Below are 115343 nucleotides of genomic sequence, written 5' to 3'. Positions count from 1 at the left end.
AAAGAGCGTCGTCGTTTTTGCCGGGCCAAAACCATTGCAGGCGCAACGTGGCTGGCCAGGGCGAGCAGGACAGCCGCGCTGGATTCCGGCGTAGTGGCAAAAGACGTTCTTTCAGGAACAATCACGCATCGTCTCCCGTTTCGCATCAACTGGCTGGCCGTTGCCACAGCGGCCAATGGTCGGCATCACGGCAGCCAGTAACTGTGCTGCCTGCAGCACCCTCCTTGCGGGGGCGGAGCGAATCGGACCATAGGCGGACTGGCATTTCAATGCGCTTGACGCATTACTAGACGGCGTTATTGCGCCGGCACACTGAATAATATGCAGCCTGATTTCATGCGGGTTTAACACTATCAATCCATGGTTTGTCGGGCCGTTAGAAAAATGGGTAACGTGCATTCTCACGACCGAATCAACGGCACGACCTATCAGGAAATATTCCCCGATGTACACGCTCAGCTTCCGGCAAAAACTCTGGCTGCCGCTCGTAGTCAGCCTGACCGCATTGCTCCTTGTATCGATCGGCTCCGCATGGCTCTCCTATCAGACACGCATGGAGGAACGCCGCAATGATCTGAAGAATATCGCGCAGGTCGGACTCGGCATTGTCGAGGAATATGCCGCGCTCGCCCAAGGCGGCGCGCTCACACTGGCGCAGGCGCGCAAGGAAGCGCTGGAACGGCTGCGCGGCCTGCGCTATGGCAGCGACGGCTACCTGCTCGTGATCGATTCGACGCCCCGCATGATCATGCATCCGATCAAGCCCGGCACAGAGGGCAAGGACCTCTCTCAGGTGGTGGACGCCGATGGCAGGCGCCATTACCTGACGTTCGCGTCCGTCGCCCAGTCCCCGGCAGGCGGTTTCGTCGACTATGTGTTTCCGCACCCGAACGTCGTGCCTGCCAAGGCCGTCGACAAGCTTGGCTATGTCATTCGCTACGCGCCGTGGGACTGGATCATCTCGACAGGCGCCTACATCGACGACATCGAAGGCGCATTTATCCAGTCGCTCTATGTGTCGGGCGGCGTGTTCGCCGCGGTGGCCGCGCTGCTCGCGCTGATCGTCGTGTACACGAACCGCAGCATCGAGCACACGATCGGCGGCGATCCCCGCACGGCAGCGCAAGTGGCTGGCGCGATTGCCGCCGGTGACCTGGCGACACCTTTTGCCATTCGCGAAGAGGACCAGCGCAGCCTGATGTTCGCGATCAGGCAGATGCGCGACGCACTTGCGATGACTGTCGCGCAGATACGCGCAAGCGCCGGCAACGTCGCGGCCGCTGCTGGCGAAATCGCAAACGGCAACATGGACTTGTCCGCGCGCACCGAAAGCCAGGCCGCTGCGTTGCAAGAAGCGGCGTCGAGCATGCATCAGTTGACCGGAATGGTCCGCAACACTTCGGAAAACGCGCGAGCCGCGAGCGAACTGGCCGGCAACGCCGCGCAAATCACGAACCGCGGAGGCGACATGGTCACGCGCGCCGTCGCTACCATGCAGGAGATTCGCGACGAATCGCGCAAGATGGTCGACATCATCGGCGTGATCGAGGGCATCGCGTTTCAAACCAACATTCTTGCGCTGAATGCCGCCGTGGAAGCGGCACGCGCCGGCGAGCAAGGCCGGGGCTTCGCCGTGGTGGCGGCCGAGGTGCGCACGCTCGCGCAGCGCAGCGCGAACGCGGCAAAGGAAATCCGCGCGTTGATTGGACAGGCGGTCGAGCGCGTGGGCAACGGTGCGGAACTCGTCGAGGCCACCGGCGCGACGATCAGCGAAGCACAAAGCGCGATCGGACGCGTGACCAGCATCGTTCACGAGATCGCGGCGGCGGCAGCGGACCAGAGCAACGGTCTGGAACAGATCAACGCCGCCGTCGCGCAGATGGACGACAAGACCCAGCAGAACGCGGCACTGGTCGAGCAAGCGGCTGCGGCCACGCAATCGCTCGAGGAACAGTCGCATCGTCTTCAGGAAGCGGTCGCGGTGTTCAGAACGGCAGCGGACGCGCGCGGCTAACCTTGCCTCGGAGAGGGTTTTGCAACTATGCCGATTTCTGCATCGGCAGAGTTTATTTCCCACAAGACCCAACAAGCTCCGGGTTCGTATATTGGTGACAGCCGACCGTAAGAACGGAACGCGAGGAGACATGTGCCTGCAAGGCTGTCGTGGGCGGGCACCAGCACGATTCACCATCGAGGAGCACAACAAGAATGTCGTTTCATCGCACTGCCCTTTCCGCCGCATGTATCCTGGGTTTTACCCTGGCAAGCGCTTCCAGCGCCTTTGCAGCCACGCCGGTCGACGTGAAGATCGGCTTCGCCGCGCCGCTCACGGGTGGCCAGGCGCACTACGGCGCCGACTTCCGCAGCGGCGTGGAACTCGCCATCGAGGACATGAACGCCACCAACCCGGTGATCGGCGGCAAGCCCGTGCATTTTGTCCTTGACGCCCAGGACGACCAGGCCGACCCGCGCACCGGCACGACGGTCGCGCAAAAACTCGTGGACGACGGCGTGGCCGCCGTGATCGGCCACTACAACTCGGGCACCAGCCTTCCGGCCGCGCCGATCTACGCGAAGGCGGGCATCCCCGAAATTGCCATGGCCACGGCTCCTACCTACACGCGTCTGGGCCTGCCCACCACGTTCCGTCTGCTGACTTCGGATACGCAGTTGGGCAGCGTGCTTGGCGACTACGCTGTGAAGGGTCTCAAATTCAAGCGCATTGCGATCGTTGACGACCGCACCGCCTACGGGCAAGGCGTGGCCGTGGAGTTCGCCAAGGCCGCCAAGGCAGCGGGCGCGACCATCGTCGAACAGGAATTCACGAACGACAAGGCCGTGGACTTCCGCTCGATTCTCACGAGGATCAAGTCGTCGAACGTGGATGCGGTGTTCTACGGCGGCGCCGACACCCAAGCCGCGCCGATGCTCAAGCAGATGCGCTCGCTGGCGATCAAATCGACGCTGATCGGGCCGGACATGGTGCAGTCGGAAAACCTGATCAAGATTGCGGGCGAGGCGGCTGAAGGCACGCTGGCCGCATCGGAAGGCAGCCCGCTCGACCAGATGCCGGGCGGCAAAGCTTTTGCCGAGCGTTATGAAAAGCGCTTCAATCACCCGGTGGAACTGTACGCGCCGTATGCGTACGACGGCACGATGGCGGTGTTCAACGCCATGAAGAAGGCGGACTCGACCGATCCGCACGTGTTCCTTACCGCGCTGAAGGCGACGAACATGAAGGGCGTTACCACCAGCGAGCTCTCGTACGATCAGTACGGAGACCTGAAGTATGGCGGCGTGACGGTGTACAAGGTCCAGGGGGGCAAGTGGGTGCCGTTGCAGACCGTGGGTACGAAGAAGTAACTGCTCAGGAAATTTGCGCGCCGCGCTCGTGGGTTTTGCGAGCGCGGCGCGTTTTCGTTTCAGTGAGCGTCTTGCGATGTGTTCTGGGCAGGCGTTCGATTCCCGCTGCTTTCAGTCGAACACGAGTTCGACGTCTCCGAGACACGGATATTCTTTTTTAAGCGCCGTCCAGACACCTACGCATCCACCGCAGGCCTCGTGCAGAGATGACTTGCCCGAACTCTTTCCACTGAACTTCACCGCCCCCCGAACCCGCATGGTCTTGAGGTTGATTACGGTCTGCTTCTTAGCCTCGTTGTTTGTACTCAGGTGCTCAAGGAAAGCACGCAACCGGTAAGCACAGATTTGCTCGACATGTACCTGGCCCCCTTTGGATTGGGAAGTATGAACCTGGTACTTCTTGGCCTTTTCAGGTAAAGAAACGTTGTAGGCAGTCGCGAAGATGTAGTCCGTTATGTAATCGGTCCGTTGGATAGTCCACGGGGGCGCATTGTGCTCCACCCAAGAGGTTACCGGCATAACAATCTTCAACCGCATGTAGCCGATGCAGATGCACCCTTCGACCTCTTTGTTGTCCTTGAGGAGCGACTTATCAAGCGACGGGAACGGACGGTCAATCTCGGGAACGTCACCGATCCGGGGAGCCTGATCGATCGCGGCAAACTGATCGATGAGGTTATCGGCACGGATTTTCTGGTTGTTAACAGGATCGCCTATCAGCACCAGATATTGCCCCACGCGCTCTGCGGACCACGGAATAGCATCCGGATTGGGAGCCTTTCCATCCTTCAACTGTTCTATACGATAGTGCCCGCCAACGTTATCGCCGATATCTGCGCCAAGAAACTCCATAGTTACGCCCCCGTCATATGCAAGCCACGATGGCTTGTGGTTTTATGCCGTATAACTAAACAGTTTGAATATGAATTAGACAGTTCAAGAATAGTATCAAGCTGTATTTATCGGTGAGCCAAATCGGCAAATATTTTCGCCATGGGCTCGCAGTCATTCGCCCGATCCTGCCAGCTCATCGGCATCCCTCCCCATTTCATATTGAATAGACAACTTTAGCCAGCCTTACGAGGCACGCTCCTACGACAAACCGCGCAAATTCGGCCCACAACGGCCTATGCGTAAACCCTCATATCCGCAAAGTTGTCTATACAATATGCTTCGAGCGTGGCAGTAATCCCTAGCTGCCTTAGCTTTCAATATTTCATGTGGAGGAAGTCCGTGACTTCGCGTTGCCAGGATACCCATCAAGTTACGGCGCTGTGCATCACCCCCGGAACGCTTACGCTCCCGCAGTTGCGCACCGTGCATCAGAACCCCGTGCGACTCTCGCTCGATACCAGCGCCAATGAGGCCATCGAGCGCAGCGTGGCCTGCGTCGAGCAGATCATCGCGGAAGACCGCACGGCCTATGGCATCAACACCGGCTTCGGTCTGCTCGCTTCGACGCGCATCGCGCGCGAAGACCTCGAAAATCTCCAGCGCTCGCTGGTGCTCTCGCACGCCGCGGGTGTGGGTGAAGCGCTAGACGACGCGCTCGTGCGCCTGATCATGGTGCTCAAGATCAACAGCCTCGCACGCGGGATCTCGGGCATCCGCCGCTCGGTAATCGATGCGCTCATCGCGCTCGTGAACGCCGAGGTGTATCCGCGCATTCCCGTGAAGGGTTCGGTGGGCGCATCGGGCGACCTCGCGCCGCTCGCGCACATGTCGCTCGTGCTGCTGGGCGAAGGCGAAGCGCGCCACGACGGCCGCTGGATGCCGGCGCGCGAAGCGCTCAAGATCGCCGGTCTCGAGCCGCTCAGCCTCGCCGCGAAGGAAGGCCTCGCGCTGCTGAATGGCACGCAAGCCTCGACCGCCTACGCGCTCAAGGGCCTGTTCCTCGCCGAAGACCTCTACGCCGCCGCGAGCGTGTGTGGCGCGTTGAGCGTGGAAGCCATGCTCGGCTCGCGCGCACCGTTCGATCCGCGCATTCACGCCGCGCGCGGCCAGCGCGGCCAGATCGACGCTGCTGCTGTGTATCGTCATCTGCTCGGCGCATCGAGCCAGGTGGGCGCATCGCACGAGAATTGCGAAAAGGTTCAGGACCCGTATTCGCTGCGCTGCCAGCCGCAGGTCATGGGCGCGTGCCTCACGCAGATCCGCAACGCAGCCGAAGTGCTCGAAGTGGAATCGAACGCCGTGTCGGACAACCCGCTCGTGTTCCCTGAGGAAGGCGACGTCATTTCGGGCGGCAACTTCCACGCCGAACCGGTTGCGATGGCCGCTGACAATCTCGCGCTCGCAATTGCTGAAATCGGCTCGCTCAGCGAACGCCGCATCTCGCTGATGATGGACAAGCATATGTCGCAATTGCCCGCGTTCCTCGTGGCGAACGGCGGCGTGAATTCGGGCTTCATGATCGCGCAGGTGACGGCCGCGGCGCTCGCCTCGGACAACAAGGCGCTCGCCCACCCCGCCAGCGTCGACAGCCTGCCGACCTCGGCCAATCAGGAAGACCATGTGTCGATGGCGCCCAATGCGGGCCGCCGTCTCTGGGAAATGGCCGACAACGTGAAGGGCATTCTCGCAATCGAATGGCTGGGCGCATGCCAGGGCCTGGACTTCCGCGAAGGCCTGAAGACCACCGACGCGCTGGAAACCGCGCGCCATATCCTGCGCAAGGATGTGCCGTTCTACGAGAAGGACCGCTACTTCGCGCCCGATATCGAAGCGGCGAGCGCGTTGATCGCCCAGCGCCACCTGAGCGCACTCGTGCCCGCCGCCACGCTGCCGAGCCTGTAAAGGCCCGCATCGCGTATCAAGCACGCACGGCCGTGAGGAATCCCGAGCAATGCCCGGCGATCCTCCGCGGCCGTGTCCAGGAGAAGACAAAGCGGGCCGGCGGTTAGCCCCGTTGGCGCCAGCCACCGGGGCCGGCCCGCTCAAGGAAAGAGACATTGGAAAATCTTCAGCGTAATCTCGGCGCCCGCCACATCCGGTTCCTCGCAATCGGTTCGGCCATTGGCACCGGGCTCTTCTACGGATCGGCATCGGCGATCCAGCTCGCAGGCCCGGCAGTCATCCTCGCGTATATCCTCGGCGGCGCAGCGGTCTATATGGTCATGCGCGCGCTCGGCGAAATGTCCGTGCGCAATCCGATCTCGGGTTCGTTCAGCCGCTACGCCGGCGACTATCTCGGCCCGCTCGCCGGCTTTCTCACCGGCTGGACCTATATCCTCGAAATGATCATCGTGGGTCTCGCGGACGTCACGGCCTTCGGCATCTATATGGCCTTCTGGTTTCCGCATGTGCCGCAATGGATCTGGGTGCTGGCGATCGTGTTGCTGATCTGCGGCCTCAATCTGTGCAACGTGAAGATCTTCGGCGAAATGGAGTTCTGGCTCGCACTCGCGAAGATCCTCGCCATTGGCGCGATGATCATTGGCGGCGCCGCCATTCTCGTGCTGGGCATCAGCATGAATGGCGAGCAGGCGCACGGGCTCTCGAATCTCTGGACGCACGGCGGTTTCGCGCCGCACGGCGTGGGCGGCCTGATTGCCTCGCTCGCGGTGGTGATGTTCGCGTATGGCGGAGTCGAGATCATCGGCATTACGAGCGGTGAGGCGAAGAACCCCGAAGTGGTTCTGCCGCGCGCGATCAACGCAGTGCCGGTGCGTATCCTGCTGTTCTACGTGCTCACCATGGTCGTGCTGATGGCCGTGTTCCCGTGGAGCAAGATCGACGGCCAGGGCAGCCCGTTCGTGCAGATCTTCTCGGGCCTCGGCATCAAGTCCGCGGCAACGATCCTGAACGTGGTCGTGATTTCCGCGGCGGTTTCGGCGATCAATAGCGACATCTTCGGCGCGTGCCGCATGATGTACGGCATGGCCGCGCAAGGACATGCGCCGCGCGTCTTCGCGATCACGTCGCGCGCCGGTGCGCCGTGGGTGACGGTGCTCGTGATGGGCGTGGCGCTGCTTGGCGGCGTGCTGCTCAACTATCTGATTCCGGACCAGATCTTTCTGATCATCGCTTCGATTGCGACGTTCGCCACGGTCTGGGTCTGGCTGATGATCCTGCTTTCGCAGGTCGCCATGCGCCGGCGTCTGTCCACGGACGAAGTGCGCGCGCTGAAGTTCAAGGTGCCGCTGTGGCCGGTCGGCCCCGCGGTGGCAATCGCGTTCATGATTTTCGTGATCGGCATTCTGGGCTATGAGCAGGACACGCGCATTGCGCTGTTCGTCGGCATCGGCTGGATCGCAGTGATGACGATGGGCTGGTGGGCATGCAGCAAGCTCAACGGCACGCCCGCTTCCAGCGAGGAACAGCGCGAGATGGCGAAGCAGAGCTGACGCGTTATTGCAGGCAGTATTGCAACGCGCCCCGTATCCGGCATGGCTGGATACGGGGCGCGTTTTTTATTGCTTTCGGCCCTCACTCGTCGCGCGACGGATCATACGGCATCACCTGCTCCTGTTCCTCCGGATAATTGCGCGCGACGATCGCCCTCGCGGGCGTCGTCGCGCTCAAATTGAATGGTTGATGTGGCACGCCGGGCGGAATGAACAGAAAATCGCCGGCCTCGGTAATCACCGACTGTCGCAACCCTGGGCCGTAGCGCGTCTCGACCCGCCCTTCGAGCACGTAAATGGCGGTTTCGTAGCCGCAATGACTATGCGGCTCGGCGTGCCCGCCGGGCGGGACGACAACGAGATGCATCGACAAGCCTTTCGCGCCCGCCGTAGCGGAGGAGATGCCGACGAAATAAGGCAAGCGCTGTGTCGTGTCGATTTCTCGTGCGGGATGAACGCTCACCAGCGCGGCCTCGGCGTCATTCGAATCGCGTTGCATGATCTACTCCCCTGCATCGTCCAGTACCAATTCTCCTGCGATTCGGCCTCGCCCGCTTTCCCGGCCACCTAATCTTCGTCCGCCAGTTCAGCAACGGGCCGCCAGGCCCATGCCTCGAACTGCTCGGGCGGCACGGGTTTCGAATAAAGGAACCCTTGGGCGAAATCGCATCCCACCGCTTTAAGAAACGCCTCTTGCTCCGCCGTCTCCACGCCCTCGGCAATCACCTGAATGCCGAGCTTGTGCGCGAGCACTACCATCGCCTCGCAAAGCGCCTGATTATCTTCGTTCACGCTCAGATTCTGCACAAACGACCGGTCGATCTTCAGATAATCGATTTCGAAGCGCTGAAGATAAGCCAGCGACGAATAACCCGTGCCGAAGTCGTCGATCGAAATGCAGATGCCGGCACGGCGCAAGGTCAGCAGTTTTTCATCGATATTCGACTCCGACTGCAATAAGAGGCCCTCGGTTATCTCCACGGCAACGCTGCCAGCCGCCATACCTTCGCGCGCGAGATATTCGGACCATCGCGCACATTGCATGCTGTCCTGGCGAACCTGCACCGGAGACATGTTCACGCTCACCTGAAACGTGCCGTGATACCGCTCGCGCCAGCGCCGCGCCTGCTGCATCGCCTGCCGGAATACCCAGTCGCCTATCGGCACGATCAATCCTGTGTCTTCGGCCAGCGGGATGAATTCGAGCGGACTGATCATGCCGCGCACCGGATGGAACCAGCGGATCAGCGCCTCGGCCTTGCAAACCGTGCCGCTCGCCAGTTCAATGATCGGTTGATAGAACAGTTGAAACTGACTTTCGGGCAAGGCGGCGCGCAGGTCGCTCGTGAGCCGCAAGCGCCTTTCGGCCTCCACGCGCATGGCGGGCGTGAAGTAGCAGAAGCGATTGCGCCCGGCGTTCTTGGACGCGTACATGGCCTGGTCGGCGTTCTTGAACAGCACGTCGAGTTCGTCGGCATCGCCGGGATAGAACGTAATGCCGATGCTCGCGGAAATGAATTCCTCGTCCGCGCCCAGCTTGAATGGCAACGCGAGGCCCGCATTGATCGTTCGCGCGATCCGTTCTACCTGCTCATCGTCGTCGAGCTCCGGAAGAATGACCGTGAACTCGTCGCCGCCCAGGCGCGCCACCGTATCCGTTTCGCGCACGCACGCACTGATGCGCCGGGCCGCTTGCACCAGCAGAACGTCGCCCGTGTCGTGGCCGAGCGAATCGTTGACTTCCTTGAAGCGGTCGAGGTCGATCAGCATCAGCGCCATGCGCCGGCCCGAGCGGCGTGCGCGCTGCGCTTCATGATCGAGACGCTCATGGAACATCTGGCGGTTCGGCAGGCCCGTGAGCGCGTCGAAATTGGCCTGCCGCCAGATCGTGGCCTCGAAGGCCATGCGGTCCGAAAGGTCGCGCCCGACGGCCAAAACCGAATTGACCTCGCCAAAGAGGTCGATTTCCGGCGTGATGCGAATATGGGAGCATTGCTCGGAGCCACCCTTGCCGATCCATCTCAGCTCGAATTGCGTGCTTTTTCCGCTGGCAAGGACCTCGCGGATTTTCCTTTCGTAAATCAGCGCGTTCGGGCCTCCAGGGAGTTCCGACGGCCGCTTGCCGAGCGCATCGGCGAGACTGCTCCCGGACGACGCGCAAAACGCAGGGTTCGCATAGATGCGGCGAACGTCGCGGTCATAGCGGGTAATGGTATCCGGCGAATTTTCGATCAAGGTGCGCGACTCGCGCTCGCGCGCCACGAGTTCGGCCGTACGCTCGACAATGGTCTGTTCGAGCGACGCGTTGATCTCGTTGATCTTCTGTATTTTCTGGCCGATCGCGCCGCGCATTCGCTCGAAGCGCAATTCGAGCCTCGCGAGTTCGTCCTGTCCTCGCGCCGCTGTTCCAGGCGGCGCGCCATGCTCGAACGGCACACCTGCATCGTCGCCGGTATCGTGCATCTTGCGCACCAGCTTGCTGAGCGGTTCCGAAATGCTGCGCGAAATGAAATACGCCAGAAACAGCGAAAGCAGAAAACCCGAGATGCCCACCAGCACGATCTGGTTGCGCACCGCTCGCGCCTCGGTCGTCAGGTTCGTTTCCGCAATCGTGCTCACCACGAGCCAACTGGTGCCGGGAACGCGTGTGTAGGCGGCGAGGTAGCGCTCGCCTCGCAATCCCGTCACGGTCAGGAAATGGCTCGTATCGCCTGCTGCCCCGTTGTGCCCGATGCTCCCGATCAGGTGGGACACCCATGGCTTGTCGCCGTGAGCCGCGGCATCGTCGGCGCGAATAATGGCGGCTTTGCTGCCCGCATCAAGAATGCAGATTTCCATTCCGCTTCGCGATGCCATGTTGCTGAAGATCGTCGAAAAATACTGCGGCCTCACCACCAGAACCAGATTGCCGATTTTCTGGTCGTTGCTCTTGTCGAAGATCCCGGCGACCATCCCCAGGTTCTGCTCGCCGACGCCGTTGTCGTAGCTGCCCCAGAAAGTGCGTTCGTGCTGGGCCTCGGCGCGCTCGACGAGGCTGGTGACGCCGCGCGTCAATTGCGCGAACGCCTGCGTATCGAGAATGCGATTGTTCTCGTCGAGCAGATATTTCTGGTTGATGAAATCCACCGACCCGAAATGTTCGAGCAGCAGCCGCGCCATGTCTTCGCGCGCCTCGTTGCCATGCCCGGTGGTCGCTGCACCGGCAAGCGCGCCTTGCAGCCGGCTCGACACCACAAGCAGCCTGCTCTCGGTCTCGATCTGCTCCATGCGCATGCGCACGTTCTTGGACACCTGCTCGACCACTTCGCGCGAAAAGACCTCCGCATTCTCCTTGATTGCCGCGACCGATTTCACGTACGAGATGCAGCCCGAGATGATCACGGGCAGCAGGCACAGCAGCACGAAAGCCGCCATGAGCCGGTGACGGATCTCGACGCGACGAAGCAGGTCCTGCGAGAGGTAGTCGAACGCGAGGCGCAGCGGGGCGGGAATCAAGTTCATTATTTGTAGTGCATTTTCGCTTCGTTCTTGACTGACTGATCCAGTCGCTTCGCGGCCTGTGCTGGCGTGATTTTGTGCAGCAGCACGTCCTGCATGAGCCCGTGCAGGTATTCGATGGTATTCGACGGCAGCGACGAATAATACGGACTCGCCGTGACCGGATAGCGGCGGACCGCGTTGGTGTAATCGACGATCATCGGGTCGCTCACCGCGGTGCCCGCGTTTTCGCGGAACGGCGAAATGTTATGCCGTTTCTTTTGCAGAATCAGAAAGCCCTTGCCCGCCATGAATTCCAGAAAGCGCAGTGCAGCAGCCTTGCGCGGCGTCTCGCATACGGCAAAACCCGTCTCACTGCCGAGCACCGGCACGACCTGCGCGCCGCGCGAATTCCATGGCGGCACGAATACTCCGGTCTGAAAGGCATTGCCGTGCAGCATCGAGCCGGCGGACCAACTGCCTTCGAAAGCCATCGCCACCTTGCCCTCCTTGAAGAGCCGGATGCCCTCGTCGTAGCCCGTCGTCATGAAGGCGGGTTGAACGTATCCGCGTTCGGGAATCAAAGCCATCCTGGCGAAGATGTCGGCCACTACCGGGGTGTCGAGATTCAGCGTGCCGTTGGCCATTTTGTTGCGCCAGTCCGCCTCGTTGGCTACTACGCCGTTAGCGAAACCCGAAGCAAAGGGCCCATTGCCGAGCAGATTCGGAAAACCGCCGCTCCACATGATGGGCGTGAAGCCCGCCCGCTTGAGCTGCGCGCAAACCCGCAGGAAAGCATCGAAGTCGGTCGGCACCTGGGTAATGCCGGCCTTTGCGAACATATCCCGGTTGTAATAGATCATGGTTGTCGCGACGCCGCCCGAAATGCCAAACCCCTTGCCCCGGCGGCTGGTCCAATCCGCCTTGAGGGGAGCCAGCATGTTATTCCACGCGGCGGTCTGCCGTAAATCGGCAAGAACGCCCTGGTCCGCGAGTGCGGCCGAGTAGGCGTTGGGATTGACGCTCACGAAATCGGGTAGCGTGCCCGCCGCCACGCGCGGTTTGATGTTTTCCTCAACCGAATTGCCGATCATGAACTGTACATCCACGCGCACGTCGGGATTGAGCTTGCTGAATTCGGCCGCGATCTGGAGCATTTCCTGCGGCCAGTCGGGCGCCCACACCAATGCGGTGATGGTGGTCCGCGCGGCCGGTGGAGTCGTTGGCGTGGCGTCGTTGTGCGCGTGGCAGCCGGACAGGAAAAGCAGGAAAGCCAGGCCGGTCAAACCGTATCGCCACCACCGGAAGAACTCGACTCGTCCCATGCAAGGCTCGCTTTTTCGGATTGAGATTGGCGTTTCATTGGGACTGATGCTCGCAATGATGCCTCATCTGCCTAACGGCGGGAAAAGTCGATCCTTTAATTCATCCCCGGCAATACTGGAAATTTCCATGCAACTGCATTCAAATCGCCTTCAAAGCACCTTTAAAGCGCGTTCAAGCGATTGAGAATGTCATCGAATGTTGGTCGCGTTTCGACGTGCTCGCTCAAACAATCCGCTATCAGCGAGTCGAACCCGGCCGCGCGGTCGGCTGAAACCTCGGCCACGCGTTGCGCAAGCTCTTCGAGCAGGCAGCCGAACGCACGCACTTCGATCCGCTCGAACGCCTGCGCGTGTACTGGGTCGCCCGCTTCATGAAACGACGCCGCGCCGAAGTCGCCAAGCAACGCATGACCCAAGCCATCGTGAAGAATGTTGTGTGCGTAAAGATCGCCGTGCATGATTCCGCGCTGGTGCAGATGCCGCGCCGCCGAAGCAATCCCTCGCGCAATCTGCAACGCGATTGGCCGCGAGAACAGCACATCGTTTGCATACACGTCGCGCGTGCATGACTCCAGGCTCGGCGGGCCCGCGAGATTGCCGAACGCCGGGTCGATCAGCGCCATCACGAGACCGTGCTCGTCGAGCGGATGCCCCGTGATCTTGCCCAGCACCGGAATCAGATTGGAATGCTGACCGGCCTGCAGGCACGCGGCCATTTCGAGGTCGGGCAAACCGTCGCTCGTCACTGCGCCCTTGAACAGCTTCACGGCGACCGCGCTTGACGGATGACCGTCCTGCAAAAGACGCGTCGCGCGATGAATCACACCCGATGCGCCCTCGCCCAGCGTCTGCCCGAGCGCGAGCGTATGCCAGTCGATATCGGGCACGGGCGCGTTGGTCAGCGCCGTGCGCTCGCGCGTGGCGTTAAACGGATTGCCGGCATAGGCGAGCCATGCGAGCTGCGGCAGGCGCAGCAGCCAATCCGGCAATGCGTCCAGTCGATTCGCGGAGATCCGCAGCAGTTCGAGGCGGCGCAATCCGGCCATGGTTTCGGGCAGCGTGCGCAGCCGGTTGCCGGCGAGCATCAGCTTCTGCAGATTCGCACGCTCGCCGATTTCCTCCGGCAGCGTGTCGATGGCATTATCGGTCAGAATCAGCCAACGCAGTTGCGGCGGCAGCGCGCTCGCCGGTACATGCCGGATCTGGTTCGCCTTGAAGCCGACCATGCTCAGCGAGGCGCAGTCGCCCAGCATGGCGGGCAATTCCGTGAACGGATTATTCGAGGCAAACAGAATGCGCAGCTTGCGCAGCCTCGGCAAATCGTCGGGCAGCGCGCTCAGTGCATTGCCGGAAAGGTCAAGCACTTCGAGCGTATCGGTAAGATCGAAAATCTCGCGCGGAAATTCGGTCAGCCCGCAAGCGAGCTTGAGCTGTCGTGCGCCGGCAAGCTGGCCCGCGCGCAGTTGTTCGAGGGTAGAGGTCTTCACGCGTGAACTGAACCGGCCATGATAAGGAATTCGGAAAGCGCCGGCGCGCAACGCGGCGCCGGTCGTGCGCAATTCTAACGGGAGCGCGCCGAAGCGCCGCCCTTCGCGCTGCTCGTCGTGCTACTTCATCGTGCTACTCATTGCGCCATTTCCAGATCCTTGATGACGGCAGCCAGAAAGCGCGCCGCCTCCCCGCCCGTGACCACCCGATGATCGAACGTCAGGCTCAGCGGCAAAATCCGGTGCACGGCGGGCGCGCCCTCGTGCGCCACGACCTGATCATGCAAGCGTCCCGCGCCGAGGATAGCCACCGTGGGCGGCACCACCACCGGCGCCGCATACTTGCCGGCAATCATGCCGAAGTTCGATAACGTGATCGTATTCCCACGCATTTCCTCGGGCGGAATCTTGCGTGCGCGGATATCGGCGCGCATGCGGTCGAGTCCGGCGCGCAAGTCCGCCGCGTCGCGCTGCGCGACGTCGCGCAGCACCGGCACGAACAGGCCTTCGGGCAAATCGACGGCAATGCCGAGATCGATTTTCGCGAGCACGTGGCGCCGCTCCATCTTCGCGTCAAACCAGGCGTTCAATGCCGGCTCCGTGCGGCATCCGGCCACCAGCGCGCGGACCAGGCGGATCGTGACGTCGGTGTGCGGCGGCCATGCATGGATGTCTGCATCGTCGATGACGGTGGCGGCCGCCACCTCGTTCTGGGCGCGCGCCATGTTCTGCGCCATCGCGCGCCGCACGCCGCGCAGCACTTCGGGCGGACCGAGTTCGGCGAGCAGCTTCGCCGCGCGTTGCACATCCGCGGCCGTGACGACACCTTCGGGGCCGGACGGCGTCACCATCGCCAGATCGACATCGAGCTTGCGCGCGAGCGCGCGCACCGCGGGCATCGCCTTGATCGCGCCTTGCCCTGCCCCCGTGACGCCGCCGAGCGCGGCGGGCGCTTCCTGCACCGTTTGCCGGCCCACCTCCATGTGGCCGACCACGGTGCCCGCATCGGCATCTTCAGCGCCCGCTCCGTCGCCTTCGAACGCGCACAGCGGCGCGCCCAGATGCACGATGTCGCCTGGCTTGCCGAACAGCTTCGCGACGCGCCCCGCTTGCGGCGACGGAATCTCGACAATCGCCTTGGCCGTCTCGACCGAGACGAGCGGCTGATCCGCGAGAATCTCGTCGCCGCTCTTGACGTGCCATTCGACGATTTCCGCTTCCTGAAGGCCCTCGCCCAGGTCGGGCAGCTTGAAGATTTTCATGGCTTCACTGCGCCTCCAGCGCTTGCCGCGCCGCCGCGACGATGCGCGTCGTGCCGGGCATATAGTGGCTTTCGAGCCTGTAAAGCGGCACCACCACGTCGTATCCCGTGACGCGCTGCACCGGCGCGAGCAGCGAATAAAGACCGCGCTCCGCAATGCCGGCAGCAATTTCCGCACCCACGCCGCCCGTGCGCGAACCTTCGTGCACGATCACGCAGCGGCCTGTTTTGGATACCGAAGCAAGAATGGCGTCCATGTCGAGCGGCTTGAGCGTGGCCACGTCGATCACTTCCGCGCTCACGCCCTCTTGCGCCAGCAAATCGGCGGCCGCCAGCGCTTCCTGCAGCGCGCCGCCCCAACCGACCAGCGTGATGTCCGTGCCGTCGCGCAGCACGTAGCAGCAGTCGAGCGGCAGCGCCTCGCCGTTGTCCTCCACCGACTGCCTGAAGAGCCGATAAAGACGCGTGGGTTCGAAGAAGATCACCGGGTCCGGGTCGCGAATCGCCGCGAGCAGCAGGCCATAAGCGCGCGCTGGCGACGAAGGGGTCACCACGCGCAAGCCCGGTATGTGCGCGAACAACGCTTCGGGGCTTTCGGAATGATGTTCGGGCGCATGAATGCCCGCGCCGCTCGGCGATCGCACCACGAGCGGACACGCAAGCCTGCCGCGCGTCCGATGCCGCAGACGCGACGCATGGTTGAGCACATGGTCGATCGCCGGATAGATGAAGCCGCTGAACTGAATCTCCGCGACGGGCTTCAAACCCATCGCGGCCATGCCGACCGCCGCGCCGCCGATCGCCGTTTCCGCAAGCGGCGTATCGACCACGCGCTGCGCGCCAAAGCGCGCCTGCAAGCCCGCCGTGGCGCGAAACACGCCTCCGTTCACGCCGATGTCCTCGCCGAGCAGCACGACGTCCGGGTCATGCTCGAGCGCCCAGGCGAGCGCGAGATTGATCGCCTCGACCATGTTCAGATCAGCCATGGCCGTTCTCCGTGTCCGGCACCGCCGCAGAAGCCATTGAAGCAAACCGCTGCGCCATCGCCAGCTGCTCATGCATGGCGCGCGGCAGCACATCGTAGAGATGGTCGAACATCGACGCCACCTCGGGCGGCGCAACCGCGAGATACGCCGCGACCGCCTGCTCGACCTGCTCATGACACGCCTTGCCGATCTGTTCGTCCTGCGCCTTGTCCAGCACGTTCATGCGCATGAGGTAAGCGCGCAGGCGGCGCAGCGGCTCGTGTTCCCATTGCTGGCTGAGCACCTCGGCGTCGCGATAGCGCGTGGCGTCGTCGGCGGTCGTGTGATCGCCGAGGCGATAGCTGAGCGCCTCGATCAATGTGGGCCCCTCTCCGCGCCGCGCCTTCGCGAGCGCCGCCCCCACGACCTGGTGCACGGCAATCACGTCGTTACCGTCGATCTGCACGCCGTCGATGCCAGCGGCGATGGCCTTTTGCGCAAGCGTTTGCGCGGCGCTCTGCTGGCTGCGCGGCAGCGAAATCGCCCACTGGTTGTTATTGATGACGAGCACGAGCGGCGCGCGCCACGCGCCCGCAAAATTCATCGCCTCGTAAAAATCGCCTTTGGAAGTGGCGCCGTCGCCGAAAACCGTCACGGCCACGCGCGGCTCTTTCCGCAGCAGGAAAGCATAAGCCGCGCCCACCGCATGACAGATCTGGGTGCCGATCGGCACGCAATTGGGGAAGTCGAAACGCGGCACGGCAAAGTCGCTGCCCCGCTCGTCGCCGCCCCAATACAGCAGACTTTCGGTCATCGTGACGCCGCGCAGCAATTGCGCCGCGTGGTCGCGATAGGAGGGAAACAGTACGTCTTCGGGCCGCATCGCGCTGGCCACGCCCACGCCAATCGCCTCCTGGCCCAACGACGAAGCAAAGGTGCCTAGCTGGCCCGTACGTTGCAGAGCCACGGCCTTGGTGTCGAACGCCCTGGTGAGCACCATGGCGCGATAGAGCGGCAAAAGCGCGGCGGGCTCGCTTGCGAAAGGCGGCAGCGGATGAACGGGCTCGCCGTCGGGCCCGAGGTACTGCGTGTAGCCGATTTGAAAACTGGCTGCCGTAGTCATGACGGCCTCCTTGGTATTTTCAAATATCGTAGGTCTTATCGCGCAGATGTGCTTGTGGCGAAGGTGTTTTACGCAGCGCTGAAAACCACGGCGCCTTGATGAGAGACCTCGGTGAAGGCTCTCACGAAGCGGTAAGTCTGTCCGCCAATGGTGAGTTCATTGAATCCCGAGTTTGTCAGGCCCAGCACCGCGCTCGCCACTGCATTGCGAATTTTCCCGTGCCGTGTCCACTCTTCCTCGGGCTCGCCCGCGTCGCCCAGGTACACGTCGCTGCTCTCTGCCTGGCTTCGAACCAGAATCAGGCTCTTGCCCTTGTCGAGCAGAAGCTCGAGATATTCGGCCAGCGTGGCCAATGCCTCGGCATTGGCGTCGTGAGATTCGCGAGAGGTTGAAATCATGAGGGCACCTGCGCTGATTGGAACTGCACGGCATTATGGCTTCTATCGTACACGGCCATGACGCAATTGCGCGCCGACTTGACATTTCATCCGCGCGATCGCCGAAAGAACGGCACGCCACTTCGCTGCAGCAGGCGTACCATCAACACTTACCCTGCGGCGAATACCGCTTGTTCAAAGGGGAGCCAACATGAGACGTCTATACTTCCTGGCACCTGACATACCCACGGCGAAGGCGGTCGTGGACGACCTGCTGCTGGCGCGGATTACGTGGCGGCATCTGCATGTTCTCGCGAATCACACCGTCCAGCTAGATCAATTGCCTGGCGCCTCGTTGCTGCAGAGCAGCGACGTCGTGCATGCGCTCGAACGCGGCGTGGCGCTAGGCGGCGCGGCCGGCGCCATTGTGGGTCTCGCTGCGCTGGTTTTTCCGCCTGCCGGACTCGTCATCGGCGGCGGCGCGGTGGTGACATTGACGTTGGCGGGCGCGAGCTTTGGCGCGTGGACCGCAGCCATGATCGGCGTGGACGAACCTAACGCCCGGCTCCAGCGCTTTCGCGAAGCGATCCGCGACGGGCAATTCCTGATCATGGCCGATGTGCCCGCCGCGCGCGAGGAGGAAATTGCGCAGACGGTTGCAAAGCATGTCCCGAGAGCCGATCCGGAGGGCGCCGAACCGACCACGCCGATATTCCCTTGAGCGCCTTTACGAAGCGCGGAATATCGGATTCCTGATTTTATGAATGATTCGGCTCACCCGCCTGGGCATATCGCCAGGCGGGGGGTGGCATCGTTGCGCTAAGTGGCACGCCGTTACATTCAGTCGTCGAATTTCCCGGCCTGTAGCGCCTCGTCGAAATCCGTGATCCACGGCGCGAAATGATCGGTGTCGTAAATCTCCGTCTTGCCGTTGGCGATGCGTGTGACCGAAACCTGCCGGACAGCTGCTTTCGCACCGCTGGCCGCGCCGTCGTCCTGATTCTTGTCCGTGATCCTGAACTCGCCGAGGTCGAATCCCCGGCTCGTGAGCACCGCCTTGACGTCCGCCTGCTCATCCCAGGAAAACTCGGCAAAGTCGTGGGCAGTCATGTTCATCTCCTCGGCGCGGCAAGCGCGAATGTCGTGGCACGGTGACAAGATGAATCCAATCTTAGCCGACACATTGCCATCGTTCGGCCAAAGTTGCCATCGGGTGTTCGCGGCAATATTCAGACGTTTGCCCATCTACCGTCCCACCGGCCAGGCGCCGTCTTTCGGTTACCGGGTCTATTGCGCGGGAGTCGGGTCGTTCAATATTTTGAAACGTTTAACAAGCCGCTAGGCGCGTAGTGGCTCTTGTCGCTTTAAACCGCCGACCTGCTCCCCGAGATTAGTACGCTGACAGTGTAGAGTCCGTTCCAACAATTTCGGCTCATGATGCGCGACCTGTATTCAAGTCACGCCGCTGCTCGCGAACAACGCGGGAAACTACGGCGGGAATGACCTCCCCCCTCTGAACCAGTCAACCAGACACAACGCGCGATGCTTGCCGTTTCGACAAACACCAGGCAAGGAGGCTAATCGGCATGGACAGAACGGCGACAGTGACGGGCGTGGTCGGCACGGGTCTGATGGGCGTCGGCATCGCGACGCAATGTGCGCTGCATGGCCTGCGCACGATCGTGCATGACGTCGATCCCGCCCGACTCGCGAGCGTGGCGTCGAAGGCCGCGGCCGTGCTCGACGAACTCATCGACGCCGGGCGCATCGATGCCGCCGCGCGTGCAGCCGCGCTCGCGCGCATCGAAACCACCGGTCAACCCGACGCCATGGCGCAGGCACAGTTCGTGTTCGAAGCGGTGCCCGAGGTGCTCGATCTCAAACACCGGCTCTACGCGCGCCTCGGCGCCGTGCTCGCCCCCGATGCGATTCTCGCGAGCAATACGAGCGGCTTCGAACCCGATTTGCTCGCCGGCCCCTTGCCCGCGCCCGAGCGCTTCGTGATCGCCCATTTCTGGAACCCGCCTCACATGATTCCGCTCGTGGAGGTGGTGCCGGGCCGTGCGACCGCGCCCGAGGTCACGGCGCGCACGGAGGCGCTCATGCGCGCGATCGGCATGGAACCCGTCGTGCTCGCAAGGTCGATTCCAGGCTTTGTTGGCAACCGGCTGCAATTCGCGGTGTTGCGCGAGGCGCTCAACATCGTACGTTCGGGCGCTGCGAGCCCCGACGTGGTCGATCGCGTGATGAAGGCGTCGCTCGGCCGCCGCTGGGGCATCGTCGGGCCGCTCGAAAGCGCGGACATGGGCGGCCTCGACACCTTCGTCGACATCGCTTCGCACCTCATGCCCGCGCTGGCGAAAGACGAAGACGTGATCGATCTGCTGCCCGAACAGGTGGCCGCGGGACGCGTTGGCGTGCGCAGCGGCGCGGGATTTTACGACTGGGATGACGCGCATCTCGCCAGCGTTAAGGCGGCGCGGCGCAAGCTGATCGCGGGCGGTTGAGCCGCGATTGCGTAGTCGATTGCGCCGCCAATCCGGCTCAATCGGCCAGCGTCAAGCCGCCTTGCGCGCGTCGGCAATGCGCGGCGGCGCTTCTGAGCGTGCATAGAGCCTCTCCAGATATGCCTGCAAGCGCGGAAAACGACCGAGCATCTGGAATTCGTTGGCCCAGTCCATCAGATAAACCGTCACGCAATCGGCCGCCGTGAGCCGGTCCCCCACGATGAATTCGCGCGTTTCCAGATGCTTTTCGAGCACCGCCGCCATGGTCGCGAATTCGGCGCGCGCCAACTCGATATCGGCAGACAGGCGCTTGTCCTGCGGATAAAGCATCGAGTGCTTCGTGATTCGCCACAGCGGCTGCTCGAGTTCCGTCACCGCGAACAGGATCCAGCGATAAGCCTGCGCCCGCTCGTCCAGGCCGGTGGGCATCAAGCCTTTCTCCGGATATTTGTCTGCGAGGTACAGCACGATCGCAGCCGACTCGGGAATGACGCGGTCGCCGTCGATCAGCACGGGGACCTTGCCGGCCGGATTGACGCGCAGAAATTCCGGCCGCTTGTGCTCGCCTTCGAGCAGATTGACCGATATGAACTCGAAATCGGCATCGACTTCCTTGAGACCCCATAGCGCGCGTTGCGAACGGGTTCCAGCAAATCCGTAAAGCTTCATCACGACTCTCCAAATAGCCAGTCAAAAAGCTCAGTCGAACAGCGCCTGCCCCGCCTGGCGGGGCTACACCCGCGGTTCAGCCGGGAGGAATCGGCAGCACCGGCATCACTTCGACTGCATCCCCGGGAAACTTCGTGAAATGCGGATGGCCTTCGAACAGCTTCGTTGCGTCGTCGATCGACGCAGCGCGCACAACGGTGAAGCCTGTTAGCGCATTGCTGGTGTCCTTGATGCCGTTCGGGCCAATGCTTTTGGTTTTGCCGAGCGGCCCGCCGAGTTCGACGATGTCCGCCTTGTGCTGCTCCACCCACGCCTTCCATGCCGCGATGCCCTCGCGCTCGCGGGCGTGCCGCTCGTCTTCGGGAAGTGCCCACCACGCCTGCGCGCGCGGGTTGTCGTGACTGCCGAGAAAAACGGCGAGAAACAATTTCTGGTCGCTCATGCGTCCTCCGTCTGCTGTTGAGAACAACGGGATGTTGTTCATCCGGCCTTGACAATATAGGTTGATATCAACATAATTGCAACATGTCACGCGCAAAGAAAATCCCTTTCGAAACCACGCTCATGGTGCGCGATTGCTGCCTGTGTCTGCACATGCAGCGCGCGGCGCGCAACCTCGCGCGCATCTTCGACGAAGCTTTGCGCCCGCTCGATCTCACGAACGGCCAGTTCTCGCTGCTGATGTCGCTCAACCGGCCGCATCCTCCGGCCATCAAGGATGTCTCCACGCTACTGGCCATGGACCGCACCACGCTCACGGCCGCGCTGAAACCTCTCGAGCGCCGCGGCCTCGTCAGCATCGAACAAGACCCGGACGACAAACGCAGCCGCCTGCTCAGCCTGACACCCGAGGGCGAACGACTGCTCGCCGAAGCGCTCCCTGTGTGGCAGCGCACGCACGCCGAAATCGAGCAACCATTCTCCTCCGCAGAGGTCGACCGTCTGCGCAAACAATTGCGTGCGCTTTCATAAATTCCATCTGCATTACTACGCAATTAGTTGTTAGCTCACCTTTATTTCACCTGAATCCCCCTCGTTAACCCGGAAACGCTTTCCGCAGACGTTATAATTCCGACCGAAGAAGTCGGTAGAAATTTACGTTTCCGACCCGGATTTTTATATTTCAAGTCGAAAAAACCGGCACGGCCAGCAAGATCTACCGTGCGCGGTCAAATGCGCGAGCTGCCGGCACGAATTACCTCTAATCCCCCAATTGATGTTCATGCAGAAAGATAGACTGAGCTCGCAATGCTGAAGCGGAGTATTTCCGCCAGAGAGATTGGGGGCGAACGGTGATCGAGGTGCGAAGAGCCATTGTTGCGGAGCGGCGCCGCTCGCTGCTGGTCTGTGCAAGCATCATTGCCGCCCTTCTCGCGAGCGCCGTGGCTTCTGCCTGGCAGGCAAGCACGGTTGTCGCCGATGCCCGTGTGCGAAATCGCGCGTCCTTGCTCGTGAGCACCAGCAACGCCCTGCTCAGCGGCATGAGAGACGCGGAGAGCGGGCAGCGCGGGTTCCTACTGACCGCCGACGAACAGTATCTTGAGCCCTATGTGCGCGGCAAGGCGCAGGCGCTCGACGCATTCGCCCGCCTCTCAGGTTTGCTCCATGGCTCCGGGCAGGTTGCCGCGCTGCGGGACGTCCGCCGCGACATGGACGAAAAGCTCGCTGAGCTGGCGCAGACCGTCCAGTTCGAGCGCAGCGGCCAGCATAAGCGCGCGCTCGCCGTGGTCAAGACCAATGCCGGCAAAGCGGCAATGGACCGCCTGCGCAAAAGCATCAGCGCGATCGTCGCCGATTGCGACGCCAAAAGCGCGGCGGCGCTGCGCGACGAAACCTTCCGCGTCGAGCGCACGGGCTACGCATTCGCCGGCTTGCTGCTGGGCATCCTCGCGCTGCTGGCGTTCGCTACCGTCATGCAAAGGAAGGCGTTCACCGGTGTCGTGCGCGGCGCCGAACGCATGACGCGCGCCGCGTTGCGCGACGCGCTCACCGGCTTGCCGAACCGCCGCGATCTGGAACTGCAGCTACGCGCGCTCGAACGCCACGCGGCGACGGCGCACGGCCCTGTCACCGCGCTGTTCATGGACCTCGATGGCTTCAAGCTCATCAACGACACCCAGGGACATGCCACCGGCGACGCGCTGCTGCGCCGCGTTTCGGAGCGGCTACGGCAAACGAAACGCTCCGGCGACCTGCTCGCGCGCGTGGGCGGCGACGAATTTGTGCTGATCGCACCGGGCCTTGCCAACCGCGCGGACGTCGATCAGCTTTGCGCACGGCTGATTGCAGCGGTAGGCCCGCTCGCGCGCGAGTTCGGCTTTGTGGGGCTGAGCATCGGCATTGCAATCCGTGAAGCGGCAAGCGAAACGCTTGCCGATCTCGTCGTACGTGCCGACCAGGCCATGTACGACGCCAAGCGTTCGGGCGGCGGTTACCGGTTCAGCCCGAAGGACCATGACATTGGTCCAACCGAGGCGCTTGCCTAGCTAGTCCCGCAAGCGCCTCCAGTCAGCAGACAACCTGCAAACCCTCGCGAGTCTTTTTCAAACTCGCGGCAACGCTCCGCGCATCATCCAGTTTAGTTTGATAAGGATAACTGATTGTGAAAGTGAAGAATCTCGTTGCCGGCATGATGACCGGCGTCGTCCTCAATATGTTTGCCGGCGCTGCCGGTGCTGCTTGCATTACCAACCCCGCCGCCCAGCCCGACGCCTCGTTTCCGGCCACACTCACTGGCAAGCTCGTCTATCACAGCTACGTGACATACGGCGACGGCACGAGCCAGATCTTTCTCTACGATTTTTCGGCGCGCTCGCTCACGCAGCTGAGCAAAGCCTCGTGGGGCATCAAGGACCCGATGAACGCCGTGTTCAGCCCCGACGGCAAGTGGATCGCCTTCATGGGCGTGACCAACAACGCGTGGAATGTGTTCATGTATCAGCTCGGCACCAGCAACCCGCCGGTGAACATGACGAACAGCACGGGCGCCACGCGCAATGAAGATCCGAAATTCAGCGCGGACGGCAAGACCCTCGTGTTCAAGCAGAACGGCGACGTCAAGCAGGCCACGCTTTCGTACACGAGCGCAGGCCCGGCCTTCACGTCGATCGTGAGCCTGACCAACGCCCCCTCGGGTGCCGAGTATTCGATGCCCTATCTCGCGCCCGACGCAAGCGCCGTGTACTACGCAACCGGAACGGGCGCGAACATGGGCCTCATGAAGCGCACGCTCGCCACCGGCGTCACGGCCGTATTCGATCATCCGGCTTCGCTGCAAACCTACTATCCGGTCGTGCGCGCGGACGGCAACGTGTTCTACGCGCGCTGGAAGGACACTGGCGGGCTCGACCAGATCTACGAGAAGACGGCGGACCCGGCTTCGACGCCGAACCAGTTGTCGCTCAACGACTGCGTCAGCAACAACTCCGACCCGGCTCCGGTGAACGGCACGAACTACCTGTTCTTCTCATCGACGACGGCGGGCGGCTACCAGCTCTACATGGCCGACGTGACCACGGGCCAGCGCTGGAGCCTCACGCAGTTCGGCGTGAATGCCGATGGCACCAAGGCCAAGCTAGGTTCGAACTATTATGGCGGTCCGGCCGCGAGCCAGACCGTGCTGCTTTCGCAGGGGCATCCCGCCGGCGCGTCGGCTAGCTACAACGCGTCGCTCACGCCCGACAAGGCCTTCGACGGCAATACGACCAGCACGCGCTGGGACTCGCCCGAAGGCACGGGCGTCGATCCGCAATGGATCTCCGTGGATCTCGGCGCGGCGAAGAACATCAGCAGCGTCGACCTGTACTGGGACGCGGGCGCCAGCGTCTACCAGATCCAGACCTCGAGCGATAACGTCAACTGGACGACGCTCTACTCGACGACCAACGGCGTCGCTTACGGCCACGTCAAGCTGTCGAACCTCAACGGCCACGGCCGCTATGTGCGGATGTACGGCACGAAGCGCGCAACGCAGTGGGGCTACTCGCTCGACGAAATGCAGGTGTGGGGGTCTTAAGTCACGCACCGCGCATTAGCGGGCCGTGAATGGCTGTCACTCATTCACGGCTCGTCCGACACTGCGCAAAGCGGCGCGGCCACGTGTTCCAGCGATTTGCGCTCGGCGTCCACGCCCCAGATCGCGGCAACCAGCGCCGCGCCCACCATCAGCGCGGAACCAACAAGGTAGCCAGTGAACACCGCGCCGCGCTGATGCGTATCGATCAGGTATCCGAAGAAAGCCGGCCCGACAATCCCGCCTAGCGCAGTGCCGAACGCATAGAACACCGCAATCGCCAGCGCGCGGATTTCGAGCGGGAACGATTCGCTCACGGTCAGATAGGCGGAGCTTGCCGCCGCCGATGCAAAAAAGAAAATCACCATCCACGCAATGGTTTGCGTCGTGACGGTCAACATGCCTTGCGCGAACAGATAGCCGCTTCCCGCCAGCAACAAGCCCGAGAGCGCATACGTCGTGGTAATCATCTTGCGGCGTCCGATCACGTCGAACAACCGCCCCAGCACGAGCGGCCCCAGGAAATTACCGAGCGCGAACGGCAGCAGGTAAAGGCCCACGTCGCCTCCCGGCACGTGGTAGAAGTCCGTGAGTACCAGCGCGTAGGTAAAGAAAATCGCGTTGTAGAAAAACGCCTGAGCCGTCATCAGCGAAAACCCGACCGCCGCGCGGCGGCGGTGCTGCACAAAAATCGCGTGCAGCACGGTCGAGAGCGGCGTACGGCTTTGCGCGCGCAGCCGCAACGGCTTTCCCGGAGGATCGCCGAGCACATGCCCCGCCTTGTGAAAGCGCACCTCGATGGTTTCGACGACGGCGCGTGCTTCGTCGTGCTCGCCATGCGTGAGCAGCCAGCGCGGGCTTTCGGGTACCCATGCGCGCATCGGCAGAATGGCGAGCGCGAGCACCGCGCCGATGAAAAAGCACACGCGCCAGCCCCAATCGGGCGGCAGCAGATGCGGCTCCAGCACGACCAGCGAGCCCGCCGCGCCAATTCCCGCGCCCACCCAGAATGTGCCGTTGATGGCGAGGTCAGTCCAGCCGCGCACGCGCGCGGGCGTGAATTCCTGAATGGTCGAATTGATCGCCGCGTATTCGCCGCCAATGCCCGCACCCGTGAGCGCGCGAAACACCACGAAGCTCGCGAAACTCCACGAAAACGCCGTGGCGGCGGTAGCAACCAGATAGACCGTAAGCGTGATGAAAAAGAGCTTGCGCCGCCCCAGCCGGTCCGTGAGCCAGCCGAAGCCCAACGCGCCGCACACCGCGCCGGCAATATAGGCGCTGCCGGCAATCCCGACCTGGGTGTTGTCGAAATGGAGCACCGGGCTCGTTTTTAGCGCACTCGCCACGGCGCCCGCGAGCGTCACTTCGAGCCCGTCCAGCAGCCAGGTGACGCCCAGCGCCACCACGATCAGCACATGAAAGCGGCCCCACGGCAGGCGGTCGAGGCGCGCGGGAAGGTTGGTTTCGACGATGGATTGCGTTTCGGTCGTATGCATCGCGCAGGCAGGTTTTGGGTAGCGGGTATCTCGCGCTCAATAATGGATCGCAAGCACATGGCATGCCCGCACGGCCAGGGAACGCGCGATGCGATCATGCTGGAAGCCCAATGGAGCAACCATGAAAACTTTCGATTTCGACCAGCGTCTCGAAGAGATCCAGATGTCACTGGCGAATCTCTTCGATTCGCCCAAGGCGTCGACCGTGAGCTGCCTCAAAGAAGGCGACACCGTCATCGTGCGTTTGAGCTGGGTGGTTGAGTCGCAGCGCGATTCCACACTCGATGCGCGCTGCGCGGCCACGATCTACGCGACACGTGCGCAGCTCGAACGCTACGCGGGTCTGGAGACCGCGCAACGGCGCACCATCCAGCAACGCATCCGCCAGCGTGTGCAAATGCAATTCGATGAACATCGGGACCCCACCCAGCCTGGCGGGGCCTGCACATTCGATGTGGTGCTGGACGATGCGATATTCCATGCCGACAGGGACGACTACTTCCCGAGCATCGAGTAAGCGCCGCGCATGGATACTGCAACACGCGCGCGTCAATGCGCCGCCGCGCTGCGGTGGCGCTTCGCCGTGCCGCTCAGCAGCAAGGCGGTCTTCACCACGGCCATATGCGTGAGCGCCTGCGGAAAGTTGCCCGCGAGGCGCCGCTCCTGGACATCGTATTCCTCGGCAAGCAGGCCCACATCGTTTGCCACGGCGAGCACGCGCTCGAACTGCCGGCACGCAGCGTCTTTGTCGCCGCGCAGGTACAGGCAGTCGGCCATCCAGCACGAGCACGCGAGAAACGCGCCTTCGTTCGGCGCTTCACCACCGCGTTTCCAGCGGCGGATCAGTCCGCCGTCGTCCAGTTCGGCGCGAATGGCATCGAGCGTCGTACACATGCGCGGGTCGTCGGCGCGCATGAAGCCCACCAGCGGCATGAGCAGCACGCTCGCGTCGAGTTCCGTGTCGGCATAGCCGCGCACGAAGACGCCGCGCCCGGCATGCCAGCCGTGCGTGCAGACTTCGTCGTGCAGCGCACGGCGCAGTGCGATCGCCTGTTGCATGAGGGCGTCGCCGCGGCCGGGTCCGGCATCGCGCCAGTGCGAGATGAAGCGGTCGAGCGCCACCCAGGCCATCACGCGCGAGATGGTGAAGTGGCACGGCGTGCTACGCGATTCCCAGATGCCCGAGCCCGGCCGGTTGCGATGATCGAGCAGCCAGCGGACGATGCGCGCTTCGAGCGCCGCCTCCCCCTCCACTGGCGGGATGCCCGCCTTGCGCGCGAGATAGAGGCAATCGAGCGCCTCGCCGAATACGTCGGGCTGATACTGCGTGGCCGCCGCATTGCCGATGCGCACCGGCTGCGCGCCGCGCCATCCCGTAAGTGCAGATACGTTGCGCTCGCGCGGCACGTGCCCGCCATCGACGCAATACACGATGTGGAACGTGTCCATAGTTTCGCCGAGCGAGTCCAGCAGCCAGTCGCGCCACGCCATCGCTTCGTCGTGAAAACCCGCTTCTATGAGCGCCTCCAGCGCGAAACTCGCGTCGCGCAGCCAGCAGTAGCGGTAATCCCAGTTCAGGCTGCCGCCCGGCGCCTCGGGCAGCGAGGTCGTGGGCGCGGCCACCATCGCGCCGCTCGGGCGGTAGATCAGCGCCTTCAAGGTAAGCAGCGAGCGGCGCACGGCCTGCGGCCAATGCGTGCGGCTGTCGTCGAAGCCGTCGATCCAGCGGCGCCAATGGCGGCGCGTGTCTTGCAGCGCAAGCGCAGCCGCAGCCGTATCGACGCCCGGCTGCTCGCCGTGGCACAGCGTGACCACAGCACGCTTGCCCTCGCGCAGCGCGAACGAGGCCTCTAGCGCATGACGGTGCACGGCGGGCGGCACGTCTGCGCGCAGCGTCATTGCACCGCTCGCCGTGCGCACCGTCACGGCGCCGTGCTCGAATACGATCACGGGCGGCGGCGCGTCCGCATCGGCACGCGGATACAGAACCGAGCGCATGGCGACGCTGCCATGCAGCCCTTCGACCATGCGCACGATGCACGGCTCCTGGGGGTGGACCGCCATGAAATCGGTCAGCCGCACGCAGCCGCCGCGACACTCGAAATCGGTTTGCAGTACGAGCGTGTCCGCTTCGTAGCGGCGGCTGATGCTGTGCGCCGGCTCGGCGGGCGCCATACGCCAGTGGCCGTTTTCGGCTGTGCCGAGCATGGCTGCGAAGCACGGCTCGCTGTCGAAGCGCGGCCAGCAGAGCCACTCGATCGCGCCGTCACGGCTCGTCAGCGCGGCGCCACGGCCGTCCGCTAGCAGCGCGTAATCGTCGATGCGGCGGTTCATAGGCAGCGCTTCCCGCTCGGTCCGGGACTGGCATCAATGGTTCTTTCTGTCGTAGCCATATCGTCTTCGTCCCTTGTGTTACGGCCGCGCTTTACAGCGCTCGATTTACAGCGCTCGATTTACAGCGCCACCTGCACGCCGAGCTCCACCACGTGCCCGGCCTGCAACTGGTAGTACTCCGCGCTCGACGCCGAGTGAAACGACATGAACGCGAACAAGCGCTCGCGCCAGACGCTGATATCGCGGCGCGCATGCGGCCGCAGCTCTTCGTCGCGCGGCAGAAAGAACGTGGTATCGGCGGGATCGAAGCGCCACTCGCCGAGCTGGCCGCCCAGCTCCGCCAACAAGCGCGGAAGGTTGGGACGTTCGACAAAACCATGATGCGCGACGATCTCGTAGCAGCCGGCGCCAAGGTCGCGCACATCGACACGGGTCGCGTCGCTGGCCTGGGGAGCCGACTCTGATACGTTCGCGAACACGATCACCGTCCGATGCAGGACGTGGTTGTGCCGCACGTTGCTCGCGAGCGTCTCGGGCGTCTTGCCCGGCACACTGCCGGGGTAGACCGCCGTGCCCGGCACGCGCGCCGGAACGCACTCCCCATGCCGGCCGGTGCGCACGGTGCGCAGGAACACGTCCAGCGACGCTCCCTGCGATGCGTGCCTTGCGGCCAGTTCGCGGCCGCGGTTCCAGGTGGTCATGACGACGAGCAGCAGTGCGCCGGCCGTCACCGGAAACCAGCCGCCGGAAGGCATCTTGGGCAGATTCGCCGCCACCAGCAAAAGATCCACGAGCAGGAGCGGCACGCAGACGAGCGCCGTCGCGAAGCGCGACCAGCCCCATACCTTGTGGCAGACCGCCAGCATCTGCAGCGAGGTGGTAAGCATCGTAAGCCCCACTGCGAGACCATAGGCTGAAGTGAGCTTGCCGGAACTGCGAAAGAACAACACGAGGAACACCACGGCAATGCACAGGCCAAGATTCACGGCCGGCACATAGACCTGGCCGCGCTGCGCGTGCGAAGTCTCGATCGTGCGCATGCGTGGCAGGAAGCCGAGTTCAATCGCCTGGCTCGTCATCGAGAATGCGCCAGAAATTACGGCCTGCGAAGCAATCACGGTGGCGAGCATCGCAATACCCACGGCGGGAATCAACGCCCAATGCGGCACGGAGTGGAAGAACGGCTGGCTGGCGCTGTTGGGCTCGCTGAGGATGGTCGCCGCCTGGCCGAAATAGCCCAGCAGTATCGCCGGCAGTACGACCACAAAAAAAGCGACGCGGATCGCGCGCTTGCCGAAATGGCCGATATCCGCATAAAGCGCCTCGGCGCCCGTCAAGGCGAGAATCACGGCGGCCAGCACGCCGAACGCAAGACCCGGGTGACCGAGCGCGAGCCGCGCGGCCCACACAGGAGACGCGGCCGTCAGGATCTGCGGATAAAGCACGATCCGGTATATGCCCACGGCGGCGAGGCTAAGAAACCAGAGCGCCATGACCGGCCCGAACGTGCGGCCAACAACGGCGCTGCCGCTGCGCTGAAACAGGAATAGCGCGACGAGGATCCCGGTGGACAGCGGCAGGACCGCCGAGCCGAACGCGGGGTTGATCTCGTGCAGGCCCTCTACCGCCGAGAGCACCGAAATGGCCGGCGTGATCATCGAATCGCCGTAGAACATCGCGGCTCCAGCGAGACCCGCCAGCAGCAGTACGCGCGGCGCGCTGCGTCCCGTGCGCAAAAAGCCCGCGCGAACCAGCGCGGTAAGCGCGACGATACCGCCTTCGCCTTCGTTGTCGGCGCACATGACGAAGCACGCGTACTTGAGCACGACGACAATGATCACGGCCCAGAGAATCATCGAGAGCAGCCCCATGATCACGGACGGGGCGCTCGAATGCGACGTAAGCGCGGCCTCGCGCAACGCGTAGATGGGGCTCGTGCCGATGTCGCCGAACACCACCCCGAGCGCGCCGAGCACGAGTGCGTTGCTGCCGCCGTGGCGCTCCCGCGGGCCTCCGCCCGACGCGCTTGCGTGCTGCTTGTGTTGTTGCTTTTGCCTGTGAAAACCGAATTGTTCACGGAGCATGGCTACATGGCACCAATCAGGGCTTATTGCCCCAATTGAGCAAGGCGGATGCCTGGTCGTGAGCGCCCGGGATCAGCTCGCTACAAGCTGGGCCGCCAAAATGGCGCGCTACATTGTCCCGGTAGAAGTGGAACTGGCCGTCCGGCACGGCGGCGACGCGCAGGACACGCTCGCGTTCAGCGCGCTCTCGGGCGTGGCTTCCTGGCCGATGCCGTCACCCGCAATCGCGGCAATCCTGAACGTCTTACTTATTGTTTGCGTAACACGATACGCTAAATAGCACCCGGCATAACATGCCGAACAGGCCTTGAAAATAGTGTAAAGCTGCTGTTTCAGAGCCGATTTCCACATACGTCCAGGCCGCTCTGCCGCTAATATCGAGCGATCGCCAACTTCGCTCAACAGAGACGTTTCGCCATGTCAAATTCGCCGCTTATCGAAGCCGATCGCAAGCATCTGATTCACCCTGTGATCAATTACCGCGCGCATGAAGCGCGCGGCGCGACCGTACTCGAATCGGGCCAGGGCGCGTATCTACGCGATATCGACGGCAACGAACTGCTCGACGCCTTTTCCGGCCTCTGGTGCGTAAATGTCGGCTACGGCCAGCAAAGCATCGTCGAAGCCGCCACGCGCCAAATGACGCGTTTGCCGTATGCAACGACGTATTTCCACTTTTCGTCGGAACCGGCGATCGAGTTGGCGAAAAAGCTCGTCGAACTCACGCCCTCGTCGCTCCAGCATGTCTATTTCACGCTGGGTGGCTCGGATGCCGTCGACTCTGCCATCCGCTTTATCACGCACTATTTCAACGCCACGGGACGTCCCGCGAAGAAACAGATGATCGCGCTCGAACGCGGTTACCACGGCTCGTCATCGGTCGGCGCCGGCCTGACCGCCTTGCCCGCGTTTCATCGCAACTTCGATCTGCCGCTGCCTAATCAGCATCATCTGCCCTCGCCTTACGCGTACCGCCGCGAAGACGGCGACGACGATGCGGCGCTCATCGCCGCGTCGGTCGGCGCGCTCGAAGCGAAGGTCGCGCAACTCGGCGCCGACAACGTGGCCGCATTTTTCTGCGAGCCGATTCAAGGTTCCGGCGGCGTGATCGTGCCGCCGCCCGGCTGGCTCAGGGCGATGCGCGATGCGTGCCGCCGCCTCGATATCCTGTTCGTCGCCGACGAGGTCATTACCGGTTTTGGCCGCACAGGCCCGCTGTTCGCCTGCGAAGCCGAAGACGTGGAACCGGATTTGATGACGGTCGCGAAGGGCCTCACCTCCGGCTACGCGCCGATGGGCGCGGTGCTCATGTCCGACGCGGTCTATCAAGGCATCGCGGGCGACAAGGGCGATACGGCCATCGTCGGTCACGGCCAGACCTATTCGGCGCATCCCGTGAGCGCCGCGATCGGCCTCGAAGTTTTGCGCCTTTATCACGAAGGGGGCCTGCTCACCAATGCGCAGGCGCTCGCGCCGCGTTTTGCCGCCGGGCTCGATGCGTTGCTCGATCATCCGCTCGTCGGCGATTCGCGTCATCGCGGCGTGCTGGGCGCACTCGAACTCGTGGCCAACAAATCAACGCGTGCGCGCTTCGACGCGTCGCTCAAGCTCTCCGAGCGTATAGCCGCGGCGGCCTGGCGCAACCGTCTGGTGTTCCGTGCATTCGGCGACAATATTCTCGGCTTCGCGCCTGCGCTCTGCTATGGCGAAGCGGAATTCGAGCAGTTGTTCACGCGCTTGAAGCACACGCTGGACGACGTGCTCGAAGATCGCGAAGTGCGCGCGGCGCTCTCGTAAATTCGTCAAGCCATTCTGGTGTTTTTACGCAATTCACGCGCGCTTTCAAAATAGCGTGCGTGATAACATCGGTTTGTCTCCCGCCGCGAGATTCGCCCCGGATCTTGCGGCTTTTTTATGAGCGAACCGATCATGATGCTTCACGGCGACAGCAAACTCGACCGCATCGACTTGCGCATCCTTTCGCAATTGCAAAAGAAAGGCCGCATGACGAATGTCGAGTTGGCGGAAGCCGTGGGACTATCTCCCAGTCCGTGCCTCACGCGCGTGAAGAGACTGGAAAAAGCCGGATATATTGCGGGTTATGGTGCGCAAATCCAGATCGAGAAACTCGGCGACGTGCAGATCGTCTTTACCGAAGTCACGCTGGCCGATCATCGGCGCGAGGATTTTGCGAAATTCGAGGCCGCGATTCGTCCTGTCGACGAAATCGTCGAATGTCATCTTGCGAGCGGCGGCTACGATTATCTGCTTAAGTTCGTCACGCGCAGCGTGCATCACTATCAGAGCGTGATCGAAGGCCTGCTGGAACGCGATATCGGCATCGAGCGCTATTTCAGCTACGTCATCATGCGCACGCCATTCGTGAAGGATCGCTGGCCGCTCGAAGCGCTGTTCAGTTCGAAACCGGATTCAGGCGTCTGAGTCTGCCGGTGCGCCTGCATTGAGCCATTCGACCGGCGTACGCCCAAGCACACGCTTGAAATGACGGCACAAATGGCTTTGATCGAAGAAACCCACTTCTGCTGCCACAAGCGAAGGCGAGACGCCGCGACGCAGCAGACGTTGGGCATGGCGCACGCGCACGATACGCACATATTGCCGCGGCGATACGCCAACCTCTCCGCTAAAGCGCGCCGCGAAACGCGAAATGCTCAGGCCCGCCGCGTCTGCGAGATCGGCCAGCGTAATGGGTTCGGCAAAGCAGGCGTCGATGAAATCGAGCGCGCGTTGCACCGCGTGCGTCGTCGCTGTGGATGTTGCTTCATCGGTGCACCGCGCGACCGAAGGCATCGGAACGTGTAGCGTGGCGTGCATACGAATCAAGTGGTCGGAACCGATTGCGGCGCAGCTTGAGGGCCGCCTTCGGACGATTTAAACGCCGCAAACCGGCGAATATCGAACAGGTCGATTGGCGTGGAAGTCGCCCCCGTGTCGATCAATTCAGCCATCGTGTCGCCCACGCCTGGCCCGAGCTGAAAGCCGTGACCGCAGAAACCGAACGCATAGAACAGGCCGCTCGTGGTGCCGCTAGCACCCATGATCGGCCGATCGTCGGGCATATAGCCTTCCACGCCGCTCCAGACGCGAATGATATTGAGGCGCTTGAGCGCGGGCGCCACGCGCTGCGCCTGGCGAAATTGCAGCAGCGTGCTTTGCGGCAGCACTTTCGCGCGACGCGCGTCGAGAAATGCGGGCCCGCGCGCGCAGCCGCCAATCACGATATTGCCGCGCGCTACCTGACGGAAATACACCACCTCTGCGATCTGCGGCGACGAGACGCCCACCGCCGGCGCGATGCTGTACGGCACCGGCTCGGTAACGGCCATTTGCGGGCCATGCACGGCAATCGGCACCGGTTCGCCGAATTGCTCGCTCAATGTGCTGCCCCATGCGCCCGCGGTAATCAGCAAAACCGGCGCGTGAAACGTGCGACCGTCGGCGCTGGTCGCGCGAAATTCATTACCTTCTTTTTCGACCGAGACAATATCGGTGTTTTCGAATATCTGTGCGCCGAGTTTCGCAGCGGCACGCCCGAATGCGGGGGCGGCCAGACGTGGATTCGCATGACCGTCGATCGGCGCATACGACCCGGCCAGCACTTCGGGCCCGATAAACGGAAAGCGCTTGCGCAAGGCCTCTCCGTGCAGCATTTCCAGATCGAGATCGTATTGCTTCGCTTCGCGCGCATAGGTTTCGAACATATCGGCCTGCTCGGAGCGATAACACACGCGCAAATGCCCCGACATCAGAAGTTCGGCGTCGTGGCCAATCAGTTCGCGCATGCGCAGCCAGATTTCACGCGAACGATTGGCCAGCGGCAATTGCCCCAGCAGTCGTCCCTGGCGGCGGACGTTGCCGAAATTCGTGCCGCTCGCCTGCTGGCCGATCAACTGGCGTTCGAGCAATACCACCGATTTGCCGCGGCGACGCAGGAAAAACGCCGCGGCGGCGCCCATGAAGCCGCCACCCACGATCAATACATCGGCTTGCGCGCGTCTCACTCCGTATCCTCCACAGTCGCAATTGCCAGCGGCTTCACCGGCGCTTGACCGCGCAGACGGCCCACCTGCTCGAGCGGCACGCACGCGGCGGCCGCAATGATTTCCGCACCGGCGTGGCCGCAATAGCGCCCCTGGCACCGCCCCATGCCGACACGGCTCAGCGCCTTCGCACGGTTCGCTTCCTGCGCGCCCTCGTCGCGAATCACCCGGCGCAATTCGCCTGCCGTGATGCCTTCGCAGCGGCACACGACCGTTTCGTCCGGCAACTTCGCCGCTTGATCCGCGGGCCACACGAAGGCCTGTGCGAGCCCTTCGCGAAAGCGGTCCATGCGGCGCTGCGCCTTCTTGAGCGCCTCGAGCACATCCGCCTGAGGTTTGTGGCCCAGATCGATCAGCGCGGCGTACGCGGCAAGGCGACCGGCGTTTTCCGCGCCATCCGCGCCCAGCACACGCACGCCGTCGCCTGCCAGATAGACGCCGGGTTCGCTGCTGCGCCCAAGTTCGTCGATCTTCGGCAGCCATTGACGCGTCTGCGCATCGAAGTGGAACGCACAGCGCGCGAGATCGGCCAGTTGCGTTTCCGGTTTCAGGTGATAACCCATGCCGATGGCGTCGCACTCGATCTGCTCGATCGCGCCGCTCGCATTGCGAAAGCGCACGGCCTGCACACCTTCATCAGGCTTGCCAACAATCTCGACAGGCTCTATGCCGCTATGCATCTTGACGCGCGCACGTTTGAGCGATGCAACCAGCGCACTACCCTTGCGCAGTACGTCGAAGCGCGCTAACAGCTTCGGCAATGCGCGAATGCGCGCATTCGCCGCCGACGTATCGAGCACGGCCGCAACCTGCGCGCCCGCCTGCACGTATTGGCTTGCCACAAGATACAGCAGCGGCCCCGTGCCCATGAACACCACGCGCCGTCCGATCGAACAGGCCTGCGATTTCAGGGCGATCTGCGCCGCGCCCAGGCTATAGGTGCCCGCGAACTGCCAGCCCTTCACCGGCATCAGGCGATCGGTCGCGCCAGGACACAGGATCAGCGCATCGTAATCGAGGGCGCTCGCGTGAGCGTCGCGCACGATATGCAGCTTGCGGTCCCACACATTCCACGCCAGAGTCTGCGGCCGATAGTCGATCTGCACCCGCACACCTGCGAAAGTTTCGTGCAGATCCTGCGCGCGCGCCGCCTCGGTGCCGTAGAGCTTCGCATAGGGGCGCGTGAAGCCTTCCGGCTGACGTCGATAGATCTGGCCACCGTCGCGACGGCCTTCGTCGATCAGCGTAGGGCGGATACCCGCGGCCAGCAGCGTCTGCGCACAGCGCACACCCGCCGGACCCGCGCCGACGATCACAACACGAGGTCCGCCCATTGCGCCTCCGGTTGAGTGGTGAGGATGTGCATGCCGGGCTCGACGACGGTCGTGCACGCGCGCAGCCGTTCGCCCTCCTCGGTCGAGACCCAGCAGTCCTGGCACGCGCCCATGAGGCAATAGCCGGCGCGCTTCTCCTCGCCGAATTCCGACTGGCGCACGTGGCGCACGCTGCACAGCATCGCCGTGAGCAGCGTGTCGCCTTCGAGCGCCTCGACCGCCCGACCGTCGATCACAATCGCCACCTTGGAGCGCCCGGTTTCGCCGAGCCGCACGAATCGTCCCTTCATGCGGCCTCTCCCGCTGCGCCTTCCGGCGCGCTCTGCACTTCGCCGCGATTGCCCAGCACATGGCGCAGGAATTCACGCGTGCGTGCCTCGCGCGGCGCGCACAACACCTGCCGCGCACTGCCTTGTTCGATGATGTGGCCGCCGTGCAGGAAGCACACCCGGTCGGCGACTTCGCGCGCAAAACCCATTTCGTGCGTGACGACCAGCATCGTCATGCCTTCCTTCGCCAGCGTGCGCATCACATTGAGCACCTCGCCGACGAGTTCCGGATCGAGCGCCGAAGTCGGTTCATCGAAAAGAATCGCCTTGGGTTTCATCGCAAGCGAACGCGCAATCGCCACACGCTGCTGCTGCCCGCCCGAAAGCTGATGCGGATAGTAATGGAGCTTGTGCCCGAGCCCGACCTTGTTGAGCAGTTCCTCGGCGTCGCGCTTGGCCACGTGCAGCGGTTCCTTCTTGACATGCACTGGCCCTTCCATCACGTTTTCGAGCGCCGTGCGATGCGGGAACAGATTGAAGCGCTGGAACACCATGCCCACCTGCGTGCGCAGATGATTGATATGGCGCGAGCGCTGTTCGACACGCTGGTCGAGCAGCTTGATCTCGCCCGCATCGTAGGATTCGAGCGCGTTGATACAACGCAGCAGCGTCGATTTGCCGGACCCGGACGCGCCGATCAGGCACACCACCTCGCCCTGCTCGATCTTGAGCGAGATGCCGTTGAGCACGGGCGTCGCGCCGAAGGCCTTGTGAACATCGGTAATTTCGATCATCGCAACCTCACTTCTTCGCCTTGTGCTTGCCGAAACGGCGCTCGAGATGCTGCGCCATGCTCATAAGCGGCAGGCTCATCAGCAGATAGCCGATCGCCACGAGCGTGTAGACGGTGATGTTCTGGAACGTGGATGCCGCAATCAACTGGCCTTGCCGCGTCATTTCCGCGACCGTGATGGTCGAGGCGAGCGAGGAGTCCTTGAGCATCATCACTAGCGTATTGCTGTACGGCGGCAGCGCAACCTTGATCGCCTGCGGCAGGATCACGCGCACCATCGTTTTCACGCGGCTCATGCCGATCGATTGCGCCGCCTCATACTGGCCCGGATCGACGGCCTCGATGCCCGAGCGGATGATTTCCGCCACATAAGTCGAATAGCCGAAGCTCAAGCCGATGATACTCGCCTGCAAGGCAGAGACCTCGAGATGGAAATCCGGCAAGACGAAGTAGATATAGAACAGCAGGACGATCATCGGCAGGCCACGCACGACGTTGATCATCGCGCTGACCACCGTCACCACTGTCGGATAGCGCGACATCTTGAGCAGCGCCCACACGAGCCCCAGGGCCGTGCTCAGCAGCAGGCAGCCAATCGTAATGACGATGCTCATCACGGCGCCTTGCAGCAGGATCGGTACAAAATCGACTATGTCGTGCCAACGCATGGTGTGCCTTATGCTTTCGTTCGCGAACGCGAGAGCGCCCGCTGGTCATACGCCGCGCCGCAAAGGCGCGGCTGGCCCGGACCGCGGCGGCAGTGGGGAGGTGTCTGCCGTGCCGCGTCCGGTCGTTCAGTCTCGAATCAGCCCGCGAGGTGCCACTTCTTCAGGATCTTGTCGAGCGTGCCGTCGGCCTTCATCTTCGTGAGCGCATCGTTCACCTTGGCGAGCAGCGCCGTGTTGCCCTTCTTCACGCCCACTGCAATATCGAACTTCTCCATCGGCACGTAGTCGTCGTCCACGCGTGTGCCGGCCATCGCGCCCGCCGCTTCCTGGGCCTTGAGAATCGGATAGTCGTTGAATCCCGCGACGATGCGGCCGATCGCGACGTCGCGCGTCATGTCGGCGGGGCTGTCGTACATCTTCACTTCCTTGAAAATGCCGAGCTTGACGAGCTGGTCACCGTAATCGGTGCCCGTGGGCGCGCCCACTGACATGCCCTTCATGTCCTGCACCGACTTGTAGTTGGCCTTGTTCGACTCCTTCACGATAATGCCTTCGCCGAATGCCGTGACCGGCTGCGAGAAGTCCACCACTTCGGCGCGCTTGGGCGTGGGCGTCATGCCCGCGACGATGATGTCGATCTTGCCCGAAACCACGGCCGGGATCAGCGCCGAAAACGGCACGGCCTGATACGAGACGTCGAAGCCCTCGCGCTTGCCGATTTCGCGCACGACGTCGGGCATGATGCCTTCGATCTTTTGCGTCTTGACGTCGAGGAAGGTGGTCGGTGCGCTCGACGGCGGCGAACCCGCGGTCACGGTGGCGGTATCGGCGTGGGCCGCACCGCACAGCAGCGAGAAAGCGGCAGCGGCAACGGCGGCGGAAGCGAAGGGAAATTTGTTACGCGACATGGTCTGGGTTCCTTGGGGACTGTCTGGACTGTTTTTGCGCGTGCGCCGCGACTGCTGCGGCGCATGGCATCGGCTCAATGAAGCACATCCTGCAACCGGTAATACGCGCCGACGAGCGGCAGAAACCAAGCGCGCCCGAAATGTCCGGGAATCGCAGGCCATTCAAGCGTTCGCCACGGGTTGCGCGAGGCGGCGCCGAACATCACATCGGCCATCACGCGGCCCATGTGCACCGACATCTGCACACCGTGGCCGCTGTAGCCCATCGAATAGAACAAACCTTCGTGCTCGCCCGCGCGCGGCAGGCGGTCGGCCGTCATATCGACGAGACCGCCCCAGCAGTAATCGAGGCGCACGTCGGCGAGCTGCGGGAAATACTGGAGCATGCCGTCGCGCAGGATGCGGCCGCTCTTTGCGTCCGAACGCGGATTCGACATTGCAAAACGCGCGCGTCCGCCGAACAGCAAACGATCGTCATGCGTCGGCCGGAAGTAATTGCCGATCTGGCGCGTCGTCACATACGAGCGGCGCGTGGGCAGCAGCGAGTCGAGCCGGTCCTTGCCAAGCGGCTCCGTCACCACGATGAAACTGCCCACCGGCGCGATGCGGCGGCGGAACCATTGCAGCGGCCCGGTCTGCGAAGCGCCCGTAGCCAGCAGCACGCGATCCGCGCGCAGCGTGCCACGCGCGCTCTGCACCTCGTAGGCATGGCCGCCCAGCGGCTTCAGGCCCGTCACGGCGGTTTCCTCGAAGATCCGCGCACCGTAACGCGCAGCCGCTTCCGCCAGCCCCACGCCGAACTTGCCCATGTGCAACTGCATGCCGTTGCGCTGCACCAGGCCGCCATAAAAGCCATCGGATGCGATTTCGTCGCGAATACGGTCCCGCGAAATCAGTTCGACATCCTCATCGACATCGCGCTTCAGCGCTTCGAACGTCCTCGCGAGCGACTCGTAATGATGCGGCTTCGCAGCGAGCTTGATCTTGCCGCTCTTACGCAGATCGCAGGCGATCTGCTCTTCTTCGACGATCTGCGCCACCGATTTCACGGCTTCGGCATAGGCGCGATAGAACAGCGAGGCGCGTTCCCTGCCGAGCTTCGCGGACAGCGCCGCATAGTCCTGCGCGACGCCCGTGTTGCAATGGCCGCCGTTACGGCCCGAAGCCTGCCCCGCGATGCGCTCCGCCTCCAGCACGGTCACCGACATGCCGCGTTTTGCGAGCGCCAGCGCCGCCGAGAGCCCGGTAAAACCACCGCCCACCACGGCCACGTCCACGCGGCCGCCAAGCGGCCCCTGGGCGGGCTTCGTAAAGCGCGGCGCGGTATCGAGCCAGTACGAATCGAGCTTCATCGTGTTGCGTTCCTGATGACCGACGGTGGATGCGAGCGGGACGCTGTGCTTAAAGGCCGAGCTGTTCCGCGAGATGCGGCAGGCTCTTCACTTCGTTGACCTGGTAGTACGGCGTGAGCGGCTCGTGACCGCGGTTCACGAAGGCCTTGTGTTTGATGCCCATGTCGTAGGCCGTCATGAGGTCGTAGCGGAAGCTCGACGACACATGCAGCACGTCCTCCGGATTGCAGTCGAGCTGATCGAACATGTATTCGAAAGCCTTGCGCAGCGGCTTGTAGGCCTGCGCCTGCTGCGCCGTGTAGACCTTGTGGAACGGCGCGCCGAGCTTCGCCACGTTGCTGTCGATCTGTTCGTCGGCGGCATTCGAGAGAATCACCAGCTTGTATTTGCTGGCTAGACGCGAAAGACCTTCGGGCACGTCCGCATGCGGGCCCCACGTGGGCACCGCGTCGTAGATCTTCAGCGCGGTGGCTTCCTCGAACGGCACGCCCGTGCGCTCGCAAGTGCGGCGGATCGAATTCACCACCACGTCGCGATACGGCTTCCATGCGCCGAGAATTTCGTCGAGACGATAGCCGCGGAAGAACTCCACAAACTCATTCATCTTCACGGGATCGAGCTTGTCGCCATAAAGCTGGCGCGCGGTCTCGCCCATCTGGAAATTCGTCAGCGTGCCGTAGCAGTCGAAGGTGATGTACTTCGGCTCGAAATCGATCATGGTCTGCATCCTGTCGTCGTGGCGAACCTGTATTCAGGCTCTATTCAAGTGAGAACGGCGAGCTGCGCATGAGCGGCAACTATTCAGTCATGCCGACGAAATCGGCGCGGCCCGTAGTTTCGGTAAAGTTTCCTGCGATGTTTGCCTTAAAGCGCTGCGCGCAATCCGTGTTCATCCGAATGAACTCTGCGCGATTCGTGCGCCGATACGGCGAAGTGAAACGAAGCTCAGGCGGTGTCGAAGTCGATTAGCACGCTCTTGTGGCGCATGCTGGCCTCGAGCGCCTGGCGCCCGAGATCCTTGCCGATGCCCGATTGCTTGAAGCCGCCGGTCGGGATGATCATGTCGCCGCTGCGGCCATAGCGATTGATCCAGACCGTGCCCGCCGCGATGCGGCGCATCGCGCGCATCGCCTGGCCGATATCGCTGGTATGCACGCCCGCCGCAAGACCGTAAGTTGGGTGCGCGGCGAGCGCGATACCCTCCTCCTCGTCCTCGAAGGTCTGCACCGTGAGCACCGGCCCAAACAATTCCTCGCGCACCGCGGCCGTGTCTTCGGTCACGTTGCCGAGCAGCGTCGGGCGATGGAACCAGCCGCCTTCCGTTGCTTCGAAAAAGCCGCCGCCGCACAGCACTTCCGCGCCCTGCGCGCGGCTTTCCTCGATCAGCATTTCAATGCGCTTTGCCTGCGCGCCGCTGATGATCGGCGAATAGCGCGTTGCGCTCGACCACATCGCGCCGGGCGCAATGTCCTTGAGTTCGCGTTGCACCGCCTCGATCAGCGGCCCGGCGATCTGCTTGTGGACGATCAGTCGCGTGCCTGCCACGCAAGCCTGGCCGCCGTTTGCGGTAAAGCCGCGTGCCACGCAACGCGCCGTATGCGCGAGATCGGGCACTTGGGCGAACACGAGTTGCGGGCTCTTGCCGCCCAGTTCCAGCGTGACCGGCTTGGTGCCGTGAAACGCTGCTTCGCTCATGATCGCCGCGCCCGTGCGGGTCGATCCAGTGAAACTCACCTTCGAAATATCGGGGTGACGCGTGATGGCCGAACCCGTGGTCGCGCCGCGTCCGTTCACAACATTGAAAATGCCGGGCGGCATGCCGGCCTCGATCGCGAGTTCGGCAAGACGCAGCGTGGAAAACGGCGTCATCTCCGACGCCTTCAACACAACGGCATTGCCAGCCGCAAGCGCAGGACCGCATTTCCATGAACACATCGAGAGCGGGAAATTCCACGGCGTAATCGCGCCGATCACACCATACGGCTCAGAGGCGACGAAGCCGAGACTGCCTTGACGCGTCGCCGCGATATCGCCGCCCAGCTTGTCGGCAAGTTCGGCGAAAAAGCGGATCGCTTCGGCGGTGAACGGCACATCCGAGGCATAAGCCTCAGCAACGGGACGCGTGGAGCTGACCGCTTCGAGCTGCGCCAGCGCGACAACGTGTTCGTCGATCAGTTGCGCCCAGCGCGTGAGCACACGGGCGCGTTCGCGCGGCGAGCGCGTACCCCAGCCACTCGTTTTCCATGCCTGCAAAGCGTTGGACACTGCGTAATCGACCGTCTGCGCCGAGCCATCGGGCACGTAACCGAGCAGACGACCATCCGATGGACGATGCACTGCGATCGGCGCTTCATCGGTTTGATAGTACGCACCGCCGATGAAATGGCCTTGCGGCAGCGTGATGGTGGATGGATCGAAATCCAGAGACGGAGTAGTCATGCTCGGCCTGTTCGAAAACCCGATTACGTCGGTGCGGTAGCGCTCGTGATGCAGGTTGGGCGCTGCGTTGCCGCTTCAGCATGTGGTGGCTCGCTGCCTCGGAGGCAGAATGAACAACCACGCGATGAAGTTCATTATAGTGAATGCACGACGCCTGACTAGTGGTCAAAAATAAAATCCACGAAGCGCTTTTCATGCGTAGTGCTTACGCGAGAATCGAGCCAGGGCGAACCCGCATGACGCAAAAGGAGTGGAAAAACAAGCGGCGCGCGTTCATGCGCGCGGCGCGGTCGTGCTGAGGGCGCGAACGCTTTGCAGCGGAAGGAAACGGCAAGGAAACTACGGGAAAACAGCGAGGAAATTGGGCGAGAAGAAAACTGACGCGGCGCCGATGAAAGTTCAATCCAGGCGCCGCCTAAAGGCCTAAAGATGGATGACAGGCGGACGCGTATTCATGATCCACAGCAGCCGCGCCGTCTTGCTGCTTTCATTCTTTACGCTATGCGGCACCGTGCTCTTGAACTGGAAGCTGTCGCCCTCCCGCAATTCCGCACGCTGATCGCCCACATTCAGGATCACCGTGCCTTCCATGACGAGGCCGCACTTTTCGCCCACACCTACCAGCACTTCTTCAGACCCCGAGCCCGCCGGCAGCATGATCACCATCATCTGCAGATCGTGTTCGCCGTGCGGCGACAGCAGTTCCTTCCGCATGCCATTCTTCCCCACTTCGAACAGCGGGCGCTCAGTTGCGCGGCGCACGAAATCGCCGGTCAGCGGGTCGGACGGCGCATCGTCATCTTCCAGCAGCGCACTCAAAGGCACGTCGAGCGCCTGACGCAGGCGCTCGAGAATGCGCACGGACGGATTGGCCTTGTTGCGCTCGACCTGGCTCACGGTGCCGACCGATACGCCCGCGCGCAACGCGAGTTCATTGACGGACAAGCCGCGCGCGTTGCGCAGCGCGCGCAGTCGAGCGCCGACATCGGCACGGCTCGGCAGCACGGCAACTTTCTTGCTGGACTGGGTTCGCATGAGATTCCTGTTGAATACGGTGCCGGACGCGCGAAAACGGTTCGAGCCCCGTCGCCAGCGCACAATTCCGGTGCATGACGACAGTGCGGCGCGTCACGTGCGCAGCAGCGGATGCGCGCACGATGCGCAATCATTATATTGAAACTTGTCGAAATGCGATGAACAATATGAAAGCCGCGCGCTTGCCGTTCTGGCGGGCGCAAGACAGGAAGATCGTCCTATGAAGCCCGTGCAGCTCATGCGACAGTCGAATCCGAACCTGCCGTCCATATGCCGTTTTACAGGAGTCCGCTGTGTCCGAATCCGCCGTCAAGTCCGATCCTCGCTATCGTCGTTTCACCGCCGATGACATCGACGCCGCACATGGCCTCTCCGTCGCGGTGCGCTGGCCGCATCGCCCGGAAGACTGGCGCTTCGCAGTCGAGGCGGGCGCCGGTTTCGTAGCCGAGGAAAACCACACCGTGATCGGCACGGCGCTGTGCTGGAAGTTCGGCGCGGACCGCGCGACGCTCGGCATGGTGATCGTTTCGCCCGATCAGCAAGGGCGCGGCATCGGCCGCAAGCTGATGGAACTCGTGCTCGACGAGCTTGGCGATCGCGTCACCTTCCTGCACGCGACGCCCGCTGGCCAACCGCTCTATGAAAAGCTCGGATTCGCGGCTTCCAGCGGCCTCACGCAGCACCAGGGCACGGTCGAAGCCGCGCCCGCCGTCGTGCTGCCGCGAGGCGAAACACTGCGCGCCGTCACTCCCGCCGATCTACCCACGCTGATCGATCTCGCTTCGCGCGGCTGCGGTCTCGATCGCAGCGCGACGCTGCCCGCCCTGCTCGAAGTCGCACAAGGCGGCGTGGTGCTGGAGCGCGACGGCGAGATCACGGGCTTCGCACTCGCGCGCCGGTTTGGCCGTGGTTATTCGATCGGCCCGGTGGTTGCCGCGCCTTCCGACGGGCACGTGCGAGCGAAAGCGCTCGTTTCGCACTGGCTCGCGCAACATGTGGGCGACTTCGTGCGCATCGACGTGCCGGGCGGCGCGGGCATTGAATCATGGCTGCCGACCGTCGGCCTCATACCCGTGGACTCGGTCGTCAAGATGGTGCGCAACGCAAGCGCCGCCCAGCACAGCGGCGAGCCCGACGCGGCCTGGCGAGCCTACGGCATCATCAATCAGGCGATGGCCTGACGCTCCATGACCGTGCTCTACAAGGCCGATCCGGTGCGCGGCGCGCAATGGGCGGCGCTGTTCGCACAGCGCGCGCCGGACGTGCCGTTTCGCGTATGGCCCGACATCGGCGACCCGCATGCGATCCGCTATCTGGTCGCATGGAATCCGGGCGATCTCGTGCGCACGCTGCCCAATCTCGAAGCCGTGTTCTCGGCCGGCGCGGGCGTCGATCAACTCGATCTCGCGAACATGCCAGCGCATCTGCCTGTCGTGGGCATGATCGAGCCGGACATCGTCGAAGGCATGGTCGAGTACGTGAGCGAAGCCGTGCTCGCGATTCACCGCGACCTGTTCGATTACGCGCTCGCGCGCGGCCAGCTTCACGGCGCCGTGCTGGACGTGACGGATCCCGAGCCCTTGCCGCCCGAACATCCGTTGTGGACGCAACCACGTGTGCGCATCACGCCGCACATTGCCAGCGCGACACGCCCCGACACCGCCGTCGACAGCCTGATCGACAATCTGCGCCGCCATCGCGCGGGCAAGCCGATGATCGGACTGATCAATCGCCAGCCAGGTTACTAGTCATCCTAACCATCATCTTCAACCCGCTTTACACGACAGATCCCGCAAACATTCACACGGAAGCACGCCGCATGAGTTTCGACCTCGAAGCCTCTGCCCGCGCGTTGATTCGCACGGACAATTTCATCGGCGGCCAATGGGTCGCCGCGCAAAACGGCGAGCGCTTCGCCGTCACCGATCCCGCCACGGGCCACACCCTCGCCGAGGTCGCGCAGAGCGGCGCGGCCGATGCGCGCGCGGCCGCCGACGCCGCCTCGAATGCCTTCTCCGCTTGGCGCGCGACGCTGCCGAAGGAGCGTGCTGCGATCCTGCGTCGCTGGCACGCCGCCATCGTCGCGAACGAAGCGGCGCTGGGCGCGCTCATTTCGCTCGAACAGGGCAAGCCGTTGGCCGAAGCGCGCGGCGAAGTCGCCTATGGTGCTTCCTACGTCGCGTGGTTCGCCGACGAAGCCGCCCGAATCCATGGCGACGTGATTCCCACCCAGCAGCGCGGCAAGCGCATGAGCGCCGTGAAGGAGCCCGTGGGTGTCGTCGCCGCGATCACGCCGTGGAATTTCCCACTGGCAATGATCGCGCGCAAGATCGCGCCCGCCCTCGCGGCGGGATGCACGGTCGTCGCCAAGCCAGCCGAGGACACGCCGCTCACCGCCCTTGCCCTCGTGCAGCTCGCGCACGACGCGGGCGTGCCGCCCGGCGTGCTCAATGTCGTGACGGCCTCGCGCGAAGCGACGCCGCCCACCGCCGATGCATGGCTGGCCGATTCGCGCGTGCGCAAGATCACCTTCACGGGATCGACGCCGGTAGGCAAGCATCTCGCGCGCGAATCGGCGGGCACGCTCAAGAAGCTCTCGCTCGAACTCGGCGGCAATGCGCCATTCATCGTGTTCGACGACGCCGATCTCGACGCGGCCGTCGAAGGCTTGCTCGCCGCGAAGTTCCGCAACGGCGGACAGACCTGCGTGTGCCCGAATCGCGTCTATGTGCAGCGTGGCATCTACGAAGCCTTCGCCACGCGCTTGTGCGCACGCGTGGCCGAACTGCGGGTCGGGCCTGCAAGCGATCCTGCTTCGCAGATCGGGCCGATGATCAACGCACGCGCCGTCGACAAGATCGCGCGCCACGTGGACGATGCGCTCGAGCATGGCGCAACCGTGCTGGTGGGCGGCAAACGTCTCACTGCATTAGGTCCGCACTATTACGCACCGACCGTGCTCGGCCACGCATCTCACGAAATGGCGCTCTGCGGCGAAGAGACCTTCGGCCCGGTTGCGCCGCTGTTCGCGTTCGATCGCGAAGACGAAGCGATCGCCGCCGCCAACGATACGCCCTTCGGTCTGGCTGCCTATTTCTACAGCCAGGATCTGCGACGTATCGAGCGTGTGAGCAATGCGCTGGAAGCGGGCATCGTCGGCATCAACGAAGGTGCGCTCGCGTCCGAAGCCGCGCCGTTTGGCGGCGTCAAGGAATCGGGCTACGGCCGCGAAGGCTCGAAATACGGCCTCGACGATTACCTGTCGATCAAATACCTCTGCCAGGGAGGTCTTGCATGAGTATGGATGCCTATCCGATTGAAGTAGCCTTCCCCGATATTTCCACCCATGCCGAAGGCAATAGCGGCGTGGCCTATGTGCACACGTTCGATTCGGGCGTGGCGGGTCCGCATGTGATGGTCAACGCGCTCACCCATGGCAATGAAGTATGCGGCGCAATTGTCGTCGATGAATTGTTGCGCACACGACTTAATCCGCGACGTGGCCGCCTCACGCTGGGTTTCGCGAACGTCGACGCCTATGCGCGCTTCGACGCCGCGCAGCCCGACAAGGCGCGTTTCGTCGACCAGGATTTCAACCGTGTCTGGACGGCCGCCATGCTCGACGATACGTCGAAGCGCTCCACCGAACTCGATCGCGCGCGTGCGATGCGCCCCGTGATCGATAGCGTCGATCTGCTGCTCGATCTGCATTCGATGCATGAAAAGAGCGCGCCGTTGATTGTCGCCGGGCCGCTCGACAAAGGCATCGAGCTATCCGCGCAACTCGGCGTGCCCGCCACGGTGATCTGCGACGAAGGCCATCCCGAAGGCCGACGCATGCGCGATTACGAAGGCTTCGGCGATCCGTTCAGCGCAAAGAACGCGCTTCTGATCGAATGCGGCCAGCACTGGGAAAAGCGCGCCGTGGACGTCGCGCGCGACAGCACCGCGCGCTTTCTGCTGCATGCGGGCGTAGTCGACGCGAGCGATTTGCCCGCCGGTTGGCTCGCGCCCTTGCCCGCGCAGATGACGGTGGTGCGCGTGACGGAACCGGTCGTCGCGAGCAGCATGGATTTTCGTTTCGCTGGCGCTTACACAGGCCTCGAAACCTTCGACAAGGCAGGCACGGTGATCGGCTGGTCGAATGGCGAGCCAGTGCGCACACCCTACGACGACTGCATGCTCGTCATGCCGTCACTGCGTCAGTTGCGGCCCGGCGTGACCGTGGTCCGGCTGGGCCGCATCGAACAACGCCTCGATCACACCTCACGTCAACAGGAATACATGCGATGAAAGTGCAGCAGATCCAGCAATCCGTTCAACTCGCGGGGCTTGAAGATTGGGGCACGGCCGGCTTGCCCGGCACGGAGCCTGCCCGCGTCGCCGGCCGCCAGATTGTCATTCCGGGGGCCGAAGCCGTCGATACCGGTGTGTTCGAATGCTCGCCGGGCACCTATCGCCGCTCTGTGAAGGAGGCGGAAGTCATGCATTTTCTGGCCGGCTCGGGCAGCTTCACGCCCGATGGCGAAGAGACGATCCGTTTCAAGGGCGGCGACACGATGTTCTTCGAAGCCAACACCGAAGGTCTCTGGCAGATCGATGAAACGCTGCGCAAAATCTATGTGATTTTCTGATGTTGCGAAATGTTTGCGAAATCGTCGCTTTGTTCGTGGCTCGCCGGTCCGGCCACGCGCAATGAGTTGTAGAGGATCAGGGCGATCCTGCTGTCAGTAATCGCAACACCCAGGTCGCATGCCTAATCCAGCCCCTGAAGTTCGAACGCAAACGCCCCTCACATCTCGTCGCAGCGTTTGCCGAGCACATCCGGCTGACGCTGCCACTGCTGTGAGGGGCGCTGCAAACCTGCGCCACTGGCGCAGGCTAACTGGTTCGACGCGCTCAGCCCGAAATCTTCGCGATCTGGAGCAGGTTCGTCGTGCCCGACTCGCCGAACGGCAGGCCGGCTGCAATCGCCACGAGGTCGCCTTCGCGGCCGAAGCCCTCGGTCACCGCCGCGCGGCATGCGAGACCGATCATCTCGTCCACGTTGGACGCTTCCACGCGCGGCACGGCGTGCACGCCCCAGGTCAGCGCCAGACGGCGCGCAACCTGCTCGGAAGGCGTCAGCGCGACGATGCGCGACGGCGCGCGCTCGCGAGCCGCCCGCAGGCTCGTGAAGCCCGAGCTCGTATAAGTGACGGTGACAACCGGTTCGATCAGTTGCACGGCCTTGCGCAGCGCGCAGCAAATCGAGTCGGCGACAGTCGCTTCAGCGCGCGTGTGCGAAGCGTCGATTTGCTCGCGGTAGGCGGGATCGCCTTCCACGCGCTCGATGATGCGATTCATCGTGCTGACCGCTTCGAGCGGGAATTTTCCGCTCGCCGATTCGGCCGACAGCATCACCGCGTCAGCGCCTTCGTAAATCGCGCCAGCGACGTCCGAGGTTTCGGCGCGCGTGGGCACCGGCGAATTCGTCATCGATTCGAGCATCTGCGTTGCCACCACCACCACGCGGCCAACGCGGCGCGCTTCACGAATGATGCGGCGCTGCAGCTCCGGAATCTGCTCGGCCGGCAGCTCGACGCCGAGGTCCCCGCGCGCCACCATCACGCCGTCGCAGCGCTGGACGATACCTTCGAGGTGATCGATCGCCAGCGGCTTTTCGAGCTTCGCCATGATCCATGCGCGCTCGCCAATCAGTTCGCGCGCTTCATCGATATCTTCCACGCACTGCACGAACGAGAGCGCCACCCAGTCGATGCCGAGTTCCAGGCCGAATGCGAGGTCGGCGCGATCCTTCTTCGTGAGCGGCGAGATCGGCAGATGCGAGCTCGGCACGTTCACGCCCTTGCGGTCGGAAATGCGCCCGCCCACCAGCACGACGGTCTCGGCGAAATCGTCACCTGACGCTTCCACGCGCAGACGGACCTTGCCGTCGTCGAGCAGCAGTTCCGAGCCCGGCTTCACAGCCTTGAAAATCTCGGGATGCGGCAGCGGCGCGCGCACCTGGTTGCCCGGCGTCGTATCGAGGTCGAGACGGAAACGCGCGCCCACGGCGAGTTCCGCAAAACCCGTCTCGAACGTGCCGAGACGCAGCTTCGGTCCCTGGAGATCGAGCAGAATGCCGACCGGACGACCATATTCCTGTTCAAGGCGGCGGATTTCCGCATGACGCTGGGCATGATCGTCGTGCGTGCCGTGGCTGAAATTCAGTCGGAAGACATCGACGCCGGCCTCGAAAAGCGAACGGATAACCTTCGGGTCCGAACTGGCCGGCCCGAGTGTGGCGATAATCTTTGCATTACGGTTTCGCTTCATTTCCTCTCCGCGGACTGCGTGGCGCGCCGCCCCCACCAATGAGGGGCGCGCGAATCTCATGAACTGCCAATAGCTTATGGATCAATGCCCAATGAGGTTATCCCTCACGCGCAATACTGATTTCCCGCGAAAGGCATTCCAGGCGCGCGCGCAATCTCCTATGATCCCCGGCCATATAAATTGCCAAACTAAACATCTGCATAACCAGGCTGATATACCGGTCGGCAAAAAACGAGACTCGAACGTTCGTTTGATTGTTTCATTCATGAGACACAGTGGCCTGCCGGCGCCCCCTACCGGAAACCCCGCTCCGGTCCTATCTTCCATGCATGTCAACGAGGCCGTTGCGGCCGGAAGATAAGGATTCGCATCATGAAGAAGATCATCGGCAAGTACAGCAACCCTACCCAGCATTGGGTCGGCGACGGATTCCCGGTGCGCTCGCTGTTTTCGGACCGCACGGTGGGCCGCCAGCTGAGCCCGTTCCTGATGCTCGACTACGCGGGCCCCGCCCGATTCGATCCGACCACGCACCGGCGCGGCGTCGGCCAGCATCCGCATCGCGGCTTCGAAACCGTGACGATCGTGTATGAGGGCGAACTCGAACATCGCGACTCGTCGGGTGGCGGCGGCAAGATCGGCCCCGGCGACGTGCAGTGGATGACCGCGGGCGCAGGCATTCTTCACGAGGAGTTTCATTCGGGCGATTTCGCGAAGTCGGGCGGCACGCTGGAAATGGTGCAGCTTTGGGTCAACCTGCCCGCGAAGGACAAGATGACGCCCCCGCGCTATCAAACGCTGCTCGCGAGCGCGATTCCAACTGTTGAATTGCCCGGAAACGCCGGCACGGTGCGCGTGATTGCGGGCGAGTACGCGGGCCATGCGGGTCCGGCGCTCACGTTCACGCCCATGGATGTGTGGGACATGCGCGTGAAGGCCGGCCAAGGCACGCGCCTCGACTACCCCGCCGGGCGCTCGCTTGCGCTGATCGTGTCGCGCGGGCGCATCGTGGTGAACGGCAGCGAGCACGTGGGCGACGGCGAGATGGTGCTGTTCGAGCGCGCGGGCACCGGGGTGCAAATCGACGCGTCCAGCGACGCGACGATCCTGCTGCTCGGCGGCGAGCCGATCGACGAGCCCGTGGTGGCATATGGCCCGTTCGTGATGAACACGGCCGACGAAATCCGCGAGGCGGTGCAGGACTTCAATAGCGGCCGTTTTGGCCAGATCGCGAGAGAAGCGGCGGCGGGCGCGCGATAAAAACGTAATGGCCACGCGGCGGGTTGCTTCGGCAAGCCGCCGCGCACGCCATATCGATCAAAAGGGCGCCGATCAAAACCGTGCCGTGGCCTGCACCCCAACTGTCACGCTCGAGGTTGGAAAACCGCTGGGCTTGTAGATCGGCGTTCCGATAAACAAGTCGTAGCTGAAGCCCGCATATTTCGCGGGAAAGCCGCCCCGGATCCCGATAACCGCGCCCGCGAGCTGGGTGCCCGCGAGGAACTCGGTGGCGGGCCCGAATACCCGCCCGTAATCGATGCCGGCGTAAAGCGTCTGTCCGGTCTGGAACACCGGCCATTGCAACTCGTTGCGCCAGTAGAAGCCCTTCTCCGCGGCAAGCATCGTGTTGCCGTCGAAGCCGCGCACCGTGTAGCGGCTGCCGATCGTCAGATCGTCGATATAGAACAGCGCGTCGTTGGTGTACTGGCCGTGAAACGTGGTCACGTAAGCGAAACGCTGGTTCGCGATCGCAAACGGCACGGACAGATTCGCGTCGAGCACCGCCATCTGAAAGCGGTAAGTCGGACTGTTGAAGAAGGGCGTGCCATCGCTCTGCACCGGATCGGCGGTCGCGCCCAGGCCGCCGATGCCATGACGCCAGGCCAGCGAGCCGTCGAACTGCGAGGCGCCGATGTAATGCCGGTCGGTCAAGCCCGCCTCGATGAAGGTGTTGTTGCGAGCCTGCGCGGCAATACTCGTGTCTTCGATAAAGCTTTCGCCAAACCGCTTCGAGAGCTGGAAATAAGCCCCGAAAACATCGTTCTGGCTGCGTGCGAGGACCCGCGCGAGCCTGAGCGCCGCCGTCTGCGAATTGCCGCTCGAAACGAACGTCTGGTTCACGCCCGCGATGTTCTGGTAGTAGGTATTCGTATTACCCGAGAGCGTGGCGCTCCAGTAGCCCCAAGGCACCGAATACGAACCGTTGAAGCCGTGCGAGCCCAGCGACTTGTTGCCGAAGTACATGTCCTGGTTCGCGCCCACGGTGAAAATGTCGTTCAGCCCGAGCGGATTGTCGATGCCGAGACTGACGTTGCCCTGCCACTTGCCCGTGCCATCGTTACCCGAGTTATCGACCGATGCCACGAAGGTCCACGGTTTCGTGCGCGCCACGCTCACAACCACATCGCTTTCGCCGGGCAGGTCGGTGGGCTCGATCTTCATGTCGACATCCTGGCTCGCGACGCGCTTCATCTGCTCGAGGCCTTGTTCAAGCTCGCGCAGGTTCAGCAAGTCGCCGCCGGTCACCGGGAAGGCGCTCTTCCAGGTACCCCGCGTGGATGGATCGGCAAACCGCACCTGCCGCACCACGCCCGGCACGAGCGATAGCGCCAGCACGCCCGACGACAAATCCTGCGGCGGCACCAGCACACGCGTCGTGACATAGCCATGGCCCAGGATGGTCTGCTGCACGCCCTTCGTGAGCACGTCCACTCCCGCCTTGCCCACGCACTGGCCCTTGTAGTGGTCCAGCCATTCGCGCGCGAATGCAAACGGGTCCTGCGGCAGTGCCGACGCGCCCTTCGCCCGCGCCGTCTGCGGCAGCGCTGCCGGCACCTCGAGCACGAACGCGTTAATGGGCAGGCACGGCGTCTCGGCGGGCAGTTCCGGGTACGCCACTCGATTCGGCAAGGTCGAACGCACTGAAGGCGCCTGCACGGCCGCCTCGCGCTGCTGCGCGTCGTGCTGTTGCTGGAGTTGGCGATTCTGTTCGGCGTTCGCGCGGGCGGCCGCGGCTTCGTCAGCCGGGCCGGGTGCGTACTGCGCGTGCTGGGCGTGCGACGCGAGCGCAACCAGGGCTGTGAGCGGCAGCGCCGCCAGCCTCTTGTGAATTTTCATCGTGTTATTTGAAGCCGCTTGGTGGCCGCTTGTTGGTTATTCAGCGCTTTGTTTAAAGCTCGACAAAATTGCCGTAGCTGTCCGCGAGTATCGGCATTTCGAAACACGGGCTGTTCAAAATAGAAATGCCGTCGAGCAGCGCGCTTTTCAGTCCCATTTCACGCATCAATTCGGCCAGTTGCTGCGGATGCATAATAAGCGCCGCCGGCTTGCGCCCGTGATCGGCCATGTACTGGAGAATGCCGCTCTCAACGAGTTTCCAGACACCGCATGCGATTTTCTTCTGCGAAATATTAATCATGGCTTGCTTGGTCTTCCTGTTGTGTCAGGACGGCATCCGATTCGATATCGCCCCTTTTTTACCGCTCGATCATTGTTCCCGTACAGGCGATTTTCTTGCAGTTCGTATCTCGGAATGGACAAACTTTGTCAATCCGGCGTCAATTAGGGGATTTTTCGGAATTATCTGAAGCGAAATCACTCGTAACGCATAAATCGTGTCGCGCACAGGCGACGCAGGACGCCCGGCACATGCAGCGAGTCGATGGCACAATCGTCGCAACCGCCGCACTGCCACAAAAACCCTGCCCCGAGGAATCGACCATGCCGCTCGCCACCGCCACCGCCCGTCTTGCCGCCGATGCGCCCAATTACGTTGTCGCCCTCGAGGCCGGCCGCCATGCGCTCACCGGCGACGAAGGCCCGCACGAAGGCGGCGAGGATCGCGGCCCGGCGCCATTCGCGCTCGTGCTTTCGGGGCTTGCCGCCTGCACGGCCGCCACGCTGCGCATGTATATGCAGCGCAAGGCATGGCCGAACGCGGAGATCGACGTGGAAGTCAGCCTGCACGCCGACCAGGACGGCACGCAATACATCCGCCGCGGCGTCGCCGTGGCGGGCCCGCTCGAGGAGACGCAACGCGCGCGGCTTGCCGAGATCTGCGAGAAAACGCCTGTCACGCGCTTCATCAAGCGCGGCACGCGCATCGACACGACGCTGCGCATCGCCTGAGGTGCAGATAGCTATTGCGCTCCGGGCGCGTTAAGCGCCGCCCGATCATTTGCCATCCTTAGTATTTGGCACGTCACGAAATCATCTGCTCGCCCGGCTCGCGGGGATAGACGATCGTTCCGTCCGGCTGGACCACCGCGCCTTCGGTCAGCGTGGCGGGCGCGACGCGGCCCGGCGCCATGATGTGGAAAACAGTCTCGCCGTGCGCGATCAGATAGTCGGCAATGATGCGCCGATGGCAGCGCCACCACACGGCCTCGGAGCACATGACCGCGCAGCGCCGCGATCGCCCCAGCTCGATCAGATGATCGAGGCCAGCTTGAAATGGCGCGGTTATCGCGTAATCGGCGTAATGATGAAAGCTCTGGTTCGTCCAGAAGCCGTTGACGTCCTCCGCAACCGTGCGCGTCCTGCCGCGCAGGCCGCCAAGTGCAGCCTCGTGTTCGTACGCGATGCCGAACTCCGCCAGCGCATCGGGAAGCGTCGCCTCGTTGAACTGCGGATGGGTTCTCGACCTCGGCATTTTTCTCACGTCCGCGAGCAACGCGATCTGCGCGCCGCTCAATAAACCCATGAATTCGTCGAGGGTGCGATTCGAGTGGCCGATCGTAAAGAAGGGAAGCGCCACGGGCTGCCTCCGGTTCAAAGCCGTTGAAGAACGCGGCCGCGATGGGCGGCAATGTGATCGGACTTGTCGCTCTTGATCTCGTACTGCGGGTCGTCCGGCGACGCACGATGCGTGTGGCCCTTATAGTCGAAGTCCGCCGTATGCACCGCAACGACCGTGCCCGTGACCCAGCCCGCCTCGGAATTCCATCGGACCCGATCGCCGGGCTTGAACCTGTTCGTCATTGCATTCCTCCTGCGCGAGTGCTGGCGACGCGGCTTGCGGCCAGCCCAATCATATGCGCCGGCTTATTCGACGCATCGCGTTGCACGAATAGCCGGCTCCAATCTTATGCCGATCGTTGATTTTCGCGGCGAATCCGCGGTCTTGCCGTTAAAATCGCGCACTTTCCCGCGTTACCTGCGTTACGTGCATTTCCCACCGCATTCCTTTCAGTTGCCCTTTTGACCCTCTCGACCCGCTGGCCCTAGATGCAACCCGCTTCCACCGCTCAACGCACGTCCCACGGCGCCGCCGACGACGCCGACCTCGCCCGCGACCTCGTCTACGGCCCCGAAGATCGCCCCGCCCCCACGCTCGCCTTCGTGGCCGCCCTGCAGCACCTGCTGGCCATCATCGTGCCGATCGTCACGCCGGGCCTGCTGATCTGCCAGGCGCTGGGCGTCTCGAGCCGCGACACCACGCTGATCGTTTCGATGTCGCTCGTGATCTCCGGCATCGCCACCTTTCTCCAGTGCAAGCGCTTTGGGCCGCTGGGTGCGGGCCTGCTGATCGTGCAGGGCACGAGCTTCAACTTCGTCGGCCCACTGATCGCGGGCGGCAGCTTGATGGTCCATGAAGGCGCGTCCGTGACCACGGTGATGTCGGCCATCTTCGGCGTGGTCATCGCGGGATCGTTCGTCGAAATGGGCGTCTCGCGCATCCTGCCCTTCATCAAGCGGCTCATCACGCCGCTCGTCACGGGCGTCGTGGTGCTGCTGATCGGCCTCACGCTCATCAAGGTCGGCCTCATCAGCATGGGCGGCGGCTATGGCGCCATCGCCAGCCACACCTTCGCGAGCGCCGAAAACCTCACGCTTTCGTTTGTCGTGCTCGGCACCATCATCGTGCTCAACCGCGTGCCTATCGTCTGGGTGCGCAGCACGGCGCTCGTCATCGCGCTCGCGGTCGGCTATATCGTGGCCGGCCTCATGGGCCGCCTCGACTTCACGGGCGCACGCGAAGCCGCGCTGTTTCAGATTCCGACCCCGCTGCACTTCGGCCTGAGCTTCTCATGGTCGCTGTTCGTGCCGATGCTGATCATCTACCTCGTCACCTCGCTCGAAGCCATCGGCGACGTCACGGCCACCAGCAAGATCTCGAAGGAGCCCGTGGAAGGCCCCGTGTGGATGCGGCGCATCAAGGGCGGCGTGCTCGTGAACGGCGCCAACTCGCTGATCGCCGGCGTGTTCAACACCTTCCCGAGCTCGGTCTTCGCGCAGAACAACGGCGTGATCCAGATCACCGGCATCGCGAGCCGACACGTGGGCATCTGGATCGCGGCGATGCTCGTGGTGCTCGGGCTGTTCCCGCCGGTCGCGGGCGCGCTGCAAGCCGTGCCCGAGCCCGTGCTGGGCGGCGCGGCCATGGTGATGTTCGGCGCCGTGGCCGCTTCGGGCATCAACATCCTCGCGGGCATCCGGCTGGACCGCCGCGCGCTGCTCATCATCTCGGTTTCGCTGTCGCTGGGCCTCGGCGTCTCGCAGGTGCCGGAGATTCTTGCGAACCTGCCGCACGCACTCAAGAACGTGCTGGAATCGGGCGTGGCCACGGGCGGCATCTGCGCGCTCGTGATGAACTGGTTCTTGCCTGAAAAGGCTTGATGGTGTGTTTGGGGCGCCAGGGCAATGAAGCCTGGCGCCCTTGTTTTTATGTAATTGATAGACGGTCTTGTTCCGGTTTATACGCACCGGAACGGCCCGTTCACCTGCCTGGAAATAGCTCGACGTTCGCGTCGTAAGCCGCCTGCTGGCGCGCGTAGGCATCGTCGAGATGGTCACGCAGCGCGCGCTCGGCCGCGTCGGGATCGAGCTGCTCCAGCGCCTCAAGTATCTTTTGATGCTGCTTCAGCGTCAGGTCGGCGACCGCCGGGTCGCGCACCGTCACATGACGCACACGGTCGATCGGCGCGCGCGCGAACTCCACGAGCTGCTGCAAGCGCGGCAACGGCGCCGCCGCGCACACCGTCGCATGAAAAGCGTTGTCGCACGCGATCGACGCCACGGCGTTATTACGCTCGATGGCGCGCCGGTGCGCTTCCTGAATGTCGTGCAACTGTTCACCGCCACAGCATTCGACATCGACAAAAGATCTACGAGGACTCACCCCGTTCATGGCAACGCAAGCTTGCACCTCACCCTATCGCGGCGTGTTTCCGGTCATGCCGACCATCTTCACCGAAACCGGCGAACTCGATCTCGACGGCCAGCGCCGCTACACCGACTTCATGATCGATGCGGGCTCGAACGGCCTGTGCATTCTCGCGAACTTCTCCGAGCAGTTCTCGCTCACCGACGCCGAAGGCGACACGGTCATGCGCACCGTGCTCGAATACGTCGCGGGCCGGGTGCTCGTGAACGGCTTCGGCACCGGCGTGGAGGTCGGCCATGCGATGGTCCACGGCGGACCTTTCCCGGCGACTTCGGATGGCCGATCGACTTCGGTCGGCAGCCTCGCGATCACGCGCTTTTTACGGCCCGTGTGCTACCAGGACCTGCCCGATGCGCTATTGCCCGAGGCGCTGCGCGCCGGGAATCCAGCCGGTTTGCCGCGCAGCGTGGACGGCGTGCTGGCTTGAGGGCGTCAATTAAGGACATCAATCGCGACGTGAAATTTCGCGGGGCCAACTCCGCAAGTTTCAAGCGATCGACGTTCGAAAGATCGCTAGCATTCCACTCCATTTTGCCGCCGTATTGCAGCGAGAAACTACATGCACTTGAGACGTTCGGAAGTAACGCGGCAGCCACGCTAGTCATTGCAAAGAATATACCAATCGATATTGTCTGCATTTTTGAGCGCCATTTCGGGTTGGCTTTGCGCGAAGTGGCTGCGCTTGTCGCTCGAATAAAGCAGCCCCGCCGAAGCGGGGCAAGCATCAGTGACCATCGCAACAGTTACTTGGACAACCGGGACTAATTTCGACCGTTACCTCTCGGCTATCGCTGCTTGTTTTCCCGGATTTAGCAACAGGATAGACTTGCGCTTTGACCTGCAACGGTGCATTCACTAATCCATCTTCTAACGCCTCACGCGCGACGATCACGGCGCGCCTCATAGCTAGCGCCTTCGCTGTGGGCTCGCTCTCTGCCGCACTGCCAACGATCGTTGTCCAATTCTGAATCGCATATTTTGAATTGACCATGTCCACCCACTCACGAAGGCGCGTACGCTCAGACGCTGAAATCTGCGAACTACTAACCTCGAATGCAACATGAACCTGCTCTGACGGCATATTTTGGGAACCCTTGCACTCGGCTTTGGCTCCCATCCCATAGAGAAATGCCAGCGCCAGAATTGAGTATTTTAAATATTTTAATTTATCCATGATAGGTGAATTCAAACCGCAAAAAGTGGCTCGCCATATATAACATATCCCGTTAACGTATCGGCATTTCGCAGGGCTTGTTCGGGATTATTTCGCGCCCATTCTGCGGCCTTCGGATCTATACCGTATCTTGGATCGCCGCTGGCGAACGTATCCGCGAAGTGTGTCACTTCGTGAATTAGTGTCGATAGTCGCGAGTCGCCATACATATTCTGATCGCGCAAGACGTTGCAAAATTTCAAGGCGATACCTACGAGCCGTCGCTCGGTATTTGGCCCGCATACATGCGCGGCCTCTTGGTCAACGTTGATTAGATTCGGGACGCAGCCAAGCATCCTATCCAGCTTCGGGTCGCTTCTAACAAGACTAGCCGGAGTCAGGGACTTTAGCGCGGCCAGATGACGCGAAAATCCAGCCATCAGGTATTGGCGTGTGCCGTCGTCGCTGCGGTTAAACCAATACGTCATTCGCGCTTTTGTGGCGCTGTCGTAGCGATTCAAGTCCGCAATTCTTCGTTCAACAAGTGTGACCGCCCAGCCTAAAAGACGCTTCGCCATCACTCGAAACTCCCGGTCTGTCATATTTGGACAAATCGGAGTTGTGTCAATCGTCACATAGACCATCGATCCCGGATTCGTGTTGGTGACAGCAGAATCGTGGACGACGAACCATTCTTCGTCTTCGGTTAGTTTGAATCCATACTTATTGTCGTTGGAGAATTCATTCATAGGTGAAGACTCCTGACGTGTAGAGTGTGAGTCTTTCAGTTCCGTCCGTTGCGATACGCTCCGTCTCACCGCATCCGTTTGTCGTGCCACTGATAACGCGTCCGCGATCGGTGACGATTCGATAGCGTACGCCCGCGAGCGCTCGCCCGCTGCTGTCCCTGAGCGAAAATTGCTCGTCATAGATGGCGTGCGGCACGGATGCCGAGCGGATTGGCGCCGCGACAGCTAACTCGCCGCACTCGTAATCTTCATAAGTGCAGCAACGGGCGTACAGTGCAACAACGCGTGGGTGCCGTTCGCATTTGCAGAGCACGATGTCGCCGCTTACGGCTTCGAACGCTTTTAGCCGCTCCTCCCAGCCTCGGCGACTTTCTTTAATACCCGCGCCAGCGAGGATTGGTCCAAAACTCTTGCAAACGCCGCACCATGCTTCGTGGCCCAAGTGAGTTTGCTTGCGTGAACGCCCGTACTGATCCTCTATGAACGAATACTCCGAACCGCCAATAACGCGGCTATCGCTCCCGTTATCGAGTGGATCGCCTTCGACAATTGCGTAATAGATTCCGCTCATTTACACGCCCTCATGGACGAATGCCATATCGTGAACCTCGGTCATTCCGACTAGAGCAACGGGATTGCCACCGTATCCCATCGCGATTCCCGTACCATCGGCTATTACCGCCTGTCTTCCGTCTTCATACGTCAAAACGTCGCCAACGCACGCAACCGGAAGGCGGCCAATGCGAAAGTCCGAACCACCGCAAACGCAACCGCCGCGCTCGGTGCTTGCTCCAATCGTTGCCAACGCATACATGTTCCCTTTCCGCTCCTGCTGAGCCGACATTTTCATACCTCCGGGAAGTAGACGAGAACGGCCGGCCCGGTAGTGCGGCCGGTGAGCTAAACGGGCTTTCGGTTTGCCCATTTAGGCGATACTCGTGCGATGCTGGGGGAGCGGGATATAGGACTCGTCCGAAAGAAAGGAGCAAGCACGGGCGGGTAATTCATTACGCATCGCGCCAGCACATTGATTTGACGATCGATAAATCCAGCCTAATCTGGCGAATTATTTGTACGGTCTAATCCGTGCCGAATAATCGGAGCCTGGCGCGGCGCTGCAGCGTGCATCGGCTCATCGCGACCATCGAGGCTGATCTGGTCTAGCGCTTATGTGCATTGCGCACGCCACCGGCTTCGAGTATGAAATCCGTTAACGTGCCGCCTATGTCGATGCCGACGCGTGGCCGCGCCGGTACCGATACGGATGACAATTCGCATCCGCGCTCGACCTCCGAACTCAGATATTCTCTTTCCGGCCTTCATGAACTGACTGCCCACCGTGCAGACGCCTCAGCGCGGCCAAATCCATCCATCCACGCTCCGTGCCTGCCACGCTCTCCGGCAGCGGCTGCCGCGGGTCGCCCAGATGCGGCAGCACGCGCAGCGCACCGTCGAAGCACTGCGTTTCCGTATATGCATTCGTGGTGATCACAGCCGGAATACCCGCGGCGCGTGCCGCACGCAGGCCGTTTTCCGAATCTTCCAGCGCGAGGCATTCGGCCGCCGGCACGCCTATCTGCTGCAAGACCGCGTAATACACGTCGGGCGCCGGCTTTTTCACGGGTGCGCTCGATGCATCGCACACCGCCGCGAAGCGCTTGCGCCAGGCTGCACCCAGCGGCCCGCTGAGCAGCGCGTCGAGATTGGCCGTCGTGGTCGTGGTGGCAATCGCCAGCGGCAAGCCCGCCGCATTCGCCTCGTCGATCAGGCGCGCGATGCCTGGCCGCAGCGCCACCGCGCCGCCATGCACGCGTTCGGTGTAATAGCGCGTCTTGATGGCATGGATCGCGGCTATCGTCTCCTTCATGCGCTTGCCGTCGGTCTCTTCCGGCTCGACACAGCGCCAGTAGCGCTCGATGCGCTCCTTGCCCCCCGCCACGTTGAGCAGACGCGTGTACAAAGCTTCGTCCCAATGCCAGTCGAGCCGGACTTCGGCAAACGCGGCGTTGAACGCTTCGCGATGCACCGCCTCCGTGTCGGCCATGGTGCCGTCCACGTCGAATATGAGCGCCTGCATGGGTCGCCTCTCCTTGCTGTGTTGCGCCATGGCGCAATAACGTCTTGAGCGCCGTTCGCGAACCGGACACATCCGGTTCGCGCGCTTGAACACGGGCTTGAATACGGACTTGAAGCCGCGCTTAAATCCGAGCTTAAATCCGCGTTTAAATCCGCGCCTGAAGCCGCGCGTGTTCCGCGCGGCTGCGCAGCCCTTCGATCACGCTGCGGTAGTCCGGCGCGCCGAACACCGCTGAGCCCGCAACGAGCGTATCGGCGCCCGCCGCCGCCACCTGCGCCACGTTATCGAGCTTGATGCCGCCATCGACTTCGAGGCGCGGCCGATGACCGGTGCGCACCCCCATGTGATCGATGAGCGTGGCCACCGCGCGAATCTTGCCGAGCACCGACTCGATGAACTTCTGCCCGCCAAAGCCGGGATTCACCGACATCAGCAGCACGAAGTCGAGGTCGCCCAGCACCTCGTCAAGCCACGCGAGCGGCGTGGCCGGATTGAGCGCGAGACCGGCGCGGCATCCGCGCTCCTTGATCTGATGGAGCGTGCGATGGACGTGATCGCTCGCCTCGGGATGAAAGCTGATCGAGTTCGCGCCGGCCTGCGCGAACTCCCCGACGAGCGCATCGACGGGCCGCACCATCAGATGCACGTCGATCGGCAACGACGTATGCGGGCGCAGCGCCGCGCACACCATGGGGCCCACCGTCAGGTTCGGCACGTAATGGTTGTCCATCACGTCGAAATGGAGCCAGTCGGCACCGGCCGCCTCGATCGCGCGGACCTCATCGCCCAGGCGCGCGAAATCGGCGGACAACAAGCTCGGTGCGATGAGCATGGGATTGAGCACGTCCATTGCGTCACCCCTTCGCGACGTAGCGTTCGGCCATCCGTTCGAGCGGCACTGGCTTGATGCGCGGGGCCGCACCAGCACAGCCGAATGCCTCGAAGCGGGCTGCGCAGATGCCGCGCGCAGCCTTTCTCGCCGCCGCGAATGCCTTGCGCGGATCGAATTCGGCGGGCTGCTCTGCGAACAGCTTGCGCATGGCGCCCGTCATCGCGAGCCGAATATCGGTGTCGATATTCACCTTGCGCACGCCGCTGCGAATGCCGCGCTGAATTTCCTCCACCGGTACGCCGTACGTCTCCTTGATGTCGCCGCCGTAGCGCCGGATGATTTCGAGCCATTCCTGCGGCACCGAAGACGAGCCGTGCATCACCAGGTGCGTATTGGGAATGCGTTCGTGGATCTGGGCGATGCGGTCGATGGCGAGAATGTCGCCGCTCGGCTTGCGCGTGAACTTGTAGGCGCCGTGCGACGTGCCGATCGCTATCGCGAGCGCGTCCACGCCAGTGCGTTCGACGAAGTCGCGCGCCTCGCCGGGGTCGGTCAGCAGCATGTCGTGCGAGAGCTTGCCCTGTGCGCCGACGCCGTCTTCCTCGCCGGCTTCGCCGGTCTCGAGAGAGCCGAGACAACCCAGTTCGCCTTCCACCGACACGCCTACCGCATGCGCCATCTCGCAGACGGTGCGCGTGACGCGCACGTTGTATTCGTAGCTCGCCGGCGTTTTCATGTCCTCCTCGAGCGAACCGTCCATCATCACGCTGGAAAAGCCGGAGCGGATCGCCATCTGACACACGGCGGGGCTGCCGCCGTGGTCCTGATGCAGCACGAGGGGAATGTCGGGATGCGCTTCGATGGCCGCGAGCACCATGTGGCGCAGGTAAGGCTCGCCCGCATACTTGCGCGCGCCGGCGGACGCCTGCAGGATCACCGGGCTTTGCGTTTCCTCGGCGGCTTCCATGATGGCCTGAATCTGCTCGAGATTGTTGACATTGAATGCCGGCGCGCCGTAACCATGCTCGGCGGCGTGATCGAGCAACTGGCGCAGTGAGATGAGTGCCATGAGAATCTCCTCTATAAAAACGGATGCGGCCCGAACCGCGAATCAGCCTGCGCGGCGCTGCAAGATATCGACGGCCGGCAGGACTTTGCCCTCCAGCACTTCGAGAAACGCGCCGCCGCCCGTGGAGATGTAACCCACGTCGGCGGCAATGCCGTATTTCGCAATCGCCGCCAGCGTGTCGCCGCCGCCCGCAAGCGAAAACGCGGGCGATGCGGCAATGGCGCGCGCGATCGTTTCGGTGCCGTGGCTGAACGCATCGAACTCGAATACGCCAACCGGTCCGTTCCAGACGATCGTGCCCGCCCGCGCAAGCCGCTCCGCCAGCATCGCTGCGGTCTTGGGGCCGATGTCGAGAATCAGTTCGTCCGCTTCGATATCCTTAACATCCTTCACGACAGCGGGCGCCGTAGCACAGAATGACTTCGCGCACACGACGTCGACCGGAATCGGCACCGACGCACCGCGCGCCGCCATCAAGTCCATGATCTCGCGTGCCTCACCCGCCAGATCTGGCTCGGCGAGCGACTTGCCTATCGGCAGCCCCGCTGCCAGCATGAAGGTGTTCGCAATGCCGCCGCCCACAATCAGCTGATCGACCTTCGCCGCGAGCGACTTGAGTATCGTGAGCTTGGTCGACACCTTCGAGCCTGCGACGATCGCAACCAGCGGGCGTGCCGGCGCACCGAGCGCCTTGCCGAGCGCATCGAGTTCGGCGATCAGCAGCGGCCCCGCGCAGGCGACGCCCGCGTATCGGGCAATGCCTGCGGTGGTGGCCTCCGCGCGATGCGCCGTGCCGAACGCATCGTTCACGTAGATGTCGCACAGGCGCGCCATTTTCAGCGCAAGCGCATCGTCGTTGGACTTCTCGCCCCGGTTCACGCGGTAGTTTTCGAGCAGCACGACTTCGCCCGGCTCGACGTTGAAGCCGCCCTCGGCCCAGTCTCGCACCAACCGCACCTCGCGGACGAGCAGTTCGGAAAGACGCGCGGCGACCGGCGCGAGCGAGTCCTGCTGCCTCAGTACGCCTTCATCCGGACGCCCGAGATGCGATGTCACCATCACCGCCGCCCCGGCTTGCGCGCACATGGCGATGGCCGGCAAGGACGCGCGAATGCGCGTGTCTTCGGCAATGCCGCCCCGTTCGTCGACCGGCACGTTCAGGTCGGCGCGGATGAAGACGCGCTTGCCGCGCAACGCGCCGCGCTCGGCCAGATCTTCGAGCCTCAACACCGATGCGTTCATTGCGGCGCCTCCATCCACGCGAGCGTCGTGTCGAGCATGCGGTTGCTGAAGCCCCATTCGTTGTCGTACCAGCTCAGCACCTTGACCAGCGTGCCGCCGATCACGCGCGTTTGCGTGGCGTCGAAAATCGACGAGCGCGGGTCGTGGTTGAAATCGACGGATACCAACGGCAAGTCGTTGTAGCCGAGAATGCCCTTCAACTCGCCATGCGCGGCATCGCGGACGATCTCGTTGACTTCCTCCACGCTCGTTGCACGTGCAGCCGTGAAGGTCAGGTCGACCACCGACACATTGATCGTGGGCACGCGTATCGCGAAGCCATCGAGGCGCCCATTCAGTTCGGGAATCACGAGGCCAACGGCGGCGGCCGCGCCCGTTTTGGTGGGGATCATCGAGTGCGTGGCCGAGCGCGCCCGGCGCAGGTCTTCGTGATAGACGTCGGTGAGCACCTGATCGTTCGTATACGAATGAATCGTCGTCATGAGGCCGTGCTCGATACCAAGCGCCGCATGCAGCGGCTTGACGAGCGGCGCCAGGCAATTGGTTGTGCATGACGCGTTCGAGACGACCGTGAACGACTGGCGCAGGACCGCATCGTTGACGCCATAGACGATGGTCGCGTCAACATCCTTGCCGCCCGGCGCGGAGATCATGACTTTGCGAGCGCCGGCGGCCAGATGCGCGGAGGCCTTCTCCTTGGTCGTGAAATGCCCCGTGCACTCGAACACCACGTCGACATCGAGCGCGCGCCACGGCAGTTGCGCCGGATCGCGCACGGACAGCACCTGGATGCGGTCGCCGTCGACTACGAGTGCGTCGCCGTCCACTTCGACGGTGCCCGCGAACTGGCCGTGCACGGTGTCGTAGCGCGTGAGATGCGCGTTGATGTGCGCATCGCCGATATCGTTGATCGCCACGATGCGGATTTCGCCGGTCCGCTTCGATTCATAAAGCGCGCGCAAGACATTGCGCCCGATGCGGCCATAACCGTTGATCGCTACGTTGACAGGCATGTTGTCTCCTTGATGTCGTGAATGGGCAGCTGATTCAGTTCGTATTCAGTTCGGATTCCATATGGCCCAAGCTCGATGGCAGCACGTAGTCCGCCATCTCCTCAATGGACGCGAACACGCGGTCCGGATGCGCCTGCGCAATGGGCACGCCGTGGTTGTAGCCGTAGGGCACGGCCCATGCAGCTACGCCCGCGCGGCGCGCCGACTGCACGTCGGTGCGCGAATCGCCCAAGTGCGCGGCCGCGGCCGTGGGAACCTCCAGGCGTTCCATGCAATAGAGAATCGGCGCAGGATGCGGCTTCTTGTCAGGAAGGCTGTCGCCGCCAAGCACGACGTCGAAATACGGCGCGAAGCCCGCGCGCTCGATCAGCCGCTGGGCGAAGCGGTGATCCTTGTTCGTGACCACGGCCATGCGCATGCCGGCGGCGCGCAGCCGCGCAAGCGCGGCCGGCACGCCCGGATAGGGCTTCGCCGTCGTGCCCGCCGTGGCGTCGTAATGCGCGTCGAATATGGGCATCATCTCGTCGAGCGTGACCTGTGCTTCGAAACCGTGGCGCACGAGCACCTGGCGCATCAGCTCTCGCGTGCCGTTGCCGATATAGCTGATCACGGTGTCGAGCGAGACCGGCGGCAGACCGTGGGCTTCGAGCGCGCGGTTGACCGCAAGCGAAATTTCGGGCGCCGTATCGAACAGCGTGCCGTCGAGATCGAAGGTGATGAGTTGTGTCTTCATGCCAGGCACGCCTCCACGATACGTTCCACGCTCAGGCCGAAGTGCGCGTACAGATCGGTTGCCGGCGCCGATTCGCCGAACGACGCGAGGCCGATCACCTTGCCGTCCGGGCCCACATACTTGTGCCAGAAGTCGCCGTGCGCGGCTTCCACCGCCACGCGGCGCACGCCCGCGGGCAGCACCGCCGCGCGCCATGCGGCGTCCTGCCGGTCGAACACGGAGGTCGACGGCATCGACACCACGCGTGCGCCCACGCCCAGTTGCGCGAGCCGGCTCTGCGCGTCTACCGCCATAGATACTTCGGATCCCGTAGCAATCAGAACAACGTCCGGCCTTCCGTCTGAGCAATCGTTCAGCACATAGCCGCCCTTGCGGATCTGTTCGATCCGGGCCTCGCCGGATGGCGTCTGTGGCAGGTTCTGGCGCGACAGCACGAGCGAAGTCGGCCCGTGCGCGCGCTCGATGGCCATCTGCCATGCAACCGCGGTTTCCACCGAATCGCACGGGCGCCACACATCGAGCCCCGGAATCAGGCGCAGGCTGGCAACGTGCTCGATCGGCTGATGGGTCGGCCCGTCCTCGCCAAGCCCGATCGAATCGTGCGTGAGCACATGGATCACGCGCAGCTTCATCAGCGCGCTCATGCGAATGGCGTTGCGCGCGTAGTCGGAGAACACGAGGAAGGTGCCTCCGTACGGAATGAAGCCGCCATGCAGCGCCATGCCGTTCATCATCGCCATCATCCCGAACTCGCGCACACCGTACGAGAGGTAGTTCGCACGCGGGTCGGGCGTGCCGCTAGGCACGAACGCCCGGGACGCCTTCACCGCGGTGAGATTGGAGCCGGTCAGGTCCGCCGAGCCGCCAAACAGCTCGGGCAAGGCGGGCACCAGCACTTCGAGCGCAAGCTGCGACGACTTGCGGGTGGCGCACGACGCGGTGGCGTCGCATGCCGCGCGAATCAGCTGCCCGGAAATACGCGGCCAGTCCTCAGGCAGCTCGCCGTTCGTACGACGCTCGAACTCCGCCGCCTCGTCCGGATACTCGATGCGATACGCTTCGAACAACGCTCGCCACTCGCGCACACGAGCCGCGCCGCGCTCGACCTCGCTCCAGCTTGCGCGGATCTCATCGGGGATCTCGAACGGCGCATGATCCCAGCCGAGCGCGCGGCGCGTCGCCGCGATTTCATCGGCGCCCAGCGGCGCGCCATGCACGTCGTGCGTGTCGGCCTTGTTCGGGGAACCCCAGCCGATCGTCGTGCGGCAGACGATCAGCGTCGGGCGCGCTGTATCGGCGTGCGCATCGCGTATCGCCGCCTCCACGGCCGCCGCGTCGTGGCCGTCGAGCGGCCCGACCACCTGCCAGCCATACGCGCGAAAGCGCGCTGCCGTGTCGTCGGTAAACCAGCCACTCACGTGGCCGTCGATCGAAATGCCGTTGTCGTCGTAGAAGGCGATCAGCTTGCCGAGCCCGAGCGTGCCCGCCAGCGAGCACGCTTCATGGCTCACGCCCTCCATCAGGCAGCCGTCCCCCAGAAACACGTAGGTATGGTGATCGACGACGGGATATCCAGGCCGATTGAAGCGCGCGGCCAGCAGTTGCTCCGCGAAGGCCATCCCCACGCTGTTCGCGAGCCCCTGGCCGAGCGGCCCCGTCGTCGTCTCGACGCCGGGCGTCAAACCATATTCAGGATGCCCAGGCGTCTTCGAATGCAGTTGCCGGAAGCGCTTGAGCTCGTCGAGCGGCAGATCGTAGCCCGAGAGGTGCAGCGCCGCGTACAGCAGCATCGAACCATGCCCGTTCGAGAGCGCGAAGCGATCGCGATTCGGCCAGGACGGATCGCGCGGGCTGTGCCGCAGATGTTCGCGCCACAGCACCTCGGCAATGTCGGCCATGCCCATCGGCATGCCCGGATGCCCAGACCTGGCGGCCTCCACGGCGTCGATGGCAAGAAAACGCAGCGCATTCGCGAGCTGGCGGCGGCTTGGCGGCGCCGCGCTCTCGCGGCCCGCAAGACTGGGGTGATTCATGAGGACACCTCTTTCGTGAGCGTGCGGTTACAGCAGCGCCTGCCGGCGGTTGCTCATCAAACGCAGGATCATCGGCGTGAAGATCAGCTGGATGGCGAGCCCCATCTTGCCGCCCGGACACACGATCGTGTTCGGCCGCGACATGTACGAGTCGTGCACCATCGAAAGCAGATAAGGAAAGTCGATGCCTTTCGGGTCCGCGAAGCGAATCACAAGCATGCTTTCGTCGAGCGAAGGAATGTCGCGCGCGATGAACGGATTCGACGTATCGACGACCGGCACGCGTTGCACGTTCACATGCGTGCGTGAGAACTGCGGGCAAATGTAGCTCACGTAGTCGGGCATGCGGCGCAGGATCGTGTCGACCACCGCTTCCTGCGAATAGCCGCGCAGGTTCTGGTCGCGATGCAGCTTCTGGATCCATTCGAGGTTGATCGTGGGCACCACGCCCACGAGCAGGTCCGCATGCTGCGCGACGTTCACGCGCTCGGTCACGACCGCACCGTGCAGCCCTTCATAGAACAGCAGGTCGGTGCCTTCCTGCAGATCGGTCCACGGCGTGAACGTGCCGGGCGCCTGGCCATACTCGGCACCTTCAGCTTCGTCGTGCAGATACTTGCGGCAGCGGCCCGTGCCGTTCTCGCCGTAAGCCTCGAACAACTGCGCGAGTTCCTCGAACAGGTTCCCGCTCGGCCCGAAATGGCTGAAGCTGTGCTCGCCGGAAGCCTCGGCCTCCTTGAGCTTCTGGCGCATCTGCAGGCGATCGTAGGCATGAAACGAATCGCCTTCGATGATCGCGGCGTTCACGCTCTCGCGCCGGAAAATGTGCTGGAACGCGCGTGTGATTGTCGTCGTGCCTGCGCCCGACGAACCCGTGATCACCACAATCGGATGTTTGGTCGACATGTCTCCTCCTGATGCTCGATCTCGTTGGCGCGCCTCAATGCGGCGCGCGAAACAGCGAACGCGTATTGAAAAGTGGTGAATCGAAGGGCTCGCCAGCGCCGCTGTCGAACTCGCGGTGATAGTGTTCGATGCGCTCGACCTCGCGCTGCGAGCCGAGAATGACCGGCACGCGCTGATGCAGCGCATCGGGCGGCACTTCGAGAATGCGGCCTCGCCCCGTCGACGCGCGGCCGCCCGCCTGCTCGACGAGCATCGCCATGGGGTTCGCCTCGTAGAGCAGCCTCAGCCGGCCCGGCTTCGCCGGATCCTTCTTGTCCTTCGGGTACATGAACACGCCGCCGCGCATGAGGATGCGGTGCACTTCGGCCACCAGCGACGCAATCCAGCGCATGTTGAAGTCGGTCTGGCGCACGCCGGCCTTGCCTTCGAGGCATTCGTCGACATAGCGCTGCACGGGCGGCTCCCAATAGCGCATGTTCGAGGCGTTGATGGCGAACTCGCGCGTTTCTTCGCAGATCCGCATATCGGGGTGCGTGAGGATGTACGCGCCAATCTCCGGATCGAGCGTGAAGCCGTGCACGCCGCGGCCGAGCGTCAGCACGATCATGTCGGCGGGCCCGAACAGCGCATAGCCCGCGCAAACCTGCGCCGTGCCCGGCTGCAAAAAGTCCTCCACCGTGGGCTCGGTCACGCCGGGAGGCGCCATGAGCACCGAGAAGATGGTGCCCACCGTCACGTTGACGTCGATGTTCGATGAGCCGTCGAGCGGGTCGAACAGCAACAGATAGCGCCCGCGCGGATACCCCGAGGGAATCTCGTAGGCGTGTTCGAGCTCCTCGGAAACCATGCCCGCGAGCTGGCCGCCCCACTCGCAGCACGAGAGCATAATCTCGTTGGAGATCACGTCGAGCTTCTGCTGCGTCTCGCCCTGCACGTTCTTCATGCCCGCCGCGCCTATCGCGCCATCGAGCGCGCCGCGCGCAACGCGCGCGCCGATGTACTTGCAGGCGGTCTGGATATCATTGACGAGCGCGGCAAGCTGCTCGTCCTGCGCCGGATGACGGCGGTGCTCCTCGATGATGAACTTCGAGAGCGTCGTTCGGCCATGTTGCATGGACGTCTCCTTTATCGATCTGTCTTTTCTGCGGTGTCGCCGAACACTCGGCTCGCGCGAATGTCGGCGGCCACGAGGGTTTCGAGCGCTTCCCGTGTCACCGCCTCGTTCGACGAGAACACGCGACTGGCCTGGCGCAGCCGTGCACGGTCGAGCGCATTGCGGATCGAGCGCGCATTCGCGAAGTTGGGTTGCGCCTTGCGCCGCGCAATGTAGTCGCGGAACGCCGCCTGCGCATCGTCGTCGAGCCGGTAATGCATGTCGTGCAGCATCCGTTCCGCAATCTCGAAGAGCTCCGTGTCGGTGTAGTCGGGAAAGTCGATGTGATGCGCAATACGCGACTTGAAACCCGGATTGCTCTGGAAAAACGTGTCCATGCGCTCCTTGTAGCCTGCGAGAATCACAACGAGGTCGTCACGCTGGTTCTCCATGATTTGCAACAGGATCTCGATCGCCTCCTGGCCGTAGTCGCGCTCGTTCTCGGGGCGATACAGGTAGTACGCCTCGTCGATGAAGAGCACGCCGCCCATCGCGCGCTTGAGCACCTCCTTCGTCTTGGGCGCGGTGTGGCCGATGTATTGGCCCACCAGATCGTCTCGGGTCACGGCCACCACGTGGCCTTTCCTGACGTAGCCGAGGCGATGCAGGATCTCGGCCATGCGCATCGCGACCGTGGTCTTACCCGTGCCTGGGTTGCCGGTGAAGCACATATGCAGCGAAGGCGCAGCGGTTGCCATGCCGAGCTCCTTGCGCGCGCGCTCGACCACGAGAAACGCGGCAATCTCGGCAATGCGTGTCTTCACGGGCCTCAGCCCGACCAGCTCGCGATCGAGGCGCTCGAGCACATCGTGAATCTGTGCGTCGCGCACGATGGCCTGCAGATCGATGGCGGTTTCAGTGCTCATGGCGTCCAGTCCCGTCAATAGTGAGGATTGCCTGGCGCGCGGCTTGCGCCGCGCGCCGCTCAGTTGTCACGATCGCTATCGCAATCGGCCAGGGTATCGACATCACCCCGCCGGGCGTGCCCGCATCACTCGTAGCGCTCGCCCGATGGCTTGTCGTCCGCATAGGGACGCACACTGTAGTGGAGCTTGCGCGCCGCGCCGTCGTCGCGTCCGAGGCGGAAGCCCGGCTCGTCGGCCGGCCGCGCGACGATGAACGACAGCCGTGTGGTTTCGAAGCCGAACGTGGAATCGAACGCGTTCACCTTTACGTAATGGCGCGGCTTCGCCTTGCGGCACGCATCCACTTCGAGCATCACGCCGGCCGCGTCCTTGAGATCGAACATCGGCAGGCCCCACATTTCCCAATACGCGTTGCGCGGGTGCGGATCGTCGGTGAACTCCACCGAGCAGGCCCAGCCCTCGCGCAGCGCATAGTCGATCTGCGCGCGGATCTCGGTGTCAGTGAGGTCCGGCAGGAAAGAAAAAGTCCCTTGAGTGAGTCGCATATCGTTCTCCTATCCTTTTCGCGTGATTTACGAGGCCGTTGCCGTGGTCACGAAGTCCGGCGTATCGGTGGACGCGTAGTTGAAGGTCACGTCGCGCCAGGTGTCGAGCGCCTGCTTGAGCGGCGTACACCAGCGGGCAGCCTCTTCGAGAATCTGCGGCCCCTCGGCGGCGATATCGCGCCCTTCGTTGCGGGCCTTCGTCATCGTTTCGAGCGCAACGCGATTCGCGGTCGCGCCGGCCTGAATGCCCATCGGGTGACCGATCGTGCCGCCGCCGAACTGCAGCACGACGTCGTCGCCGAACAGCGTGAGCAATTGATGCATCTGCCCCGCGTGGATGCCGCCTGAGGCAACCGGCAAGACCTTCTTCAGCGCCGCCCAGTCCTGTTCGAAGAACAGGCCGCGCTGCAGATCGACTTCGTTGCGCTCGTCGCGGCACACGTTGTAAAAGCCTTGCACGGTGAGCGGATCGCCTTCGAGCTTGCCAACCGCCGTGCCCGTGTGCAGGTGGTCGACGCCCGCGAGCCGAAGCCATTTCGCGATCACGCGGAACGACACGCCGTGAGACTTCTGCCGCGTATAGGTGCTGTGGCCCGCGCGGTGCATATGCAGGATCATGTCGTTCTTGCGCGCCCAGTTCGAGATCGACTGGATCGCGGTCCAGCCGATCACGAGGTCGACCATCACGATGCACGAACCCAGTTCCTTGGCGAATTCGCCGCGCTCGTACATGTCCTCCATCGTCGCGGCGGTAATGTTCATGTAATGTCCCTTGATCTCGCCGCTCATCGCCTCCGCGCGCTTGACCGCTTCCGTGCAGTACAGAAACCGGTCGCGCCAGTGCATGAAGGGCTGCGAGTTGATGTTCTCGTCGTCCTTCGTGAAGTCGAGGCCGCCGGCGAGCCCCTCGTAGACGACGCGCCCGTAGTTCTTGCCGGAGAGGCCGAGCTTGGGCTTCATCGTCGCGCCGAGCAGTGCACGGCCGAACTTGTCGAGCCGCTCGCGCTCCACGACGATGCCGGTCGGCGGCCCCTTGAAGGTCTTCACATAGGCAACCGGAATGCGCATGTCCTCCAGGCGCAATGCCTTCAAGGGCTTGAAGCCGAATACATTGCCGATGATCGACGCAGTGAGGTTCGCGATCGATCCTTCCTCGAACAGTTCGAGCTCGTAGGCGATATAGGCAAAGTACTGCTGCTCGGTGGACGTGCCAGGGCCGGTGTTGGGCACCGGGTCGACGCGGTACGCCTTCGCGCGATACTTGTCGCAGGCCGTGAGCCGGTCGGTCCACACTACAGTCCATGTCGCCGTCGACGACTCGCCCGCGACGGCCGCGGCCGCTTCGTCCGGATCCACACCCGCCTGAGGCGTGATGCGGAACAGGGCGATAACGTCCGTTTCCTTGGGTTCATAATCCGGCTGCCAGTACCCCATCTGCTTGTACTTGAGCACGCCGGCTGCATAACGTTGCTTGGCGTCCGTAATCACACCGCTTTCCACAGGCTTGGTCATCGTCTCGCTCCTTGGTGGCTGACCTCATGGACACCAAGGTTATGCGGCGGGATAATTCATGTACATTCACGAATTTCTTTTCGTCGATTAAGGATTTCTTAATGAGAGGCGTGACGCTCCGGCAAATACGTGTCTTCGTCGCAGTGGCACGCCATCTGAACTTCTCGCGCGCGGCCGAAATGCTGAGCCTTACGCCGCCTGCAGTCACCATGCAGATTCGCGAGCTCGAAACGCAGGTCGGCTTGCCGCTGTTCGACCGCGAAGGCAGGAATGTTTCGCTCACCATCACAGGTGAGTATTTCCTCGTCTACGCGCGCAAGATCCTTGCGACGCTGAAGGACGCCGAGGACATGGTGGCCCGCTTCAAGAAGGTCCAGACAGGCCGGCTCGTGATCGGGATGGTCAGTACCGCGCAATATTTCGTGCCGCCGCTGCTCGGGCGCTTTTGCAAGGATCACCCCGGTGTCGAAGTGAGTCTCACCGTCGGCAATCGTCAGACGCTGGTGGAGCAATTGCAGCGCAACGAAGTGGATCTGGCCGTGATGGGTCGCCCTTCCAGGGAGCTCGCCACGCGCGCGGAGCCGTTCGCGGCCCACCCGCTCGTGTTCGTCGCCGCACCGGACCATCCGCTGGTGCGGCTCGGCCACGTGCCGGCCCAGGCGCTCGCTACCTATAACTTCATCGTGCGCGAACCCGGCTCCGGCACCCGCGCGGTGCTGGAGGCCTACTTCGAGAAGCATGGCCTGACGCCGCACATCACCATGGAAATGTCGGGTAACGAAACGATCAAGCAGGCCGTGATGGCCAATATGGGCGTCAGCCTGCTGTCCCTGCACACGTTGGGGCTGGAGCTGAGCAGCGGACGCCTGGTGGTGGTGGACGTCGAAGACACACCGGTATGGCGCCGGTGGTACATGGTGAACCTGCTATCGAAGATATTGTCGCCGCCAGCCGAGGCGTTTCGCTATTTCATGCTCGAGCACGCGGAAGAGTATCTGTCACAGGAGTTCGGACAGACATGAAAAGCGTGGGCATAGCCGATATTTATAATCGGATTTGAACCGGCCATGCCACCGATACTTGAAATCGGATATGAAAAGACGAAACCGCCGTTGCCAAGGACTCGCGCAACGGCGCAAATTAGTTCGGATAACTCATGTACCTGCGCCTTCCGAAGCCGGTGTGGCCGCATTGGGGGCGTGGCCGATACCGCCTTCCTGCAGCCAGTAGCCGAGGCCCATGAAAACCGCGCCGCCGGCGATATTGCCCGCAGTCACGAAAACTTCGTTGTGGATCGCTCCGGCGAGCGTGATCGACGCAGGGTGATCGGCCATCAGCGCCAGCGCGAAGGCAAACATGTTGGCTACGCTGTGCTCGAAGCCGCAGGCCACGAACGCGAATATGGGCCAGAAGATGAGGCCGAGCTTTGCCGCGTCGTTCTTTGTGCGTGCGGCCATCCAGATCGCGAGGCACACCAGCCAGTTGCATAGCAGGCCCTTGGCGAAGAGCGCAAGGCCCGGGGCCGCCATCTTGGCCTCCACGGCCTTGAAGAATACCGCTGAGCCATCGGTCAACAGCACGCCGCCGCCGGCCGCGAGCAAGATGGCCGAGAGCACAATGGCGCCACACAGGTTGCCCACCCACGACGCTATCCACACCAGCAGCAGGCCGCCCACGCCAGTCTCCCCTCGCAATAGGGCCAGCGGCATATACATGGCCGTTCCCGTGAACAGATCGGAGCCGGCGAACACGACAATGGTGAGCGCGCAGGCGAACACCGCGCCCATCACGAGATGCACGAAAGCCGGATCGACATGCGCGCCCACCGTAAACATCAGAATGTCACCGAAGCCGATATAGGCGCCCGCCATGCCAGCACCAATCAGAAATGCCAGAGGCGCGTGATGCGCCGTCGACGCACGGTGGGCGCCTCTCTTCGCAAACAGGTCAATACTTTCCGCGTACATTGCTGCTCCCAGTAAGGATCGGTCTCCGCCGCCGGAGACGAGTCGGACCATGCGCCGCATGGCCCGATGTTCACCACCCCCCTCTTTCTCCTGCCCGCCATCGTTTTATGGAGTGCAAGGTTAGGTGGCGTCGCGATCCCTGTACATTCAGCTTTTTCTTGCCCGAGCTTAAGAAGTTTTTAATCGAGTGCAGCCGGTCCGCTTACATTGCTCACGCCGCCTGGATCGCCTTCGCAGGCGCCGATATCGTGCCCTGGTGCACCAGTTTTAGAAAAATCAACCCCACATTTTCCGATACTTCAAATCGCCCGCTTAACGGCGCTTAAAGCGGGCAATTCAAAGCCCGTCCGGTTCAATGCGATTGATCGGCCGCGCACGCCGGTGCCATAATCGCTTTACGGATGACCAACGAGCGGGAGTCGAATGTGAAACGCGAGCATGAGGGGCGGCGGCACCTTTTTCTGCACGACCTGAAGTGGACGGTCATTCTCTGGTGCGTCGGTTTCGGCGCAACCGCTTTACTTGTGCTGCCGTTTCACTTTCTCGTGATGGCCATGATGAAGAAGTAGCAGCGCACGCTTACGCCTGGCGCGCGCACGATGCCGCGAGTTTCCCGACCGTAATGACCGCCTGCTCGATTTCCGGCGACCATGGCGTGCTGTAATTGAGCCGGATGAAGTTGCGATAGTTGTCCGAGACGGAAAACATATAGCCCGGTCCGATCGTGATGCCGCGCGCCAGCGCGAGCTGGTAGAGCTTCATCGAATCCACCTGCGCCGGCAATTCGATCCAGAGCACGTACCCGCCCATCGGCGTCGACGTGCGCGTGCCCGCTGGAAAAAAACGCATAACCATCGACTTCATCAGATTGGCCTGCTGCGCGTAATTCTTGCGGATACGCCGCAAATGATGCTCATAGCCTTCGCGCTCGAGGTATTCGGCAATGGCCAATTGAGGAATGACCGAAGTCGTCAGAGTATTCAGAAACTTCAGCTTTTCCACCTCGTCGCGATAGCGGCCCGGCAGCGCCCAGCCGATGCGATACGCCGCTGTCAAACTCTTCGAAAACGACCCACAGTGCAACACGGTGCCATTTTTGTCATAGGATTTGAGCGTGGTGGGATGCGAGTCGCCGAAATACAGTTCGTTATAAACGCCGTTTTCGATCACCGGAATTCCCGCCTTGGCGAGCAGGTCGACGAGTGCGCGCTTGCGCTCGTCGGGCATCTGAAACCCGAGCGGATTTTGAAAATTCGGCATCACCATGCAAGCGGCGATTGGCCCCGCTTCAATGATCTTCGCCAGCGCGTCGATCTCGATGCCGTACTCGGGGTGCGTCGCCACCTCCATCACCTTCATTCCCGAGCGCTCGATGGCATGCAGCATGGCGTAGAACGTGGGCGATTCCACGGCAATCACGTCGCCCGGTTTGGCGACCGCCTGCAGGCACAGATTGATCGCCTCCGTCGCGCCAACCGTCACGATGATCTCGTTGGGGTCCACGGCCATGCCGTTCTCGAGGTAGCGCCGGGCGATCTGGCGAACCAGTTCCGGGGTGCCCGGCGGCAGCGCATTGGTTACACCCCATAGCGACCTTTTGCGGCCCACCGCCGACGCATAGCGGTTGAGCTTTTCATAAGGAAAAAGCTGCGGGTCCGGATAAGGCGAACCGAGCGGCACCGCGTCGTCAACGCCAATGGAGCGCAAAGTGGACAGCACGAGGCGGCTCACGTCCACCGTAGCCGACACCGCAATCGGCCGGCTCGTGCGCAGTTCATCCGAATGCGCGCCCGCTGCGCCCATGCGCGTACTCACGAAATAGCCGGACTGCGGACGGCTTTCCAGCACCCCGCGGCTTTCCAGCAGCAAGTACGCCCGAATCACGGTGGTAATGCTGATGCGGTGCTGCTGGCTCGCCTGGCGTACCGAAGGCACGCGGTCGCCGGGCCGGTAAACGCCTTTGCGAATCAGCGTTTCGATATCGTCCGCCAGCTTTTCGTAAAGTTTCACAGCGATCTCCCCCCGGTAGTCGCTTACAGCACAGTTCATGCAGTGTACTGCGCCGGGCGAAACTGTACTCGATATTACAAATGAATTCTGTCTGTCATGGAGACCGCTTTTTACACCTATGCTTGCGCCTATACCTTTCGCGACCGATAACTAATATCGGCTCGGCCACCGTTCACGGCAACACGTCGCGTCCCTAGAATTAGGTAAAAAAAATTCGCTATAACTGAATTCACGCTACAGATTCCCAGACCTGTGCGGTTCCGATGCAGCGAGGCACCGGCCTTGCGCTGCATGCATAGAAAACACAATGGAGTTTCCCATGACGAAACTACGTGATGTGCCCGGCGTCCATCCCTACACCGGTCCCGCGGGCGGTTGGGGCGCGCTCAAAGCAACCGCGCAGGCGATTCACGATCAAATGGAAAGCATCGAGGCGCCCATTACGCTGATGCGGACCAATCAACCCGACGGCTTCGATTGCCCCGGTTGCGCGTGGCCGGACAAAGAGCACCGTTCCACCTTCCAGTTCTGCGAGAACGGCGCGAAGGCCGTGACCTGGGAAGCCACCACGAAACGGGTGACACCGGAATTCTTCGCTGCGAACACCGTCTCCTCGCTGCTGCAAAAGTCGGACTATGAACTCGAAGACATGGGCCGGCTCACCCACCCGCTGGTCTACGACCGCGCAAGCGACAAGTTTCGCGCCGTCGAGTGGGAAGACGCGTTCGCACGCATCGGCGAAATTCTGCGCTCGCTCCCGCCGGATCAGGTCGAGTTCTATACGTCGGGGCGCGCGTCCAACGAAGCCGCGTTTCTGTATCAACTCTTCGCGCGCGAGTACGGCACGAACAATTTCCCCGATTGCTCGAACATGTGTCACGAGCCGACCAGCGTTGGCCTGCCGAAATCGATCGGCATCGGCAAAGGAACGGTCTCGCTCGAAGATTTCGACACGACCGAACTCATCATTTCCATTGGCCACAACCCGGGCACGAACCATCCGCGCATGATGGGCACCTTGCACGAAGCGTCGCGGCGCAACGTGCCCATCATCGTCTTCAATCCCCTGCGCGAGCGCGCGCTCGAACGCTTTGCCGACCCGCAAAGCATGATCGAAATGGCGACGTTCGGCTCGACCCGCATCGCGTCCACCTACTTCCAGCTGGACGCGGGCGGCGACGCGGCCGCGCTCAAGGGCATCATGAAGGTGCTGCTGCAAATGGAGGCGGAGCAAGGCGGCGTGCTCGACAAGGCATTCATCGCGCAGCATACCGAAGGCTTCGACGCGTTCGCGGCGGATCTCGAAGCGACCTCCTGGGAAGACATCGAAAAGGCCAGCGGCCTCACGCGCCCCGACCTCGAGCACGTGGCGATTGCGTACGCGAAGTCGAACGCGACCATCGTCACGTACGGCATGGGCGTCACCCAGCACAACAAGGGCACGGCCAACGTGCGCCTGATCGCCGATCTGCTGTTGCTGCGCGGCAATTTCGGCAAGCCTGGCGCCGGCATTTGTCCGCTGCGCGGCCATTCGAACGTGCAAGGCAATCGCACGGTTGGCATCACCGAAAAGCCATCGAAAGATTTCCTCAAGCTGATCGAGCAGGCCTGCGGATTCACGCCGCCCGACGGACACGGTCACGACGCGGTGCAAGCCATGCAGGCGATGATCGACGGCAAGGCCAAGGCGCTACTCTGCCTCGGCGGCAATTTCGCGGTTGCGCTGCCCGACTCCGAACAGTCGTTTCCGGCGATGGCGTCGCTCGACTTGAGCGTTCATATCGGCACGAAGCTCAATCGCACGCATCTGCTTGTTGCGAAGGAAACCTATGTATTTCCGTGCCTCGGGCGCACGGAACTCGACATGCAAAGCACCGGGCGTCAGTCCATCACGGTGGAAGATTCGATGTCCATGGTTCATGCGTCGGCCGGTAAGCTCACGCCCGCTTCCGAACACTTGCGCTCTGAGCCCGCCATCGTTGCAGGCATCGCGCGCGCCACGCTGCCCAATTCGAAAGTCGCGTGGATGGACCTCATTGCCGACTACGACAAGATCCGCGACCTGATCGAGCAGACCGTGCCCGGCTTCGAGGACTTCAACCGGCGCATTCGCATGCCGGGCGGATTCCGCTTGCCGCTGCCGCCGACCGAACGCCAGTGGCCCACGCCATCGGGCAAGGCCGAGTTCTCCGTCTATGGCGGCGTGAAAGAAGACGCCGACGTGCTGGGCGCGGAGAACGTGCTGCGGTTGATCACGATACGCAGCCACGACCAGTACAACACGACGATCTACGCGATGGACGACCGCTACCGCGGCGTGTTCGGCCGGCGCGATGTGCTCTTCATGAACGGCGACGACATGGCCGCCTACGGCATCGAGCACGGCGATCTCGTCGATATCGAAACGGTCACGTCGGGCCGCACGCTGCGCCTGAAAAACATTACCGCCATCGTGTACAGCATCGCACGCGGTTCCGTCGCGGCCTATTACCCGGAAGCCAACGTACTGGTTCCGCTCGACTATATCGACAAAGAGAGTGGCACGCCGTCGTACAAGTCCGTGCCCGTGCGCGTGGTGCGCGCGGCGGGGACCTAGTCTCGAGCCGTTGCGGCATTGCGGCCGGGCACGCTGCGTGGTTACGCTGTCCCGGCCGGAGTGCCCTGTCCTGTGAATGCACCTGTCACCTGGGAACACTAACGAATCATGGACATCTTCGACGCATTTCATCTCGCCAGGCTGCAGTTCGCATTTACAGTCTCGTTTCACATCGTCTTTCCGGCGATCAGCATCGGCATGGCGAGCTTTCTCGCCGTGCTCGAATGGCGCCTTCTGCTCACCGGCGATGCGGCATACAAGGACATGTACCGCTTCTGGTCGAAAATTTTCGCGGTGGGATTCGGCATGGGCGTGGTCTCGGGCGTCGTGATGGCTTACGAGTTCGGGACCAACTGGAGCGGATTCTCGACCATTGCTGGCAATATCACCGGGCCGCTGCTGACCTATGAAGTCTTGACCGCGTTCTTCCTGGAAGCGGGTTTTCTCGGCGTCATGCTGTTCGGCTGGAATCGCGTGAGCCCGAAAGCGCATTTCTTCGCCACGCTCATGGTTGCGGTGGGCACGCTCATTTCGACATTCTGGATTCTCTCGTCGAACAGCTTCATGCAAACGCCGCAGGGCTATGCGATTGAGAACGGCCGCATCGTGCCTGTGGACTGGTTCAAGGTGATCTTCAATCCCTCCTTCCCGTTCCGTCTCGCGCATATGACCATTGCGGCCTTTATCGTCGCCGCCTTTATCGTGGCCGCCTGCGGCGCGTGGCATTTGCTCCAGGGGCGGCGCGATGTGCCGGTCAAACGCAGTTTGTCGATGGCGCTGTGGATTCTGCTGTTTCTCGCGCCCATTCAGATTCTGGTAGGCGACGCGCACGGTCTCAACACGCGCGAGTATCAGCCGGCGAAAATCGCCGCCATTGAAGGACTCTGGGAAACCGAGCATGGCGGCACCGCGCTCAACCTGATCGGCTTTCCCGACATGGATGCGGAAGTGACGCGTTATGCGATCAAGGTGCCGCATCTCGGCAGCCTGATTCTCACCCATAGCTGGAACGGCGAAATTCGCGGACTCAAGGAGTTCCCGCCCGAGAACCGCCCGTACTCGCCCATCGTGTTCTGGACCTTCCGGATCATGGCGGGGCTCGGCATGCTGATGCTATTGACGGCCGTTGTCGGGCTGCTGCTTCGTCGCGGCGGCCGCCTTTACGAAGCACGCTGGTTCCAGTGGTTCGTAGTCTGCATGGGGCCGTCGGGCATCCTGGCCCTGCTCGCGGGCTGGATCACGACTGAAGTTGGCAGGCAGCCATGGACCGTGTATGGCGTCGTGCGCACCGTGAACTCGGTATCGCCCATCGGCGCGCAACAGGCCGGCGTGTCGCTGCTGATCTTCGTGATTGTCTATTTTCTCGTCTTCGGAACAGGCGTCTATTACATGCTCAAGATGATGAAGAAGGGACCGGCTACCGGCATCGAAAGTGTCGAATCGCTCAAGTATCCGGGACTGCATAACCGTGCACTCGACGCTGTGGTGGGGGACTGAGGCCATGCAAATCGATCTTCCTGTGATCTGGGCCGCCATCATCGGTCTCGGCGTTTTCATCTACGTGATGCTCGACGGGTTCGATCTGGGCATCGGCCTGCTGTTTCCGTTCTTCGAAGGAAAAGCCGAACGCGAGGTGATGCTCAATACCGTCGCGCCGGTTTGGGACGGCAACGAAACCTTCCTCGTGCTCGGCGGCGCGGGCCTTTATGGCGCCTTTCCGGTGGTCTACTCGACGCTGCTGCCCGCCAACTACATGCCGCTGATTCTCATGGTGGTGGGCCTGATCTTTCGCGGCGCGGCCTTCGAGTTGCGCGCGAAAGCCACGCGCACGCAGCATGCGTGGGATCTCGCGTTTATCGGCGGCTCCGCGCTCGCCGCGATGTGCCAGGGCATCACGCTCGGCTCGCTCCTGCAGGGCATCAAGATTGTCGACGACAAGTTCGCGGGCGATCCGTTCGACTGGTTCTCGCCATTCAGCGTGTTCTGCGGTTTCGGCGTGCTGCTCACCTATGCGACGCTCGGCTGCGGCTGGCTGATCCTGAAGACCGATGGCGAGTTGCAACGCAAGATGCGGCTGGTGATGCGTCCGCTCCTTGCCGTGCTGCTTCTGGCGATTGCCACCGTTAGCCTCTGGACCGTGCTCGGCCTGCCCGCCGTGCGGCAACGCTGGTTCCTCAGCGGCAATCTCGGCTGGTTCCTGCCGGTGCCGATTCTCGTGGTGCTGTGCGCACTGGGCATCTACCGTTCGCTGAACCGCAGCCACGAAGCGATGCCCTTCCTGCTCTCGCTGGCGATCTGCTTTCTCGGCTATACCGGGCTCGTCATCAGCATCTGGCCGTATATCATTCCGCCCTCGCTCACGATCTGGGACGCTTCTTCGAGCCATTCGAGCCAGCTCTTTGCGCTCGTGGGCACGGTCATCGTGCTGCCGGTCATTCTCGTCTACAACGCCATGCAATATCGCGTGTTCCGGGGCAAGGTGCGCGAAGGCGACCACGGCTATCACTGAAATTCAAGCACATGAGAATGAGTAAAAGGCCATCATGATCGTCAGGCCCCGGGAAAACTGGTTCCGTTTGCTGTTCGTCTGGAACGGATCGGTTCTGTCGTCAATCATTCCCCAACTGTGCTTCATGGCAGTGGTGAGTACGCTCGCGGTCTTCACGCACGGGCGCGTGTTTGGAGAAAAAATTCCGCTCAACACTGCGCCCTTCACGCTGTTCGGCGTTGCGCTGGCGATCTTCCTCGCGTTTCGGAACAACGCAAGTTATGAGCGCTTCAACGAAGCGCGGCATCTCTGGGGCGCTTTGCTAATCGCATCGCGCACGCTGACTTCGCAAATGCTTTGCTACCTTCCGGAACGCGCGGATACCTTGCGCATCGCGCACCAGGTTATCGGCTTCGCGTACGCGATCAAACACGAATTGCGCGGCACCGATCCCGCGATGGACCTGGAGCGTCTTCTTGGCCGCGAGCAGGCCGAGAAGCTGCGCAGCCAGATCTATCGACCGGTGTCCATTCTCAACGAAATACGATACGAACTCTCGAACCCGAAGCATCGCGCTCAACCATCCGATACGAAGCTGTGGATGCTCGACGCACAACTCGGCGAGATGGGCAAAGTGCTGGGTGGCTGCGAGCGGATTGCCTCCACGCCCATTCCGTTCGCGTATAACGTGTTGCTGCATCGCACTGTCTACGCTTATTGCGTATTGCTGCCGTTCGGGCTTGTCGATTCCACGGAGTTTTTTACGCCGCTACTGTGCGTGTTCATTGCCTATACGCTGATCGCGCTCGAAGCAATTGCTAGTGAAGTGGCCGAACCGTTCAGCGTGGCGCCCAATGCGCTCGCCCTCGACGCCATGTCGCGCAACATCGAGCGCTCCGTTCTCGAGCTATGCGGCTGTCCCGTTCCCGCGCCGGTTGAACCCATTCGCCCCTATCAGCTGACCTGAGCGCCAACTGTTATCTCTGCGCTCATGCAGCGCCCACTTCACTAAAACTGTACTCTATTTAATGAGCATGATTTGTGCGCTCAGCGCATGCGTGACCCCTCTTACTCTTACACCATCACCGCGTCGCCACTCAGGGGCGCGAAGCAAGAATTGGAGCTAACGATGCGAGGGATCTTATGTCAACGCCATTTGCTGAAGGACGCACCGCGAATATCGCCAGCCACAGTAAGGAACGTAATGTGAACTTGCTGGAAGCTATGCGGATTTACGTGAGGGTTGTCGAAAGGGGGAGCATTTCGGGCGCAGCAAGGGATCTGGACATCGGCCAGCCGGCCGTGAGCGAACGCATCGAGCGGCTCGAGAAGTTCCTCGGCTGCCGTCTGCTGCAACGCAACGCACGCGCTTTCAAATGCACGCCGGAAGGAACCATCTTCCACGAGCGCAGCAAGGCCGTGCTGGGCGCCGTGGAGCAAGCCGTGGCCGAGGTTTCGAACGACGAGCAGGCCGTGAAGGGCTCTATTCGTATTGCGGCGCCGCACTGCTTCGGGGAAACCCTTTTGCCGGAGGGCATCAAGCGCATCCGTGAAAGCTATCCGCTCATCGACATCGAACTCGTGCTCAACGACAAGATCGCCGATCTCGTCACCGAGGGCGTCGACATCTCGTTTCGTCTCGGGCAGTTGGCCGACGGTGCGTACATCGCCTGGCCGCTCGGGGATATCGAGCGCGTGCTCGTTGCTTCGCCCGATTATCTGAAGCGGCACGCCGCGATCGACGATCCGGCGGATCTCGCCGGACACAATCTGATTCGCGTGAAAGGATCCTTCGATGCGGACCTGCTGCCTGTCTCGCGAGATGGCGCGCTCATCGACAGCGTTCCGATTCGGACGGTCATCAAGACCACGCATTGGCGCCCGATGTATGAACTGGTTTCGTCGGGGCTAGGCCTTGGCGTGCTCGAAGCGCCGGCCGTCAAGGACGCGCTCGAAACGGGCCGCCTCGTGCGGGTGCTCCCGCAGTATGAGATGCCCGCGCTTGCGCTGAACCTGCTGATTCAGCCGCAACGTCCCATTCCTTTGCGGGTCCGCAAGGCTGTGGACACGCTCAGGAGTTATATCGCCGAGACCCTGTCGCTGTCCCGATAGCCAGCCCGGAACCATGCGATCGTTGTGATCGCATGGTTCACTCACACCAATCGACCGCACGATTCAATCACATCAATGGGCGCCCAGATCGCGCACGATCTGCTCGGCTTCCCGCGAGGATTCCACCCTGAAAAACCAGCGCTCGGCGTGCTCGCGAATGGCGACCCATGAGCGATCCTCACGGTTCTGCCTTATATGATTGACGAGTTTGCAGCCTCGCTCCAGACCGTCACGATTGGCCTCCTCCTCCGTCAACCATTCGGGCTGCACGGTGTCCGGGTTGCAGGTCGCGAACAGGCGGCCATCGTGACGGATCTCCACCTGCGCGATCCAGCCGCCCCGCTCGTTTTCGCGAGATTGCGCCGTTATCTGAAACCCGTCGCACGTCATACTTTCAGTTCGATCCATGCACAGTCTCCGCAATCATTTGGGTTGTGGGCGCGACTCTCCCGTCGCGGGCGGCTGTCCGGTCGCCGAGGTCCGCATCTCCAGTACCGCGCGATGGATGGCTTCCGTTAGCGCATTGTTGATTTCAATGAGCTTGCGCATTTCGTCCTGCAGTTTTAGAAGCGCCTCGGCGTCCTTGTAGGTTTGCAATGCCTGCTTATCCGATGCCGCAGCCGCCACCTTCTGACCGACCATGATGACCGACAGCAGGACAAGCTGCAAAAATGTCTGGGCGAGCCACGCAACGAGCGCCGAAACGCCGCTTTGAATCGCCGACGGCAAGCTCACAAGCGCAATAGCTGCAAACACATAGGCGCACCACATCGTTCCGACGACATTGGTGATCGCGACGGCAATCTTGCCGTTCAGACCGACATGTTCGTGCGCGGTGAGATGCGGCCCGGTTTTTTTGCGTTCCTCGACACGCGCACTCGCTTCGTTGTCAGTTTTCATCGTTGAATCCCGATCGAAAGAACCCATTGTTCAGCGCTACCGATAATACCGCTTACGGTGCATCTGTCTCCATGCGGGGGAAATCGTACCTCCAAACGCATGGGGCAAAATTCCACGTTTCCTTTTGTTCATCCGATATCTATTATCGAACAGGACGACCGGCCGGCAACCCGCCGATACAAAGTATCGGATGACCGCAGGTTCACACCGGTTGAGTCCGCCCATAGAATTCAATCGTCAATTTGTCCCTTCTGGTTTTCATCGCGCTCTCGTCCGATGGCCGGAGTGCTTGCCAACAGGAACTCCGATCATGCCTACACTCTGCGATATCTGCCACGCCCGCCCCGCTATCGCGCGCGTCGTCGTAACCGAAAACGGCGAGCGCAAATCGCTGTCGATCTGCGACTATCACTATCGGCAGTTGATGCGCCATCAAAGCATGCTTAATCCGTTCGACTCGCTGCTCGGCGGCGGCGGCGATCTTTCAGGTTTGCTCGGCGAATTCGGCGACGACTCCGCAATGAGCGCGAGCGTGCCGCGCGAGTCCGTCGACGCCACCGACGCGTTCAGCGAGCAAACCATGGAGCTGCTGCAACGCGCCGCCGAAAAGGCACACGAATTGCACCGCACCGAACTCGATACCGAGCATCTGCTTTACGTGCTCGCCGATACCGACGTGTGCGCGGCGCTGCTCAAGGAGTTGAAGCTCTCGCCCCAGGACATCAAGAGCTATATCGACGAACACGCGAAGCACGGCACGGCCAGCGATGACGACTCGCTCGAAAGAATGACCGTATCGCCGCGTTTGAAGAAGGCGTTTCAGTTCGCTTTCCAGGCGTCGCGCGATCTCGGGCATTCGTACGTGGGCCCCGAACACCTGCTGATCGGCCTTGCCGCTGTGCCGGAAAGCCTGGCGGGCACGCTGCTGAAAAAGTATGGCGTAACGCCCGAGGCGCTGCGCCAGAAAGTGGTCAAGGTGGTCGGCAAGGGCGCGGAAGACGGGCGCGTCGAAACGCCCACGGGTACGCCGAACCTCGACAAGTTCGGCCGCGACCTCACGGCGCTCGCGCGCCAGGGCAAGCTCGACCCGGTGCTTGGCCGCGCCCAGGAAATCGAAAGCACGATCGAGGTATTGGCGCGCCGCAAGAAGAACAACCCGGTGCTCATTGGCGAACCGGGTGTCGGCAAGACCGCAATTGTCGAAGGACTCGCGCAGCGCATGGTCAACGGCGATGTCCCCGAGGTGCTGCGCGGCAAACGCCTGGTCGAAGTCAACATCAACTCGATGGTCGCCGGCGCGAAGTACCGTGGCGAATTCGAAGAGCGCGCGAAGCAGTTGATCGACGAGGTGACGGCCAAGCAGGACGAACTCATTCTGTTTATCGATGAGTTGCATACGATCGTCGGCGCCGGGCAAGGCGGCGGCGAGGGCGGCCTCGATATCGCGAACGTGCTGAAACCCGCACTCGCGCGCGGCGAGCTGAGCCTCATCGGCGCTACGACACTAAACGAATATCAGAAGTACATCGAGAAGGACGCGGCGCTTGAACGTCGCTTCCAGCCCGTGCTCGTTCCCGAGCCGAGCGTCGAGCAAACCATCGTTATCCTGCGCGGTTTGCGCGACAAACTTGAAGCCCACCATCAGGTCACGTTTTCCGATGATGCATTCGTCGCCGCGGCGGAATTCGCCGACCGCTATATCACTTCGCGTTTTCTTCCGGACAAGGCCATCGACCTGATCGACCAGGCCGCCGCGCGCGTGCGCATCGGCGCCACTTCGCGGCCAGCCGACATTCAGGAACTGGAGGCGGAAGTGGCCCAGCTCAAGCGCGAACAGGACTATGCCTCCTCGCGCAAGCGTTACGACGAAGCGAAGGTGTTTGAAGAGCGCATCAACGAGAAGGAGAAGCGGCTCGAAGAGCAGATGGAGGCGTGGCAGCGCAAGACCGGCACGGAAACGCTGGAAGTGACGGTGGCGTCCGTTGCGGAGGTCGTCTCGCGCCTCACTGGCATTCCGGTTGCGGAGCTCACGCAGGAGGAGCGCAAAAAACTGCTGAAGATGGAAGACACGCTGCGAGCGCGCGTGGTCGGCCAGAACGATGCGGTTGTCGCGGTAAGCGACGCCGTGCGCCTGTCGCGCGCGGGCCTCGGCCAGCAACACCGGCCCATTGCGAATTTCCTGTTTCTCGGGCCAACGGGCGTTGGCAAGACCGAACTCGCGAAAGCGCTTGCGGAAAGCGTCTTTGGCGACGAACAGGCGATCATCCGCATCGACATGAGCGAGTACATGGAACGCCATGCCGTTGCGCGGCTGATCGGCGCGCCGCCGGGATACGTGGGCTACGACGAAGGCGGACAGCTCACCGAGCGCGTGCGGCGGCGTCCGTATAGCGTGATCCTCCTCGACGAGATCGAAAAGGCGCACCCCGATGTCTATAACGTGCTTCTGCAGGTGTTCGACGACGGGCGTCTTACCGACGGCAAGGGCCGCGTGGTCGATTTCAGCAATACGATCATCATCGCCACGAGCAATCTGGGCGCATCGATCATCATGGAGAACCTCGAACAGCCCGAGGCCAAGCGCAAGAGCGAAAAGGAAGTGCGCGAGGCGTTGATGAAGGTGCTCAAGGGTCACTTCCGGCCCGAGTTCCTCAACCGGATCGACGACATTATCGTGTTCCACTCGTTGTCGAAGGAGAATATCCGCTCGATCGTGCAGATTCAGCTCGATCGCGTCGTTCGAGCCGCAGCCGCGCAAGACATCACGCTGAAGCTCGGCGATTCGCTGGTCGACCACCTGGCCGACGTTGGCTATCAACCGGAATTCGGCGCTCGCGAACTGAAGCGGCAAATCCGCCAGGAAGTGGAAACGCGTCTTGCCAAGGAAATACTCGGCGACCTGCTCAAATCCGGCGATAGCGTGGAAGTCGACTATGACAAGAAAGACGACGAAGTGAAGTTCAACAAGATGCCGCCTTCCGCCGCGCCCGAACCGAAAAAAGGCAATGGTGCGGACTCCGGAACAGAAGCCGGCGAGACCGCGCCTTCAGCCGCAACGTCGGCCGCAACCGCTGCCGCAGCCACGAAGGGCCGCAAAAAGCGCAGCGAAAAAGAGTCTGGTCCTAACGCCGGCTAAGATGCGGCATGCGCATGGCCTGAATGGCGATATCAGCTAATCGCCCGGATTGCGGAGGCCGGCTGTGAATATTCTGGAGGCCATGCGCATTTACATTCTCGCAGTGGAACGGGGAAGCATCTCCGGTGCGGCAAGCGACGCCAATATCGGCCAGCCGGCGGCGAGCGAACGGATCGAGCGGCTCGAAAAGTATCTCGGTTGCCGCCTCCTGCTGCGCAACGCGCGCACCTTCAAGTGCACGCCGGAGGGCGAAGTTTTCTATGCGCACAGCAAGAAAATCCTCGCTGACGCCGAACAGGCCATTGCCGAAGTCCGAAGCGAGAAACGCACGCTCAGGGAAACCATTCGCATCGCTGCGCCGTATTGCATGGGCGAATTGCTCCTGCCCTGCGCGCTGCGATTCGTGCGCGAGGCTTGCCCACAGCTGGACATCGATCTCGCGCTAAATGATGGGAACATCGAACGCTTCGCAGAAGGCGTCGATCTTTGGCTTCATCAGGGGCCGGTGGACGATGGTCCGTTCCATGCGCTCCACTTCGGCCAGGTTCGACGCATTCTTGTTGCCTCGCCGGACTATCTCGCACAGCATGAGCCAATAAAGGAACCCGGCGACCTGGCCGGGCACGCGTTCATCCGCATCAAATCGATGTTCGGCACCAGTCACCTGCCGCTCGTCGATGAATCCGCCAGGCGCGATAATGTCCCTATCCGTACCTCCATCACGACGAATCACTGGAAGGTAATGTACCAAATGATCAAGGGCGGACTAGGAATTGGCGTGGTCGAGGCTTTTGCGTGCGCCGACGCAATCGCCCGCGGAGAGCTCGTGCCGCTGCTGCCGCAACACGTCGTTCCGTCCCAGCAGTTGCATCTGCTGATTCGTGTACAGCGGCCGGTCCCGATGCGCGTGCGCACAGTCGCGGATATCCTGAAACAGCGCATTCCAGACCTGCTGGGCGCACAGACCGGGGATAATCCCGATCGGACACTTTACAGCGCTGAATAAATTGGAGGAACACGCCATGAACGACGACGAACGCGCCATTCGGCAAGTCGTGGAAACCTGGATGGCCGCCAGCAAGCGCGGCGATACGGCAACCGTTCTCAGCCTGATGACGGACGACGTCATCTTCATGGTCCCGGGCCAGGAGCCATTCGGCAAGGAAGCGTTCGCTGCCGCCTCGAAGGGCATGGAAGGCGTGAAGTTCGATGGCGACAGCGAGATCGTCGAGCTGCAGGTCCTCGGCGACTGGGCGTTCATCCGCAATCACATCGACATTGCCATCACGCCGCCGGACGGCGCCACCGTGCGACGCGCGGGCTACACCCTCACGCTGCTGCGCAAGGGCAGTGACGGCCAGTGGCGTCTCGCGCGCGACGCCAATCTGCTGAGCGTACGCAGCTAATAGAAGTCGCGCACGCGGCCTCAGTTTGAAGCGGCCACGTACCGAAGCCGCTCAATGACGCCCGGCTCTGCCGGGCCCCAATCCACCATCACGCAGAACGCAGCGTATCCCCGAGCGGCAGCGCGCGAATGATCGCGCCCGTAGCGGCGGCCAGCGCGTTCGCCACCGCAGGCGCGGCCGGCGGCACGCCGGGCTCGCCAATGCCGGTAGGCGGCTCCATCGACGGCACGACATGCACCTCGACCACGGGCATGCCGCTCATGCGCAGGACCGGGTAGTCGTTGAAGTTGCCCTCCTTCACCTGCCCCTTGTCAAACGTGATGCCCGTGTGCAGGAACGAAAGGCCGAAGCCGATCCCGCCTTCCACCTGCGCCGCGACGATATCGGGATTGATCACCGTGCCGCAATCGACCGCACAGACCACGCGATCGACCGTGAACGTACCATCCTGCTGCACCGTCACTTCGGCTACCTGCGCGACATAGGTGCCGAACGCGAATTGCAGCGCAATGCCTCTGCCACGCTTCGTGCCCTGCGCGCCCGCCGCCAGCGGCGTCGACCAGCCGGCCTTTTGCGCCGCGAGATCGAGCACGCCGCGATGCCTTGGCTTGCTCGCCAGCAACGCGTGGCGGAATGCATAGGGATCCTTACCTGCCGCGCGAGCCACTTCGTCCATCATGGTTTCGCCTACGAAGGCGGCGTGCGTGTGCCCGACCGAGCGCAGCCACTGGGTCTGCACCGGTAGCTTGGGCGCGTGCTGCGTGGCCTTGAAGTTCGGGATGTCGTAGGGAATGTCGGCGGTGCCTTCGACCAGCACCGGATCGATCGAATCCGGCTTGGGCAGTTGGAGGAAGCTCTGCCCGACCACATCGTGATTCCACGACACCAGATTGCCGGCCTTGTCGATCGCGACCCGCACCTTGTGAACCGTGAGCGGCCGGTAATAGCCCGCGCGCATATCGTCTTCGCGCATCCATACGAGCTTGATGGGCGCGTCAATGCCTTGCGCGTGCGCCGCCCGCACGATGCGGCACGTCTCGCGCACATAGTCCGATTGCGGATTCGCGCGGCGGCCAAAGCTGCCGCCCGCATAGAGTTGATGAATGACGACCTGCTCGGGCTTGAGACCGAGTTCCTTCGCGGCCATTGCCTGATCGCCCGTGGCCCACTGCTCGCCGTTCCAGATCTCGCAGCGGCTGCCCTGCACATGCACGAGGCAGTTCAGCGGCTCCATGGGCGCGTGGGACAGATACGGCTGCTCATAGACGGCTTCCAGGTACTTGCCGCCCTCGGGCGCTGCGCCCAACACCGTGCCGCGCTTTTCCGCCACGACGCCGGGCTGGTCGGCCAGCGCGCGGAACTGCTTGTAGATGTCATCGGAACTCAGGGCGAACGCGTGGCTGTCGTCCCACCTGATCTGCAGCGCGTCGCGACCCTGGCGGGCGATCCAGGTGTTGCGGGCGAGCACCGCCACGCCGCCCTGCACTTCGCCGTCGCCGGGCACCTCGACCACGGCGACCACGCCCTTGATCGCCTTCGCCTTGCTCGCATCCACGTGCTGGACCTTGCCGCCCAGCCGCGGCGGATGCGCGATCACGGCCACCAGCATGCCCGGCACCTTGATGTCCTGCGTGTAAATCGCGGCACCGTTCACCTTCGCCGGCACGTCGACGCGGCGGGTTTTATCGCTGCCGATCAGCTTGAAGTCGGCGGGCTGTTTGAGCACCACCTGTGCCGGGACGCTTTCGCGCGCGGCGGCGGCAACGAACTGGCCATAGCCCGCGCGGCGGCCCGATGGCGCGTGCACGATCACGCCGTCTTCCACGCGCAGCGTGTTCGCATCGACCTTCCACGTTTTCGCGGCGGCGGCCACCAGCATCATGCGTGCGGCCGCGGCCGCTTCGCGCATCTGCTTCCATGCGCCGGCCATCGCCGTGCTGCCGCCCGTGGCCTGTATCGTCCAGCCAAACGATGCGAACATGGGGTTCGCATATTTCTTCACGTCGGCCTGCGCGGGGATGACCTTCACCTTGTCGAGCGGCACGTCGAGCTCGTCGGCGGCCAGCGTGGCCAGCCCCGTAAAGGTGCCCTGGCCCATCTCCAGATACTCGGAGACGACCGTGACCGTGCCGTCCGCATTCACGCGAATGAACGCATTCGGCTCGAACGGCAGCTTGGCGGGATCGAGCGATGCCGCCACCGCAAGGCCGCCATGAAAGCCGACTGCAAGCGTCAACGCCGACATGCCGGCGAGAAACTGGCGGCGCGTGAGCGTCGCGCGCGGTTGTGCGCCGCCCTGCGCGGCCTCATCACGAAGCATCGGATCACGCATGCTTGAGTTCCTCCGATGCATGATGAATCGCGGCGCGAATCCGCTGATAGGTCGCACAGCGGCAGATGTTGCCGCTCATCGCGTCATTGATATCGGCGTCGGTGGGATTGGGCTTGACAGCGAGCAGCGCAACAGCCGACATCACCTGGCCCGACTGGCAATAGCCGCATTGCGGCGCCTGCGCTTCGATCCACGCAGCCTGCACGGCGGCGCCGACCTTGTGTTCGTGAATCGCCTCGATGGTCGTGATGCTGCGGCCCTCCAGCGAGCCGACCGGCGTCACGCAGGCGCGCGTGGGCTGGCCGTCGAGATGCACCGTGCATGCGCCGCACAGCGCCATGCCGCAGCCGAACTTCGTGCCCGTGAGCCCGAGTTCGTCGCGCAGATACCAGAGCAAGGGCATGCCGGGATCGCCATCGAATTGATGGCGCTTTCCATTCACCACGATCTGTACCATGTTGTTCGACCTTTTCTGTTGTGAGGGTGGCGACGTCCGGCTCAGGCGCACGGACGGATAATTCGGCGAGTCTATGCACGGCGCACGCAACAGGCCATGCCAAAAAGTCTGCTTCTTTTGCCTGATCGTCTTGAAAGCATGCTGAACATGCGAACTGAATAGATGAATATGCATGCGTTCGACGCTACTCCATGCACATCACGCGCTGCGAATCGCCCTTTATATAGCAGTTATTATTTCCATCATGCAAATTTCGCATGATGCTATGTGCAATCAGCATTGGACTGCACCAGGTAAGTCGCACGAGTATCCGCCTTCGACATTTATTGCTGCCTGGCCGCACTCGGCCTTTCAAAGCGCATACAGGCATTGAAGGCGCAGCAAGAATGCTTATGACGAGGACAAGGATCGGACGAAAGTCGCGACAATTCCTTGCGATCCGGAGATAAGGAGACAATGTGAGTAGTTCTGTTAAGCGACATATCGGGCCGTTCGCGCTGATGTTCACCGGCCTCGGGTCGATCATCGGTTCGGGCTGGCTGTTCGGCGCGTGGAAGGCAGCCAAGATTGCCGGTCCCGCAGCCATTTGCGCCTGGATCATCGGCGCCGTGGTCATTCTGGCGATTGCGCTCACCTACGCCGAACTCGGCGCGATGTTCCCCGAGTCGGGCGGCATGGTCCGTTACGCGCGTTACTCGCACGGCGCGCTCGTAGGCTTTATCAGCGCCTGGGCCAACTGGATCGCCATCGTTTCGGTGATTCCGATCGAAGCCGAAGCCTCGATTCAATACATGAGCACCTGGCCCTACCCTTGGGCGCATGCGCTGTTCGTGAATGGTGAGCTAACCTATTCAGGGCTCATCCTCTCCGCGCTGCTCGTGATCGTTTACTTCATGCTCAACTACTGGGGCGTGAAGCTCTTCGCGCGCGCCAATAGCGCGATCACGATCTTCAAGTTCATCATTCCGGGTCTCACGATCGCGGGTTTGATGGCTGCCGGCTTCCACCACGAGAACTTCGGCCAGTCGACCGACTTCGCGCCTTATGGCTGGTCGGCGGTGTTCACGGCCGTGGCAACCAGCGGCATCGTGTTCGCGTTCAACGGCTTCCAGAGCCCGATCAACCTCGCCGGTGAAGCACGCAACCCTGCGAAGAGCGTGCCGTTCGCGGTGATCGGCTCGATCTTGCTGGCGCTCGTGATTTACGTGCTGCTGCAGGTTGCGTACATTGGCGCGGTTTCGCCGACGGACGTCATGAAAGGCTGGAACACGTTCAACTTCAAGTCGCCGTTCGCTGAACTCGCGATCGCGCTGAATCTGAACTGGCTCGCGATCCTGCTCTACGTGGACGCGTTCGTGAGCCCGAGCGGCACCGGCACGACTTATATGGCCACGACCTCGCGCATGATCTATGCGATGGAACGCAACAACACGATGCCGAAGATGTTCGGCAACGTGCATCCGTTCTACGGCGTGCCGCGTCAGGCAATGTGGTTCAACCTGCTCGTCTCGTTCATCTTCCTGTTCTTCTTCCGCGGCTGGAGTTCGCTCGCGGCGGTGATCTCGGTGGCGACCGTCATTTCGTACCTCACCGGCCCGATCAGCCTGATGGCGCTCCGACGCGCGGCAACCGACCTGGAGCGCCCGCTCTGCGTGCCGTTCATGAAGGTCATCGCGCCGTTCGCGTTCGTCTGCGCTTCGATGATCCTGTACTGGGCGAAGTGGCCGCTGACCGGCGAAATCATTCTGCTGATGGTCGTCGCATTGCCGGTGTACTTCTACTTCCAGGGCAAGACCGGCTTCGACGGCTGGGGCCAGGATTTGAAGGCCGCATGGTGGCTGTGCGCGTACCTTCCGGTGATGGCGGTCCTGTCGCTGATCGGGAGCAAGCAGTTCGGCGGTCTCGACTTCTTGCCCTATGGCTGGGACATGCTCGTGGTCGCGATCATCTCGCTCGGCTTTTACTACTGGGGCGTGAACTCGGGCTATCGCTCGCAGTACCTCGACGAACGCGAAAAGCTCGCTGAACTCGAAGCGCTGCCGGCAGTCTCCGAGGCCTGATAGAAGACCTCCCTCTGGCGGCCAGGGCGCGCAAGACGCGTGCACCCTGGCCGCATCGCGCATCTGGCGCCTGGGAAAATAGATAGCAGAAATGCTTCGTTGGTCGCCGCAAACGGGCTGATTACACTGCGATCCATCTTGTCATGACAAGTGGATCATGCCCAAAACGAATCTCCTCGCGCCCGCACCGCTGCCGCTCCACGCGCGCATCAAGGACACCCTGCGCACGCGCATTCTCGACGGCGCCTACGCGCCGAACAGCCGGATGCCCTCCGAACACGCGCTGTGCGCCATGTTCGGCGTGAGCCGCATTACCGTGCGCCAGGCTCTCGGCGACCTGCAGAACGAAGGCCTCGTGTTTCGATTGCACGGCAAGGGCACCTTCGTTTCGAAGCCCAAAGCATTCCAGAACGTGACCTCGCTGCAAGGCTTCGCGCAAGCGATGTCGTCGCTGGGGCATGAGATCGTCAATACGCTGCTGGCCTTTCGCATCGTCGAGGCCAATCGCTACATCGCCCAAAAACTCGCCCTTCCGGAAGGCGCGCGCGTAGCCGAAATCCACCGCGTGCGTCTGCTGGACCGCGAGCCCATCTCGCTCGAACTGACCTGGGTGCCGGAATCGCTCGGCAAGCGCCTCGCCAGCGCCGACCTTGCCACGCGCGATATTTTTCTGATCCTCGAAAACGACTGCGGCGTGCCGCTCGGCCACGCCGACGTGTCGATCGACGCCATGCTCGCCAACGACGAGATCGCTCACGCCTTGCGCGTGCAGGAAGGCACCCCGGTGCTGCGCATCGAGCGCACGACGCACGATGTGCACGGCACGCCGATCGACTTCGAATACCTCTACTTTCGCGGCGATGCGTTCCAGTACCGCTTGCGCGTCGATCGCGAGAAAGTCCCTGCCTGCGAAACTACGTAAGGAACATGCAATGAACACCGAAATACTCGAATACGACATTGTGGTGGTGGGCGGCGGCACGGCTGGGCCCATGGCCGCGATCAAGGCGAAAGAGCGCAATCCCGAACTGAAGGTGCTGCTGCTCGAAAAGGCCAACGTCAAGCGCAGCGGCGCGATTTCGATGGGCATGGACGGCCTGAACAACGCCGTGATTCCCGGCCACGCGACGCCCGAGCAATACACGCGAGAAATCACCATCGCGAACGACGGCATCGTCGATCAGGAGACCGTGTACGCCTACGCGCAGCACAGCTTCGCGACCATCGAGCAACTCGACCGCTGGGGCGTGAAGTTCGAAAAGGACGGCAACGGCGATTATGCGGTGAAGAAGGTCCATCACATGGGTGCCTATGTGCTGCCGATGCCCGAAGGCCACGACATCAAGAAAGTGCTCTACCGCCAACTCAAGCGCGCGCGCGTGGCCATCACCAACCGTATCGTGACCACGCGCGTGCTCACCGATGCGCAGGGCGCCGCGTGCGGCGTCATGGGCTTCGACTGCCGCACGGCGCAATGCGTGGTGGTGCGCGCGAAAGCCGTGATTCTGTGCTGCGGCGCGGCCGGACGCCTGGGCCTGCCCGCGTCGGGCTATCTGATGGGCACCTACGAGAATCCCACCAACGCGGGCGATGGCTATGCGATGGCGTATCACGCGGGCGCGGCGCTCACTAATCTGGAGTGCTTCCAGATCAATCCGCTCATCAAGGACTATAACGGCCCCGCCTGCGCCTACGTGACGGGGCCGCTGGGTGGCTTCACCGCGAACGGCAAGGGCGAACGCTTCATCGAATGCGATTACTGGAGCGGCCAGATGATGTGGGAGTTCTATCAGGAGCTGCAAAGCGGCAATGGCCCGGTGTTCCTGAAACTCGACCACCTGGCCGAGGAAACCATCCAGACCATCGAGCAGATCCTGCACACCAATGAGCGCCCGAGCCGTGGACGCTTTCATGCGGGACGCGGCAACGACTACCGCACGCAGATGATCGAGATGCACATTTCCGAAATCGGCTTTTGCAGCGGCCATAGCGCATCGGGCGTCTATGTGGACGCGCGCGCGCGAACCACGGTGCGCGGCCTCTACGCCGCGGGCGACATGGCCGCCGTGCCGCACAACTACATGCTTGGCGCGTTCACGTATGGCGGATTCGCGGGGCATGACGCCGCCGATTATGTGGCCGACCGCGAGCACGCGCAGCTAGATCACGCGCAAATCGACGCGGAGCGCACGCGCATTTATGCGCCGCTCGAACGCGAGCACGGCCTTGCTCCCGCACAGGTCGAATACAAGCTGCGGCGCATGGTGAACGACTATCTCCAGCCGCCCAAGGTCACGCGCAAGATGGAGATCGGCTTGCAGCGCTTCGACGAGATTGGCGAGGACATCGGCACGATCAAGGCGCATAACCCGCACGAACTCATGCGTGCCGCGGAAGTGCGCGCGATTCGCGATTGCGCGGAAATGGCCGCGCGCGCGTCGCTGTTTCGCACCGAGAGCCGCTGGGGGCTTTATCACCATCGCGTCGACTATCCGCAGCGTGACGACGCCAACTGGTTCTGCCATACCGATCTGCGCAAGGACGCCAGCGGCCGCATGACCTGCGAGAAGCGCGCCGTCGCGCCCTATGTCGTACCGGTCGACGCCGCCGATCTTGGCGTATACAGCCGCATGCGCATCCAGCGCGAGCGCGAAACCGAACCCGAACCGGCGGAAGCACTTTAATCCCCGCTTTTAACCCCGCTTTGAGCCCCGCTTTGAGCCCCGCTTTGGGCTCCATCACGAACGAACGCAGCGAGGAAAACATCATGAGTTACACGCCCCACGAAATCTTCCAGCGCAGCAGCGCGCCGGTCACGATCGACGAATCGCGCTGCATCGCCGACAAAGGCTGCACGGTATGCGTCGACGTATGCCCACTGGATCTGCTCGCCATCGACATGGCGAAGGGCAAGGCCTATATGCAATTCGACGAATGCTGGTACTGCATGCCCTGCGAGCGCGACTGCCCCACCGGCGCGGTGAAGGTCGAGATTCCGTATCTGCTGCGGTAGCAGCGGCGCGACTCCATTCGAACTCTGCCGCTCTCATTCGTTTCGGATTCCATATCGAAAAACAGCCATGACCGACTCTATTCAAATGCATGCGATGCCGCCCGAAGCGGCCGGCGCGCTCACCCGTCTCGCTGCCGCCGACGCCGCCGTGCGCCGCATCGCCGTGCTCGATCTCGCCGATCTGGAGGATAGTTCGCTGGTTGCGCCGCTTATCGCGGCGCTGCGCGACGACCCCTCACCCGAGGTTCGGCGCGAAGCCGCGTTCGTGCTTGCATCGTGGGAACAGGAAGACGTGGTGGAAGCGCTCTGCGCCACGCTGCTGGACGCCGACACGGGCGTGCGCGAAGCGGCCCAGCAAGCGCTCGCCGAACTCAAGGAGCCAGGCTCTGCGCGGGTGTTGCGCCGCTGGGCGGCGCGGCCCGAACCGTTCGCGCGGCGCGCGGCGTTGCGCGGCCTGCGCGAACTGCGCGACGCAGCGGCCTTCGAACCCGCACTCGCCGCGCTTGCCGACGCCGATGCCGACGTGCGCCTCGAAGCCGTTGCGGTGCTGGGCTGGCTCAAGGACCGGCGCGCTGTGGCTCCGCTTGCGGCGCTCGCCACCGCCGACGCGCATGGCGCAGTGCGGCGTGCTGCCGTGGGAGCGCTCGGCTTCGCTGCGGTGAACGAGACCGATGCGGGCGCAGCGCTGCTGAACGCGCTCGCCGATGCCGACTGGCAAGTCCGCGAAGAAGCCGCAACCACGCTGGGAAAACTGCGCCTGCCCGCGGCCCGCGACGCGCTCATCCACGCGCTCGACGACGATTACTGGCAGGTGCGCCTGCGCGCGGCGCGCGCGTTGGGGCGCGTCGGCGATGCACACGCAGCGCCCGCCGTGAGCGCGCTGCTTGCGCATCCGATCAGCAATCTGCGCAAGGAAGCCGCGCTTGCGCTAAGCGAACTGCCCTCGGCAACGAGTCTTGCGCCATTGCAAGCGGCACTCGACGACCGCGACCCGGAAGTACGCAAGGCCGTGCGGATCGCATTGCAACAACTCGCGGGGCGGCTCGGAGGCGGTGCGCCATGAACGTGCCCATCGAAATGCGTTACGAAACCGGCGCGCTCGTCCTCGTATGGCCGGGCGGCCTGCATCAGCGCCTCCCGCTCGCGAGCCTGCGGCGCGCATGTCCCTGCGCGGGCTGCCGCCGCGAACGCATGGATGAGAATGTGAGCGACTTCTCCGGAGACATCGCGCATGACAATCTCACGCTAACCGCCATTGCTCCAATGGGCTATGGCGTCCAACTCGCCTTCAGCGACGACCACGACCGCGGAATATTCCCGTGGGCATGGCTCGAACGCTTCGCTGCGCCCGCTCACGCGGTCGCGCCGGACCACACATCGACCCCAACGACGCGCACCGGAACGGGCGTTAGCGCGGCGCCCTCGCACGGTCCTTCGATGCAGTGACCGTTCTCGAAAGCAAACAGCGCGCTGTGATGGGCGCACATCAGCACTTTCGATCGGTACGTGCAGACCTCGCCCGGCTCGAAATCGAGCCGCACCGAGAAATGCGGGCAGCGATTGACGTAGGCCCACACCGATGCGCCGCGCCGCACGACGACAACCGCACCATCGCCTGGCGAGCCGTCCACGACGCGTGCGCCACCGTCCGGCACGTCGTCGACGCAGCATAGAAAGCGCCCGCTCATCGCTCAAACCCTCTGCTCAGGATTGCCAACATTCCAGTCCCACGGCCGGATCTCGACGCGCTCGAAAACGCCCGCCAACGAGTACGGATCGTCGCGCACGAAGCGCATCACGTCGTCGTAGCCTTCGGCCTCGACCACGAGCAGCGTGCCGTTGTGCCCATCGCAACGCGGCGCGAACGTCGATCCGCCAAGCCTCACGAATACACCGTGCTGCGGCGCCGAGCGCAGATAGGTGCGATGCACCGCACGGATGCGGTCGCGCACTTCGCGCATGCCTGGCTTGTCGGTGGCGAATACCGCGTAGTAGCGCGTCAACGGTCTCATGCGCGCTCCAGCACGAAGTCGTAGCAGGCCTCGCGAAAGCCGCCCTCGAAGCCGAACTGCCGGGCTTTCGCGTCATCGGCCGCGCGCTCGCTATAGTCAACCTGCAGCGACGGCTTCACGCCGAATACGGCGTCCGAGTCGAGATACGGGTCATGCTGGTTGAACAGATGCGTCACGAGCGTGCTGTGACCGGGCGCCGTGATCATGAAGTGCAGATGCGCGGGCCGCCACGGGTGCCGCCCCGTCGCCGCAAGCATGCGGCCCACCGGGCCGTCGCTCGGAATCGGGTAACACACAGGCACGATGGTGCGAATCGCGTAGCGGCCCTCGGCGTCGGTACGATAGCGGCCGCGCAGATTGCCGTGCGGCTGCTCGGTGTCCTGCCCCGAATACATGCCGTTTTCAGCGGTTTGCCACACGTCGAGCAGCGCGTTCGCCACGGGCTCGCCTTCAGTCGTCAGCACGCGGCCGTGCACGAGCGCGGGCACGCCCGGCGTGAACGCCATGTTCTCGCCGTAGGTGCGCTCGGGCATGCCTTCGATATAGAACGGGCCGAACACGGTGGTGTCGGTCGCGCCCGTCGCGAAGCGGTGGTTGATCGCGTCGACCAGCATCGACACACCCAGCGTGTCGGACAGCAGAATGAATTCCTGGCGCACGACGCCATCGCATATCTGGCCCGTCTCGGTCAGAAAGCGGATGGCCGCGAACCACTCCGTCTCGGTCAGTTCCACTTCGCTCACGAAAGCGTGCAGATGCCGCACGAGACTTTGCATCAGCGTGCGCAGGCGCGCGTCGGGCGTGTTCGCGAAGCGCGCCACGACCTGTTCCGTCAAGGCCTGCTCGGCCTCGGTTCCCTGCATCGACATGGTTGTCTCCTTTCGTTTTCTCGCGCTCCGCTCGCACAGCCGTGTCCGGCTGGTCCGGCTATTGCGGCGCTGCACCTTCCCATGCGCGCTGCAGCAACGCGCGAATCGCCTCGCGCTCCAGCGCGCGTGGGTTCGGATACGCATTAGTACACGCCAGATCGGCCGCTTCGTCGAGGCCCGTTTCGGGCATGCCGATGTCCTTGAGCGCCGTCGCAATACCCAGCGACGCGTTCAGTTCATGGATCCGAGGCCCCGCCTGCGCCGCATGCTCCGCGCCCAGCGCGCGTGCCACGCGTTCGAGCGCGCGTGGCGCGGCCGCGTGGTTGTAGTGCGCCGTATGCGGCAGCATGATTGCATGCGTTTGCGCGTGCGGAAGGTTGAACGTGCCGCCCAGCGTGTGGCAAAGCTTGTGATGCAGCGCCATGCCCACCGCGCCGAGGCAACTGCCCGCGAGCCATGCACCGTAGAGCGCGCGGCTGCGCATCGCCGCATCGTCTGGACGCTGCACGACGGCCGGCAGCGACTCGCCCAGGGCGCGAATCGATTCTTCGGCCATCAAACTAATCACGGGGTTGGCATCTTCCGCGTAGAGCGCTTCGACCGCATGCGCCATCGCATTGATGCCCGAGGCCGCCGAAATGCCCGCGGGCAGCGACACAGTGAGCGACGGATCGTAGATCACCGTGCGCGGCAGCACGCGAAAATCGCGACCGGTCTTCTTCAGGCGCCCTTCGGTGAGGCCATAGATCGGCGTCATCTCCGAGCCCGCATAGGTGGTGGGCACCGCGACGATAGGCAGCGACGATTCGAGCGCAATGGCCTTGCCGAGGCCTATGGTCGAACCGCCGCCCACCGCCACGCAGCATTGCGCGTCGAGCGCCGCCGCCTTTTCGCAGGCGGCCCGCGCGACCTCCACGGGCACGTGCATGACCGCCTCGGCGTGAATGCCCGCGGCGCGATCGCCAAGCAAACGGGCGACTTCCTCGGCAAGCGGACGCTGTTCGGGTGTCGAGAGAATCAGCGCGCGGCGCGCGCCGAGACGGTCCACTTCCTCGGGCAGTCGCGCAAGGTTGCCCCAGCCGAATACCACGCGCGACGGCAAACCTTGATAGACGAAGCGATCCATACGTACCTCAGCGCTTGAAGTGCGGCGGCACCTGGGCGTCCACGTTGACCCACACCGAGCGGGCCTCCGTGTAGTCGTGCATCGCCTCGAAGCCCATCTCGCGCCCGTAACCCGACTGACCGACGCCGCCGAACGGGCTGCCCGGGTTTACGCGCTTGTAGCAATTAATCCAGCACATGCCGGCGTTAATCTTACCCGCGATGCTGTGCGCTCGCGAAAGATCGCGCGTCCACAGGCCGCTGCCGAGGCCGTAGTCGGTGCCGTTGGCAATGGCCAGCGCCTCTTCGTCGGACTTGAAACGCAGCACGGTCACGAACGGGCCGAAGACCTCTTCTTGGGCAATGCGATCTTTCGGCGTCTTCGCCTCGATCACCGTGGGGCGCACGTAGTAGCCGCTGGCGAGCGCCGGGTCCTGCGGTGCGCTGCCGCCCGTGAGCACGCGCCCGCCCTGCTCGCGCGCCAGGTCCACATAAGCCTTCACGCGCTCCAGATGCTGCAGCGACGTGAGCGGACCCATCTCCGTTTCGGGATCCAAAGGATTTCCCACGCGAATCGACGAAGCGAGGTCGACGAAGCGTTCGAGAAACTGATCGGCAATGCGCTCATGCAGCACGAGACGCGAGCCCGCGATGCAGGCCTGCCCCTGGTTGTGGAAGATCGCCCAGGCGGCGCCGTTGATGGCGGCGTCGAGATTGGCGTCGTCGAACACAATGTTCGCGCCCTTGCCGCCCAGTTCGAGCTGCACGCGCTTCAAGTTGCCCTGCGAGGCCTCGACAATGCGCCGCCCCGTTGCCGTCGATCCCGTGAATGCGATCTTGCCCACGCCGGGATGCTCAGCAAGCCGTTGTCCGGCCGTGTGGCCATAGCCCGGCACGATGTTGACCACGCCTGCCGGGAAGCCCACTTCCGCCATCAGCTCGACAATGCGCAGCGTGGAGAGCGGCGTGATTTCCGAAGGCTTCAGCACGACCGTATTGCCGGCCGCGAGCGCCGGACCCATCTTCCAGCTCGTGAACATCAGCGGGAAATTCCACGGCACGATCTGACCGACCACGCCAATGGGCGCGCGCTGCACGTAGTTGAGAAAACCCGTTTCGACTGGAATCACCGAGCCTTGCAGCTTGTCGGCCATGCCGCCGAAGTAGCGGAAGCACCCCGCCGTGCGCGGCACGTCGAGCGCGCGCGAGTCGCGAATCGGGTGGCCCGTGTCGAGCGATTCGAGTTGCGCGAGTTCTTCGGCGTTCGCCTCGATGGCGTCGGCCAGACGCAGCAGCAGGCGGCCGCGCTCGGCGGCGGGCAGCGCCGCCCACTTCGGGAACGCGCGCGTGGCGGCGGCCACGGCCAGATCGACATCGGCGGCGGTGGCTGCGGCGATCTTCGTGATCAGCGAGCCGTCGTGCGGATTGAGCACGTCGATGGTGCCGCCTTCAACGGCGTCAACGAAGCGGCCGTCGATGAACAATTGCGTCTGCATGATTAAATCCTTGATTGATGCTTTGGCATGCTGAATAGCTGCAACACTCGTGCGCAACTCGCGCACAATGCGTTCAGAACTCGACCGGATACGGCTTAAGATCGCCGCGCTCGTAACGCTTGGGCAAGTCGGCCGTGGCGTTCTCCCACACGAGCAGCATCGAGCGCTTGGTCGAGTAGCCCTGGTGGCGAATGTCGGCGGGCATCGCGCAGATATCGCCAGCGCGCATCGTGATGCGTGCGCGCGGCGCGCCCGTGTTCTTGTCGCCGATGTCCCAGACGATTTCGTCCGAGAGCTGCAGGAACCATTCGACGCGGTCGTTGCCGTGGAAAACCGGCAGGATGTACTCCTCGGTGGTCGGGCAGAACAGGCTCTGGCCGCACACCGATGTCACGGAAGGATTCCACGTGACGTCCGAACGCGAGAGGTACTTGAAGAGGTTGAACGCGTGCAGTTCGCCTTCGAAACCGGGCTCGACGTGCACTTCGGGGTTGTCCTGGGGAACATCGGCGAAAGCACGGTTCACGGGCAGGTCGTCGCGCAGCGGGGAATCGCCTTCGAGGCCCGGCATACGGCGCGTGGCGATGCGGGTGCGCTCGATGGCGGCGTCGTTTTCGCCGTGCTTGCGGCCGAACGCGGTGCCGGTTTCCTCGGGCGCGGCGAACGGGTCGAAACCTTCGTTGGTCCAGTCGTGCAGGATCGCCTTGAAGGTCGCCATGATGGTGGGCGTCTCGAAGGTCTCGATATAGTCCACGCCGGCTTCCTTCATGATGCCGTTGAACGAACCCGCGTACACGTCCACCTTGCCGTAGTGGTTGCGCGTGCCGAACACGTGGTCGAAATTCACCCAGCCGTAGAAGAAGCCCCAGGCCACGTCGCGCATCATGGCGCGCAGGAAGGCATCTGCGGGAATGGCGTGGGTGCGGGTCTGCCCTTTCGCCGGCCACAGCACTTTGACGAAATATTCGTCGCGCGTGAATTCAAAGGCGCCAAGCTTGAAGCGGCAATAGCCGGTCACGGCGTCGGGCTCGCTCGCGCATACGGTGTCGGCGGCAAAGCTTGCGGTGTGAGCGTGGTTCTCGAGGCTGGCCATGTCTGTGTCTCCTGGGGATGATCGGTTCGTGTGTGCGGGTTCAGTGCAGGCAGATATCCGCCCACTTCTGCACGGAGAGCGCGCCGACCATGGTCTGCACCAGCGCCACGCCATTCTTCTGCGCGCTGAAGCGATACGCGCAGCCGGCCGGCAGCAGGGCCTGGTGGCCACGGCGCAGCACCACATGGCCCATCTTGCGGCCCGCCGGCTCGTCGCCTGCCGCGACCGTCCCCGTGCCGTCCTCCGGCGGGTTATCGAGCTTGATGAAGTCGATGCGCATCTCGCCGTCCATCAGGATTGCGAACTCATCGTGAGCGCAGGCGAACCAGCGCGATTGACCTTCCGTGCGCAGCACCTCGATCACATATTCGAGGTTCTTGCCGACCACGACCTTCTCGTAAGGCGCCGACTGCGCGGCAACTTCGAAGACGTTCGAGAAAACATAGTGGCGGGCGTCGCCGCTCGTGATTTCGATCTCGCCTTTGCGGTATTGCTCGAGCGAGCCGAAGACGGTGTGGAATGACGTATCGGTCATGGCTGTCTCCTGTTTCGTGTTTTGGAAGGTGTCGTTGCAGTCAACTTTAGGAGCGCTGCGCACAGACCACAACCGGCGCCCGGGCGACTACGGCATTCGCGTTTCGCAAATAATCGCGAATGCGGCTAGCGCACCCAGCCGCGCTCCAGAAGCGGCACGTCCCACGCGGGCTCGGGGCCCAGATACTCGGCCAGAAATTCCACCAGCGCCTTCACCTTGAGCGCCTGGCGCTGAGTAGAGGGATAAACGGCCGCAAAGCTCAGCGAAGAAAGGTGGTAATCGGTGAGGATCGGCACCAACGAGCCCTCGAGCAGCGCGGCGCTTGCCACAAGCGTAGGCAGGCACACGACTCCGCCTCCCGTAAGCGCGTAATCGCGCAGCAAATGCACCGAATTCGAGCGAATCATGCCGGGCAACTCCAGCTCCACGACTTCATCGCCACGTGTCATCGTCCAGCGGTTGCGCGACGGATAGCCCGAATAAAGCGCCGTGGTGTGCTGCAGCAATTCACGCGGATGCTGAGGCGCGCCGTGCTCCGCCACATAGGCAGGCGTGGCAACAAAGAGCCGCCGCACCGTAAAAAGCCGCCGCTCGATCAGCGATTCGGAAATGGGCGGAAAGATCTGAAACGCAACATCGAAGCCTTCTTCGATCGGGTCGACCACCCGGTCGTTGACGATCACATCGAGCTGGATGCCCGGATAGCGCCGATTGAACTCGGCAAGCGGCGCACCAAAATGACCCAGCGCGAAACCCGGCAGTATCTGGATGCGCAGCCGCCCCGTGGGCGTGGCGCGCAGTTCGCGCATCTGGTCGGTCAGCTCGTTCACACGCCCCACCACCTCCGCGCATTCGCGATAAAACGCCTCTCCGACTTCGGAGAGGCGCACATGCCGCGTGCTGCGATGAAAGAGCGGCGCGTTGACGAACTTTTCCAGTTGCTGGATGCGGTTCGTCACCACCGAACTGGTCACGCCGATCTGCCGGGCCGCTTCCGCAAAACTACTCGTTTCCGCGACGCGTACAAACGCTTCGATACTCAGGAATCGGTCCATGCTCCTCTCTTCTTTTATGGATTCGGGCCATCCAAGTATAGGGCCGGCTCCATTGCAGCGCGGCGCAGCCTGGCCGGCGCCGTTTCCTTGAGCAGCAGGCTCACCAGCACACCCAGAACGACAGCACCAATGGGCAGCCACAAGATGTTCTGGATACCGAAATGTGCCGCCACGAAACCGGCCAGCGCGGGCGCCACGCCGCCGCCGAAGATTTCGCCCGCGCCCACCACGAGACCGATCGAGGTCGAGACCATGCCGAGCGGCGCGGCCTCGGTGGCAATCGGCCCGGAGAGCAGCGAAACGAGGCCCAGCGTAAAGAACGACGCTGCGAACAGCACTGCGAAGAGTTCCAGCGGTTGCGCGCCAAGGCCGCGAAACACGATCAGCATAACTGCCGTGCCTACGAAGCCAATGATGCTGGCGAGGCGCCGGCCCAGCAGATCGGAGAGCCCCGGCAGGCCGAACTGTCCGACGAAACCGCCAAAGCCGATGGCCGACGCCACCACGCCCATGTGCTGCGTGTCTAGCTTGAGGTACTGCGTGAGGTAGAGCGGCAACATCGCGCCGAGCACGAACACTCCCGTCATCGCGCAGAAAAGCGCCACCATCGCTACGGGAATGTTGCGGCTGCGGATCACGTCGCGCCAATTGCCACGTTCGGGCCCGCCAGCCTCAGACGTCGCGGCCGCCTTCGGTTCGCGAATCACGCGGTACATCAGCAGGCCAAGAATGAGCCCCGGCACCGAGACGAGTGCGAACACCCAGCGCCAGCTCATCACGCCCAGCAACTGCGTGGCGATGATCGGCGAGAGCGCGAGCCCGAACAAGGCGAAACCGCTTTGCTGCAGCCCGAGATTGAAGCCGCGGCGCTTGGGGTGCGAGGCATCGGCGGTGGCCGCGAAGCTCGTCGGGCAGAACGAGCCTTCGGCCACGCCCATCAGCGCGCGCACGGCCAGCAGGCTCACGAAGCTGCCCGCAAGGCCGGAAAAGCCCGAAAGCAGCGAGAACGCGATGATCGCCGGAATCAGCACCTTGCGGCGGCCCACCTTGTCGGACATGCCGCCCATGACCGCCGCGAACACGCCCCACGAAAGGCCGAGTATGCCGATGCAGTTGCCCACGTCCTGGGCGTTCAGGTTCAGGTCCAGCATGATCGACGGGAACAGCGGCGCGATCAGCCAGCGGTCGAGGCCCACGAGGCCGAAGCCTAGCGCCAGCAATGTCACGGCCTTGCGCTCGTAAGCCGTGTCCCATGTGTTTGGTTTCATCTCTGTCTCCTTGGGCCGGCCGGTGCCGCGCCATCAGTCATGTTCGAAAGCGGTGGCCGACGCCAGGTGTGCCCGAGGTGTGCCCGAGGTGTGCCATTACCCGGACGCCATCGGCATCGACGTCCCAAAGATAATCGCAAGCACCCCGTAATCAGTACCGGATAAGGCCCGAATACGTCATTCGCGAATCGCAAACAATCGGGCGCACCCAGCCGCCAGGCAAGGCAGCCGGGGCGCCGTGAGCGGAGCGCGCGGCCCGTGCGGGCACGGCGCGCCCACCCCAGGACAACTACGGGTAGACGTCCGCTTGCGCGCCTGGCGGTGGGCGGTCAGCGCATGAGATGAACCAGCCCGAGCGCCACGCCCGGCACGAGAATGACCACCACGAGCGCGACGATATTCGCGCAGAGAAACGGCACGGTGCCGCGAAAAATTGTGCGAATCGACAATTCCGGCAGCATGGTTTTCACCATGAACACGTTCATGCCCACGGGCGGATGAATCATGCCGATTTCCATCATCATCGCCACATAAATGCCGAACCAGATCATGTTCGCGCCAAGCGGCTGCACCACCGCCGCGAACACGGGAATCGTGAGCAGCATCATCGCCAGCGCTTCCATGAGCGAGCCGAGCACGATGTAGATGCAGGTGATGACCGCGATCACGCCAATGAGCGGCAAATGCAGCGCGTGAATCCAGGCGACCAGCGTGGCGGTGAGGCCCGAGAGCGTGATGAAGTTGGCGAACACCATGCCGCCGAAGGCAATGGCGAAGATCATCGCGGTGGTCTTGCCCGCCTCCACGAGCGACTCGAACAAGAGCGGCCAGCTCAGCTTGCGGCGCAGCCCTGCGAATACGAGCGCGCCGGTCGCGCCCACGCTCGACGCCTCCGTGGCCGTGAAAATGCCGCCATATAGCCCGCCCACCACGATCAGGAACAGCGCGAGCACGCCCCAGATCTTGCCGAGTTTGGCAAAGCGCGTAGGCCAGTCCACGCGCTCGCCGCGCGGGCCTTTGGCGGGATCGCGCCGCACCGTCCACCAGATCGAGAGCAGGAACAGCGAGCCCAGCAACAACCCCGGGCCGATCCCCGCGATAAACAGCTTGCCGATATCCTGATCGGTCAGGACACCGTATATAAGCAAGGGGAAGCTCGGCGGAATCAACGCGCCCAGCGTGCCGCCCGAACTCACGCAGCCCGCGGCGAGGCTGTCCGCGTAACGGTGGCGGCGCATGGGCGGCATCGCCACCTTGGTCATGGTGGCCGCCGTGGCGATCGAGCTGCCCGACATCGAGGCGAAGCCGGCGCAGGCCAGCACCGTGGCGTGCGCGAGGCCGCCCTTGAAGTGGCCGATCCACGCGTTGGCCGCGTCGTAAAGCTCCTCGGCCAGATCGGCCTTGTAGATGAACGTGCCCATCAGGATGAACATCGGCAGCACGGAGAGATTCTCGTTGGCCGCGAGGTCGGCGATCGTCATGCCGGCCATTGCAAGCGCGGGCTCCCAGCCGCGAATCAGCGCGAAGGCGCCCACGCCGATGCCGAGCATCGCAAAGCCGAGCGGCACGCCCACGAACGCGAACAGAAGAACGGCGGCGAAGCCTGAAAGTGCGAGTGTCATGGCGTTTCCTTGCGGCCGAGCGCGGCGAAGTGATCGACGGTGAGCGCGAGCAGCACGATCAGCGTGACGCCTGAAAGCGCGCTCATGTAGTAGCTGAGCGGCGCGAGCGGCCATTCCAGCACGGTCGTGGTGATGCGGTTGCGCGCGAGGTCGGCGCCATCGCTTGCGAGCTGCCAGGTCATGATGCCGACCGCAATCAAGCTCACGAGCAGCACGAACAGGTGTTGCAGCCAGCCGCCGAAGCGTCCGAAACGCCCGTGCAGCAGATTGACCGTGATGTGCTGCTGGCTCAGCGTGACGAGCGGAAACGCCGAGAAAATGAGGATCGCCATGGCAAAGCGCACGATCTCGGACGCACCGCGAATGGGCGCGGAGAACCAGTACCGCATGAACACGTCGCAGAACGTGAGGCCCATGATCGAGAGCAGCACGAGCGCAACGAGTGCGCCGAGTACGCGCTTCAGCCAGCGCGTGGCAAGCCCCTCGCGTGCGTCCGTGGCAATCGCGTCGCAAGGATGCAATGCATCGGAAGGTTGACTGACGCTCATCTTGCCTCCTGCTTTGCTTCATTGCGGTAATAGGCGAGCGCGGCTGCGCCGTCCACGTGCAGTTGATCCGCGCGGGCGATCCATTGCGCGTCCATGGGCAGTGCCAGCGCGCGAAGCGCGTCGACAAAATCCGGCGACGGCGAGATCAGTTTGAGCCCGTTCGCGACGGCCTCCTTGCGCGCAAGCGCATTGGACGCGTCGATCACGGCCATGCGGCGCGCGAACGCCTCGCCCGAAAGCGTGGTGATGGCCGCGCGGTCGGCCGGCGAGATCGACGCCCACACCTGCCGGTTCACGAACAGCGAAAAACTTGGCGCGGTGATGCCGCCCGGGACGGTCGTTTCGTAGCGCGCGTAGCGGACCACGTTAAAGCGCGCGGCGTCCATCTCGGGGATGCCGACAAAGCCGTCCACGGTGCCGCCCGCCACCAGCTCGCTCATTTTCGCGGCTGGGGTGGCGACCACGCCCGCGCCGCCGCGATCCATCAGCGTCGAGGCAACCCCTGGCAGTGCCCAGTATTTCACGCCATGGATCGCCTGAAGCGACGTGACGGGCCGCTTGAGGCTGTAGATTTCGCCCGCCGGAAACACCACGAGCGCGAGCAGATGCACGTCGCGATACTCGCCGGCCTGCTCGAAGTACTTTTCGTAGGTCCGCCAGAGCGCCACCGACATGCCCTCGGCGGACGAGGAGCCGAGCGGCAGATGCGCGAGCTGCACGAGGCTTGCCTTGTTCTGGATGAGACCGTTGAAAATATAGGCGCCATCCACGATGCGCTTGCGCACGACGTCCCACTGCTGTTGCGGCGAGCCGATGCTGGTTGGCGGAAAAACGATCTTCACGCGCCCCTGGGTCACGCGCTCGACGTCCTCGGCCCACGGCCTCATGACCTCGACGTTGAAGATATGCTGTGGCGGTAAAAAGGCGTTGACGACCAGCGTCGTGGCGGCATGCGCCATGGCCGGTAGCGCCACCGCCAACGCCACGAGATGGGCTGCAATGAGGCGATACATGATGTCTCCTGCATGTACGAATAGTTTTTACCTGCTTTACCGCTGAGTGGGGCGGAGCCCCTTCCTGCCGCTTTCCGCCGCTTTTCGAAGCTACCAGTCGCCGAGCAGAATGCCGCCCTTCTCGGACACTTCCGTCCAGCGCTCGACGAAGCGCGCGGGCGCGGTCTGCCGCAAGGTCCGGTGGCGCAGCCAGTCGAACAAGCGCTCGTGCATTTCGGCGCGCACGCCTGCGTGCTGCGCATCGCGGCCCAGATCGTTCAGTTCGTCGGGGTCTGTCGCAAGATCGAACAGTTGCGGTGCGAAGCCGTCGTAATGGATGTATTTCCAGCGGCCGTCGAACACCATGAAGCAGCGGCAGCCGTCGAGGCCGCGCCCCAGCAGCGTGCGCGTGCGCGAACGGAACGAATAGTCGAACTCGCTGAAAACTGCATCGCGCCACGTCACGCCGGTTGCGCCATGCAGCAGCGGCTGCAGCGAGCGCCCTTCGACGATATGGCCAGGAATCTCCACGCCCGCCGCATCGAGGAAGGTGGGCAGCAAGTCGATCGCCTCGACAAGCCGCCGCTCGACCGTTCCGCGCGTGGCTTCGGCCTCGGGGCGCGGATCGACGACGATGAGCGGCACCCGCGACGATGCATCGTGAAATAGCTCCTTCTCGCCGAGCCAGTGATCGCCCAGGTAATCGCCATGGTCGCTTGTGAACACGATCATGGTGTCCTGGTCGCGGCCGGTTTCGCGCAGGAACGCGAACAGGCGGCCGAGGTGGTCGTCGATCTGCTTCACGAGCCCCATGTAGGTGGGAATGACCGTCTCGCGCACCTCCTCGCGCGCGAAGCTCACGCTCTCGTCGTGCTGCATGAACGCGCCGAACACCGGATGCGGCTGCTCGCGCTCGTCCAGCGTGCGCGTGGCGGGCTTCACGTCCTCGGGGCCGTACATATCGTTGTAGGGCGCGGGCGCCATGTACGGCCAATGCGGCTTGATCAGACTCAGGTGCAAGCACCAGGGCGCGTCGCCCTGCTCGCGGATGAACGCCATCGCCCGGTCGATCATGTACGGCGTTTCCGAGTGCTCCTCGTTCACGCGCGCCGGCTTTGACGCATGACGCATCTTCCAGCCGCTCAGAATCTCGCCGTCCTCTCCTTGCGCAGAATTTGCATAGTCATGCCAGGGATTGTCGCCTTCGTAGCCTTTGCTGCGCAGATAATCGCAGTACGGCGTTTCAACGCGAGCACCGAAGAGGCCGGGGTGAATGCCGTCGTCGCGATCGAACGGCTCGAAGCCGCACTCTTCCACCAGCACCGCGCCCGGCGATTCATGGGTCATGCCGAGGCGCTGCATGCCGGCCTTGTCGGCGACCATATGCGTCTTGCCCGCCAGCGCGACACGCATGCCGCGCGTGCGCAGATAATCGCCGAGCGTCAGCTCGCCAACGGGCAGCGGCACGAAATTCCAGTAAGCGCGATGACTCGCCACGTAGCGGCCCGTGTAATACGACATGCGCGACGGCCCGCACACCGGGCTTTGCACGTACGCGCGCTCGAAGCGCACGCCGCGCCGCGCGAGCGCATCGATATGGGGCGTTTGCAGCGTCGGGTGGCCGTAGCAGGACAGGTAGTCCCAGCGCAACTGATCGCACATCACGAACAGGATGTTCTTGACTGTCTCCATCGCTTGTCTCCGCTTGTCTCCTTGAGTTGAGGCAAGCGTAGAACAGCCCCGATGCGCAACCCAGCAATTTCTGAGAAGATTTCACTCAGTGAAACGCAACGGATTCAGTCATGTGGTCCCCGAAAGTCAAGACTATCGACGCCCTCGAACGAGGACTCGTCACGCTCAAGACCCTGCAGGAATTGCGGGCCGCAAGCCTGCACGACCTGCATCTGCACACCGGCATTCCGAAAGCCACGCTGCTGCGCATTCTTCTGACGTTAGAACGGCAGGGGCTGATCTGGCAGCGGCTGGCCGACGGGCTGTTTCGCCCGAGCTATACGTTGCAGGCGCGCGCGCGGCGCATCGATAGCGTGGATCATCTGATCGAATGCGCAGCGCCGGAACTGGACCAGTTGCAGAGCCGCATTCTCTGGCCTTCGGATCTCGCTGTGCGGCGCGGCACGACGATGGCGCTGTGCGAGTCGAACCGCACGCGCTCGTACTTTCTCGTCAACCGGGACAAACTCGGATACGAGATCAATATATTGCGGTCGGCGGTCGGACGCGCGTATCTGGCGTTTTGCCCCGATGAAGAGCGCGAGTCGCTGCTCGAAGCATTGCGTTCAGGCCAGCGTCCAGGCGACGAGCGCGCGCACGACGGGCGTTATGTCCGGCAGTTGATCAATGAAACGCGGCGGCGTGGGTATGGATCGCGCGAGCGCAATTTTGGCGGTTCGTATAACCAGTCGCGAGCGCAGTACAACGATGGTTTGTCTGCGCTTGCCGTGCCGATCGAAGCACCCGATGGTTCGATTGCTGGCTGCGTCAATATCGTTTGGTTCGAGCGCCTTTTCAAGGTCGAGGACATGGCCGCTCGCCATCTGGATGATCTTCGGGCCACCGCCGCGCGGATCGGGGCGCGCTTGAGTCTCGAGTAGGCGGGTTCTGGCGGCTTTCTGGTGTTTCGCGGGCGTGGTGTTGTGCGAAATATCCCCTGGTTCAAAGCTTGGCCTGGCACAACGACATCATGCGCTGCACCATGGTCGACGCCTCGTTGAGCTCCATTTCATTCGTAAAAAGCACCGAGACGCTGGAAAGCCGCACGGCAATGCCCGCGCCAAGCAGGTCGCGGCTTGCAATCTTGATTGCTAGCTGCCCAAGGCGAACGCGATCGAGCCAATGCATCGTCAGGCCGCCTTTTTGCAGCCATTCGCGGCAGCACGAAACGACGTGATCGACGCGCCATTCCTGCGTCAACGCGTAAGACGCCGCGGCAATGGCCACAAGGTAGCAAAGCAGGTCCGGGCGGGCGCTGCTCGCTTCGACGAATTCCGTTTTCACTGGCTTGCTGTCCCTGTTTTCAGACATGGATTCCATACCTATGGCCGGACCCTGCCAAAAACAAGCATTCTGCATCGAAATGGCTCGCACCGGAGCATCGACTCGCCAACATTTCATCACGCGAAAAATTGGCGTAAACAAAATGCAATAAAAAATACGCCGCATGCCCATTGAATTAAATCCCATTAACGAGCGCGGAAAATACCCCACGTCCGGCGGCATCGTTGTCCTGGCTTCGCCTTCGGCCCTGGTACGCCAATTGCTCATGCGCCCCGTCACCGCCCAGATCAACTAAAGGAAGAAAAAGCCGTCAATTAAAACCGGTGACACGAATATTTAGAAACATGAGTCATTGCCGCTGATTTCGCCAAGCAACATGCATCGCGCATAGTCCAGCCGCAACCGGCAAGCCACGCCTCTCGACGATATTCGAGTTCGTTGTATCAGGAGTTTTTTCATGAACAAGAACAATAAGCATCTTTGCGCGCTGCTCTCGACCGCCATTTTCGCCACGTCCGCCGCCACGCTCGCGCCTGACGCGCAGGCGCAGCAATACACCACCGACTGGCTCGCCAACACCTACGGCACCCTCGCGGCACACGTGGGCAACGGCGCGCGCTCGATGTGGGTCGCGCCCGAAGGCGTGATCTACACGGCGTCGTTCTGGGACGAGAACGAAGGCGGCATGGCCATCTATCAGAACGGCAAGAGCATCGGCTCGATCGGCCTGCATAACGAATTCCAGGGCGGCGCGATCACCGGCAACGCCACCTCGATCTTCGCGGCCATGCAGGCCGGCACCGCCTTTGGCAGCGGCACGGTCGGCCGCTACAACCGCGCGAGCGGCCAGCGCGAACTCACCATCACCGTGAGCACATGGAAATCGGTCAGCCGCGCCGATGTCATCACAGGCCTCGCCACGCAGAACACGCTGCTCTACGCCAGCGATTTCCCCGGCAACCGCGTGCGCGTTTTCACGACCGATGGCGCATGGCAGCGCGATATCTCCATCGCAAGCCCGGGCGCGCTCGCGCTCGACAGCGCTGGCAACGTCTGGGTCGCGCAGATGAGCGCGGGAACGATCGTGGAATTCAGCCCCACGGGCGCGCAATTGCAGACGATCCAGATGCCTGCGGGCGCGCGCCCTTCCGCGCTCTACTTCGATGCATCCACAGGATTGCTGATGGTCGGCGACCAAGGCCCCGACATGAACATCAAGCTCTACAGCCTCGCGGGCACGCCCACGCTCGCGGGCACCTTCGGCGTGACGAGCGGCTACCTGGACGCCACGACCGGCACCAAGGGCCAGGTGGGCGCGAAGCGCTTCACACGCATCACCGGTATTGGCAAGGACACGGCCGGCAACCTCTACGTACTCAACAATCCGTGGGGCGGCGCGTGGGACCTCGGCCGCAACGGCGGCACCGACATTCACGCCTACGATCCCAACAGCAATCTGCTCTGGAAGCTCCAGGCGCTGAACTTCGAGGGCGTGGCCGCGCCCGATCCGGCCACCGACGCCGCACTGTTCTACAACGGCACGGCGATCTTCACGGGCACGGCGGGCGGCACCTTCGTCGCCAACACGGTGGATCCCTTCACCTACCCGAGCGACCCGCGCCTGAACATGAACGATACGCAACGCGACGAGCACTTCGGCCAGCTTGCCTCGGTGGGCGGCAACCGCATTCTCGTGGCGTCGGGGCAGAACCCCGCGATCTTCTACTTCTTCCACTTCAATCCCGCGAGCGGCTACATTGCGATTCCCGACGGCTCATTGCCTGGCACGCTGTTCAACACCACGATCTCCGTCACGGGGGGCTTCTGCATCGACAGCAAGGGCGACGTATGGGCCGGGCTCGACCGCACGAACCACATCTATCACTATCCGCTCACCGGTTTCGACGGCACCGGCAAACCTTCATGGGGGCCCGCCATCACCATTTCGACGCCCATGAGCGCGCGGCCGATCACACGCATCGTCTATCAGCCGGAAAGCGACACGATGATTCTCGCCCAAGGGCTGGCCGGAAACTGGGACTGGACCGCCATGAACGGCCATATCGAGGTGTATCACGGCTGGGGTGCGGGCAATCGCACGCCGGGACCGGTCATCAACCTCACCAGCGCCAATCCCAAGTCGATGGCGGCGGCGGGTAATTATCTGTTCGTCGGCTATGTGCATACCGTGCCGAATATCGAC

At 62.9% G+C, this 115343-nt stretch carries 106 protein-coding genes (1 of these 106 cut by a window edge); 39 read left to right on the top strand and 67 right to left on the bottom strand.

The genetic code is table 11. From position 1 onward, the window contains the following. Positions 1-445: 445 nt before the first annotated feature. Positions 446-2014: a methyl-accepting chemotaxis protein gene (locus NH14_RS20010; RefSeq protein ID WP_035524781.1), complete on the top strand. Its 1569-nt coding sequence runs from the start codon at positions 446-448 to the stop codon at positions 2012-2014. 194 nt (positions 2015-2208) lie between these two features. Next, positions 2209-3363, top strand: a complete 1155-nt coding sequence (locus NH14_RS20005; RefSeq protein ID WP_035524779.1) for a branched-chain amino acid ABC transporter substrate-binding protein — start codon at positions 2209-2211, stop codon at positions 3361-3363. A 111-nt stretch (positions 3364-3474) separates the two neighbouring features. On the opposite strand, the gene NH14_RS20000 is transcribed toward NH14_RS20005, so the two are convergent. Beyond that, entirely contained in the window at positions 3475-4215 is a 741-nt protein-coding gene (locus tag NH14_RS20000; protein WP_035524776.1) for a hypothetical protein, read from the bottom strand. Positions 4216-4596: 381 nt separating this feature from the next. On the opposite strand from NH14_RS20000, the gene hutH reads away from it, so the two are divergent. Then, positions 4597-6159: a histidine ammonia-lyase gene (gene hutH, locus NH14_RS19995; RefSeq protein WP_244143469.1), complete on the top strand. Its 1563-nt coding sequence runs from the start codon at positions 4597-4599 to the stop codon at positions 6157-6159. 155 nt (positions 6160-6314) lie between these two features. Beyond that, a complete protein-coding gene (gene hutT, locus NH14_RS19990; RefSeq protein WP_052147933.1) occupies positions 6315-7709 on the top strand; it encodes an L-histidine transporter HutT in 1395 nt (464 codons plus the stop codon). Between the two features lie 82 nt (positions 7710-7791). Here hutT and NH14_RS19985 read toward each other — a convergent pair whose 3' ends face one another. From NH14_RS19985 to NH14_RS19950, 8 genes are all read right to left on the bottom strand, one after another. Continuing rightward, complete coding sequence (locus NH14_RS19985) at positions 7792-8208, bottom strand: cupin domain-containing protein (RefSeq protein ID WP_035524774.1); 417 nt, start codon at positions 8206-8208, stop codon at positions 7792-7794. 68 nt (positions 8209-8276) lie between these two features. Next, positions 8277-11210: a bifunctional diguanylate cyclase/phosphodiesterase gene (locus tag NH14_RS19980; protein ID WP_035524770.1), complete on the bottom strand. Its 2934-nt coding sequence runs from the start codon at positions 11208-11210 to the stop codon at positions 8277-8279. Next, positions 11210-12511, bottom strand: coding sequence for an ABC transporter substrate-binding protein (locus tag NH14_RS19975; protein ID WP_052147932.1), 1302 nt, complete (start codon positions 12509-12511; stop codon positions 11210-11212). Before NH14_RS19975 ends, NH14_RS19980 begins: the two co-directional genes overlap by 1 nt. A gap of 161 nt (positions 12512-12672) precedes the next feature. Further along, positions 12673-13998 (bottom strand): leucine-rich repeat-containing protein kinase family protein, encoded by a 1326-nt coding sequence (locus NH14_RS19970; RefSeq protein ID WP_035525063.1) that lies wholly within the window; start codon positions 13996-13998, stop codon positions 12673-12675. A 137-nt stretch (positions 13999-14135) separates the two neighbouring features. After that, complete coding sequence (locus NH14_RS19965; RefSeq protein WP_035524768.1) at positions 14136-15260, bottom strand: dihydrolipoamide acetyltransferase family protein; 1125 nt, start codon at positions 15258-15260, stop codon at positions 14136-14138. Between the two features lie 4 nt (positions 15261-15264). Next, positions 15265-16245: an alpha-ketoacid dehydrogenase subunit beta gene (locus NH14_RS19960; protein WP_035524767.1), complete on the bottom strand. Its 981-nt coding sequence runs from the start codon at positions 16243-16245 to the stop codon at positions 15265-15267. After that, complete coding sequence (gene pdhA, locus NH14_RS19955; protein ID WP_035524766.1) at positions 16238-17347, bottom strand: pyruvate dehydrogenase (acetyl-transferring) E1 component subunit alpha; 1110 nt, start codon at positions 17345-17347, stop codon at positions 16238-16240. The genes NH14_RS19960 and pdhA overlap by 8 nt, the downstream gene beginning before the upstream one ends. A 68-nt stretch (positions 17348-17415) precedes the next feature. After that, a complete protein-coding gene (locus tag NH14_RS19950) occupies positions 17416-17745 on the bottom strand; it encodes a hypothetical protein (RefSeq protein ID WP_035524764.1) in 330 nt (109 codons plus the stop codon). Positions 17746-17935: 190 nt separating this feature from the next. Here NH14_RS19950 and NH14_RS19945 point away from each other — a divergent pair, with 190 nt between their 5' ends. Further along, positions 17936-18445: a hypothetical protein gene (locus tag NH14_RS19945; RefSeq protein WP_035524762.1), complete on the top strand. Its 510-nt coding sequence runs from the start codon at positions 17936-17938 to the stop codon at positions 18443-18445. Positions 18446-18564: 119 nt separating this feature from the next. Here the strand turns inward: NH14_RS19945 and NH14_RS19940 are convergent, their stop codons facing one another. Beyond that, a complete protein-coding gene (locus NH14_RS19940) occupies positions 18565-18969 on the bottom strand; it encodes a hypothetical protein (protein WP_237179701.1) in 405 nt (134 codons plus the stop codon). 341 nt (positions 18970-19310) lie between these two features. On the opposite strand from NH14_RS19940, the gene NH14_RS19935 reads away from it, so the two are divergent. Beyond that, the gene (locus tag NH14_RS19935) at positions 19311-20231 is read left to right on the top strand and encodes a 3-hydroxyacyl-CoA dehydrogenase family protein (protein WP_035524759.1); all 921 of its coding nucleotides are present in this window, start codon (positions 19311-19313) and stop codon (positions 20229-20231) included. A gap of 51 nt (positions 20232-20282) precedes the next feature. Here NH14_RS19935 and NH14_RS19930 read toward each other — a convergent pair whose 3' ends face one another. Both NH14_RS19930 and NH14_RS19925 read right to left on the bottom strand, forming a co-directional pair. Beyond that, positions 20283-20900 (bottom strand): glutathione S-transferase family protein, encoded by a 618-nt coding sequence (locus tag NH14_RS19930; RefSeq protein WP_035524756.1) that lies wholly within the window; start codon positions 20898-20900, stop codon positions 20283-20285. Positions 20901-20976: 76 nt separating this feature from the next. Then, positions 20977-21342, bottom strand: coding sequence for a YciI family protein (locus tag NH14_RS19925; protein ID WP_035524753.1), 366 nt, complete (start codon positions 21340-21342; stop codon positions 20977-20979). An 83-nt stretch (positions 21343-21425) separates the two neighbouring features. Between NH14_RS19925 and NH14_RS19920 the strand changes: the two genes are divergently transcribed. From NH14_RS19920 to NH14_RS19910, 3 genes are all read left to right on the top strand, one after another. Beyond that, positions 21426-21872 (top strand): MarR family winged helix-turn-helix transcriptional regulator, encoded by a 447-nt coding sequence (locus tag NH14_RS19920; protein ID WP_035524752.1) that lies wholly within the window; start codon positions 21426-21428, stop codon positions 21870-21872. Positions 21873-22201: 329 nt separating this feature from the next. Further along, the gene (locus NH14_RS19915) at positions 22202-23386 is read left to right on the top strand and encodes a GGDEF domain-containing protein (RefSeq protein ID WP_152617108.1); all 1185 of its coding nucleotides are present in this window, start codon (positions 22202-22204) and stop codon (positions 23384-23386) included. Between the two features lie 116 nt (positions 23387-23502). Further along, complete coding sequence (locus tag NH14_RS19910) at positions 23503-24915, top strand: discoidin domain-containing protein (protein ID WP_035524747.1); 1413 nt, start codon at positions 23503-23505, stop codon at positions 24913-24915. A gap of 44 nt (positions 24916-24959) precedes the next feature. On the opposite strand, the gene NH14_RS19905 is transcribed toward NH14_RS19910, so the two are convergent. Continuing rightward, complete coding sequence (locus NH14_RS19905) at positions 24960-26411, bottom strand: MFS transporter (protein WP_035524744.1); 1452 nt, start codon at positions 26409-26411, stop codon at positions 24960-24962. Between the two features lie 121 nt (positions 26412-26532). On the opposite strand from NH14_RS19905, the gene NH14_RS19900 reads away from it, so the two are divergent. Further along, positions 26533-26928, top strand: a complete 396-nt coding sequence (locus NH14_RS19900; RefSeq protein ID WP_035524742.1) for a DUF3022 domain-containing protein — start codon at positions 26533-26535, stop codon at positions 26926-26928. 32 nt (positions 26929-26960) lie between these two features. Here NH14_RS19900 and NH14_RS19895 read toward each other — a convergent pair whose 3' ends face one another. Together NH14_RS19895 and NH14_RS19890 are read right to left on the bottom strand one after the other, a co-directional pair. Continuing rightward, entirely contained in the window at positions 26961-28745 is a 1785-nt protein-coding gene (locus NH14_RS19895) for a glycoside hydrolase family 15 protein (RefSeq protein WP_035524739.1), read from the bottom strand. 119 nt (positions 28746-28864) lie between these two features. After that, the gene (locus NH14_RS19890) at positions 28865-30829 is read right to left on the bottom strand and encodes a potassium transporter Kup (protein ID WP_084225276.1); all 1965 of its coding nucleotides are present in this window, start codon (positions 30827-30829) and stop codon (positions 28865-28867) included. A 417-nt stretch (positions 30830-31246) separates the two neighbouring features. On the opposite strand from NH14_RS19890, the gene NH14_RS19885 reads away from it, so the two are divergent. Together NH14_RS19885 and NH14_RS19880 are read left to right on the top strand one after the other, a co-directional pair. Beyond that, positions 31247-32626: an aspartate aminotransferase family protein gene (locus NH14_RS19885; RefSeq protein WP_035524735.1), complete on the top strand. Its 1380-nt coding sequence runs from the start codon at positions 31247-31249 to the stop codon at positions 32624-32626. Between the two features lie 132 nt (positions 32627-32758). Further along, the gene (locus tag NH14_RS19880; protein ID WP_035525056.1) at positions 32759-33271 is read left to right on the top strand and encodes an Lrp/AsnC family transcriptional regulator; all 513 of its coding nucleotides are present in this window, start codon (positions 32759-32761) and stop codon (positions 33269-33271) included. On the opposite strand, the gene NH14_RS19875 is transcribed toward NH14_RS19880, so the two are convergent. The 11 genes from NH14_RS19875 to NH14_RS19825 all read right to left on the bottom strand — a co-directional run bounded on the left by NH14_RS19875 (position 33260) and on the right by NH14_RS19825 (position 43688). Then, positions 33260-33640 carry a helix-turn-helix domain-containing protein gene (locus tag NH14_RS19875; RefSeq protein WP_035525054.1) on the bottom strand — a complete coding sequence of 127 codons (381 nt, stop codon included), beginning with the start codon at positions 33638-33640 and terminating at the stop codon, positions 33260-33262. The two genes, NH14_RS19880 and NH14_RS19875, sit on opposite strands and share 12 nt — an antisense overlap. 29 nt (positions 33641-33669) lie before the next feature. After that, entirely contained in the window at positions 33670-34851 is a 1182-nt protein-coding gene (locus NH14_RS19870) for an NAD(P)/FAD-dependent oxidoreductase (protein WP_035524733.1), read from the bottom strand. Further along, on the bottom strand, positions 34848-36224 hold the full coding sequence (locus NH14_RS19865) for an FAD/NAD(P)-dependent oxidoreductase (protein ID WP_035524731.1): 1377 nt from the start codon (positions 36222-36224) through the stop codon (positions 34848-34850). The genes NH14_RS19870 and NH14_RS19865 overlap by 4 nt, the downstream gene beginning before the upstream one ends. Further along, complete coding sequence (locus tag NH14_RS19860) at positions 36203-36514, bottom strand: (2Fe-2S)-binding protein (RefSeq protein ID WP_035524727.1); 312 nt, start codon at positions 36512-36514, stop codon at positions 36203-36205. Before NH14_RS19860 ends, NH14_RS19865 begins: the two co-directional genes overlap by 22 nt. Beyond that, complete coding sequence (locus NH14_RS19855; RefSeq protein WP_035524724.1) at positions 36511-37287, bottom strand: amino acid ABC transporter ATP-binding protein; 777 nt, start codon at positions 37285-37287, stop codon at positions 36511-36513. The genes NH14_RS19860 and NH14_RS19855 overlap by 4 nt, the downstream gene beginning before the upstream one ends. Before the next feature lie 7 nt (positions 37288-37294). Continuing rightward, complete coding sequence (locus tag NH14_RS19850) at positions 37295-37954, bottom strand: amino acid ABC transporter permease (protein ID WP_035524721.1); 660 nt, start codon at positions 37952-37954, stop codon at positions 37295-37297. 137 nt (positions 37955-38091) lie between these two features. Continuing rightward, positions 38092-38862: an ABC transporter substrate-binding protein gene (locus NH14_RS19845; protein ID WP_035524718.1), complete on the bottom strand. Its 771-nt coding sequence runs from the start codon at positions 38860-38862 to the stop codon at positions 38092-38094. 74 nt (positions 38863-38936) lie between these two features. Continuing rightward, complete coding sequence (locus NH14_RS19840) at positions 38937-40214, bottom strand: NAD(P)/FAD-dependent oxidoreductase (RefSeq protein WP_035524715.1); 1278 nt, start codon at positions 40212-40214, stop codon at positions 38937-38939. A gap of 49 nt (positions 40215-40263) precedes the next feature. Continuing rightward, positions 40264-40932, bottom strand: a complete 669-nt coding sequence (locus NH14_RS19835) for a haloacid dehalogenase type II (protein ID WP_035525051.1) — start codon at positions 40930-40932, stop codon at positions 40264-40266. Positions 40933-41159: 227 nt separating this feature from the next. Continuing rightward, complete coding sequence (locus NH14_RS19830) at positions 41160-42653, bottom strand: aldehyde dehydrogenase family protein (protein ID WP_035524712.1); 1494 nt, start codon at positions 42651-42653, stop codon at positions 41160-41162. 423 nt (positions 42654-43076) lie between these two features. Continuing rightward, on the bottom strand, positions 43077-43688 hold the full coding sequence (locus NH14_RS19825) for a helix-turn-helix domain-containing protein (protein WP_035524709.1): 612 nt from the start codon (positions 43686-43688) through the stop codon (positions 43077-43079). Positions 43689-43981: 293 nt separating this feature from the next. Here NH14_RS19825 and NH14_RS19820 point away from each other — a divergent pair, with 293 nt between their 5' ends. The 5 genes from NH14_RS19820 to NH14_RS19800 all read left to right on the top strand — a co-directional run bounded on the left by NH14_RS19820 (position 43982) and on the right by NH14_RS19800 (position 48322). Continuing rightward, positions 43982-44869: a GNAT family N-acetyltransferase gene (locus NH14_RS19820; protein ID WP_035524707.1), complete on the top strand. Its 888-nt coding sequence runs from the start codon at positions 43982-43984 to the stop codon at positions 44867-44869. Positions 44870-44875: 6 nt separating this feature from the next. After that, positions 44876-45436, top strand: a complete 561-nt coding sequence (locus NH14_RS19815; RefSeq protein WP_035524704.1) for an NAD(P)-dependent oxidoreductase — start codon at positions 44876-44878, stop codon at positions 45434-45436. A gap of 71 nt (positions 45437-45507) precedes the next feature. Continuing rightward, on the top strand, positions 45508-46986 hold the full coding sequence (locus NH14_RS19810) for an NAD-dependent succinate-semialdehyde dehydrogenase (protein ID WP_035524702.1): 1479 nt from the start codon (positions 45508-45510) through the stop codon (positions 46984-46986). A 2-nt stretch (positions 46987-46988) separates the two neighbouring features. Further along, a complete protein-coding gene (locus NH14_RS19805) occupies positions 46989-47981 on the top strand; it encodes a M14 family metallopeptidase (RefSeq protein WP_035524701.1) in 993 nt (330 codons plus the stop codon). Then, on the top strand, positions 47978-48322 hold the full coding sequence (locus NH14_RS19800; protein ID WP_035524698.1) for a cupin domain-containing protein: 345 nt from the start codon (positions 47978-47980) through the stop codon (positions 48320-48322). Before NH14_RS19805 ends, NH14_RS19800 begins: the two co-directional genes overlap by 4 nt. A 265-nt stretch (positions 48323-48587) precedes the next feature. Here NH14_RS19800 and pyk read toward each other — a convergent pair whose 3' ends face one another. Continuing rightward, on the bottom strand, positions 48588-50006 hold the full coding sequence (gene pyk / locus NH14_RS19795) for a pyruvate kinase (RefSeq protein WP_035524696.1): 1419 nt from the start codon (positions 50004-50006) through the stop codon (positions 48588-48590). A 372-nt stretch (positions 50007-50378) separates the two neighbouring features. Between pyk and NH14_RS19790 the strand changes: the two genes are divergently transcribed. After that, on the top strand, positions 50379-51266 hold the full coding sequence (locus NH14_RS19790) for a pirin family protein (protein WP_035524694.1): 888 nt from the start codon (positions 50379-50381) through the stop codon (positions 51264-51266). A 72-nt stretch (positions 51267-51338) separates the two neighbouring features. Here the strand turns inward: NH14_RS19790 and NH14_RS19785 are convergent, their stop codons facing one another. Next, positions 51339-53123, bottom strand: coding sequence for a ShlB/FhaC/HecB family hemolysin secretion/activation protein (locus tag NH14_RS19785; protein ID WP_035524691.1), 1785 nt, complete (start codon positions 53121-53123; stop codon positions 51339-51341). A 52-nt stretch (positions 53124-53175) separates the two neighbouring features. Beyond that, complete coding sequence (locus tag NH14_RS19780; RefSeq protein ID WP_161790834.1) at positions 53176-53352, bottom strand: hypothetical protein; 177 nt, start codon at positions 53350-53352, stop codon at positions 53176-53178. Positions 53353-53726: 374 nt separating this feature from the next. Here NH14_RS19780 and NH14_RS19775 point away from each other — a divergent pair, with 374 nt between their 5' ends. Then, the gene (locus NH14_RS19775; protein WP_035524687.1) at positions 53727-54134 is read left to right on the top strand and encodes an OsmC family protein; all 408 of its coding nucleotides are present in this window, start codon (positions 53727-53729) and stop codon (positions 54132-54134) included. A 73-nt stretch (positions 54135-54207) separates the two neighbouring features. Here NH14_RS19775 and NH14_RS19770 read toward each other — a convergent pair whose 3' ends face one another. Together NH14_RS19770 and NH14_RS19765 are read right to left on the bottom strand one after the other, a co-directional pair. Further along, positions 54208-54762: a DUF488 domain-containing protein gene (locus NH14_RS19770; RefSeq protein WP_035524684.1), complete on the bottom strand. Its 555-nt coding sequence runs from the start codon at positions 54760-54762 to the stop codon at positions 54208-54210. Positions 54763-54776: 14 nt separating this feature from the next. Further along, positions 54777-54986, bottom strand: a complete 210-nt coding sequence (locus tag NH14_RS19765; protein WP_035524681.1) for a hypervirulence associated TUDOR domain-containing protein — start codon at positions 54984-54986, stop codon at positions 54777-54779. Between the two features lie 246 nt (positions 54987-55232). Here NH14_RS19765 and NH14_RS19760 point away from each other — a divergent pair, with 246 nt between their 5' ends. After that, a complete protein-coding gene (locus NH14_RS19760) occupies positions 55233-56624 on the top strand; it encodes a uracil-xanthine permease family protein (RefSeq protein ID WP_035524678.1) in 1392 nt (463 codons plus the stop codon). Between the two features lie 100 nt (positions 56625-56724). Here the strand turns inward: NH14_RS19760 and NH14_RS19755 are convergent, their stop codons facing one another. Continuing rightward, positions 56725-57075 carry an FCD domain-containing protein gene (locus NH14_RS19755; RefSeq protein WP_237179700.1) on the bottom strand — a complete coding sequence of 117 codons (351 nt, stop codon included), beginning with the start codon at positions 57073-57075 and terminating at the stop codon, positions 56725-56727. Between NH14_RS19755 and NH14_RS33895 the strand changes: the two genes are divergently transcribed. Beyond that, the gene (locus NH14_RS33895; protein WP_331253463.1) at positions 57065-57598 is read left to right on the top strand and encodes a dihydrodipicolinate synthase family protein; all 534 of its coding nucleotides are present in this window, start codon (positions 57065-57067) and stop codon (positions 57596-57598) included. The two genes, NH14_RS19755 and NH14_RS33895, sit on opposite strands and share 11 nt — an antisense overlap. 297 nt (positions 57599-57895) lie before the next feature. Here NH14_RS33895 and NH14_RS19745 read toward each other — a convergent pair whose 3' ends face one another. From NH14_RS19745 to NH14_RS19675, 15 genes are all read right to left on the bottom strand, one after another. Continuing rightward, on the bottom strand, positions 57896-58345 hold the full coding sequence (locus NH14_RS19745) for an OmpA family protein (RefSeq protein WP_152617106.1): 450 nt from the start codon (positions 58343-58345) through the stop codon (positions 57896-57898). A gap of 11 nt (positions 58346-58356) precedes the next feature. After that, positions 58357-59073, bottom strand: coding sequence for a M35 family metalloendopeptidase (locus NH14_RS19740; protein WP_084225274.1), 717 nt, complete (start codon positions 59071-59073; stop codon positions 58357-58359). Continuing rightward, entirely contained in the window at positions 59066-59644 is a 579-nt protein-coding gene (locus tag NH14_RS19735) for a PAAR domain-containing protein (RefSeq protein WP_052147931.1), read from the bottom strand. The genes NH14_RS19740 and NH14_RS19735 overlap by 8 nt, the downstream gene beginning before the upstream one ends. A 726-nt stretch (positions 59645-60370) precedes the next feature. Next, positions 60371-61150 carry an HAD-IA family hydrolase gene (locus NH14_RS19730; RefSeq protein WP_052147929.1) on the bottom strand — a complete coding sequence of 260 codons (780 nt, stop codon included), beginning with the start codon at positions 61148-61150 and terminating at the stop codon, positions 60371-60373. A 145-nt stretch (positions 61151-61295) separates the two neighbouring features. Then, the gene (gene rpe / locus NH14_RS19725) at positions 61296-62000 is read right to left on the bottom strand and encodes a ribulose-phosphate 3-epimerase (RefSeq protein WP_237179699.1); all 705 of its coding nucleotides are present in this window, start codon (positions 61998-62000) and stop codon (positions 61296-61298) included. 4 nt (positions 62001-62004) lie between these two features. Then, positions 62005-63051: a class II fructose-bisphosphate aldolase gene (gene fba / locus NH14_RS19720; RefSeq protein WP_035524674.1), complete on the bottom strand. Its 1047-nt coding sequence runs from the start codon at positions 63049-63051 to the stop codon at positions 62005-62007. 42 nt (positions 63052-63093) lie between these two features. Continuing rightward, a complete protein-coding gene (locus NH14_RS19715; RefSeq protein WP_035524671.1) occupies positions 63094-64293 on the bottom strand; it encodes a phosphoglycerate kinase in 1200 nt (399 codons plus the stop codon). After that, positions 64290-65306: a type I glyceraldehyde-3-phosphate dehydrogenase gene (gap, locus tag NH14_RS19710; RefSeq protein ID WP_035524668.1), complete on the bottom strand. Its 1017-nt coding sequence runs from the start codon at positions 65304-65306 to the stop codon at positions 64290-64292. The genes NH14_RS19715 and gap overlap by 4 nt, the downstream gene beginning before the upstream one ends. Before the next feature lie 34 nt (positions 65307-65340). Next, complete coding sequence (locus NH14_RS19705) at positions 65341-66039, bottom strand: phosphoglycolate phosphatase (protein ID WP_035524665.1); 699 nt, start codon at positions 66037-66039, stop codon at positions 65341-65343. Then, on the bottom strand, positions 66036-68072 hold the full coding sequence (tkt, locus tag NH14_RS19700) for a transketolase (protein ID WP_052147928.1): 2037 nt from the start codon (positions 68070-68072) through the stop codon (positions 66036-66038). The genes NH14_RS19705 and tkt overlap by 4 nt, the downstream gene beginning before the upstream one ends. 27 nt (positions 68073-68099) lie before the next feature. Next, on the bottom strand, positions 68100-68978 hold the full coding sequence (locus NH14_RS19695) for a phosphoribulokinase (protein ID WP_035524663.1): 879 nt from the start codon (positions 68976-68978) through the stop codon (positions 68100-68102). A gap of 34 nt (positions 68979-69012) precedes the next feature. Beyond that, entirely contained in the window at positions 69013-70092 is a 1080-nt protein-coding gene (locus NH14_RS19690) for a class 1 fructose-bisphosphatase (RefSeq protein ID WP_035524660.1), read from the bottom strand. A gap of 11 nt (positions 70093-70103) precedes the next feature. Next, positions 70104-70997 carry a CbbX protein gene (gene cbbX, locus NH14_RS19685; protein ID WP_035524657.1) on the bottom strand — a complete coding sequence of 298 codons (894 nt, stop codon included), beginning with the start codon at positions 70995-70997 and terminating at the stop codon, positions 70104-70106. Positions 70998-71122: 125 nt separating this feature from the next. Beyond that, positions 71123-71542, bottom strand: a complete 420-nt coding sequence (locus NH14_RS19680) for a ribulose bisphosphate carboxylase small subunit (RefSeq protein ID WP_035524655.1) — start codon at positions 71540-71542, stop codon at positions 71123-71125. Positions 71543-71569: 27 nt separating this feature from the next. Beyond that, positions 71570-73054: a form I ribulose bisphosphate carboxylase large subunit gene (locus tag NH14_RS19675; protein WP_035524651.1), complete on the bottom strand. Its 1485-nt coding sequence runs from the start codon at positions 73052-73054 to the stop codon at positions 71570-71572. 101 nt (positions 73055-73155) lie between these two features. Here NH14_RS19675 and NH14_RS19670 point away from each other — a divergent pair, with 101 nt between their 5' ends. Next, complete coding sequence (locus NH14_RS19670) at positions 73156-74076, top strand: LysR family transcriptional regulator (protein ID WP_035524649.1); 921 nt, start codon at positions 73156-73158, stop codon at positions 74074-74076. A 132-nt stretch (positions 74077-74208) separates the two neighbouring features. On the opposite strand, the gene NH14_RS19665 is transcribed toward NH14_RS19670, so the two are convergent. Continuing rightward, positions 74209-75021, bottom strand: coding sequence for a formate/nitrite transporter family protein (locus tag NH14_RS19665; protein ID WP_035524646.1), 813 nt, complete (start codon positions 75019-75021; stop codon positions 74209-74211). A gap of 425 nt (positions 75022-75446) precedes the next feature. On the opposite strand from NH14_RS19665, the gene NH14_RS19660 reads away from it, so the two are divergent. Continuing rightward, entirely contained in the window at positions 75447-75590 is a 144-nt protein-coding gene (locus tag NH14_RS19660; protein WP_161790833.1) for a hypothetical protein, read from the top strand. A 10-nt stretch (positions 75591-75600) separates the two neighbouring features. Here NH14_RS19660 and NH14_RS19655 read toward each other — a convergent pair whose 3' ends face one another. Further along, entirely contained in the window at positions 75601-77031 is a 1431-nt protein-coding gene (locus NH14_RS19655; protein WP_035524644.1) for an aminotransferase-like domain-containing protein, read from the bottom strand. A gap of 319 nt (positions 77032-77350) precedes the next feature. On the opposite strand from NH14_RS19655, the gene NH14_RS19650 reads away from it, so the two are divergent. The 5 genes from NH14_RS19650 to NH14_RS19630 all read left to right on the top strand — a co-directional run bounded on the left by NH14_RS19650 (position 77351) and on the right by NH14_RS19630 (position 84227). Next, positions 77351-79627, top strand: a complete 2277-nt coding sequence (locus tag NH14_RS19650; protein ID WP_035524641.1) for an FdhF/YdeP family oxidoreductase — start codon at positions 77351-77353, stop codon at positions 79625-79627. 108 nt (positions 79628-79735) lie between these two features. Beyond that, positions 79736-81124 carry a cytochrome ubiquinol oxidase subunit I gene (locus NH14_RS19645; RefSeq protein WP_035524638.1) on the top strand — a complete coding sequence of 463 codons (1389 nt, stop codon included), beginning with the start codon at positions 79736-79738 and terminating at the stop codon, positions 81122-81124. A 4-nt stretch (positions 81125-81128) separates the two neighbouring features. Beyond that, a complete protein-coding gene (gene cydB, locus NH14_RS19640) occupies positions 81129-82136 on the top strand; it encodes a cytochrome d ubiquinol oxidase subunit II (RefSeq protein ID WP_035524635.1) in 1008 nt (335 codons plus the stop codon). Positions 82137-82170: 34 nt separating this feature from the next. After that, positions 82171-83082 (top strand): bestrophin family protein, encoded by a 912-nt coding sequence (locus NH14_RS19635; RefSeq protein ID WP_035524633.1) that lies wholly within the window; start codon positions 82171-82173, stop codon positions 83080-83082. Between the two features lie 239 nt (positions 83083-83321). Next, on the top strand, positions 83322-84227 hold the full coding sequence (locus NH14_RS19630) for a LysR family transcriptional regulator (RefSeq protein ID WP_035524630.1): 906 nt from the start codon (positions 83322-83324) through the stop codon (positions 84225-84227). 72 nt (positions 84228-84299) lie between these two features. Here NH14_RS19630 and NH14_RS19625 read toward each other — a convergent pair whose 3' ends face one another. Together NH14_RS19625 and NH14_RS19620 are read right to left on the bottom strand one after the other, a co-directional pair. Continuing rightward, complete coding sequence (locus tag NH14_RS19625; protein ID WP_035524626.1) at positions 84300-84635, bottom strand: DUF6566 family protein; 336 nt, start codon at positions 84633-84635, stop codon at positions 84300-84302. A 15-nt stretch (positions 84636-84650) separates the two neighbouring features. Further along, positions 84651-85127, bottom strand: coding sequence for a hypothetical protein (locus tag NH14_RS19620; protein ID WP_052147926.1), 477 nt, complete (start codon positions 85125-85127; stop codon positions 84651-84653). Positions 85128-85437: 310 nt separating this feature from the next. Here NH14_RS19620 and NH14_RS19615 point away from each other — a divergent pair, with 310 nt between their 5' ends. The 3 genes from NH14_RS19615 to NH14_RS19605 all read left to right on the top strand — a co-directional run bounded on the left by NH14_RS19615 (position 85438) and on the right by NH14_RS19605 (position 89669). Beyond that, the gene (locus NH14_RS19615; RefSeq protein WP_052147925.1) at positions 85438-88263 is read left to right on the top strand and encodes an ATP-dependent Clp protease ATP-binding subunit; all 2826 of its coding nucleotides are present in this window, start codon (positions 85438-85440) and stop codon (positions 88261-88263) included. A gap of 64 nt (positions 88264-88327) precedes the next feature. Then, positions 88328-89269 (top strand): LysR family transcriptional regulator, encoded by a 942-nt coding sequence (locus NH14_RS19610; protein ID WP_035524624.1) that lies wholly within the window; start codon positions 88328-88330, stop codon positions 89267-89269. A gap of 16 nt (positions 89270-89285) precedes the next feature. Further along, entirely contained in the window at positions 89286-89669 is a 384-nt protein-coding gene (locus NH14_RS19605; protein ID WP_035524622.1) for a YybH family protein, read from the top strand. Between the two features lie 88 nt (positions 89670-89757). Here the strand turns inward: NH14_RS19605 and NH14_RS19600 are convergent, their stop codons facing one another. Together NH14_RS19600 and NH14_RS19595 are read right to left on the bottom strand one after the other, a co-directional pair. After that, positions 89758-92001 (bottom strand): xanthine dehydrogenase family protein molybdopterin-binding subunit, encoded by a 2244-nt coding sequence (locus NH14_RS19600; protein ID WP_035524620.1) that lies wholly within the window; start codon positions 91999-92001, stop codon positions 89758-89760. Beyond that, positions 91994-92458 carry a (2Fe-2S)-binding protein gene (locus tag NH14_RS19595; protein WP_035525027.1) on the bottom strand — a complete coding sequence of 155 codons (465 nt, stop codon included), beginning with the start codon at positions 92456-92458 and terminating at the stop codon, positions 91994-91996. Before NH14_RS19595 ends, NH14_RS19600 begins: the two co-directional genes overlap by 8 nt. A gap of 458 nt (positions 92459-92916) precedes the next feature. Between NH14_RS19595 and NH14_RS19590 the strand changes: the two genes are divergently transcribed. From NH14_RS19590 to NH14_RS19565, 6 genes are all read left to right on the top strand, one after another. Beyond that, the gene (locus tag NH14_RS19590; RefSeq protein WP_035524617.1) at positions 92917-94518 is read left to right on the top strand and encodes an APC family permease; all 1602 of its coding nucleotides are present in this window, start codon (positions 92917-92919) and stop codon (positions 94516-94518) included. Between the two features lie 157 nt (positions 94519-94675). Then, positions 94676-95440: a GntR family transcriptional regulator gene (locus tag NH14_RS19585; RefSeq protein WP_035524614.1), complete on the top strand. Its 765-nt coding sequence runs from the start codon at positions 94676-94678 to the stop codon at positions 95438-95440. A 10-nt stretch (positions 95441-95450) separates the two neighbouring features. Beyond that, on the top strand, positions 95451-97202 hold the full coding sequence (locus NH14_RS19580) for a fumarate reductase/succinate dehydrogenase flavoprotein subunit (RefSeq protein ID WP_035524611.1): 1752 nt from the start codon (positions 95451-95453) through the stop codon (positions 97200-97202). Positions 97203-97285: 83 nt separating this feature from the next. Further along, positions 97286-97531: a 4Fe-4S dicluster domain-containing protein gene (locus NH14_RS19575; protein WP_035525024.1), complete on the top strand. Its 246-nt coding sequence runs from the start codon at positions 97286-97288 to the stop codon at positions 97529-97531. Positions 97532-97598: 67 nt separating this feature from the next. Then, positions 97599-98594, top strand: a complete 996-nt coding sequence (locus NH14_RS19570) for a HEAT repeat domain-containing protein (protein ID WP_035524608.1) — start codon at positions 97599-97601, stop codon at positions 98592-98594. Beyond that, positions 98591-98977, top strand: a complete 387-nt coding sequence (locus NH14_RS19565; RefSeq protein ID WP_084225272.1) for a DUF971 domain-containing protein — start codon at positions 98591-98593, stop codon at positions 98975-98977. The genes NH14_RS19570 and NH14_RS19565 overlap by 4 nt, the downstream gene beginning before the upstream one ends. Here the strand turns inward: NH14_RS19565 and NH14_RS19560 are convergent. The 13 genes from NH14_RS19560 to NH14_RS19500 all read right to left on the bottom strand — a co-directional run bounded on the left by NH14_RS19560 (position 98884) and on the right by NH14_RS19500 (position 111817). Next, complete coding sequence (locus tag NH14_RS19560) at positions 98884-99219, bottom strand: Rieske (2Fe-2S) protein (RefSeq protein WP_084225270.1); 336 nt, start codon at positions 99217-99219, stop codon at positions 98884-98886. The two genes, NH14_RS19565 and NH14_RS19560, sit on opposite strands and share 94 nt — an antisense overlap. A 3-nt stretch (positions 99220-99222) precedes the next feature. Next, positions 99223-99534 (bottom strand): YciI family protein, encoded by a 312-nt coding sequence (locus tag NH14_RS19555; protein WP_035525019.1) that lies wholly within the window; start codon positions 99532-99534, stop codon positions 99223-99225. A 5-nt stretch (positions 99535-99539) separates the two neighbouring features. Then, positions 99540-100412 (bottom strand): intradiol ring-cleavage dioxygenase, encoded by an 873-nt coding sequence (locus NH14_RS19550; protein ID WP_035524605.1) that lies wholly within the window; start codon positions 100410-100412, stop codon positions 99540-99542. 58 nt (positions 100413-100470) lie between these two features. Further along, positions 100471-101538: a maleylacetate reductase gene (locus NH14_RS19545; protein WP_035524601.1), complete on the bottom strand. Its 1068-nt coding sequence runs from the start codon at positions 101536-101538 to the stop codon at positions 100471-100473. 7 nt (positions 101539-101545) lie between these two features. Continuing rightward, a complete protein-coding gene (locus tag NH14_RS19540) occupies positions 101546-103012 on the bottom strand; it encodes an aldehyde dehydrogenase family protein (RefSeq protein ID WP_035524599.1) in 1467 nt (488 codons plus the stop codon). A 73-nt stretch (positions 103013-103085) separates the two neighbouring features. Further along, positions 103086-104105: a hydroxyquinol 1,2-dioxygenase gene (locus NH14_RS19535; RefSeq protein ID WP_035524597.1), complete on the bottom strand. Its 1020-nt coding sequence runs from the start codon at positions 104103-104105 to the stop codon at positions 103086-103088. A 40-nt stretch (positions 104106-104145) separates the two neighbouring features. Next, a complete protein-coding gene (locus tag NH14_RS19530; protein ID WP_035524595.1) occupies positions 104146-104640 on the bottom strand; it encodes a cupin domain-containing protein in 495 nt (164 codons plus the stop codon). Positions 104641-104765: 125 nt separating this feature from the next. Beyond that, positions 104766-105695 (bottom strand): LysR family transcriptional regulator, encoded by a 930-nt coding sequence (locus NH14_RS19525; protein WP_035524593.1) that lies wholly within the window; start codon positions 105693-105695, stop codon positions 104766-104768. 14 nt (positions 105696-105709) lie between these two features. Further along, on the bottom strand, positions 105710-106963 hold the full coding sequence (locus NH14_RS19520; RefSeq protein WP_035524590.1) for an MFS transporter: 1254 nt from the start codon (positions 106961-106963) through the stop codon (positions 105710-105712). A 329-nt stretch (positions 106964-107292) separates the two neighbouring features. Beyond that, positions 107293-108585 (bottom strand): TRAP transporter large permease, encoded by a 1293-nt coding sequence (locus tag NH14_RS19515; RefSeq protein ID WP_035524587.1) that lies wholly within the window; start codon positions 108583-108585, stop codon positions 107293-107295. Beyond that, positions 108582-109133 (bottom strand): TRAP transporter small permease, encoded by a 552-nt coding sequence (locus tag NH14_RS19510; protein WP_035524584.1) that lies wholly within the window; start codon positions 109131-109133, stop codon positions 108582-108584. Before NH14_RS19510 ends, NH14_RS19515 begins: the two co-directional genes overlap by 4 nt. Beyond that, positions 109130-110146 (bottom strand): TRAP transporter substrate-binding protein DctP, encoded by a 1017-nt coding sequence (dctP, locus tag NH14_RS19505; RefSeq protein WP_152617105.1) that lies wholly within the window; start codon positions 110144-110146, stop codon positions 109130-109132. Before dctP ends, NH14_RS19510 begins: the two co-directional genes overlap by 4 nt. A gap of 90 nt (positions 110147-110236) precedes the next feature. Continuing rightward, the gene (locus NH14_RS19500; protein ID WP_052147924.1) at positions 110237-111817 is read right to left on the bottom strand and encodes an alkaline phosphatase family protein; all 1581 of its coding nucleotides are present in this window, start codon (positions 111815-111817) and stop codon (positions 110237-110239) included. Between the two features lie 110 nt (positions 111818-111927). Here NH14_RS19500 and NH14_RS19495 point away from each other — a divergent pair, with 110 nt between their 5' ends. Further along, a complete protein-coding gene (locus NH14_RS19495; protein WP_035524582.1) occupies positions 111928-112737 on the top strand; it encodes an IclR family transcriptional regulator domain-containing protein in 810 nt (269 codons plus the stop codon). Between the two features lie 61 nt (positions 112738-112798). Here NH14_RS19495 and NH14_RS34020 read toward each other — a convergent pair whose 3' ends face one another. Next, positions 112799-113167 (bottom strand): hypothetical protein, encoded by a 369-nt coding sequence (locus NH14_RS34020; protein ID WP_035524580.1) that lies wholly within the window; start codon positions 113165-113167, stop codon positions 112799-112801. Positions 113168-113597: 430 nt separating this feature from the next. Between NH14_RS34020 and NH14_RS19485 the strand changes: the two genes are divergently transcribed. Beyond that, on the top strand, positions 113598-115343 hold the 5' portion of the coding sequence (locus NH14_RS19485; protein WP_035524579.1) for an SMP-30/gluconolactonase/LRE family protein. It continues 189 nt past the right edge of the window; 1746 of the gene's 1935 nt are visible here — the first part of the coding sequence; the start codon lies at positions 113598-113600; its stop codon lies beyond the right edge, outside the window.

The sequence above is a fragment of the Paraburkholderia sacchari genome, assembly GCF_000785435.2.
Lineage (GTDB): Bacteria > Pseudomonadota > Gammaproteobacteria > Burkholderiales > Burkholderiaceae > Paraburkholderia > Paraburkholderia sacchari.
This window is presented reverse-complemented; position numbering and strand designations above follow the sequence as displayed.

What these genes read in the sequence shown, in the direction of transcription:
- NH14_RS20010 (WP_035524781.1), top strand. Translation starts at nt 446, where the DNA reads ATGTACACGCTCAGCTTCCGGCAAAAACTCTGGCTGCCGCTCGTAGTC.
- NH14_RS20005 (WP_035524779.1), top strand. Translation starts at nt 2,209, where the DNA reads ATGTCGTTTCATCGCACTGCCCTTTCCGCCGCATGTATCCTGGGTTTT.
- NH14_RS20000 (WP_035524776.1), bottom strand. Translation starts at nt 4,215, where the DNA reads ATGGAGTTTCTTGGCGCAGATATCGGCGATAACGTTGGCGGGCACTAT.
- NH14_RS19985 (WP_035524774.1), bottom strand. Translation starts at nt 8,208, where the DNA reads ATGCAACGCGATTCGAATGACGCCGAGGCCGCGCTGGTGAGCGTTCAT.
- NH14_RS19980 (WP_035524770.1), bottom strand. Translation starts at nt 11,210, where the DNA reads ATGAACTTGATTCCCGCCCCGCTGCGCCTCGCGTTCGACTACCTCTCG.
- NH14_RS19975 (WP_052147932.1), bottom strand. Translation starts at nt 12,511, where the DNA reads ATGGGACGAGTCGAGTTCTTCCGGTGGTGGCGATACGGTTTGACCGGC.
- NH14_RS19965 (WP_035524768.1), bottom strand. Translation starts at nt 15,260, where the DNA reads ATGAAAATCTTCAAGCTGCCCGACCTGGGCGAGGGCCTTCAGGAAGCG.
- NH14_RS19960 (WP_035524767.1), bottom strand. Translation starts at nt 16,245, where the DNA reads ATGGCTGATCTGAACATGGTCGAGGCGATCAATCTCGCGCTCGCCTGG.
- pdhA (WP_035524766.1), bottom strand. Translation starts at nt 17,347, where the DNA reads ATGACTACGGCAGCCAGTTTTCAAATCGGCTACACGCAGTACCTCGGG.
- NH14_RS19950 (WP_035524764.1), bottom strand. Translation starts at nt 17,745, where the DNA reads ATGATTTCAACCTCTCGCGAATCTCACGACGCCAATGCCGAGGCATTG.
- NH14_RS19945 (WP_035524762.1), top strand. Translation starts at nt 17,936, where the DNA reads ATGAGACGTCTATACTTCCTGGCACCTGACATACCCACGGCGAAGGCG.
- NH14_RS19940 (WP_237179701.1), bottom strand. Translation starts at nt 18,969, where the DNA reads ATGGGCAAACGTCTGAATATTGCCGCGAACACCCGATGGCAACTTTGG.
- NH14_RS19935 (WP_035524759.1), top strand. Translation starts at nt 19,311, where the DNA reads ATGGACAGAACGGCGACAGTGACGGGCGTGGTCGGCACGGGTCTGATG.
- NH14_RS19930 (WP_035524756.1), bottom strand. Translation starts at nt 20,900, where the DNA reads ATGAAGCTTTACGGATTTGCTGGAACCCGTTCGCAACGCGCGCTATGG.
- NH14_RS19925 (WP_035524753.1), bottom strand. Translation starts at nt 21,342, where the DNA reads ATGAGCGACCAGAAATTGTTTCTCGCCGTTTTTCTCGGCAGTCACGAC.
- NH14_RS19920 (WP_035524752.1), top strand. Translation starts at nt 21,426, where the DNA reads ATGTCACGCGCAAAGAAAATCCCTTTCGAAACCACGCTCATGGTGCGC.
- NH14_RS19905 (WP_035524744.1), bottom strand. Translation starts at nt 26,411, where the DNA reads ATGCATACGACCGAAACGCAATCCATCGTCGAAACCAACCTTCCCGCG.
- NH14_RS19900 (WP_035524742.1), top strand. Translation starts at nt 26,533, where the DNA reads ATGAAAACTTTCGATTTCGACCAGCGTCTCGAAGAGATCCAGATGTCA.
- NH14_RS19895 (WP_035524739.1), bottom strand. Translation starts at nt 28,745, where the DNA reads ATGAACCGCCGCATCGACGATTACGCGCTGCTAGCGGACGGCCGTGGC.
- NH14_RS19890 (WP_084225276.1), bottom strand. Translation starts at nt 30,829, where the DNA reads ATGCTCCGTGAACAATTCGGTTTTCACAGGCAAAAGCAACAACACAAG.
- NH14_RS19885 (WP_035524735.1), top strand. Translation starts at nt 31,247, where the DNA reads ATGTCAAATTCGCCGCTTATCGAAGCCGATCGCAAGCATCTGATTCAC.
- NH14_RS19880 (WP_035525056.1), top strand. Translation starts at nt 32,759, where the DNA reads ATGATGCTTCACGGCGACAGCAAACTCGACCGCATCGACTTGCGCATC.
- NH14_RS19875 (WP_035525054.1), bottom strand. Translation starts at nt 33,640, where the DNA reads ATGCCTTCGGTCGCGCGGTGCACCGATGAAGCAACATCCACAGCGACG.
- NH14_RS19865 (WP_035524731.1), bottom strand. Translation starts at nt 36,224, where the DNA reads ATGGGCGGACCTCGTGTTGTGATCGTCGGCGCGGGTCCGGCGGGTGTG.
- NH14_RS19860 (WP_035524727.1), bottom strand. Translation starts at nt 36,514, where the DNA reads ATGAAGGGACGATTCGTGCGGCTCGGCGAAACCGGGCGCTCCAAGGTG.
- NH14_RS19855 (WP_035524724.1), bottom strand. Translation starts at nt 37,287, where the DNA reads ATGATCGAAATTACCGATGTTCACAAGGCCTTCGGCGCGACGCCCGTG.
- NH14_RS19850 (WP_035524721.1), bottom strand. Translation starts at nt 37,954, where the DNA reads ATGCGTTGGCACGACATAGTCGATTTTGTACCGATCCTGCTGCAAGGC.
- NH14_RS19845 (WP_035524718.1), bottom strand. Translation starts at nt 38,862, where the DNA reads ATGTCGCGTAACAAATTTCCCTTCGCTTCCGCCGCCGTTGCCGCTGCC.
- NH14_RS19840 (WP_035524715.1), bottom strand. Translation starts at nt 40,214, where the DNA reads ATGAAGCTCGATTCGTACTGGCTCGATACCGCGCCGCGCTTTACGAAG.
- NH14_RS19835 (WP_035525051.1), bottom strand. Translation starts at nt 40,932, where the DNA reads ATGATCGATTTCGAGCCGAAGTACATCACCTTCGACTGCTACGGCACG.
- NH14_RS19830 (WP_035524712.1), bottom strand. Translation starts at nt 42,653, where the DNA reads ATGACTACTCCGTCTCTGGATTTCGATCCATCCACCATCACGCTGCCG.
- NH14_RS19825 (WP_035524709.1), bottom strand. Translation starts at nt 43,688, where the DNA reads ATGCGAACCCAGTCCAGCAAGAAAGTTGCCGTGCTGCCGAGCCGTGCC.
- NH14_RS19815 (WP_035524704.1), top strand. Translation starts at nt 44,876, where the DNA reads ATGACCGTGCTCTACAAGGCCGATCCGGTGCGCGGCGCGCAATGGGCG.
- NH14_RS19810 (WP_035524702.1), top strand. Translation starts at nt 45,508, where the DNA reads ATGAGTTTCGACCTCGAAGCCTCTGCCCGCGCGTTGATTCGCACGGAC.
- NH14_RS19805 (WP_035524701.1), top strand. Translation starts at nt 46,989, where the DNA reads ATGGATGCCTATCCGATTGAAGTAGCCTTCCCCGATATTTCCACCCAT.
- NH14_RS19800 (WP_035524698.1), top strand. Translation starts at nt 47,978, where the DNA reads ATGAAAGTGCAGCAGATCCAGCAATCCGTTCAACTCGCGGGGCTTGAA.
- pyk (WP_035524696.1), bottom strand. Translation starts at nt 50,006, where the DNA reads ATGAAGCGAAACCGTAATGCAAAGATTATCGCCACACTCGGGCCGGCC.
- NH14_RS19790 (WP_035524694.1), top strand. Translation starts at nt 50,379, where the DNA reads ATGAAGAAGATCATCGGCAAGTACAGCAACCCTACCCAGCATTGGGTC.
- NH14_RS19785 (WP_035524691.1), bottom strand. Translation starts at nt 53,123, where the DNA reads ATGAAAATTCACAAGAGGCTGGCGGCGCTGCCGCTCACAGCCCTGGTT.
- NH14_RS19780 (WP_161790834.1), bottom strand. Translation starts at nt 53,352, where the DNA reads ATGGCCGATCACGGGCGCAAGCCGGCGGCGCTTATTATGCATCCGCAG.
- NH14_RS19775 (WP_035524687.1), top strand. Translation starts at nt 53,727, where the DNA reads ATGCCGCTCGCCACCGCCACCGCCCGTCTTGCCGCCGATGCGCCCAAT.
- NH14_RS19765 (WP_035524681.1), bottom strand. Translation starts at nt 54,986, where the DNA reads ATGACGAACAGGTTCAAGCCCGGCGATCGGGTCCGATGGAATTCCGAG.
- NH14_RS19760 (WP_035524678.1), top strand. Translation starts at nt 55,233, where the DNA reads ATGCAACCCGCTTCCACCGCTCAACGCACGTCCCACGGCGCCGCCGAC.
- NH14_RS33895 (WP_331253463.1), top strand. Translation starts at nt 57,065, where the DNA reads ATGTCGTGCAACTGTTCACCGCCACAGCATTCGACATCGACAAAAGAT.
- NH14_RS19745 (WP_152617106.1), bottom strand. Translation starts at nt 58,345, where the DNA reads ATGGATAAATTAAAATATTTAAAATACTCAATTCTGGCGCTGGCATTT.
- NH14_RS19740 (WP_084225274.1), bottom strand. Translation starts at nt 59,073, where the DNA reads ATGAATGAATTCTCCAACGACAATAAGTATGGATTCAAACTAACCGAA.
- NH14_RS19735 (WP_052147931.1), bottom strand. Translation starts at nt 59,644, where the DNA reads ATGAGCGGAATCTATTACGCAATTGTCGAAGGCGATCCACTCGATAAC.
- NH14_RS19730 (WP_052147929.1), bottom strand. Translation starts at nt 61,150, where the DNA reads ATGCAGGCGCTCATATTCGACGTGGACGGCACCATGGCCGACACGGAG.
- rpe (WP_237179699.1), bottom strand. Translation starts at nt 62,000, where the DNA reads ATGGACGTGCTCAATCCCATGCTCATCGCACCGAGCTTGTTGTCCGCC.
- fba (WP_035524674.1), bottom strand. Translation starts at nt 63,051, where the DNA reads ATGGCACTCATCTCACTGCGCCAGTTGCTCGATCACGCCGCCGAGCAT.
- NH14_RS19715 (WP_035524671.1), bottom strand. Translation starts at nt 64,293, where the DNA reads ATGAACGCATCGGTGTTGAGGCTCGAAGATCTGGCCGAGCGCGGCGCG.
- gap (WP_035524668.1), bottom strand. Translation starts at nt 65,306, where the DNA reads ATGCCTGTCAACGTAGCGATCAACGGTTATGGCCGCATCGGGCGCAAT.
- NH14_RS19705 (WP_035524665.1), bottom strand. Translation starts at nt 66,039, where the DNA reads ATGAAGACACAACTCATCACCTTCGATCTCGACGGCACGCTGTTCGAT.
- tkt (WP_052147928.1), bottom strand. Translation starts at nt 68,072, where the DNA reads ATGAATCACCCCAGTCTTGCGGGCCGCGAGAGCGCGGCGCCGCCAAGC.
- NH14_RS19695 (WP_035524663.1), bottom strand. Translation starts at nt 68,978, where the DNA reads ATGTCGACCAAACATCCGATTGTGGTGATCACGGGTTCGTCGGGCGCA.
- NH14_RS19690 (WP_035524660.1), bottom strand. Translation starts at nt 70,092, where the DNA reads ATGCAACATGGCCGAACGACGCTCTCGAAGTTCATCATCGAGGAGCAC.
- cbbX (WP_035524657.1), bottom strand. Translation starts at nt 70,997, where the DNA reads ATGAGCACTGAAACCGCCATCGATCTGCAGGCCATCGTGCGCGACGCA.
- NH14_RS19680 (WP_035524655.1), bottom strand. Translation starts at nt 71,542, where the DNA reads ATGCGACTCACTCAAGGGACTTTTTCTTTCCTGCCGGACCTCACTGAC.
- NH14_RS19675 (WP_035524651.1), bottom strand. Translation starts at nt 73,054, where the DNA reads ATGACCAAGCCTGTGGAAAGCGGTGTGATTACGGACGCCAAGCAACGT.
- NH14_RS19670 (WP_035524649.1), top strand. Translation starts at nt 73,156, where the DNA reads ATGAGAGGCGTGACGCTCCGGCAAATACGTGTCTTCGTCGCAGTGGCA.
- NH14_RS19665 (WP_035524646.1), bottom strand. Translation starts at nt 75,021, where the DNA reads ATGTACGCGGAAAGTATTGACCTGTTTGCGAAGAGAGGCGCCCACCGT.
- NH14_RS19650 (WP_035524641.1), top strand. Translation starts at nt 77,351, where the DNA reads ATGACGAAACTACGTGATGTGCCCGGCGTCCATCCCTACACCGGTCCC.
- NH14_RS19645 (WP_035524638.1), top strand. Translation starts at nt 79,736, where the DNA reads ATGGACATCTTCGACGCATTTCATCTCGCCAGGCTGCAGTTCGCATTT.
- cydB (WP_035524635.1), top strand. Translation starts at nt 81,129, where the DNA reads ATGCAAATCGATCTTCCTGTGATCTGGGCCGCCATCATCGGTCTCGGC.
- NH14_RS19635 (WP_035524633.1), top strand. Translation starts at nt 82,171, where the DNA reads ATGATCGTCAGGCCCCGGGAAAACTGGTTCCGTTTGCTGTTCGTCTGG.
- NH14_RS19625 (WP_035524626.1), bottom strand. Translation starts at nt 84,635, where the DNA reads ATGGATCGAACTGAAAGTATGACGTGCGACGGGTTTCAGATAACGGCG.
- NH14_RS19620 (WP_052147926.1), bottom strand. Translation starts at nt 85,127, where the DNA reads ATGAAAACTGACAACGAAGCGAGTGCGCGTGTCGAGGAACGCAAAAAA.
- NH14_RS19615 (WP_052147925.1), top strand. Translation starts at nt 85,438, where the DNA reads ATGCCTACACTCTGCGATATCTGCCACGCCCGCCCCGCTATCGCGCGC.
- NH14_RS19605 (WP_035524622.1), top strand. Translation starts at nt 89,286, where the DNA reads ATGAACGACGACGAACGCGCCATTCGGCAAGTCGTGGAAACCTGGATG.
- NH14_RS19600 (WP_035524620.1), bottom strand. Translation starts at nt 92,001, where the DNA reads ATGCGTGATCCGATGCTTCGTGATGAGGCCGCGCAGGGCGGCGCACAA.
- NH14_RS19595 (WP_035525027.1), bottom strand. Translation starts at nt 92,458, where the DNA reads ATGGTACAGATCGTGGTGAATGGAAAGCGCCATCAATTCGATGGCGAT.
- NH14_RS19585 (WP_035524614.1), top strand. Translation starts at nt 94,676, where the DNA reads ATGCCCAAAACGAATCTCCTCGCGCCCGCACCGCTGCCGCTCCACGCG.
- NH14_RS19580 (WP_035524611.1), top strand. Translation starts at nt 95,451, where the DNA reads ATGAACACCGAAATACTCGAATACGACATTGTGGTGGTGGGCGGCGGC.
- NH14_RS19575 (WP_035525024.1), top strand. Translation starts at nt 97,286, where the DNA reads ATGAGTTACACGCCCCACGAAATCTTCCAGCGCAGCAGCGCGCCGGTC.
- NH14_RS19570 (WP_035524608.1), top strand. Translation starts at nt 97,599, where the DNA reads ATGACCGACTCTATTCAAATGCATGCGATGCCGCCCGAAGCGGCCGGC.
- NH14_RS19565 (WP_084225272.1), top strand. Translation starts at nt 98,591, where the DNA reads ATGAACGTGCCCATCGAAATGCGTTACGAAACCGGCGCGCTCGTCCTC.
- NH14_RS19560 (WP_084225270.1), bottom strand. Translation starts at nt 99,219, where the DNA reads ATGAGCGGGCGCTTTCTATGCTGCGTCGACGACGTGCCGGACGGTGGC.
- NH14_RS19550 (WP_035524605.1), bottom strand. Translation starts at nt 100,412, where the DNA reads ATGTCGATGCAGGGAACCGAGGCCGAGCAGGCCTTGACGGAACAGGTC.
- NH14_RS19545 (WP_035524601.1), bottom strand. Translation starts at nt 101,538, where the DNA reads ATGGATCGCTTCGTCTATCAAGGTTTGCCGTCGCGCGTGGTATTCGGC.
- NH14_RS19540 (WP_035524599.1), bottom strand. Translation starts at nt 103,012, where the DNA reads ATGCAGACGCAATTGTTCATCGACGGCCGCTTCGTTGACGCCGTTGAA.
- NH14_RS19535 (WP_035524597.1), bottom strand. Translation starts at nt 104,105, where the DNA reads ATGGCCAGCCTCGAGAACCACGCTCACACCGCAAGCTTTGCCGCCGAC.
- NH14_RS19530 (WP_035524595.1), bottom strand. Translation starts at nt 104,640, where the DNA reads ATGACCGATACGTCATTCCACACCGTCTTCGGCTCGCTCGAGCAATAC.
- NH14_RS19525 (WP_035524593.1), bottom strand. Translation starts at nt 105,695, where the DNA reads ATGGACCGATTCCTGAGTATCGAAGCGTTTGTACGCGTCGCGGAAACG.
- NH14_RS19520 (WP_035524590.1), bottom strand. Translation starts at nt 106,963, where the DNA reads ATGAAACCAAACACATGGGACACGGCTTACGAGCGCAAGGCCGTGACA.
- NH14_RS19515 (WP_035524587.1), bottom strand. Translation starts at nt 108,585, where the DNA reads ATGACACTCGCACTTTCAGGCTTCGCCGCCGTTCTTCTGTTCGCGTTC.
- NH14_RS19510 (WP_035524584.1), bottom strand. Translation starts at nt 109,133, where the DNA reads ATGAGCGTCAGTCAACCTTCCGATGCATTGCATCCTTGCGACGCGATT.
- dctP (WP_152617105.1), bottom strand. Translation starts at nt 110,146, where the DNA reads ATGTATCGCCTCATTGCAGCCCATCTCGTGGCGTTGGCGGTGGCGCTA.
- NH14_RS19500 (WP_052147924.1), bottom strand. Translation starts at nt 111,817, where the DNA reads ATGGAGACAGTCAAGAACATCCTGTTCGTGATGTGCGATCAGTTGCGC.
- NH14_RS19495 (WP_035524582.1), top strand. Translation starts at nt 111,928, where the DNA reads ATGTGGTCCCCGAAAGTCAAGACTATCGACGCCCTCGAACGAGGACTC.
- NH14_RS34020 (WP_035524580.1), bottom strand. Translation starts at nt 113,167, where the DNA reads ATGTCTGAAAACAGGGACAGCAAGCCAGTGAAAACGGAATTCGTCGAA.